We start from the raw sequence: 105,291 nt of genomic DNA, 5'->3' as shown, positions 1-105,291 counted from the left end.
CCATTGCGGAAGATTCCCTACTGCTGCCTCCCGTAGGAGTCTGGGCCGTGTCTCAGTCCCAGTGTGGCCGATCACCCTCTCAGGTCGGCTACGCATCGTCGCCTTGGTGAGCCGTTACCTCACCAACTAGCTAATGCGCCGCAGGCCCATCCCCAAGTGACAGATTGCTCCGTCTTTCCAGTTTCCTTCAGGCGAAGAAAACAATTATTCGGTATTAGCTACCGTTTCCGGTAGTTGTCCCAAACTTGAGGGCAGGTTGCCTACGTGTTACTCACCCGTCCGCCGCTAACCATCCGAAAAGCAAGCTTCTCTTCAAGTCCGCTCGACTTGCATGTATTAGGCATGCCGCCAGCGTTCGTCCTGAGCCAGGATCAAACTCTCCAATAAAGTATTGAAAAGAGCGATAAGCTCATTTTGAATCTGACGAGATTAAAAATCTCATTTGTGCTCCAGCCGATCCAAGCCAAGGCTTGGATCAAACTTTCGCGTTTCATTCTGCAAGCAGAATGTTTACTCACTCGTTGTTCAGTTTTCAAAGATCAAACTTGTTTCGTTACTGAATGTTGTTCTCTTCAGCAACTCTCATATAATATCATATCCGCACCAACTTTGCAAGCTTTTTTTTCAAGTTTCTTTCGAAGCTTATTTCAATCGCTTGCCGCACCGTGTATCTCGTGTTTTTTTGGCCGGAAATAGAATATACCATGTAGAACACACACTTGTAAAGAGTTAATTTCAAAACTTATCAAATCCACGATCTAACCATATTAAGGACCTTCAATCTACCATGAACTCTTAGGTTCAATTTTATTATCCTGCAGCTTAATCTTCTTTATTTAAATCTGTCTTTCTTCTATATATAAGAAGGCAACCCTCTCAACTCTTATATTCGAGACGAAAGGGTTACCTTCTATAGTAATCTATATTTATTTCCGTTCTACTTTATATCCTTTATCCTCAAGCAGTTTCACGATGCCGTGATCGCCCAAGTAGTGTGCCGCACCAACAACAATGAAATACTCCTCACCTTTGCCGTTTTTCAAGTAACCATCGATTTTGTCCGCCATACCAATGTTACGATCAACCAGCATTGCTTTGTTATATTCCTCGTTAGTGGAGAAGCTGTTTGTCAGTTCAAGCAGTTGCTCGTCATTACCCGTTTTCCACATCTCAGCCATTTCTTTCACACTGTTATCCAACACGTCGAAGTTTTCGATTGTCGCTTTCAGTGTTTCCTCTTGTGTTTCTTTGGAAAAGTCGTTAAACATGCCAAGTTGAGATTGATAACTCTCCAACTCGATAACTGGAAGTTTGCGCTCGATCGCTTTCTGGATGAAATACAGATCCACTCCTGCTGACGCTTCGTATCCTGCCGTTGTGGACTTCAAACTTGCAAGTGTGCTCTCTACCACCCAAGGCTTAAATGCATCCAAAGCGTTAGACTCCAGACCATTTTTCTTCAATACATCACCCAGCTTAGTATACGTTTCACTGGAAATGTGGTCTTTCAGTGTTGTTCCATCTTGATACGAACCCAGACTTAGCACCAGCTTTTGCTGCTCTTCGTCAGCGGCTTTGCTAATATCAATCTCTACCCCGAGATAGTCAGCTTCCGCAAAGGCTTCTTCAAACTCCGGACGCAATGGATAGAAGCTCTCATCCGCAATATGCATGGACCCTACCAGATAGACGGTGTTGCCATTGCTTTCAACTTCCCACATGAAGCCACGTCCACCGGTTTGAGCAGTTTCAGTTGCTCCACCTTTGGATACCAGCAGCACGGTGCGCGTTGCAGCATCCCAGCGAACTTCATAACCCGCTGCATCACCGACGATGCGGATTGGAGCATACGTTACACCGTTGATCCGTGTAAGCTTGCTTTTGAGTGTAATCGTTTTACCATCTACTACAGCCGTGATCGTATCATCTGTCGCAGTTGTTAGCTTCACATCCATAGCATCCAGCGTAGTCCGCAGTGGAACCAATGTTGTACCTTTCTCCAGGATTGGTGCTCCTGTAGCATATTTCACAGCTTGATCATTAACCTTTACGGAAGTTCCTTGTGGAGCAGCCATGGCTGGTACTGCAGACGCGAGCAATCCTACCGAGATTGTAAGAGACAAGAGCATGCGTTTCCAATTCTTCATGTTATGTAATCTCCTTTATTGAATATAGTTGCCAATCCATTTTTTAATAGAATAGACATACTTAGATACTACGGTTAAAGATGGGAATTGGTGCCACTACAAAACTGGAGTAACACTCCCTTCCTTCATTACTCTCATTAAAGTAAGAAACCATAAAACGAAACAATCATATAGGTTCAATGTTAGATATTCGCAAAGTCTGAGCTATTTCAAGATAAATAGATACTGATCAGTTCTAGGAAAAAGAATGCTATAGAAACCTTGGGATTGCCCCACAGCTTCACTCCATATGCGACGAAGAAAATAGCGATAGCTAATTTAGAGATGCTTTGGTAGTTGCCCTGCTCTGAAAAGGCTGAACTGCTAAATACAATTGAAAGTAGTAGTGTAGTCAGGATCGATCAATGCTTTAAACCACAGAGGTTCCCTCAAAAACTGTATATAGAACCCTTTTAACTGCTGCATGATCATCGACCCTCTCCTGAACTCGATTTAATATGACCACCGACACAGCACAACACTTGTCATAATTAGTGAGAAAAAGTCATCAATAAAGCTTATCTATCAGGACATATTTTCATGATAAGTAGGAAAAAGCGCAAAACTCATTTTGCATATTCATGCATGCTAATATATACGGATTTTTGCGATATTTTTTCTTAATTATACATAGCAAAAAGACCACTATCTAGTATTAGATAACAGTCTCATTTTAGAATACTTTATTCATTTAAATTAAAATCATTCCGTCTTCTATTCTTCTACAGAAACATAAATACTTAATCGTATGCGAATTGCCGCTATCTCAAAACCAGTTAGAATCATAATCCAATGATCTTTCCTCCCCTTCTTTCTCTAGTAATATGCTCAGGAAAACATCAAGCAGCTCCTATCAGCTTGAGTACAACTAAAAATATTGCTGGGATAATCGAATTGATGGAATTAAATATCCAGTGAACGATGATATTCGACCATATATTTCTGATAGCTCCTTCTAAAGTAAGTAGAAGCTGGATCCTTATTCTTGCGGCTTCATTCGGAAAAAATCTCACAAATTTTGTGCTTCGGCATGTAGTTGTCATGATTCATCCTCTGGTATAGAGTCTAACTAATCTTCTTGCACATTTCGGTACAGTTTATCTAATATCATTTTTAACTGATTTAATTCATCGTGTTCCAAACCTCGTGTAACATAGTCATGCGCGTTTTTAACTGTTAACAACAGCTTTCCTTTAACTTCTTGACCTTTAGAGGACAAATATAAATAATGTGAGCGCTTATCCTGATCATGAACAATACGTCGAACCATGCCCTTGCGTTCTAAAGAATGTATCATTCTCACTACCGTTGTTTGATCCCGATCGATGGCCTCCGCCAGCTCTTTTTGAGTCATAGCTTTATCCATATCAAGACAGGAGATAATGCTCCACTGCTCCGGTGTCACCTTGTAGGGCTTTAATTGTTTCGTAAAATAGTTTGTAAGCTTAACATCTGTACGATGGATCAAGAAGCCGGTAATATTATATAAGTCCATTGCAGTACCCTCATTTATCATTTTCTTAAATCAAATATAGTCGATCTCTCAAAGGTTACACATGAAATCCGTCAAAAATTCGTTAATTTCGTTTAGAAAAAATGATACATGGATACAATCAAGCTAAGTATGAACAAAATGAGTGCTGGAATGGCCTTCTGAATCGGATCTTTAGCTAAGACTATTAAAGTAAGCGCTCCAGCAAGCATTGTTCCGGCTAGAAGCAAACCAGCTAAAATTGCTGCGACAGGCATCCAGATGCCAACGATCATACCAGCTGCCCCCACAATCTCGAACGAACCAGTCAAAACATTAAAGAACGATGGCAGTCCAAAACGTTTAAACTCATTGGCCATTTTACCGGAAATAATTTTGCTTCCTGTAAAAAGGAAAAAACCACCTAATAGAACCTGTAAAACTGTGATAAAAATGAACATATCTACCCCTCTTTCATAAAGTTATGCATATGAATTTAATATATGCTATAGCATGTATTTTGTTTGAAATTTTATATATTGTCAACCCTAAAATAAAGTTTTATAGATTATAGCCCTCTTATGTCCTTTTAATTTTTCTTAGATTATCGTTCCAAAGGAAGCTTTCTTTTTCACATATCGTTAATATTTCTAGCATGGATAATTCAATTTCTGTTCTTTGTTGAACTGTGGTAAATTTCTCTGTAATCAGCCAATTAAAAGCCTATGCTTCTTACTTTCAATAAATTTAGTAACAAACAAAGGTAATTTACTTAACTTATTGTCAATTCGACCTACGGAATGTAATTTAGCTTGTTTATACAAAAATCAACCATCCCAAATTAAATAAAACTTCTAAGTAATTATTCGTTCTTGACTTTTGTAATCGAACACCATTAAACAACATGTAGCGCGTTCAACATTAAATTGGCCACCAATGGCTGCAAGCTAATTTCAAATAGAGATATGCATATTTATGGATAAATATGCATATCTTGCTAATTATGACAACACACACACCTTCAAACACTCCACCTAGATCTTATATGCCTTCATGGCTTTAAACAATTCCTTAAAGGTTGGACGTTTACCGTACATCAACACACCTGTGCGATAAATTTTGGCTGCAAGCCATCCGAAGATGATAATGGATACGATGAGAATCGCTAAGGACGTTAGAATCTCCCAAGTTGGCGCAACTCCTGCGCCGATTCGTACCAGAATCGCGGTCGGCGACGTGAATGGAATGAAGCTTGCGATTTTCAACAACAGAATGTTCGGCGTAGAAATACTGAAGATCGCAATATAGAAGGAAACAAGCGACAACATCGTAATCGGCAGAACAGCCTGACCGAGTTCTTCAGTACGGCTTACCATTGAACCAATGGCAGCAAACAACACGGCATACAGGAAGTAACCCAGAATGTAGAATATGAGTCCGTACACAATAACTGCACTATTCACATCACTTACACTCATATTGAAATCACCTAATACTGCACGGTTATGCGGCAGCAAGATATTTCCGGCAACCACCGCTCCGAAGATCCCGATTTGCAGCATCCCCACCATGAAAATACCGATGATTTTACCAAACATCTGACTGAGCGGTGATACACTCGTAATCAGAATCTCCATAATACGTGAGCTCTTCTCAGCTGTGATCTCTGAGGCAATCATGTTACCTGTCATCATCGTTGAGGTAAACAGCAGGATGATCAGCAAGTACACCACAATATAGTTAATCGGGCTCATTTTACCTTCAGACTCAGTACCTGCTCCGCTCTCATCTGTACTCAAACTTTGCTCAGTGAGCTTCACAGGTTTTGTAATCAGTTCCTTCTGCTCTGCTGTGAGTACATCCTTCACAACCACATCCAGCTTCACACTCTGCAACGCTGCTTCAATGGATGCAATGATCTGAGGTGATACGTCTTCTGCTGAATATAGAATGGGCTGCGGGAACTCTTGCCCGGAAACAGCTTCAAACTTCAGATAACCATCGGTAAGCCCTGCTTCCACATCCGCCGCAAGAGCAGCCTCATCTTTGTCACCACTGGCAATGAATCGATAGGCCTGATCTCCTTGAGCCGCAGAGAAGCTCTCCAGTTTCTCCGAAACTTCAGGCTGCCCTGTACTCAAAAGACCGATATTTACAGGATTACTGCTTGAAGCTCCACCAATGGAACCCCCGTTGAATAAGGTAATGAAATACGGAACATTGAGTCCGATTGAAATTAAAAGTGCAAGTACAATGGTCGTTACCATGAATGATTTCGTTTTAACTTTGTTTTTAAATGTAAAACCCGTAATCGTTCCCATTTTATTCATTCGACTCACCTACCTCACGAATAAAGATTTGGTTAAGCGTTGGTTCCTTCAGTTCAAAGTGTTCCACTGTCGTCTGAGTCATGGCTGTTCTCAGAATCTCTTGAGCCGCTTCCACCTGACTAATATGTATCAGGTACCCACGCTCATTCCGCTCGACTTTCTTCACACCAGACAACTGTTCAAGTCCTTCCACACTACCAATCGTACCCAGGAATACCTGTTCACGCGGATACCGGCTCTTGATCTCCTTGATCTCTCCTTGTACCACCGTGTTGGAACGATGCAGAATGGTGATCTGACGACACAACTCTTCAACGTGCTCCATACGGTGTGTTGAGAACAGAATGGCCGTGCCTTCGTCACGTAGCTCCTTGACGGTGGATTTGAGTAATTCCACGTTCACAGGATCCAGTCCACTGAACGCTTCATCCAGAATGAGAATCTGCGGTCTATGCACTACAGCCGCGATAAAGCCCATTTTCTGCTGATTACCTTTGGATAACTCCTCGATCTTCTTATCGTAATACTCAGGTACCTCAAACCGATTCAGCCAATACTTGAGGCTCTGATCTGCGTCCTTACCATTCATGCCACGAAGTCGTGCCAGGTAATTAATCTGTTCGCTGACTTTCACCTTCGGATACAATCCGCGCTCTTCCGGAAGATAACCCATAATCTGTTGCAGCTCCGTATTATAGGACTTGCCGTTGTACAGGATATTCCCTCCGTCAGGGTGAATCAGTCCAAGCACCATACGCATTGTGGTTGTTTTACCTGCACCATTGGCTCCGAGCAGTCCGTAAATCTCCCCCTCTTTTACATTGAGCGTGACTCCATTAACGGCTGTTTTGTCTGCATATTGCTTGACGACTTGCTTCAATTCCAATCGGTTCATCATTTATCGTCTCCCTTCGGTTATTTCCACTGTACGGGTGCATACCCGGCAATCCAGAATGCCAGCACTTCATCCAATTCCAAGTTACGGATTCTCAATACCCGGTTATTGGACAGCTCCAGCCTCTCCTGCGCCTCGCTGACCCGGGTTGTAATTACGCGAACCAGACCTCCCTCTTCTATAGAAGATTCCACAACACCAGGAATACTTTCTGGCCTTAAATCTCCTTCATACCAGACTTCTTTCCACTGATCGAGCACCATATCTTTCTCGGCCATCCCCAGTGACTGACCACGGTGCATCAATACGATGTAATCCGCAAGCCTTTTGACTTCGTCTGCAATATGTGTGGCAATCAGAATCGTGGTGTCTCCCCCCGCCATGAAGGTACGGAACTGCTCAACCATCACTTTCCAGGCAAAGGGGTCCAATCCTGATGAAGGCTCATCCAAAAGCAATAGTCTTGGGCGAGCTGCAATTGCAGCTGCAATCTCAAATTTTCGCCTTTCTCCCTTGGACATCTTGTTCAGCTTCACATCAACAGGTACTTCCATATCCTGAATCAGTTGGTCGAACAACTTCATATCCCAACGCGGGTACCAGTACGCCCGGAAATGGGCCGCTTCTTGTGCTGTTATCCGGTTCTCTTCTGAACCAGCGTTATCTGCCACAAAACCAATCTGTTGTCTCAGTTCAATGGGAAGTGGCCCATCATGTTCCTGACCAAACCATATAATCTGCCCAGCATCTGGCAGCACCACTTGCTGTAACATGTTAAGAAGGGTGCTTTTGCCTGAACCATTGTGACCGAGAATAGCCACTATATACCCTTCCGGGATGGTCAGATCAATTGGGCCAATAACTCTGCGTTTTCGCATTTTGGATACGCCGTTCAACTGGATTGCTATGGGTTCCACGTATGAATCACTCCCTTACTTCACGTAAATAGCCTTCAGGACTTCCCGGAATAGGCTCTCCATCTCTTCTTCCGTACAGCCTACCGATTTCCCGGACTGCACCGCTGCCTGCATCGCTTCCTGTGCGGCCTTTAATCTATAATTTTCTCTGTCGCCGGCTTCTACCTGGGCCACAAATGTACCTGTCCCCTGCTTCGTACGAAGCAAGCCTTCATTCTCCAGATCCTGATAGACCCGTCTAACCGTAATAACACTGCAATTCAGTGCTCCGGCGAACTCACGAATGGACGGCAAATGTGTTCCCTCCCCCAACTGACCCGTAATTATCAACGATCTTAACTGATTTTCAATTTGGTGGTATAAAGGTTCAGCGCTATTTTCATTAATTTGAATGGGTATTTTCACATCTTGCACCTCGCCCTCCGGTACACTCCAGTCTGTTACCTGACCGTGCCGGTTTCATCCTGTATTCGTACATAAGCTCAATTCTCATTTTAATTCAAATCCCGATGAACCAGCTTCTTCAGCGTAAAACGACTAGACAGCCATAATCCCGCTACGCCAGCCACCAGAGAAATCCACATGATCGGGGAAAGTAGCCCCCATGATTTACTTCCATCCATTACAATCCGCAATCCGTAACTGCCTGACATTCGAATCAGTATGGATATGCCAATGGCAAATGGTATAAAAAGCGTACTGAGAAGCAAGTATTTCTTGCCACTGTTCAGAAACTCTCCGTATATATAGAACCCTGTTACCAAAAGGCCATAACCTGTACAGGTAAGGCTAAAGGCCAGATACTGATCCCATCGGAATCCTTCGGCATGAAGGTTAACCACGTATAACGATCCGTAGAAAAAGATTCCATTGTACGTAAACGCCATCAGAGACTGCTGTAGCCTGGACCACATCACCACTTGTTCAGGAATGGGAATTCTACGATAGTAGGCCAGCATCTGCGTATAAGAATCTTCCTGTATGTAACGGAAGGAGCGCCTGCAGAACATAAACCCTTGAAATGGCAACATGATTAAAAAGAAGGAATCCACTACTGGATTAATAATATCTGTCTGTTGTTGTCCTAAAAACATCACACCGCTCATACCGCCAGTGTATATCATGAATAATGCAGACCATAGCCATTGGAGCCTATCCTTACTCATCTGGCTGCGGGTCAACCACCACGCCTGCTTCCATTCGTTCATATGCATGCCTGCCTTTCACCTGTCATTCACTCATGTTGCTTACTGTGATTACTGTATATATCAATATACACAGTATACAGACCTATTTCTCATCCCGTCAACCCCTAATTTTCCTGAATCAGGAAGACGGGATGGGACACAGTACGAATTTACGTTAAAATAAATTATAGTAACGAACCCTAGAAAGGAAGGTTACAGCTATGGATTGGCTGGTAGAGATCGGATTTGTCCTCCTTTTCCTTATCGTCGTAATCTGGTTGGTCCTCCGGGATGAGCCTCATCGTCATTCTGCCAAAAAAGGCAGACACCGCATCCGCCGTAACAACGGTTATACCGACTCTGCTTCGGGATATCCGGTCATTATGGGAGATGACTCCTACGATCGACATGCTAGACACACACCGGATCACAAACATCATGATTCGGATTCTTCAGGAGGCACACATTCTCATCACAACAGCGATAGTGGTAGCAGCAATGACAGCGGTGGAGATAGTGGCGGCGGAGACAGTGGGGGTGGCGGGGATTAAACATCATTCCCCAATCACAAAAGAAGGGCTGTACCCGTTATTGTGTAAACACAATTCGGGTACAGCCCTTTGCCGCTCTCTAGCACCTGTTAGAAGAAGAGGACTTACGATTAAACGAGGTTATAACCACTAGGCAGACTGCGATCCCTGCGGATTGCGCGAATCTGAGCCAGCGTTAACCGTTGATTGGTGGAGATCAGGGATTCCACATCATTGCCACGGATCAGATCATCCAAATCTCTCAAGTTGGTGTTGCCTCGGAAGACTCGGAATCCACCTTGGAAGTTAGGACGTGTAAACACAACCAGTGTTGCATTGGAACTTGTTGAGAAAAAGCGCAGGCTCTCCACCCCATCCAAAATATTGTCAAGGTTACGAAGACCCGTGTTGCCACGATAGATGCGGCTTCTCCCTCTGTAGTTCTCTTCTGAATACACGGTAAGACGTGGATACGTCTGACTGACGTTGACTGTTTTTTTCATTTTGTTTCCCCCTCTCGAACTCATTCTATGAATGAATGAGAGAGGAAGCGTGGACGAATGATCTGCTAGATTCGTCCATTTTCATATTTTCAGAAGAGAGTAGTGAAGCACGTCCGAGTAACCGGAGGTTATATCTCTACTTCTATACGCCGAGGATAACTTCCCACACCGGACGTGTATGACCACCAGGATATAAGAGATATAGAAGAACATACACGATAACACCTGTTAGCGCTGACCCGAACCAGATCATGGACGTGAACTTACCCCAGCGGCGATGTTTTCCGAACTTCTTTTTGAACCCCAGCACTAGTGTGGAGATGCCAAATATCGCTGCCACGGTAGCCAGGATAATATGAAAGATCAGAAATATCCGATAAAAGATCTCCAGATCCGGGTCCCCGCCCCAAGCTGTATTGCCCACGAACACTGTACGAGACATATAGATCACAAAGAAGATTAGAGCTGCAATCGCACCTGCTACCATGGCGGACTGATGAGCCTCACGTTTCCCCCGAATAATCAGTACCCATCCAATCCCCACCAGTACTGCACTAATCACAATGAAAGAAGTACTGATCGTTGGTAGCCAAAAATACATATCCATCGTGTGTTCCCCCTCTTGTCAGAACATTACTTCATTATTTGGCAGCCGGATTGAGCGGCCCCCCTGCGCCTCCTGCAGGATAAGAATCATCATCATCTTCCTGCTTCTCTTTCCGATACCATTGGAAAAAGACATAGGCTAACATCGAGGCGAAGATTCCTTCCTGAATAAACTTCATTACAATGCCACCGACCTGCTGATCTTCCTTCGCGGAAGACAGGAAGTTGAAGAACGCAGGCCCACCGAATGAGCGAAGTAACGCCGTAGAATCTCCAGACACACAATACCGCATGGCTTCAGCCCATACTGCCGGGTTGCTGTACGTCTGATACAACGGCTCGGACGCAAAAATAATCAATCCACACGCAGGCGTAAGCAGTACCATATTCAGAAAAATAAAACCGATCTTGGATAACCCCGATGCTTGTCTGCCTTCTGGCAACGGATTCAGCAATGTCCACCACATGAGCATCGAGGTGATGAACAGTGCAATATAATACAACCGGTGAACGGTAAAATTCAGCATGACGTAATCATGTACAATCGGTAGGTGATACAGCGAGAACAGCCCGTTAAAGAGCACTGCCGCAACGATCGGATGAGCCAGGAACGATAGCTGGCGTGTAGGCAACCAGCGTACGATTCTGCGCCATACCCAGATCGGCAAACCTTTCATCATCAGCGGCGGAGCTACCAGATAGGAGAACGCCATACTTACCATGTGGAAGCTAAACATCACGTGACCAAGCAGATTAAAGGGTCCAGATTGAGCCAGATATAGGACAAATAGCCCTGTAATAAACATGATTTTCTGTGCAGCAGTCGCAGGTTCTGCATCCTTTATTTGTTCGCTTAACGGTCCCACAAGCACCAGATAAGCCGCAGCAATGATCAGAAATAAAGCCAATATAAGCGGACTCCATAAGTCGTTAAAGCTAAAATATTGCAACCCGAGCATACGGGAAACCTCCCCGTGACCTGATTTGATTGTTGCCTTCATTACTTTGTGAAGATTCATTCGCCAAAAAGGGGAAAAGACGGCGGCAATGCGCCGCCGCCATCTCTTTTACCACCAGACCCAATAGAGTGCCATAATGATGCACGTAAAGGCTACGAAAAAGCCAAAGGCCATGAACAGAATCGGCATCAAGTGCCCTTTGTCCTTCAAGTGCATCCAATAACCCAATTGAACGAATACTTGAAGAATAGCCATGACGAGCAAAATAATAATGATAAAGGTTGTGTTGACCCCTCCGGCAGAAGCAGCCGCAAACGCAATCAGCGTAAGAATAATGGAGAAGATAAACACCACGACGTGTTTCTGTGGCCCTTCCGTCCGGTGACGGTGTTTCACAGGCTGTTGATCTGTCTTATCCTGTGCCGACATGTGCTACCCCACCTTTCCGAGCAGGTACACGACCGTAAAGATGAACACCCATACCACGTCAATAAAGTGCCAGTACATTGCGGAGACGTATACTTTAGGTGCGGTTACGACCGTCAATCCTTTTTTGAACAGCTGACCGATAATGATTCCGATCCACACAATACCAAAAGCAACGTGGGCTCCGTGGAACCCGACCAGTGTATAGAATGCTGAACTGAATGCACTCGTGGTCATGCCAAACTCTTTATGTTTCACATACTCGTAGAACTCGTAAATTTCCAGTGCGAGAAATCCCATACCCAGTACTACCGTGATGCCAAGCCACAACGCTAGTGCATCTCGCTTGCCCTTATGCATGGCCTGAATCGCAAATACACTCGTCAAACTACTGACCAGGAGAATGAACGTTGCAGCGGCCACAAGTGGCAGGTGGAACAGTTCATTCGCCGTAGGTCCATCATTGGTTTGGCCACGAAGAGCCAGGAAGGTAGCAAAGAGTGTACCGAACAGTACCGTTTCGCCGCCAAGGAACAACCAGAAGGCGATAAGCTTGTTACGGCCTTCCAGCGTTGCTTTCTCCGGTTCATGCGGCAATTTGTCGTTCACCGGTTCGGCATGTGAGGTTGTCATGTTCTAGCCCCCTTCTCATCCTGATCCTCCGGTTCAATATGCCAGCCATGATCATCATAAAGTGAACGAAGTGCCATTGCTCCAAATGTGATTACGAGACCAATAATAACTACAATATAATTGTTGAAAATGACATTCATAAATGCATTACCAAATTCATCATTGCTGAACATCAAGCCAAGTCCGGCGATAAAGATACCTACTGACATTACAAACGGCAACGGCGTTGCTGAAGGCATATGAATCGAACCTACAGGTTCTGCCGGTGTCATCTCCGTATGTCCTGCCATTTTTTCCTTCCAATATGCATCAATTCCGCGTACCAGCGGCGTCTGCTTGAAATTATATTCCGGCGGCGGAGATGGAATAGACCATTCCAGTGTACGGCCGTCTTCCCACGGATCGTTTGGCGCGCCAGCCGGTTTTCTCATTGTGATTACAATATTCACGAGGAACATGATAACCCCAACACCCATTAGAAACGCACCGACGGAGCTGACCAGATTGAGCAGGTCAAAGTCCTGATTCGGCAAGTATGTAACGATCCGGCGCTGCATCCCCATCAGACCGAGGAAATGCTGTACAAAGAACGTTAATTGGAAACCGATCATAAATGTCCAGAACGTCCATTTGCCCAGTGTTTCGCTGAGAATACGTCCGAACATCTTCGGCCACCAGTAATGTAGTCCCGAGAACAATCCAAGTACGAGTCCCCCAACAATAACGTAGTGGAAGTGGGCTACAACAAAGTACGTATCATGGAACTGGAAGTCTGCTGGAGCAGATGCCAGCATAACGCCTGTAACACCACCCATAACGAAGGTTGGGACGAATCCAACAGCAAACAGGTTTGCCGCTGTAAAACGGATCTGTCCACCCCACATCGTAAAGAGCCAGTTAAAGATTTTGATCCCGGTAGGTACGGCAATCAACATCGTGGAGATGGAGAAAAGCGCGTTGGCTACATTACCCAGACCTGTTGTAAACATGTGATGCGCCCATACCATGAAGCCCAGAAAGGCAATCAGGATGGTGGCAAATACCATGGAGCTGTATCCGAACAACCGTTTACGCGAGAAGGTCGGAATAACCTCCGAGATAATACCAAATGCCGGCAAAATCAGAATGTATACTTCCGGGTGCCCGAAGATCCAGAAGATGTGCTGCCAGAGTACCGGGTTACCGCCACCTGCTACATCGAAGAAATTCGCTCCCAGTATACGGTCAAACGTCAAAAGTACAAGCCCTACCGTGATGGCAGGAAAAGCAAAAAGGATAATGGCAGATGTAATAAATGTCGTCCATGTAAACATCGGCATCCGCATGTAAGACATGCCTGGAGCACGCATTGTAATAATCGTTGCGAGAAAGTTAATGCCCCCGATGAGCGTTCCCAGACCCGCGATCTGAAGGCCGATGGTGTAAAAATCCACACCATGCGTTCCACTATACTCACTGCCCGAAAGCGGCGTATATGAGGTCCAACCCGCATCCGGTGCTCCGCCCATAACCCAGCTCAGGTTCAGCAACAATCCACCAAAGAGGAATGTCCAGAAACCCAGCGCGTTAAGAAACGGGAAAGCAACGTCCCGTGCCCCGATCTGCAAAGGCACGACAGCATTCATAATGGCAAAAATAAGTGGCATGACACCAAGGAAAATCATCGTTGTTCCATGCATTGTAATCAATTCGTTGAAGACCTGTGCCGATACAAAATCATTCATAGGCTTCATCAGTTGAATCCGAATCAAAATGGCTTCAATGCCGCCGATTCCAAAGAAAAATCCACCCGCAACCAAATAGAGAATGGCGATTTTTTTGTGATCGACGGTGGTGATCCAATCCATCAAGCCCCTGTACCTCTTGACGCTATGCGCATGAGCCAAGGTTGTGTACCCCCTTCTTCGTCCTTGCTGTTCTATTCATAGTCCAATTTGTAGTTGGCCAGATATTCGGCAATTCCGTCGATTTCTTCATCCGTCAACCCAAGATCTTTGGGATTCGGCATGGTATTGCCCGGCTTCACGGATTGTGGATCATGGAGCCATTCTTTCATGTTATCCAGTACCGGACTACCTTCTTCCTGTCCCTCGCGAGAATTCAGCAAAATGCCTGCGACAGATTCCTTGCCGCCGATTCCCGTCAGGTTAGGTGCAACCGGTCCACCTTGATCACCAACAGCGTGGCAAGAAAGGCAGTTTGTTTTGAACTTTTCAGCCAATTGAGTGTCTTCAGGAAGGACTGCGGGTGCTTTCATCTGGTTCACCCATCTGTCAAAGGATTCCTGACTCACTGCTTTTACCTTAAACTCCATGAAAGCATGCGATCTGCCACATAATTCGGCACATTTACCACGGTAAACGCCTTCATTCGGTGCAGAGAAACTGAACTTGTTAAGTGTTCCATCCGGGTTTGTGTCCATTTTGCCCGCAAGTGACGGCACCCAGAAGGAGTGAAGCACGTCAGCGGTTTTTAATTCGAATGCAATTTTTGTTCCGGTCGGGATGATGAGATCTTGAGCGGTGGTTACGTCATATTGAGGATAAGTGAATTCCCACCAGTACTGATGCGAGGTGACTTGGACCTTAAGTGCATTTTTGTCATTGGACAGATCTTCGCCTTGGGCAAAAATCGTTTGGACCGTCGGTACTGCCAGAACAATAACCAGCAATAACGGAATGGCTGTCCAGATTACTTCCAGCTTGAAATTACCTTCAACCTGTTCGGGCATCTCAGTCTGCCCGGCTCGTCTACGAAACCGGATCAGAACATAGGCTGCTATGGCAAATACAATGATGAGCACCACGATCATAATCGCGATGGATAACTTCATCAGATCATATTGGCCTTGCGCTACAGGACCCTGAGGTTTCATTACCGACAAGTCTTCCCGCCCGCATGCGGATAGCAGCAAAGAGAACACCGCCAGCAAGGGGAGAATTCGCTTTGCAACCTGCCACTGTTTCATCATTGATCTACCCCACTTTTTTACGTTTTCGTAGATTACCGTTGTCGTTCGGTAGAAAGGCAACAAAAGGTACGTTTCAGCACGATACGCATAATCCTCTTCATCATACAGAACGCTTAGAAAAATAACGCTTCCAGTACTCCCGTGATTTCCTGCTCAGGGCATGTCTGCGCATTCTTCCAATTCATTCTATATGCTTCAATCACTTATTAAATATAAGTTGAGGGTATGATTTTGTCAATCTTTGGACACATGTTCACAAATTGTTCACTTTATGTAAAAAACCGCTCTACAACTTGATTTGCAAACGATTTCAGTTAAAAGTATTACACTCTACATTTGAAAATTTTTGCCAAATTTCGGTGATAAAACTCGATTTATTGGTGATTTTTCTCACATTGAAAACATGTGCTATTATGCAAAAGAAAGATCAGAATATATGGAAAACCTCTTCCATATCCATTCAGAAGACATGCCTACCGCTCCATACCGCTATCTTTAAGCTCAAAACAGCATGGAGCATTTGGGAGAAAGTTCAACTCAAGTCCTCTTATTCACTGACTTCATCTCACGTGCCATCGGTCAGAATCAAGGGGCCATTCCCAGTAATCGCAACCGTATGCTCATACTGGACCCCCCAGCTGCCATCTACCGTCCTTACCGTCCATCCATCTTCATCCCACACAACGGCCCCAGAACTGCCTTTTGTAAAGATTGGTTCAATCGTAATAACCATGCCCTCGGTGAGCATCGTGCCCGTTCTACGTTTGCCATAAGGCAGAACATTTGGGGGTTCATGAATATATTGACCAATCCCATGACCGATAAGAGGCTTCACAATCCCGTACCGAAACAGTCTGGCTGTTCTTTCAATGGCACTTCCAATATCTCCGAGTGTATTCCCCGGAACTGCCTGAGCAATCGCCCGCTCAAGTGCTTTCTCCGTGCGTCTCATCAGCTTGCGAATGGATCTGCTTGTTTCACCAATTCCATATGTCCAGGCCGAGTCAGCAAGCCAGCCGTCTTTGTTCACCACCATATCGATGGTCACTACATCCCCGCTCGCCAGCTCCTCTTCCCCCGGAAATCCGTGGCAGACCACTTCATTAACAGAGGCACACGTCGCGTAAGGATATCCTTTATACCCTTTTTGCTCCGGTGTGGCTCCTCGTGCTGCCAGAAACTCTTCCACCCGCTCATTAATCGCTGCTGTCGTGATACCGGGGATCATCCACTGCTCAATATGCTGGTGACAACTTCGCAAAATTCGTCCAGCTTCCCGCATGTAGCCAATCTCTTCTTTGGTTTTCAAAATAGGGTCCACATGCATTCATCCTTCCCGCTGTAGGTGTACTCCCATATATATGCAGCAGGAACGCAAAAAAAACCGCCTTCCGGAGCTTAACGCCCGAGAGACGGTTCTATTCATTATCGGAACAGTATAATCAGAGTTGTGTGTTGTTTCAGGACACGGAAGAATCCATCTTGACAAGCTCATGCTCAACCACAGAAGTCAATTCTTCCTCATATCCACCCGTAATCCGGTATTTTCTCACGTACTCCTTCACGAATTTTTTTGGATCCTTAGGACGGAAAATCCGAGTCATTTCCCTCAAACTTTCTTTGACCTCATTGTGACCTTTCGTTGCCATTGTAATTCCCTCCCAAAACGTTGAAAGTGAATGCTCCGTTTAGAGAATGCCGAATAAGTCTTAAATGCCATCCATGAAGTTGTGTGCGCGGCTTAAAGCAAGCTTTAGGTCGGGAACCTCGCTAGAAAGCAAGTACCTGACACTATAAATACCCGATATGATTCGGAATGAATCATAATCTTATTGTAGCATATTCGGAAGTATCTTACGACTTGACGATTTCCTCTAATGAATATAACGGTTTTCATGCCCAAAAAGTTTAATTCCGAATCATATGTTAAGATTGCCACCATTCTATACGGAATTAATATATCCAGCATAACACTGAACTATTCGGGGGATATTATCACGGACAACCCATACAGTTAAATTACTGGTATCCAAAGGAGGCGTCGTCTCATGGACCGCAAAGAACAAGATATGCTGCCCCTTTCGCATGAAAAGGTGGAAGTAGACGGAGTTTACATCAATGAAGCCGGACGTGAGGAACATCTGCACCGGGGACAACATTTCCCGGCCGATCCCGTTCTTGGCAAGTCGGAATGGAAACTGACCGAATATGCTTATGATAATCATCACGAAGGGAGAACCGATGAGCGGTTGGTTCCCAAAGAAAACGACACCGATAAAATGGGCAAGATCACAAACCCTCGCAGACAGATCGAGGGCGGATAGCGATTTCGTTTAAAGCAACCTTTAATCGTAAACGATAATAGGGGCACAGTAAGCTGTACAATGGCTTGCTCTGTCCCTGTTTGCTTTTTCCTATGTGTTGCATCCCCATATCCGTTCACAGGCAAATAAATTCATCGGTTCAGTTCTGTCCATCTCCTTCATAGCTTAGTTAAAAAGGACAAAGGAGGCTGGACCGGATGTCCCCCATGAAATCGTCTAGCGGTCTGGATGAAAATATTGCCGGTATGCTTTGTTATCTGTTTACCTTTGTAGGTGGGATTGTCTTTCTCGCTGTGGAGAAGCGGAGCCGGTTCGTGTTATTTCATGCGTTGCAATCTGTAACGGTCTTTGGCATCATTATGGTCGGGCATGTATTATCGGCTTTCCTTCCGTTGTTCGGACCACTGGTGGCATCGCTGTTATCCCTGCTTGGTGTAGTGGTCTGGCTTATTATGGTCGTTACCAGCCTGCAGGGGAAATGGCTAAAACTGCCGTGGGTTGGCGATTTTGCAGAAAAACAGCTGCGTCATCTGTAACTTCAGGCAGAAGGTAGACGTGTTCCAAAAAGAAAAGACGATCCATTTCCGTTCAACCGGATGTGGATCGTCTTTGATTATAACGAGGAAAAAGAGTCAACCTCTCACCCTTTTGTCATGAACACGTGGCTTAGAATGCTTTTTCCGGATCGGAATGAAACTTAGATAAGTACCACATCTCCATACCCATTCCAGCGGCCCATACTGGAACCAGCGCATCCACAGATTACTCGCGATGACTTGTACAATAACCATGCCAATGCACACAAGGGTAGACACCATATACGATACAGCAGCATCTGCAAATATGAGTTGGTATACCACTAACAAAATGATGGTCTGTGCAATATAATTGGTCAGGGCCATTCGTCCGAATGCATGCAGGGGACTTAACATTTTGGAAAAGGTCATGTTCTGGTTCAATCTCAGTAATGTACTTAGATAAAAGATGGATACCACCGGACCAATTGCCACACCGATATGTTCTAATCGAAAAGCAGCATCCATATTGGCTTGCTCAGCAACAGGCAGGCTCGCACCAATCACTTCGTATAGAAACGGACTCATCGCATCCGGAGGAGCAACCCACCACATGATACCAATCCCCACCGTAGAAGCGATGAATGAAATGAACCAGATTCTGCCCAGATACGGAAGTCCTTTCTGGATCTTCTCCATCAGTTGATATTGACCTGCTGACAATCCCAGTATAATTAAAAAAGGAATCGTTAGCATTTTGACACCTATCGCGGCGGCTGCAATAAATCCCACCACACCGATCACCAAATTCACAGTTCGAGGTGCCCAATATAACGGAATGACAACCAGCCCTATGATGGCATATAGAAATAAAGCTTCTCCAGACTGATACTGTTGATGAATATATCCCAGCGCTAATAAAATAAGCATCCTGCGGATATAGAGAAACAGCTTGGTTTGACCTTTGGCAGCTGACCGGCTTAGAAAAAGATAAAATCCAAGGCCAAATAAAAAACAGAAGATATCGTAAAAACGTGCCTCCACCCAAAAATATAATGCTCGTTGGATCCAAAAATCTACACGAGTATCCGGCTTCAACATAACCCACAATGCCAATACATTTACAAATGGTAAGCCTATCAAGGAAAACCCTCGAAACAAATCCAGAAACTTCATTCGATCTTGTTTTAATACAGGTTGATAATTCATCGTTCCTCCCAGTGAAATTATTGTTATGTAATCAAAAAGCGATTGGATCGCTTATCTCTTTGGTGTATATCCCCATGCATGATAACAGTCTATCCTTCATACAACATGGCTTGCCATCGAATTAGGTGAATAACTTCTTACATCCGGCATAAGGTCTTGTTCCTGTATTGTTCCTGTACAGCGGCATATTGGACGCTATGCTGATGATAAACAAAACAAAAAAACACCGAAAACACGACTCTGCTGAGTCTGTATCTTCGGTGTTTCGCAATGTAAAAAGGGCTTCTTCATGTGATTGAATATTCATAGCATAAATGATGTATGTCATAAACCATTCATGCTGTATATCTTCATGATTAACCTGATTCATTATTCATCTTGTGAATCGTCTATTTATAACAGTTAACATAACAATCCTGCTGGATGATAACCCTAGCCTACTTCGGCTAATTTAAGCTGACTTGCCCGTCTCTCCAAGGATGGCATCTGCCTGTTGTTCAGCCATTTTGGCGGCCGTTTCCTTGGTACCAAGACCATTGAACAGCAGGTTCATGAAGATCGCCGTGAAGCTGCCTGCAATGATACCATTACCGAGCATAATCTGAGCCCAGGCCGGTGCACCTGCGAACAACTCAGGCACAACGGTAACACCCAGGCCCATACCTACAGAACAAGCGATGACAAACAGATTTTCATGTCGGTTCAGATCAACCTGACTGCCGATAATTCGAATGCCTGATGATACCACCATGCCAAACAAGGCCACCATGGCTCCGCCAAGTACTGCCCCTGGAACGAGCTGTGCGAGGGCTGCAATTTTTGGTACAAATCCAATGACCACCAGGATTCCACCAGCCACCACAATGACATCACGTGTCTTCACACGTGTCATCTGTACAAGTCCTACATTTTGCGAATACGTTGTATACGGGAACGAGTTGAAAATCCCGCCTAACACAATGGCTAGACCCTCTGCGCGATAACCGCGCGCCAGATCCTTGGACGACAGGTCCTTGTCCAGGATTTTGCCCAGAGCCATAAATACACCTGTGGACTCGGCCACGCTGACAATCGCCACCAGAATCATCGTCAGGATCGGTACAATCTCAAATGTCGGTGTACCGAAGTAAAACGGCTGAACAACGTGGAACCAACTTGCATCGCGGATAGGAGCAAAATTAACCTCGCCCATAAACCCTGCTGCAATCGTACCTACAAGCAGACCAATCAATACTGAGATGGAACGGATAAAACCGGTTGTAAAACGAGTCATTAGAATGATAAAGAGCAGCACGCCGAAGCCGAGCATTAGATTAACTCCGCTACCAAAATCTTCTGATCCCTGACCGCCGCCCAGATCGTGGAAAGCAACGGGAATCAAGGTTAAACCGATGATCGTAACCACCGAACCCGTAACCACTGGTGGAAAGAGCCGAATAAGCTTCCCAAAGATTCCGGAGAAGATCAATACGAACAGCCCTGAGGCAATAATCGCTCCGTAAATGGCAGATACCCCACTGTTCATCCCGATTAGAATCATCGGGGACACGGCCTGGAATGCACAACCGAGCATGACAGGCAGCCCTACGCCGAAATATTTATTTCCCCATACCTGAAGCAGTGTAGCCACACCACATGCGAGCAAGTCAATGGCAATGAGATAGGTTAGTTGTTCCTGTGTAAAACCCAATGCGTTACTAACGATCAATGGGACAACGACGGCTCCTGCATACATAGCAAGCACGTGCTGTAGTCCGAGGGAGAACGTTTTGATTGGATGCCGATGCCGTTGAAAAATACGTTCGCGTGCCATATTAGTTCGTGCCCTCCTCGTCCGCAAATGTAACCTGTCCATCCGACAGTGCCCCGATGCGAACCAATGATTCCACACGGTATCCTGCTTCTTTCAGCAAGCGACCTCCCGGCTGGAATGCTTTTTCAATAACAATACCGATACCCACCACTTCGGCTCCAACCTGCTCCACAATGCGAGCCAGACCAAATGCTGCTTCGCCATTCGCCAGAAAATCATCAATGATCAGTACGCGATCACCAGGCTTCATGAACTTCTTGGCAACGGTAATTTCATTGGTCTCTTGCTTCGTGAAGGAGTAGACCTTCTCCACCAGAATGTCTTCCGTCAGTGTGAGCGACTTCTGCTTCCGTGCAAAGATCAGCGGCACGTTCAGCTCCAACGCAGTCATGATGCCCGGTGCGATCCCTGACGACTCAATTGTCAGCACACGTGTGATATTCTCACCTTCAAAGCGGCGAATGAATTCTTTACCTACTTCCTTCATCAAAACCGGGTCCATCTGGTGGTTCAGGAATGAATCCACTTTGAGTACTTGCTCGGACAGGACAATACCTTCCTGTCTCACCTTGTCTTTTAACAATTGCATTGTAATTCTTCCCCCTGAATGCCCTCCGCACAGAAGCTCACATGCTCTTCCAATCGCATGGTAAAAAAGCAAAAAGCCCGCCTTTTCACACGCTGCGGAATAACCGGAGACGGGAAAGACGGACTTGTACGTATATGGACAAGCCGTATGGATGCTGCAAGTGTACTGGTTGGACAGAATGACAGGAGTTCAATCCTGCTCTGAGAAACCTCAAACAGTGTAATCGGAAACAGATAAAAGCCACTTGAACCTGCTCTTCAGTCAAACTGTCTGAGAATGATCTCATGCCAACCATACAAAACATTGCAACATCTTTCCCGTAGTCCGATCATTCCGGTGATCAGGTAGAGACATGCAGGCCTATTCCTGCACATATACGAGTAACGGCATATTTAATTTTTTGGCTCCATGATTCGTTACAATGTATGATCGCGAACCTGAATGTAAAAGGTTAAACATAACTGACAATGTTAGAAGTATACCGAATCGACGCCGTGAAATAAAGAAGTATTTTCATGGAAGTTGCGGAAACTTGTCTTAATTTGCAAACAGGGGGTGATTGGAATCTATTTTTTATGTACAATATGAGAACGGAAGCGCGGATCTGAACGGAGAATGGATGGAAACGCGGCCTAGATTTTGAATCGAATGATCAAAGGAGATATGTAAACATGAAAGGCGTACTTAACGAATTCAAGGAATTTGCCGTCCGCGGCAACGTCATCGATCTGGCGGTCGGTGTCATTATTGGGGCTGCTTTTGGTAAAATCGTCACATCCCTTGTGAATGATATCATCATGCCCCCGGTTGGAAAACTGATGGGTGGAATCGACTTCAGTCAGAAAATCATCAACCTGGACCGGGATATCAAAACAGCAAACGGACAGGACATCACCACCCTCGCTCAAGCCAACGAAGCTGGGGCTACCGTGATTGCTTATGGACAGTTCATCAACGTCATGATTGATTTTCTTATCGTTGCGTTCTGTATCTTCATGCTTGTGAAGGGCATCAACTATCTGAAAAGCAAAGAACACAAAAAGCCCGAGCCGCAAAAAACGACCAAGGCTTGCAAGTATTGCCTATCGGAAATTCCAGCCGCAGCTACCCGCTGCTCGCACTGTACTTCAGAGCTCGAAGCTGAAGGCACCGGCGCTCTAGCATAATTACAATGAACGTTTAAAGACGCACCGAGTTGAATTACGGATAAATCCTGATGCGGGGGACAACCTCTTACTTGCTAGGGTTTATGTATGAAAAGCTAGCCATATGGGCTTCATTAACTATGGGTTGCGTAGCTTAAAGGTTTGAAGGTTCCACCGTAAAGGTGGGGCCTTTTTTGTGCCTATCATACATGTATTACATATGCTCCCCCATGAATTTCATTCGCGGCCATGCTCATGAATTAGAAACGGCGTGGCAGCAAATGCTCCAGGATCGACTTCAGATCTTTATCTTCTTTGTAAACTTCTTCCCCAGTATCAAGTTCTGTCACACGAATATATTCAAAGTTTGCCGAAGCATCCACTGGCTTGAACAACAACTGGGCCTCATCTTCCAAACGTACATTAAATCCCATATCCTTAAACATGCTGCTTAACTGACTGTTAGCCGGTTCCTGACCTTGCCCTACAAATATAAGTCCTCTAAGACTTTTACGTTCCTGAGGTTGCGGATAAATCACCTGAAAGTGTACAATGCATTCCATACGATGGTTCCCCTTTCGTTTAAAACATACTTTGTGAAATTTTGAACTTTAAAATCTGCTATATAAGGAGATACGTTTCATGACCCCAGAACGTTTCGACATTTATGACGATCAGCAAAATTGGATCGGCACTTCACTACGCAGCGAGGTCCATGCCAAAGGATATTGGCACCGTTCATTCCACTGCTGGATCGTGCGTGACGAAGGCGAGCAGCGACGGGTCCTTTTTCAGCGGCGGCGTGATATTAAGGATACCTTTCCCGGATGTTATGACATTACAGCAGCAGGTCATCTCACAGCAGGTGAACAACTGCAAGACGCCAGTCGTGAGCTGGAGGAAGAACTGGGTGTTTATACTCCATTCGAGGCACTAACCTATCTACTCACGGCTACACAGCAGCTCCAAGGAGAGGTGCGTGGTGTCCCATTCATAGATCGGGAGTTCAGCGCCGTCTATGGATTATGTCTGAACCAGCGGCTCGAAGCCTACGTTCTGCAGCCTAGCGAGGTGGATAGCCTGTATGAAGTGCCGCTGGATGACCTACTCGCTTTGTTTCGTAATGAGATCGACGTCATTCAAGCTACCGGAGTTCAGACTCAGCCGTTGACATCACCGCCACATTCCATCGGTCATAAGGACCCATTAAGTGATCATGCAGCTGATGAACCGGAACGTATCGTTCGCGAGATTCGGGCAACGGAATTCGTACCCCATGGTACAGCTTATTATACGGACGTGCTGGAAGCTCTGTATCACGTGCCCAAAGAATGATCGTGTACAATCCTGTTCAACCCGATCCAGTTCAATCGAATGTTCATAGCTTCATTTTCTCAAAAATAGCATAACTTCATACCTTTACTATCGACTTGACTAGGAACAGATGCTGTGACGAACATCACTGTCATATCTCAAACCAGCACAAACAGGCGTCTGCCTTCGGGCAGCGCCTGCTTTATGTACAAGCTATGTACATACGTATTCGTTTCATCAAGAAAGATACCTTGTGCTGGCTTCTCCACTCCAATTCGAAGTGAGTTAGTCGCCGATCCGCCTAGCTCTGGTCACCCTCTCCTGAAGGAGAAGACCAGTAACGCGCAGAGAGTTCTTCGTACCGGTGCCCATAGCGGGACTCCAGTTCCTCACCCATATCCTGTTCCAGTTCGTACAACACCAGCTCTTGAGCAAAATGATTCAGCAGCAGTCCGGTCATTACCGGATGCTCCGTCACCACTGCTTGTGTAGCGCATGATTCCCCGCGCATGCCCAGCATGCACCAGCGGCGATCCACCACCAGGGAGAATTTCCGACCATTACCTGTGCCGTACAAAGGTAATCCCGGCAAAGGAACGGGCTGATCGATCATACCTTCGCCACCATCACATGACCATAACAGCCGCACACCGCGAGCTTCAGCCTGCTGTAAGTCATTACGTAGCAGCTCTGCCTCTTCACGCCAAACATCTACGACAATCTCATGCTGAGCCTCGGCCAATTCACGGCTCAGATTCTCAAACACATTTTTGTCACCTTCGACGTTATAGAAGACAGGCTTCTCCGGTTCACTCTTGGGCATGCTGCTCTGGACATAATCCAGCGAGGTACGCATTTGATCGGAGATCATACGTGTCATCTCCTCTGGCTTCAGCACACTATACTTCGCTGGTTCCCCCGGACTACACCGCAAGAACCCACGCTGCTCCAGCCGTTGCAGGGTCGCATATACATTGGAACGGGACACGCCCAGCCGCTTCGCAACCTCATATCCTGAGGCTGATCCCTGACGAGCGAGTTCCACCATAATTTTAGATTCCATCTCAGTAAACCCGAGATGACGCAAATGATGCAGCAGTTGGTCCATATTCCCGTCCCCCCATGCTGTCAGCAACCCGCACTGCCTCAAAATGATGCGGCAGTGCTTCTACTGCATCAGATCAGATCTGTTCGGCACCACAGCGCGGGCACCACTTCGACCCTTTGGGCAGCTCGGCTGCACAAATCTGACAATTCACCATTTCACGTGATACTTCGGTCTGTACATCCACCGTGTTCACGATCGGGTTGTTTTCTTTCCAGTAGCGGATGCGTTCGTCCAGTTCCTGCTGACGCTCACGTTCCCGTTGCATCTCTTCATCTCTGCGACGTTCCCACTCGGCATCAAACGCTTCCTTTTCTTCCTGGGTAAATTCCGTACTGTTATATTCCGATTCTGTTTCCAGATCCGCTATGGACGGAATGACCGTATGATACGGCTCATCTTCCTCCAGTTCCAACTCAGGTGGCGCATCGTAGAAGTCCGGCTCTTCAGTTGGGGTCTGAGCTACAGCTGCCTCCTGTCTCGCGGCTGTGGTGGCTCCTGCAACTCCTGCTGCTGCTACTTTAGGCGCTGCTGTCTTGAGTTCACCCAACTTGCGTCCGCATTTAGGGCAGAAGTTGGCATCCAGGGAAGCGACGTGTCCACACTCGCACAACCGTTCGTTCTTAAGTTGTGCAATCTTGTTGCGCAGACCATCAATCTCGTCCTGCAATTCGTCGCAGAGCTGCGACAGATCCACCATTTCTTTTTCCGCACGCGTCATATCCTGTGCCCGATAACCCTCATAGAAGATGCGACCCATATCTGTAAAATGGACTTCCTGTTCCTGTTGCAAGCCCACAATCTGGTTGTTCAGTTTCCCAATCTCAACGGCGTGCTGGGCACGCTCTGTTGCTTTGTTCGCTCCGTCTTTGATGCGCTGAAGCAGTTTCATGACCATTCCTCCTCTGTCCCGTCAAAACCAATATTATCATTTCTATTTAGTAGTAAATTAGCATATTACATCTTTCATGCAAAATGCTCAGGCATATAACTTATACGATATCATGCCAAAAAGTTGCGTAATCTCGTGCAGGTGCCCGTTTTATACCGATACTGGATGAAATCGGGGGCTTTCGTCAAGACCATATGTTCGGGTATAATGAAGCTTTGGCTCTACTTAACCGCCTGATTAGGCGACTAACTCTATCATACCAATTTACAATGCGATTGTGAAAAGGGCAAATGGTTTACTTTTAGCCGGGATAGTCCTATCCCTGAATGCATACAGAGGTGGATGAAACATGTTAAGTCCGAACTCAACGTTCTACCCCCGTCCGCTCGGGGTTACCCCGGCGGCGTCCCTGCCCCAGTCCCCATCTGCTCCGCTGGAGACCAGTCGGCAACTCGTGGGTAATGAGCAACAGGATGCCTTTTATTTTCGCTCTCTGGAAGAGGCCGGCATCAAGTTAAACGCACCACAAATCTCGGCAGTTCGTCACGGCAGAGGACCGATTCTGACGCTCGCCGGAGCCGGTTGTGGCAAAACAACTGTACTGGCTGCAAGAGCCGGCTACCTCATAGAGGTCAGTGGCGTACATGCAGGCAGTATCCTGCTGGTGACGTTCACGAACAAAGCCGCCACCGAGATGAAAGACCGGATCGCCGCATTGCCAGGTATACGCCCGGCAGCCGCGAGAGCCGTACAGGCTCGCACCTTCCACTCTTTTGCGCTGACATTATTGCGTCATTACGGTGTGCAGGAAGAGATCTTTGGCGAGTCGCGAGCCCAGCATACGGTGCTGAAGATGCTTCTTCGCCAGAATGGCATGAGTGAAGCTTTCCAGCCTGAAAGTCTGCTGGCTATGCTGTCCGCATGGAAGATGCAAGGATCGGAAACAACCGATCTGCCTGAAAAATCACAGGAAGAACGCGATGCCAAGCGTGTTCTGCTTGGTTACGAAGCCTGGAAGCAGGATCGCGGCAAAATGGATTTTGATGATATTTTACTACGGGCAGCCGCGCTGCTTCGTGATCCTGCTGTTCTGGGGCCGCTTCAGAAGCGTTTCCAGTACATTATGGTGGATGAGTTCCAGGATACCAACCATCTGCAGTATGAAATTGTGCAAAAACTGGCTTCCGCTCACCGCAATCTGATGGTTGTGGGAGACGATGACCAGACGATCTATACCTTTAATGGCGCACGCCAGGAATCAATTTTGGAATTCGATAAAGTATACCCCGGTGCACGCATTGTGACGCTGGATATCAATTATCGCAGTGATGCACGCATCCTTGGACTCGGAAGTGAGCTGGTCGCCCGCAATAAACGCAGACGTGACAAACGGCTGCGTGCCGCCGGAAACCGCGGCGATGCGCCCCGTTTCGCTACACCTTCCAATGCGGAGGAAGAAGCGGCTTGGGTTGTAAACCAGCTGTGCCAGCAGGTTGAAGAAGGACAACACACCTATCGTGATATTGCGATTCTTCACCGGACAGCCAGCAGTAGCCGGGCTGTATTCGAGCAGCTTGTGTTGAAAGATGTGCCTTTTGTACAGCATGGTGCTTCTCCGGTGTTCTATGACCAGTCTCTCATCAGACCCCTGATGGATCATTTGCGTCTGTCTCTTGATCCACGTGCCATGGATGCTCTCCCAAGTGCATTAGGACCGCTCTATGTATCACGAGATACAGGACTGGAATGGATACAGCGTTGTGAACAACAACAGGCGAAGAAATACCCGCTCATCCATCTGGTGAAATGGGACAAGCTGAAACCGTTCCAGCAGGAACAGGTCAAGGAACGCATCAAACTGATCAAATCACTGCACAAACTAAAACCCATCATCGCCATTCAGGAGATGCGCAGGCAGTTCTACGACAAGTATATGGAAAGTGGTGATCCCAGCATCTTTACCCATTATAAGGAAACGATGCTGGAAACTCTGGATGAATTCGAAGCTGCCGTCAAAAAATTCGAAACGGTAGAAGAATTTATTCAATTCGCGGATGAGCTGTCCCGCAGACACCGTGAGATGGAATCTTTGCGCCGTGCGCAGGATAGTGACGCGGTACAACTGATGACCATTCACCGGGCCAAAGGACTGGAGTTCCCTTGTGTGTACTGGATCGGAGCCAGTGAAGGCATTGTGCCTCACAGTACCGCACTGCGTCAGGATATTCCTGAGGATCAGAAAGCTGCGCTTGCTGTGCAGCAGACAGATGCCGAACTGGACATGGCGCTGGAGGAAGAACGCAGGCTCGCCTACGTTGCCATCACACGGGCCAAGCAGTACTTGTATGTCACCTCACCGGCGAGCCATCATGGAAAACCAGCGGATGTGTCCCGTTTCCTGCTTGAAGCCTTCGGCATGGAAGTTCCGGACAAACGTAAACCTCGTGAGGAGAGCCGGACGAGCAGTCAGACTTCATATGGTAAAGGTAATGGACAGTACGCCCGCTCGGGCTCGGGTACCCGTTCCGAAGGTCGGGATGTGGCACAGCGTCGTGCCATCAGCCACAGTGACCGTCGTGACTACGAGGTCCACAACGAACGTGATGAGGATCGCCTCGGTGAACGACGTGGCAGTGGGGAGATTCGCAACCATAAGGCGTTCAGCACCACTGGTGTGAGACCGACAGCTGCGAATTCCTCCAGTTCACAGTCGCACACTTCAGGTTCAGGGAATGCTGAGCGTACGGAGACCGTTGCGGTCTGGAAATGCAGTTCGTCCACCTGTAAAGCGTGGCTAAGACAGAAGCCAGCTGTACCTTCAAAAGCAACCAAGAAGGCATCCTCGGGCTCTCCCGCCTGTCCCCTGTGTTCAGGATCGATGGAGGCCGGCACCCGCCAGGTGCCCGTAACGGGGAGATTCGGGAAATAACTCAAAGGAAGAGGTCCCTTATGGAGTTAGCGATGAACCATCACTCGTGTCATGGCTGGTCATATGTGACTGAACATGTGGATGAGTAAATAACACACGAGCATAGTAGCTCGTTTCAGGGCGCTTTTTGCTGTTTATTAACAGTAGAAGCGTCTTTTTTCCATTTCAGAATGGGGGTTGGAATATGCAGGACGGCAAACAACATCTGTATGTATCGGTAACACATAATCTTATTGAGCAAACAAAGAACGAATCTACACCCTTTGAGGTGTTGGTGGATGACGAACAGTTGGGCCGATTGAAAGATCTGATGAAGGTGCTGGAGGATGACGATGCCTATACATTGCAACGGGCGCCAGTACCCTACAAATCGGCAGACCATGATGAGGCAACGGAGCAGTTTTCGGATGGCATGACCTTGCTGTACACCTTTCTGTATGACCACGGCACGCCGGATACCCGGCAGGCAATTGAAACCATGAACGTGCTTCCAAGGCTGCAGGATACGGATTATGATGACCCTGGATACGAGAATTCACCACTGAATAAATGACCTTATGCCAAAAAGCATGCGTAACCGCAGATCACGCGGAAGACGCATGCTTTTTAATATGATGAAGGACAACTGCCATGTAAAATGAACTCAATCCAGACGAATCTCCTGCCCTTTCTCAGCGGATTCGTAGATTCCGCACAACATGCGCGTGGAAGCCACACCATCCGCAATTGGGCTGATCGGCTCTGTACCGTTCAGGCAGCAATCCACAAAGTGGTCAATCTGGTTCTGGAATGCACTATGAATATGGAGACCCGTATTGTCCGTCTGGGGTTCAATATTCAGGATGGTGTTATTTTTCTCCGTGACGATCAGTGTCTCCGGCTCCAGTTCGAACCCACCACGCTCGCCGTATAATTTCACCGAAGATTCATCTCCGCGTGCATGCAGGGTAAAGCTCACATCCACCGCCAGCGAAGCCCCGTTTTCAAACCGAATGAGCGCATTCGCCATATCTTCTACGTCATTCACAGCTGCGCTGTAGTCGGCTGCTTTGTAAAAAGAAAGATGTTCAATATGGGCACGATTGCCCAACTTCCGATACGTATTACCACTGACCGAAACAGGTTTCGGCCTGCCCATGAGGTACCAGCATTGGTCGATAATATGTACGCCCAGGTCAATCAGGGGGCCGCCGCCGGAACGGCTTTTGTCCGCAAACCAACCGCCTGGATTGCCGTGACGCCTTAGAATGGAAGCTTTGGCATAGTACAGTTCACCAAACTCCCCGGCATCAATGAATCTGCGCATCATCTGCATATTGTTATCATAACGCCGCACAAATCCAACGATAAACGTACGTCCGCTCTTCTTCACCGCTTCTTCAATCCGCAGCGCATCTTCCACATTAGTTGCGACCGGTTTCTCCAGTAACACATGCTTGCCTGCCTCCAGTGCAGCAATGGCAAATTCGGCGTGTGTATTATTCCAGGTACAGATACTGACGGCATCCACATGCGGGTCCTCCAGCATCTCCCGATAATCGGTGTATACGGATTGGGCATCATACTTCTGTGCCGCAGCTTTAGCCCGTTCTTCGTTCAGATCGCAGATGGCATAGATGACGGCATCCTCGTTTTTGGCATAACACCTCATATGAAGATCCGAGATTGATCCTGTACCGATCATTCCGATGTGCAACATTTGTTTCGTGCTCATCATCGTCCTCCCTTCCTTTTCCACAGCTTCCACAACATCATTATTGTCTAGTCTGCCCGCAGCATGCCTTCGTAAATACCCGGGGTTGAATTTTCAATCTTCACGGCACCCAGCGTCCGGGCATAGAAATCCACAGGTCCCGCTGATCCGATAATCGCATACCCGTAACCGTCCGCCTTCATCGCATTCATACAGGCCAGTAACAAGGCTGTGCCTACACCTTTGCCTCGTGCATCCTGGCTCACACCTGTCGGTCCAAAGAAGTTGCGACATGTCGCTTCGTAACAGGCAAATCCAATCATTTTCCCATGCTCAACCGCAATATAACAGGACACCGGCTGACGCGCAAAAGCAACCTCACATTCATCCACCCAAGCCTGACTAAAATGTGACCTCACCCAATCCAGTACAAGCTGTTTTTCTGGGGCAATGGCTCTTCGAATCACAATGGAGGATTCCTCCAATGCTCTCAGTCCACTCTCTTGCTCCGGTAAACGATAGAGCGCTACCAACATATCACTCATCTAATCCGTTCCTCCTCGTACTCGAATGTGAAATAGGACAAAGGTTTGGCCACTTACCTGAAATTAACCTGATCCTGCTGCGGATAACCTGCAATACAAGCGATATTTCTAATTTAAAGTAACATACCGCTTACATTCATTGCATTTCAACTGCAACACTTAGACGATTTGTCCCGTCTATTAACTTGAAGCGCGGCCCTAAGGAAGATTTTACCGCGTCAGTACACAGATTAGAAGGGATGAATATTGATGAACAACAACATGAAAAAAGTAAGTGCACTGATGGCCCTATCCATGGCATTGGGTGGTGGAGCCGCTTATGCAGCAACACTGGACAACACAAAACCAGTCCATCAAACATCCGTTTCAGCAGATAGTAACGCAGCGAGTGTAGTAAACGTATCCGTGAATGGCGCAGCCATCTCTGATGGTTATTGGAACAAAGATGGCAAAGTAGCCATGATCCCGCTGCGTGATCTTACCGACGCACTGGGTATTGAACTGGAATGGAATAAAGAAACTAAAACTGCTGAGCTGACTCGTGGTGCTCTTTGGACACAGGTAATTACAGGCAAGGACCAATATTCTGTGAATAAAATGTCACTCACGCTGGGTACAGCGCCCGAAATCACAGGCGGCAAATTGCATGTACCGGTTTCTTTTGCTGAGAAAGCACTGCATGGACAAGTGAACACAACGGGGAATCAAGTGACTATCTCTAGTGAAGAGGACGTGAAGACGGTTACTGAACGTGGTGTAATTACCAGAATCTCGAACCAAGATAAATATAAGTCCATCCAGATTGGCGGTGCAGGTACGGATGGTATTGTGCTCAATCTGAGCGATGAGACAAAATTCATCTCAGTTGAGGGGAAAGAGATTGCACTGACTGATCTGGCCATTGGCATGAACGTGGAAGCTGAGCATTCCCTGATCACCACCCGCAGCCTGCCACCACAAACGCCGACCTATACAGTCACTGTATTGGATGCAGCTACAGCATCTGAGACACAACCTAAAGAGCTTCTGGGTACAGCGGGTACAATTGAAAATGTAACAACAGCTGAAGGCAGCATCTCACAGATTGAGATTACAGGTACACGGTTAACAGAAACAGCTCCTGACCATGTCATACTGAACATTGCTAAAGACACGCTGATCGTGAACCACGAAGGTGAAACGGTGAAAGCTGAAGAACTGACCAAAGGCGCTAAAGTCATTGGATTCTACAGCCCTGTGTTGACACGCAGCCTGCCTCCAATCGGAACAGCTTGGAAAGTGGTTGTTGAAACACCTGCAGCAGAGCTGGAAGCGAAATAATACGGTTAGAAAAACGTCTGGCTGAAACACATGTTATATGTTGTTGCAGACGACCGCGTGCATCGCTTAGCGCGGGGTCATGAGTGTGGAGCATCATAATGACCAGCCATCCGCATGTAGCTCCTGGCGCGCGGTGTAATGAGTTTGGCGCATCAAGAGCTCAGCCGTGCGGCCAGGCGGCGAAGTCAATTCAAAACAACCTTATCCGCTTGTCTTTTGACAGGCATGGATAAGGTTGTTTTTTTGGTTTTGGTTTTGGTTTTGGTTTTGGTTCTGGTTCTGGTTCTGGTTTTTTAGAGTGTGTCTACAAACTGCTTCAAACCGAAGGGTATCTGAAACTTGTCCGGAGCAGACACGTGCGATGTGCACTGCATACGAAATACGTTGCATACTGAATGTAAGAGCAAGCCGAGTTAACGCTAACGAATCTGAGGCGTCTTATTCAAGGACTTGAAGCACCCGCCTAAATCTAAGGAATCTCAGGCACGCTATGTTTGAATAAATAGCTGTTTATAGCATTTTATCAGAGGAATTTGTGAAATAACGTGTCTGAAGTTCTTTACATTTTAGCAAGAGGACCTTATCGCCAAATAAGACGTCCTGTGTTCCTTAGAAAATCTTCCGGATAACCGTCAGAATCAACCGGCTTGGGTTTCATCTTCAACGATCGCTTCCACTTCAATCTCAACCATCAACAAGGGATCAATGAGTGCGCTAACTTCAACCATGGTGGCTACAGGCTGGATCTGTCCAAAAAATTCACCGTGCGCCTTGCCAACTTCCTCCCATCTGGAGATATCGGTCACAAACATCCGGGTTCTCACCACATGCGACATGTCAGCCCCCAGTTCTTTCAGTGCATTCTCGATCGTCTGCAAAACGAACCTTGTCTGTGCATACGGATCACCTGCCCCAACAACTACACCATCTTGCATCGCGGTTGTACCCGCCACTTCAATTCGGTTCCCTACACGGATGGCACGGCAATATCCCACCAACGGTTCCCATGGGGAGCCCGTAAATACCTGCTGTCTGCTCATTCTCTCGTCCCTCGCTTTGGTTGTATTTGTCTCTTCAGATTAAACATGAATTATATCAGTCCCCCATCATCTCAGACAATGGAATCAAGTTTAATTCTATCTTAACTCCATTAACATTTTCGCACAGAAAAAAATCCCCTGAATGACTGCCCATTGGTTAGATCAAGGACGCTTCATTCGGAGATTTATGAGAATTAGTATCTTGTCTTTTTCTTTAAGGATGAAACATCCAAATTACAACTTGATATTAGCCTCATCGAAGTATTCTTCCAGAGTTAACCCACTCTTCGCCACATCCGGTGCCAAATCTGTACCGATGTACCGGATATGCCAAGGCTCATAGACGTAACCTGTGGTATCTTCTTCACCTTGCAGATAACGGATGACATATCCGTATTCTGCAGCATGTTCAGCCAACCACTGGCCTTCCTTCGATGTGCCAAATACCTCTTCCAGCACATTGCCCACACTCGGACTCGATACATCGATGGCAAGACCCGTCTGATGTTCGCTTCGGCCTGGCACAGAACTCACACGATCTGTGTATTCTTGACCTTTGGTTTTGACATTATTGTTATAGATGGATACCTGACGCTGATATGAACGATAACCGGACACCGCACGAAGCTCAATGCCATCCGCTTTTGCACCTGCAAACAACTTCTCCAGCGCCTCCGCAGCTTCCTTGCGCATATGCCGCTTCTCGTGTGGTTCGTCGAAGGAGAACGGTACATTCGGCTCTACCAGATCGTTCGGCTCGTAACCGTCAGGCAGACTCCGTTGTTTGTTCACAATGACGGTCATAGACTCGGCATTGGTCACCACAGATTGTGCATCAATCGTCGTTTGCAGTGCGCTGATACTGCGTTTCTCCAGCAATGGATCTTCCGCTGTCGCGCCATTCCCATTGTCCGAAGAGCCCTGCTCTCCGCTCGCTGAAGCATTATCTGACTCACTGCCTGTATCTTCATCATTGTTGCCAGAAGATGATGTGTCATCACCGCCAGCATTGTCGCCATCCGTTCCTTTATCCTCCGTAAAATGAACCGTTGTGCCGTCCGTCTCCTGTTGCGTGTTACCTGTTCCATTCGGATTCTGGCTCTCCTCTGTGCCTGAACCGTTCTGGCACGCGGCAAGCAATGCTCCGCATATCATCAATGAGGACAGCATAACCAACATGCGGCGCTGTCTTCCTGTAGTTGATTTCATGTAAAAACTCCTATCGCAATAATATAAATGTTATATAGTTCTCAGCGTGCAATGTTCCCTGCGACAGTATACCTTAATTGGGAGCGAAGCTCCACCGGTAAAGACCTCCTTTAGAAGAGATCCGAATGAACATATACGGGCTGTACAGCCTGTATGATCGTTTTTTGGACTTTTAGAGCAACATCCCCGTGCTGTACACAATAGAATTGAAATGGGAATATACCTTCATATATCCAATATGCAAAAAATTGATTATACCGAGATGCACTTTATTAATGAGCATTAGCATTGTTGGATAAAGACAAAATTCATCTTGTACCGGGAAATGAATTAAATCAAATAATGCAACATGTTTCAATAAAAACAAGCAGGGTTGATCTGAGATCTCCCCCGCTCTGATGGGTGCATCATTTGGTTGCCGGGCTGTCCGTCTTCTTCTGGACAGCCTGCCACATCCGCGCGGCTACACGCTCGCGGATCAAATCCAGCCCTGCGGTGGCCGGCACGCCCGGCATCAGCGCCGTCAGCTCCGGCAAGGCCGGCGGCTTGCCCGGCTGCGCGAGGCGCACCTCAACGGCGCCAAAGCCCGGCCCCGGCTGGTGCATGGCGCCGTCCGCGGCGGCCTCGGCGATCCACTCGCCGACGGCAGCGCCGCCTTCGCCGCCCCGCACTTGCGGGCGGCCAGCCGTTTCCGCTGCGCGGCCGGGGCCGCTGGGATCATGGGCGAGTTCCTCCGCCCATGCCCCCAGCACGCCGGCGAGCAGCGCTTCGCGCGGCAGGCCGGCGTGCGCCAGCTGCAGCAGCGGCTCGGCCGCGAGGCGCGCGGCTACGGCGCGCTCAGCGGCCGCGGCATGCGCGCAGCCCGGGCGGCCGCAGGTGCACGCCACGGCCGCGCTGGCCGTTGCTGCGCCTGGCGAGCCCTCGGGCGCTTGGGCAGCCGGCAGCAGCCCGGCGAGCTCCTCGGACGCCGGGCCGCCGCGCAGCAGGGCGTACAGCGTCAGCGGGCGCTTGCGCAGCTGAGCCAGTACAGCCTCGCGCTGGGCTTTGCTCAGTTGCGCTGGCGTTCCCGTCACCGTGAACATGCCTGCGGCTGATCCGGTCTTGCCCTCAGCAGCGGAAGCAGAAACGGAAACTTCCTGATCCGCATCCGCTGCTGTATTTACTTCTGCTGTCCATCCACCGGGGGACATATGCAGCTCGATCTTCCATTTTTCGCTCACAACAATCCCCCTTTCTCAACATCTATATTCTCCTGATCTTTCAAGGTCACAGCCACGTCTCACCCTGAAGTGAGATTAGACCGCGCAGCTCATCATCCGACATCTCGGTCAGCCAATTCTCACCTGAACCGACGACCTGCTCGGACAGTGCCTTCTTGCTTTCAATCAGCTCATCAATCCGTTCCTCCAGTGTTCCCTGACAGATCAGCTTATGCACCTGCACATTGCGATTCTGCCCGATTCGGAATACACGGTCCGTTGCCTGATTCTCAACCGCGGGATTCCACCACCGATCATAGTGAACGACATGACTCGCCCGTGTCAGATTCAGACCCACACCTCCGGCACGAAGAGATAGAACAAACATGGACGGCCCCTCTCCTTTTTGGAAAGTCTCCACCATATCGTCTCTTTGCGACTTCGATACACCGCCATGCAGGAAATAAGGTTCTTCCTCGTATCGCTGTTTCAACCTCGACACTAATAGATCTCCCATGGCAACATACTGCGTGAAGATCAGGGCCGATTCCCCGTTATCACGGATGGCGTCCAGCAGTTCAAGCAATCTTTCCATCTTACCGGATGCCTCAGCCTTGCCGTGGTCTTTCCGATTACTGTCCGCCAGCACCGGATGATCACAGATCTGCTTGAGCTTGGTCAGGGAGGACAGAACAATCCCTTTGCGGGCAATGCCATTTCTGCCGTCCAGACCACCCATCAGATCATCCACCACACGCTGGTACAACACCGTCTGCTCCGGTGTTAGGGAACAATAGGATTTCAGTTCAAGCTTCTCTGGCAGATCCTTGCGAATATCCGGATCACTTTTCAGCCTGCGCAGCATGAATGGAGATACCAGTCGATGAAGCTCACGCAAGGATGCTGCATTTTCTTCGGATGGCCCCAGTCCCGTATACCGCTGGCGGAACGATGAAGCTGTGCCCAGATACCCCGGATTGAGAAACTGGAAAATCGACCAAAGTTCGCTCAGTCGGTTCTCTACAGGCGTTCCCGTCATCGCAATACGATGAAGTGTAGACAGACGCATCACGCTTTGTGCTTGTTTGGTACGGTAGTTCTTAATATATTGTGCCTCATCCAGCACAATGGTGGACCAGTGCAATGAAGCCAGATCCGGGCCATCTCTGCCTGCCAGATGATAGGTCGTCAGTACAATGTCATGCGTCTGCGCTTCTGCCTGAAAATCATTGCCGTGCAACCGTTGTCCGCCATGATGAATATATAGCGACAGATCCGGGGCAAACCGCTTCAGCTCACGCTGCCAGTTTCCAAGCAGCGAGGTAGGACACACAATAAGTGCAGGCAGATGAACAGGCTGCTCATTCGTGTGCTGATCCGCCGGGAATGAATCATCTGATCCATTCAACAGCTCATTCTCACGGGCTTCCTCTTCAGCCGCCTGGCGTTCCTCGTGTTTGCGGTCCAGCAGACAGGTAATTACCTGAATCGTCTTCCCAAGTCCCATATCGTCCGCGAGACATACGCCAAAGCCCAGCTCACGCATCGCGGATAACCATTGGTAACCTCGTTCCTGATAAGGTCTGAGTTCACCATGCAATTCTGCCGGAACCTGACGAGGCTCAATGCTGCGAAGCACCTGTCCATCGAGCAGGAAAGCAAGCATCCCATCAGATTCGGCACCAAAGACGGAGAGGCCCTTCCATGCGGAATCCTCCCCTTCATCTGCTGCCAGATGCAGCCATTCGGAGAGAGGCATATATTGTTCTTCTTCTTTTTTCATGTAACGCAGAACTTGACGAATCTCTTTTGTATCCACTTCAATCCATTCACCACGGAACATGACATAAGGTACTGTGGATTCAGCCAGTGCTGCCAGTTCCTCCGCCGTGACCGGTTTACCATCCAGCATAGGCTCCGCTTTGAAAGCAACCAATTGTTCCATGCCCAGTGCCGATGTGGCTCCAGGCAACCGCTCTGTTCCCCGATTCAACATCTGCAGACGCAGTCCCGCACGACGTTTCCCGGCTCGACTCCACCTTGAAGGCATGAGAACGGTTATCCCGGCCTTCTGCAAACGTGGAACCGCATGCGTGAGAAACTCAAAGAAACCCTGCTGCTCCAGCTTAATTTCCTCCGGACGAGCGGTAAGCAGCGCCGTCTCCAGTTCAGGTGCCATTTCTGCTGCTTGCCCGAGTGCCATCAATAATTGCTCTGCCGCCGAGGTATACAACACCTTCCCTCGGTCCAGATCTCGCTCTGGATGTGCCCAGATAGTCCGTGCAGGCAACCTCAAGCTTGGTTCCTGCTCACTGTCCGCCCAAAAGCTGATCCCCCAGATCGTTTCATGTTCGCCCAGCGGCGGCTCCAAGCGGAGCACCAGCTTCAATTGGCCTTCAGCAGGTGCCATCTCTTCTGCTCCCACGATTGGCATTGACGTTCCACCAACTTCTTGCAACGTATGAATAAACGCTGTCATATCGTCCGTCGGCCCTTGCACCGTCACAGGACGGAACATCGAGATCAGACTGTTCCACCAGAGTTCGGCTACTGGCGAAGATCCGCGTCGATATGGGGTGCGGTAACGGGACAGTTCACTGTCCATGCCCTCCAGTTCACTTGTCACTACAGCATGAATCATGCCACTCATGAATGAAAATAATACCGCAGCCCCTGCTTCTTCACGCGTTTCCGGTTCCAATGAAGCATAAGCTCCAGGAGCAGCCAATCCAATCGGAGGCATCGCTTCAGCAAGATCGCGGAAGCGTTCGATGTCCTCCTCCTGCTGCAAGCGTGGCCGCCATACACCTGTTAATGTCTCTTGTCCGGTCCGTCGCCGTGCTCCGGTCTTTGCTGCAAATTCAGCCGATGGAGCAATTGCTCCCCGCAACAGCAGCTCCTGTGTGAACTGCGCCGCCTTGATCCAGTAACGCATCTCTTCTCCAACCTGAATTCCGGCTGCATTTAACAAACGGTCATCCCATTGCAGCAGCAGCCTGAAGGCATCCTTAGGCGAGACTGCCAATCCTTCCAATGTGCGTCCCAGCAGTTGACGCCGCTTCGTGTTCTTCGCTTCAGCCGTGTTCCTTAGCGGATTCGGCCAGCGCAGCTCCGCAAGACGCAGAGCGGCAGGCTGAAACAGACGACCCCCGTCGCCAAAATTCAACCTTCTTACCACGTGGCTCCATGCATCCACACGTGGTTCCGATGTTTCACCGGAAAAACAAAAAAATACGTCACCAAGCCATACTCCATACAGCGATTGCATCATTAAAGTCTCCCGTCATCCCTTCGCATTGTTACTCTCCATCATATACGAAAATGACCGGATTTAAAAACCTTTGCCCATAAAAAGTGGTTATTTCGATGGTTAGGGCGTGTCTGAAAACGCCCTAGCGGCACAAAAAAATGTCCCTTCTCCCGAAAAGCGGATGAGGAACATTTGGGTAAACCGAAGGATAATACTGAATATTGAAGGAATTACGGATCGTTATACTCCTATGATCTGATCAAGCTGCCCAGTAATACATCGAGGTTCAAAATACCTGCACGATGATCTTCACAGAACCCGATCTTGTCAAAAACGCCAAGCATGAAACGGCGGTGTTCCTCAGCTGGTTCCTCGAAACGATCATAACTTACGACAGAATCGACCATATCTACGATCAGCGGTACAAATCCACCTTTGTAAGGCACCACAATAATACGTGTAGAAGTGGTATCCTCCTGGTCTGGCATGCCTAACAATACACGAAGACTCACCACCGAAACGACCTTACCGTACAGCGAAGCAAAACCTCGGATCTCCGGGCTTCCAAATGGAACTGTTGTTACCTGTACCATTCTGATGATCTCATGAACTTCATCAATTCGTAGTGCAAAGATCTGGTCTCCTACCGAAAAATTAATATATTGCATTCCCTCGTCCATAGTTATCCCCATATCCTCTCATTCCGTATAATCAGACTACTTTCGTCCCACTAGATGTTACTTTGGTGTATCGGTTATTTTTGATCAAATGTTTAGGCTTCAGATCAATTTTGCCAACTTCAACAGACGTTGCATTACGGTTGCTGTCTCCGCTCTGCTCATTTGCCCTGTTGTGGAGGGTGGTGGAAATCAGTCGTTTTAATATTGAGCGTAAGTAACCTGACATCGGATTGAAAAATTATATTCAAAAAAAGACCAAAGATCAGCTTTATGCCGATTTTTGGTCTTTTTTATCCCCATATATTATGGATCTGTTTCTATGTTTTCAAATACTTGGAACAAAAAAGTGAATTTCCTGTGGATAACTTGTTTCATTACTCCAAAACGACTGTTTTATCACATGAAAACACGAGTTATACCTGATTTGTGGATAAGTTGTGCACATATTGCACACATGCTGTGGATATCTTTAGCATTTCATGTGGATATTCATTAATTTAATGTGGACATGTTGTGTATTTGTTTGTAAATCTGACGTAAAATCCGAATTTCCGCTTCAGTTATCCATTACTGTGGACACGTTGTGGACATGCCCAATTTCCTTCGCTGTAGTTATTCGACCAATTCACCCTGGCGCATGATCAGCCTGTCATCGATGTACACGTCCGGCTTTTGTACAACTGCATCAATATGAACACCTGCGGCAATCGTTCCACCAAATGTGTTATTGCTGCCAAAGGCCACATGAATTGTGCCGTACACCTTCTCATCTTCCAGCACCACACCCGTGATTCGCGCCTTATTATTGGTACCGATCCCGAATTCGCCGAGAAAACGACCATCGCCCTCACCAAGCGTTTCCAGTAATTGAGCCCCATCTGGTCCTTCAGCTGACACCAACCGTCCTTCACTAACGGTCAATAACATCGGTTCACGGAGTGCCCCAATTCCAGCAACGGAACCATCTACAACAATACTGCCCTCGCCCTTGCCCTCAACGGGAGCAATATAAGCTTCTCCTGACGGCAAGTTGCCCGATTCACCAGGGTTCAAATACATACCTGTGCTTGGTACACCGTTACGATCTTCAATGGAAAAGGAAAGACTATGGCCCTGCTTCTCTATTCGCACATGGCGACCTGCGGTTAATAGAGCCGTTACCTTCTCTGTCAACGCCTTTACTTGCGAATATTCAGCTGTAATGGCTCCGTTCACAAACATATCCTCTGTCATGCCGGGCATGGTTGCCACTCGGGTCCCTGAAGCAGCGGCTTTTTTGCGTGCCTGGGTATGTGTTAATGAATATTTTGTTACACACACGGCTACATCTGCTCGAATCATGGCCTCTGCAATCGGCGCAGGTGGCTCTTCTCCAGATCTGCTGCGTTCCTTCATGATTAACAGGACCGACTCTGCACCAAGTGCTTTGCCTGCCTCATAGATGGATTCAGCCAGATCCCGTTTCATATCGTCTGCGACAACTACCAGATTCTCTCCGTTGCGCAGTCCGAGACATTCGGTTAGCACATTTTTACTGATTTCCACACGTTGCTTGCTCATACATTCATCTCTCCTGTCTTTGGTTCAGCTCTCAAAAGTCGACTTGACCCTTTCGACAATTGGCACGGGATTCCTGCATGTCCAAACCTGAACTCACCTTAAGGTATCGGCCCATTCGGCGAGAATTGCAGCTGTTTCCTTATACTGAAACGTCGGAAAGTAATGTCCATAGGGTACATCTATCCGTTTGAGCTGTGAGTTCATATCCTGGGGATAGTGATATTCCTGATCTTGATTGGCCCATACAACTAATACATTCTTGGCATAATGCTGACTTTCCATTTTCGCCCACAACGTTGATCTGGCGCCTTTCCTCTGACCCGAGTGGATCCACCGCAATAAGTCTGCATGTGCTCCTGCAATGCGAGGGGACTGGAGACTGGAGCGTATTCTCTTGCCCATGGTATCGGCCATAACACCGTTGTCGCCTACGCCGCTATGTGAACTGAACATTTGATTCCAACTTTTCTCCGATCTGCCACGCAGCAGGGAGCGCATCACTCCTCTTGGTAAACGAGAAATCCATCTCAGCACATTCGGATTCGAATTGTCAGCTACTGGCTGAAGCAACCCCAGTCGAATGTCTGTCCGCCCGCTACGCATCTGTGCCGCAGCTGCAATAGCAGCCCCGATCGAATGCCCAACCAGCTTCACCGAACCTTCAAACTCACCAAGAGCCGTAAGCAGTGCATCCACCTGACCTTCAAATGTTTCATCTCCCTGATGCACCGGGGACCGTCCGAATCCAGCGAGATCGATTAACCATACCGGGTTCCCGGTCCGTTCCCTAAGCTGTTTTCCTAACGGTAACATCTCATCCGCAGATTGAAGCAAACCATGCACAATAATCCAAGGCTCTCCCTCACCCTCCCAACCAAGCATAGCCATATTTCCGCTCCGCGACCGAATATAATCTGTCGGAAAACCCTCAGGTAACGGTGTATACCGAAAACGATAGTCCAGATCGGCTGTAACCAGCGGAAGCTGTTCCCGGATGTCCGGCCAGGATTGCCCCATACGTGTGAACAGAGCCTCAGTCTCTTCAACCGGGAATGACCTGTTGGTAATAAAAGCAACCGACTCCGCTGGAACACCACTGATGCGTGAACCACCTGATTTCATGATCCATTGAATCCATGGTAGTGGCACAGCCCCTTTCGGCTTGGGTACGTCCAATTGCTGCGCCAAGAGTTGCAGCAGTTCCTTCATATTGGGATTGTCTTCCCTCCGCGCCAACAGTGGATAAGTTCCTCCGACTGGAGCGGCTTCCCTGGATAGAAAAACAAGCGTCTGTGCAACAATGTCATTCTCCACAAGCGGTAACCAATAGGATGAACCTCCCGGCACTACCGGCATAAGTCCTTTCTGAATCGCCTGAATGAGCAGCCCAATCCCACCCGTTTGCTCGGTTTCACCTGTGGGACGTGGCCCAACCACTGTACTCGGATTTACAACGGATAAGGGATAGTGATGCTGTTCTGCATGCTCGCGAATGTGCAGATCGGCATGGAACTTCATCTCTTCATATGCACTTTCATTGTTATCCACATGCTCAACCTGTAGATAATTCCCCTGTTCATTCCGCTCTCCATAAGGACTCATATAACCAACAACGTGGATAAAGTGTCTCAATCCATGAGTAGATTGGATTTCCTGTGCTAGCTGTGCCACTTCTCTGGCCCCGTTCATGAATATCTGCTCGGCTACTTTTCGTTCCAAAGTGACGTCCATCGTTCCTCCGGCGTGAATGATCACATTCGCTTCAAGAGCACGCTCCCGACCCGCTGCGGTAAGGCCAAGACCCGACATGGACAAATCACCTGTGATAAAGGTAATTCGGTTGAAATCCTTCACTCCATAAGCCTTCAGCACAGTTCTGGCTCGCTGTTCCGAACGAACCAGCAAGAGCAATTGTGCGTCTCCCTGCGTGAGTTGTTTGACCGTTTCTTTGCCAATAAAACCTGTACTACCTGTCATAAAAATGGTCTTGGCTGCAATATCAGACTTGCTTATTACCTGATTCATGTTTGTTGAATTTGCTGCTGTGTTTTCTTCATTGGATACACGGTTAGTATGTACAACCATTCTGTTTCGGCTCCTTTTAGTACCATACAGTACTAGTTATATTCAAAAAAAGAGCTTCGATTAACGAAGCATCTGACAAAACGTACGTGCCGATTGTTCAATAATCCCAACATCACGGGCAGTTCCCGCTAGGATTAGTGAACCTTCCAATGCGGCAATAAACAACAACGCAGCCGGTCCCGGTTCGATTTCTTTGCGAAATTCACCGCGATCCAAACCTTGCTGAAACAACTTCTCCACCATCGGTCTAAGTTCACGAAAGAATCTGGATATGCTTTCCTTCACTTGGGGTGCACTGTCCGGTGTCTGCATATATAACGTAACAAAGGGACAGCTCCCTTCGTAATTTCGGCCCTCAATACCTGCCGACAGCAATGCCATGAATGAGTAGATACGCTCCTCCACTCCTCGTTCACGCTGACTGAGCAGCAGGTACAGCTCCGACTCATACTGGGCAATCCAGTATTGTACCACGGCCTGGAGCAGCTCCTCCTTGTTTTTAAAATGATAATAAATATTCGACTTGGATACCCCACTCACTCGCACGACTTCATCCATGCTGACGTAGCTGTACCCCTGACGCAGAAATAATTGTGCCGCCACTTCAACTGCCTTGGTCCGGTTCACCGGATTGGTACTTTTGGATTTGGCGGCTCCCGTGTTCATTTTTAGATTTGTCATATTTAGAACTATACAGTACTAATCAGTTGAAAACAAGTATTTCTGTTAACAAAAGAGGACCTCCCACTCCAACAACTCCATACTTGTCCACATTTAGAGTGTTATACACACAGGATATCCACATATAGTATTAACTCTGTGTTAAATACGTCATTAGATCGTTAAACTGCTTTTGGGTTATCCACATTTCAGGAATCTAGGTGACTTTGAACTTTTCAGAGAGCGTTATTGGCTTCTCGGAAAAACAAAAACAGGCCAACCAGAATAAGATTTCTGGCTAACCTGTTTCAATTGACTTATATATTCGATAGACTAACTTTTCTATCCGAAGATTTCTGAACAGTTTTCGGTAACCTGTGGATACCGTCCATGATCCGGATTATTTTTTCAGACTATCCCAGTTCTGTTGCAATGCGTCGAGCAATCCGGCTTTATCCGATTTGCCTGCAACGTAAGCCTGAATTGTGCTGCCATACTCTTGTGGAACCCCTTCAGGGAAACGGTTGAAGTTCCAGCTGAGTGTTTTATTTTCCTGGCTATACTTCATGATCTCTGTGGCGAGGTCACCCAGATCCTCTTCGGATGCCGTGATGGAACTGAACGCCGGAATGAACTTGAATTCTTTTGTCATGTATTGTTTCCCGATATCCGATGTTACGAGCCATTCCAAAAACTCTTTTGCTTCCGGTTTCACTTGGGAATTCTTGTTCACGACCCAATAGTTCGGCACGCCGACAAACAATTTGTCATTGGGTTCATTGTTAATTGGCATTGGGAGGATACCCAGATTCAGATCTGGATCGATTCCATCGATCTGTACTTGAGTCCAGTTCCCTTGTTGCATCATCGCCGCTTCTCCACTCGCAAACAACGTAACTTGCGTATTGTAGTCGGTTGTCAGCGGGTTTTTGTTGCTGTATTTCAGCGTTAAGTCGAGCAAGTTGATCCAGTCGGCGAACACTTGGTTGCCAGGAATCTTCTCCGTACTTTCGTTGAGCCCTTGGATGAATTTCACCGGATCTGCCTGATTTGCAAATGCGACGTTTACGTTATGATTGCCCAGCACCCACCACTCCTGATACCCGTTAGAGAATGGGGTAATGCCTGCGGCTTGAAGTTTCTGTGCCGCTTGATCCAATTGTTCCAGCGTCGTTGGAATTTCGGTAATACCTGCTTTTTGGAAGAGGTCTTTGTTATAAATGAAACCATAACCCTCCAGCGCGAGCGGCTGTCCATAGAGCTTGCCGTCTTTGGTCATTGGCTCTTTGGCTACTTCGAGTGCATCCTTGGCCCATGATTCTCCAGACAGATCTTCCAGATATTCAAGCCATGTATCCAATTCACGATAACCACCTACGTTGAAAATGTCCGGTTGTTCGCCAGCGGCAAACTTGGCTTTTAATGCAGCACCGTAGTCACTACCGCCACCCACGGTTTGAATGTCCAGTTTGACACCTGGATGGGAGGATTCATATTCCGCTTTGAGACGATTGAGCGCTTCCGCGATTTCGACTTTGAATTGGAAGATCTTAATGGTTTTATCTCCAGCAGCAGCCTCGCCACCACCTTGAGCATCCGTGTTGACCGGACTGCCACTCTTGTCCCCATTGCCACAACCCGCGAGCATTACCGAAAAAGCAATCAGCATAAGCAACGTCAACTTTGTCATTCTTTTCATACATACACTCTCCCTATAGTAGTTTCAGTATAACCGTTCCACTAATGAATATTTACACTGGCACTCCGATGACAGAATAACCTTCCCTTGAAGCATGTTTTCATTCTAACGAACCGAGCGCACGTTATTCGCACCTATTTGCACAGGTTCCCATTATAACGAATCACAGCGACGTTATTTCGTCGATTTGGTCGAATTTTAAGCCTCTGACGCTGTTTTGTAACCGAATAACGTTTCAGAGATTCGTTACAATTTGTATTCCTTGATTATCCACCTATTAAGATGCGGTGGATTCGTTAGCGCTTTGAAAAAGGAGCATACCCTCACTCTGTAGAAGAAGTTCCTGGCTATACAAGCTTCTTTCTTGGTCTTTTCCCTTTATTGCTCTTTTCTCTTTATCGATGCTTTCCCTTCCCTAGGAGTCATGCCCAAGCTATGCGGGCATGACTCCCTTTGCACACCTCCATGCGAGGTGGGAGCAAAGGGATCAGGATGCGATGTAGGAGCGGAGCGTTCGCCTTTGATACTCGGTGGCTTCCTTGCCCTAATACATTCAGGCCACCGAGGAGCAACAGCGACCGAAAGCGCAACTTGATCCCGCCAGCGACCTGTACTCGCACTCCGCCACAGCGACCCTGCACTCGCACCCTCACCCTTTAACTGATCCAGCGGTAATCCCCTGAATGATATACTTCTGCATCAACAGGAAGAAAATAATGATCGGCATAATGCCAAGTACAAGTGCTGGCAAAGCCAGATCCCATTGCTTCGTGTACTGACCGAAGAGCGCAAAGGTCGCAATCGGGATTGTACGCAGGTTGGAGCTTTGCAGGATCAGGGATGGTAGTAGATAATCATTCCAGATCCAGAGTGTGTTCAGAATGATGACGGTTACATACATCGGTTTCATGAGTGGAAATACGATCCGGAAGAATACTCCGTAGGCAGAGCTTCCATCTACCCTAGCCGCTTCCTCAATCTCCAGTGGGACGGATTTTACGAATCCGTGGAACAGGAAGACAGACATCGGTGCCCCGAAACCGAGATAACAGATAATGAGGCCGCCAAGGCTGTCGATCAATCCCAGATTACTGGTTACAGTAACAAGTGGAATCATGATAGACTGGAACGGAATCACCATCGCGGCAATGAACATGCCGAACAAAATACGGTTGAACCGGGTATCGCTGCGGACCATTCGGTACGCGGCCATGGAACTGATCAGCACAAGCAACAGATTGCTGACCACAGTAACGATAAGCGAGTTCATCAGCGCGGACGGGAAGTTAATTTTCTCCCAAGCGTTAGCATAATTGCCCCACTGAAATACTTCCGGCCATGCAGCCGAATTGGTGAGTAGATCACCGAAGGTTTTGACCGAATTCACGAACAGGAAGTAAAACGGAACCAGGAATAAAAGTCCAAGGAGTACCATGACAATCTCGGTTACAATGGTACTGAAGCGGTAATTTTTCGTCGTCTCCATTAGGCTTCTACCTCCTTGCTCTTCGTCAGACGTACCTGAATCATGGTGATGATGGCAACGATTACGAAGAACACGAGCGCTTTGGCGGTTCCGATGCCATATCTGTTATTCACAAAGGCTTCATTGTAAATATTAAGTGCAACCGACTCTGTTGATCCGAACGGTCCACCTTTGGTCAGTGACAGATTGAGATCGAACATTTTGAACGACCAGGAGATCGCTAGGAACAGACAGATCGTTACACCTGGCATAATGAGCGGAAGAATGATGCTCCGCAGTACCTGCCAGCGACTTGCGCCATCAATCTCGGCAGCTTCCAGCAGATCAGGGGATACATTTGTCAGAGATGAGATGTAGATAACCATCAGATATCCTGCGGTCTGCCATACAAACACAATCACGATTCCCCAGAAGGCGGTTGGTTCGTCTCCCAGCCAAGGAAGGTTGAAGAAGGACCAGCCGGTTACATCGCCTACTGCTGAAAACCCTTTCACAAATATGAACTGCCAGATAAAGCCGAGCAACAACCCACCGATCACGTTAGGCATAAAAAAGATCGTACGCAGAATGTTTCTCGTCTTGAGCGGTTTGGTCAGGAAATACGCCAGGAAAAAGCCAATCACATTGGTCAGTACAACACCAACCACGGTGAAGCGCACCGTAAACCAAAACGCCGTTTGGAACTTGGGATCATTCGCAAACACATGCACGAAGTTATCAAACCCTACCCAATTAATGTTCTCGGATACCCCGTTCCAATCCGTGAAGGAATATACCATGCCAAGCAGGAAAGGGACCACGATGATGAGAATAAAAAACACGATGGAGGGACCCACGAACACAAGCTGCTGTAACAGCTGTGAAGATTTGCGATGCTTCATATCGTTCTCCCCTTCTATAGATGGATGAAATTGGTCTCTTTTTCTATTAAACCCCATTATCGCCGAGGGAAACACCGACCCTTGTGAACAGTTGGGGGTAAAATATTGTCCTCTCTTAACCTGCAACCAGAAGGGGTGTTCCGATGTCCAAATACTACAGTATACGCACCAAATTGATTGCCTTTATGCTCATTGCTACCACACTTCCACTGCTCGCATCGATCAGCATGACGTTTATCCAGACCAAGACAGCCCTGCGGGAACAAGCTGTGGAAGAAAACAAACGCCTGATCTACCAAGCGTCCACCAATCTCAATAACTATGTGGATAACGTGGCCAGAGCGTCGCTCGCTGTGTATAACGACCCGAACTTTCTGCGTAACTTGGCAAAAATTCCTGGGGATTATCGTGCGGTTGCCGAGGTGTACACCACTTTGCAGACAATACGCGCGGCTGTGCCGGATGTATTCCAGCTGTATTTGCACTCTTTTGCCGCTAATCAATCCACCTTAATTACAAATCCCTTTCCGAAGCGGGAGGAACGAAAACAGGCCTATTCCGGCTCGCTTCATGGAAAAACAGGCGGTGACAGCCCTGATATTTGGGTGGAATCGGCCCACATGAGTCACACGTACGGATTCAAGGCCGCCTCCCCCGATGACCCTGCAAGAACAGTCATTACCCTGCATCGGGTGATCAAGGATATTCCGTCCACCGAGCGTCTGGGTGTACTCGCCATTGATCTGAATATGAATACCATTGCAGCGATAACCGGCAGGTTGTATGATCCGGCTAAGGAACAGATCTATGTTGTGGATGGTCAGAATCAGATCATTTACCAAGGACGTTCCGAGGCCAATCATACGGATGCACTGCGAGAGGAAACGGCCAGTGAACTGAATATCGCGCGAACTGGCGCTGGTACAGCCCAGAATGTCGCAGGACATTTTGAACAGGATCGTTCCATGTATGTATACCAGCAGCTTGGCAGCACGTACGCCGACTGGACCATCGTCAAACAGATCCCAAATGAGACGTTATATGCCAGAGCCACCACACTTACGTGGAATAACGCGATGATTGCCATTGCGGCACTTGTATTGGTCATTGTTGCAACCTTGTTCATCTCCATACGAATCACCGGTCCGCTCAAGCAACTCATGCGGTATATGAACCAGATTCAAGCCGGGCGTCTGCATGTGGATATCCATCTATCCAGCCGAGATGAATTCGGGGTACTCGCTCGTCATTTCCGAGATATGATGGATACGGTAAACAATCTTATTTTGCGGGAATATCGACTCGAAATCGCCAATAAAACGAATCAACTCAAAGCATTGCAAGCGCAGATTCATCCGCATTTTCTGTATAATACACTGCAATCGATCGGTACACTTGCCCTTCAACAGCAAGGACAACGGGCGTATACACTACTCTCTAGCCTGTCCAAAATGCTGCGCTACAGCATGCGGGATCAGACCTGCGTGACCTTACGCGAAGAGGCGGAGCATGCCCGATTATATCTGGAACTGCAGCAGGAGCGGTTTGGTGACCGCCTTGAGGTGGATTTGGATTTTGCCGAAGATACCCTGTCTGTCGAAATGCCAAGAATGACGTTACAACCTTTAATTGAGAACTATTTCAAACATGGAGCAGATATTCAGCCTGGCAAAGGTCAAATATCCCTATCCAGCCGCCGGATCAACGATCATTGGATTGAAATCGAACTGAATAATAACGGTCCCTCCATACCTGAAGAAAAATTACTGGAGATCTGCGGATGGCTACATCAAAGTCATACAACAACCGGGTTATCCACACAAGAATCCGACGAGTCTGAATCCATCGGTCTACGAAATGTAATACGCCGACTTCAATTGAACTCACATCCCGGTCACTCAGCCAGGCTTGAGATCAACAATCGGGAACCCAATGGTGTGAAGATCACGGTTAAACTATACGCGGGAGAGTGAACAACATGAAGGCACTGCTTGTAGATGATGAAAAACATGTCCGCGATGCCATAAGGTTGCTTGGTCATTGGGAAGAGTTTGGCATTGATACATTACTTGAAGCAGCAGACGGGGATGAAGCCATCGCCGCCATCACGGCACATCAACCTCAAATCATACTCAGTGACATGCGGATGCCGGGCAAGGACGGTATGGCATTGCTTGAATGGATATCGGCTCATGCCCCACACAGCAAGGTGCTGGTTATCAGCGGATATGATGATTTTGAACTTGTGAGGCATGCAATCAGACATGGTGGCATGGACTACCTCCTGAAACCTGTGGAAGCAGATGAGCTGAATGCATCTCTATTAAAGGCCGTTACAGCTTGGGAAGAGGAAGACGCCATTCGGATACAATCCACCAGGCAATCCATTGTTGTTAATCGAATGCGCCCCCACTACCAGGATCGTCTGCTCACCGAACTTGCCGTCGGAAGAGGCAGCAGCCCTTCACACATGCAGCGATTGCAGGATGAGTTAAATCTCCCCTGTCTAATCCCTGTCTGTAGTGTCGCTGTCACCAGCCTGTCCCATCTGGATGCAGATTGTCTGGCAAAATACCGCAGTCAACCGGACCTGCTTGTGTTCTCGGTACTCAATATCTGTGCCGAGATGTTATCCACACCAGAGGAAGGCGTAATGTTTCGCCAGTTGGATCAACCGGACGAGATTGTTCTGCTGCATTGGGGTCCATCCACTTCATTGGAACATATTCTGGACAAGGTCAATCATGGATTGGAGCAGACGATTCAGCGCCGGCTTCATTTTGGCATCTCCACCTGTGAGTCCTACCCTGGTGGAATATCAGCGGCCTATCTGGAAGCAAGTTCAAGGTTGTGGCGACGTAATGCTGTGCAAATTAAACAGCGAATCCATGCCTCGGTGGAATCATCAAATGGGAATAAAATCAGGCGTTTAACCGCCCATGAAGAACCCCTGCGTATGGCAGCCATGAGTTGCCGGGCTTCCAGTGTAGCTGCTGCGGTCGCCGAGTGGCTTGACCCGATTACTGATCTTGCGGTTGTCAGTGCTGAGCAGATCCAGCAATGGATCGATGAGCTGGAATGGATGCTGAGCCGTTGGCTTGATGATACGGCAGGTTCGTCATTCCATGAGGAAGAAGTGACGGAGGAACAGTCTATTCCCTTTGCCGAGTTACCTTTGGACGCTGAAGGACTGTTATCCTTCCCCCTGCTTCGTTCATCATTGGAACAACGACTGCTTGCGGCCGGTAAGGCGCTCACCGCTCATCACCATGCCAATCCTGATCCCATGAGTGAGATTGCACGTTATATGGACGCCCATTATCAGGAGGACCTGTCCTTACAGCAGATTGCCGCTCGTTTCTATCTGAGCCGGGAGTATATCTCCCGTAAATTCAAACAGCAATTTGGTCTGAACTGGTCGGAATATCTGGGCAAACTGCGGATCAACAACGCCAAGCTGTTACTGCAAAATCCTTCCCTTCGAGTCGTCAAAATCTCGGAGATGGTTGGATTCCAGGACGAAAAGTATTTCAGCAAAGTGTTCAAAAAGATGGAAGGCATCACGCCAGCAGAATATCGTAAAACATTATTGCAGGCGGGTACGTAACGAGTATTTGATCCGAATCAAAAAGAGTACTCCCGACATGACCCATCGGAAGTACTCTTTTTAATTTTACTTTTACAGAAAATAGCCTATATCATGACGATTTGTTGACTCTTTCTTTTCTAAGATAGGATACGATCCGAAAGATTGCGGCTACAGCTATACCCAAGTAGAGATAATAAACTTTATTTCCCGTTGTATGAGCTGCTATGGGAAAAAAGACTACGATGAATGGTACCAGTGCAATATCCAGGTAGAACATGATCTTCCGATAAGTAAGAACTCTCATCTCCCCCTTTTATTTACCAAAAATGGTTTTATTAATTGTAATATATCATAACATAGATACGTCCTAGTCCGCTCACCGATCCCGCAAAATCACCGCAGGTACAATTCGAATGTAGATTAATTCCCCTGCAAGCTCCACCATCGTCTGTGTAACAATGACTGCCGCAGCTATGGTTGCCCATTCTGGAGGAAGTGCCAGTGCCAGCGGCAGAACAACCAGCGAATTCCGTGTGGCTGAACTGAAAATCAACGCCCGCCCTGCACCTGGATTCAATCGAAACCCATTGGCAATGATCCGAGATATCCAAGGCATAATGATCAGAAAAGAAACGTAGATCGGGATCACGTTCACGATAATCGCTATATCATTGTAGACTTTGCCAATCTGGGAAGCGACAACCACGATCAGCGCAAGTGCCATCATCGGAACCGGCAGCCATGCCGTCCCATTCATGACCCGCTCCCCGCTTACTTTACCTCTGGAGAAAACTTGTGTAACAACAGCGAGCAGCAGTGGAATAACGATCAGGAACAGAAAAGCCTCTACAAACGGCCCTAACTGCATGATCTGCGCCACCTCGGTACCCATCAATAGCCATAAATAAAACGGCAACAATATCATTTGTATAACAAATAAAAAAGGTGTTGCGGCGAGCATCAGTTTCTCATCACCCCTGCCGAGTTGTGTGAACACAATGACGTAATCAATACAGGGTGTTAACAGTACCAGATAGACTCCGATCAGAACACCTGGTGATTGCGGAAAGACAAGTGTGAGCAACCATACAACTACAGGTACAACGATAAAATTAGCCACCAGTAGCGCACCCATAAATCGAAGGTTGGACCAAGACTCTTTTAACTGTAAAAAGGGAATCTGTACAAACATGCTGTATAACAGAACGGCAAGAACCGGGGACACGGTGTAGTGTAAAACATTCCCCCATACCGGATTACTCAGCCCTATCACTGCTCCTACGAACAGTGCAACTACATAGAACCAGGTTTGCTGTTGCTCCATCGTTTCTCTTGTGATCATTTCTCTTCCTCCTCTTCTAGTGGGACATCGTGGGCATGGACATATTTCTGCTTCGTTTCGCGTACATTGGGACAGAGTGCCGTTCCAACATAAGCGGCAGAGCACAAGGATCTGAAGGATCAACTTGTGAATTTTTTGCGGCTGTTATTAGAATGTGCAAGAACTGGGTATATTCATTGTAGACTGACCCGTGGTTCATTCATTCGTTAAACCAAGGAGGAAACACAATGTCACGTAACAATCCGTACAAGTGGTTAAACGCCATTGGTTTTATCGCTGTAATTATCGTGAACTACCTCTCCAACGCTCTGCCAATCGGAGGCAAGACCAATAAAGAAGTATCGGATATGTACCCTGTGCTGCTCACACCTTCTGGCTATGCCTTCTCTATATGGGGTCTGATCTACTTGCTGTTGGCAGGGTTTGTGATCTATCAGTTCGTGCCCGCTTCTTGGAAAAGGGATTCGATTACCCGTCTCGGGTATTGGTTCCTGGCAAGCTGCGCTTTCAACGTAGCCTGGATTTTTGCTTTTCAAAACTTGCAGACCGGTCTCGCTTTACTGATTATTGTACTGCTTCTGTTGTGCCTGATCATGCTGTATGTAAAAACACGTACCGTTACGGTTCCAACCACTGCTGAGATCTGGCTTGTGAAGCTGCCATTCAGCATCTATCTTGGATGGATTAGCGTGGCAACGATTGTCAATGCAGCGGTGCTGTTATATAAAATTGGCTGGGATGGTTTTGGTATCAGCGAACCGACCTGGACGATCATTATGCTGATTGTGGGTATGGTGCTGGCTGTACTCGTTAGCTTCCGTTATCGCGATAGCATATACCCTCTTGTATTCACATGGGCGTATATCGCCATTGCACTTAAACAAAAGGATGTCACTTCCGTATATTATACGGCAATCATCATTGCGATCGTACTGGCCATCTACGCGGTATGGTTGTTCTTCGCCCGTAATCAGGATCGCGATTGAGATTCCCCCTTCTATATACCGCTTAAATGTAACGAAAAAACATAAAGCAAAAAGCCGATTCTGGTCATTCGACCTGAAATCGGCTTTTTATGTATACCCGAGCGAATGAAGGTTGTCCTATTTAAGGGCAATAACTTCAATCTCCACCAGTGCATCTTTTGGCAAACGAGCAACTTCCACTGCACTGCGTGCAGGATAAGGCTGTTCGAAGAACGTGCTATACACTTCATTCACAGGAACGAAGTCATTCATGTCTTTCAGGAACACCGTCGTTTTCACGATTTTATCCATACTTGTACCTGCTGCTTCAAGAATAGCCTTCACATTGCTCAAGGACAGACGTGTCTGCTCCTGTACATCTGCGCCGAACTCTCCCGTTTGAGGATTCAGACCAAGCTGTCCGGAAGTGTAGATGAAATCGCCTGCTTCAACGGCTTGACTGTATGGACCAATGGCGCCTGGCGCCTGATCGGTAGAGATTGGTTTTTTCATGGACGAGTTCTCCTTCGTGTTCGTTATCCTGCTGCCGCATGGAGTCAGGGTTCGAACTCATTTTTGTTGCCTATTATACCACGATCTACCTCAAGCGAGAAACGCTCCTAACTAACCACATGAAGCAAATAGCTCGTTCAAAGGTTTCTTAGCCCCCGTCCACACCAAGGACATGAATGACTTCATTTGAATACACATGGTTTCCCTTGGTTTGCACCAGCGCAATATTGGTCATGGCCTGTGCAATGGTTGCGGCGTGGACCGCCCGGTATTTGTCCGCTCTGCCTTTCATCCAGCGATCCAGAAATTTCATGGCATAGGCAGCCATCTGCTCACCAAACCGCTTCTCGTTTCGATCTCCCAGAATTAAGGAAGGGCGGAAGATATGCAATGACGGAAAACCGATATCGGACAATGCATCCTCCATTTCCCCTTTGGTCCGACTGTAAAAGACCCGGGAACCTGCACTCGCTCCCATGGAGGAGATCACCAGCATCTGTACTACACCATGTTGCTTCGCAATCGTAGCTGCACGAACCGGGTACTGATAATCCACCTGACGGAAATTGTCCTGACTGCCTGCTTTTTTGATCGTTGTCCCCAAACAACAGTACAGGTCATCGATTCCATCGAATAAGTGATCTTGGCTCTCCAGCTGTTCCCAATCCACCACATGCTGTTCCAGTTTGGGATGTTGCAGCTCAAGCGGACGTCTAACCAGAACGCGAACCAAGCTGTATGCTGGGTGCTCCAGCAGATTATGAACCAGTAATTCGCCTACAAGCCCCGTGGCTCCAATCACCATGGCTTTCCGTTCGAGACGATTCAATTACATCCCTCCACTTCGCCATCTTTTTTGAAGTCATACCAGATACATATGATCAACCTAATCATTTACAAGGTTGTTCTGTCATCGAAGTGCCCGTGTAAATATTCAATATCTATTTTAACAGTACACGACGTCCAAGGGTAAATGTCAGAATCAGCATCACGACACCAACCCCCATCTGAAATCCATAGGCTGAGATCCAGGCCAGCGCATCAGACCAGGTTTCCATCTTTTCATACAACCAGCCTCCCAACAACGGCCCAAGAAACGAAGTGACTCCGGTCAGAGCCGAATACACCGCGACAAACATCGGTCTTTCACTTTTGGGTGTGTCTCCAATCGTAAAGTTAAATGCCAGCTGGTTGAATCCACCTACCCCGATCCCAAGGAAAATATGAGATAGAAATAGTGCGATCAATACGGGCATGAACGACATTAAACCCCATGACAAACAGGAGAGTGCAATGACTGGCAATGTCCAAAATAGGAGGGTTTTGTTACTGAATCTGGCATTCAGATTACCCCAAACATAGAAACCGGCCATCATAACCAGCGTCTGGACTACCGTGATCAGGGATACCGTCTGATAATTGATGTTCAATAAATCGAGCATAACATAGGAATAAAGCGGAACAATCAAGGTCTGGATCAATAACCATGAAGCCAGGAACAGCGTTGCTTTCAGGAAAGAACGATCCTGGAACGGCTTGATGAACATGCGCCAGAAAACCTTTTCGGTAGAACGTTCGAAGGGAACGTCCGGATAGAAGAAATAGATGACTGTATTGGCAATGGCACAGATCCAAACCGGAATAAACAGGATCAGAAAGCCCATTTCTCCCGGGTAACGGTCCAAAACAATACCGCCTGCGAATAAGCATACGCTTCCAAGAGCATTCAGAATCGTATTTCGAATTCCAAAATAACGCCCTCTCACCTTAGCAGGTACGATATCGCCAATCAGTGAAGTCCAGATCATACCGCCGATGGTATTTGATATAAAAGCAACCGTATACACGCCAATATATACACTTACCCACCACTCTTTGGGGAATATAAACGGGATCAGTCCCGTTGCACTCCACAAGATGCGATGTGTGCCCACAAATAACAGCAGCATACGTTTACGGCTGCGAATACGCTGCATCCAGTAAGCTGCTCCGATCTGGGCAATGTTTACAAACGTCGTAATCGCGAGCACAAAGCCGATATGTCTCGACCCGGCCCCAAGGTACAGCAGAAATCCGGTTAAAAATGGGCCTCCCAGCAAGGTCTGTAAAATAATTGCCGGTACACCCTCCCATGTTGCAATCGATAAATTCGTGCGTTGTGTCGAACCCTTGCGCCGTGGTTTGCTTGCTAACGGGGGAGGGTTAACGTTGACCGTCTTCTGTATGGGGATACACTCCTTAGACCGGGTCTCAAAAGCCGGTCGATGCTAGTTGTCATCCCAAATTCTACTCACGGCGCGAAGGTTGTCAACTCATTTTTTCACGGTCCAACGGGAGATAGAGATGGAAGGTGCTTCCTTTACCTTCAGCGCTCTCAAGTTCAATCGATCCCCCCAGTAATCTCGCTAAATCCCGACTGATTGACAGGCCTAGTCCGGTACCGCCAAATTTTCGACTAATCGACCCGTCAGCCTGCTGAAATGCTTCAAATATGGAATGATGCTTGTCCTCAGAAATGCCAATACCTGTATCCTGGACGGAGAAAATAAGCCATCGATTCTGAATGCCTGCATTCTTAATCTGCTTGGTGCTTACGATCAGCGTGACCTTCCCCCGGTGAGTGAACTTGATGGCATTGGACATCAGATTCCGCAAAATCTGTTGAACCCGCTGGGGATCAGACCAGAGCGTCTCGGGCAGTCCCGTTTTTTTGTTCAGAACCAACTGAATACCTTTTTTCTCGGCAACAAGCTGAAAGTGGCTCATGGCATCTTCTGTAAGTTGTGCGACACTGATATCCTCGAGTACAATATCCAGCCGCCCCGCTTCTACTTTGGAAAGATCCAGAATATCGTTAATGAGCGTAAGCAGTTCCTGCCCGGAGTGGTCGATCATATTGGCAAAACGTATAATATCCTCCTGATCCATCGTGTCGGCATTCTCGCTGATCATCTGGGCAAAGTTAATGACACTGTTCAGTGGTGTACGCAGTTCATGGGACATATTGGCGAGAAATTCGGATTTGTACTGTGAGGCAATCATCAATTGTTTCGCTCGATCCTCCAGTACAATCTGGGCTTTCTGTAACTCTTCCTTTTGCACAGATAAAAGCCGGTTTGTACTCTGGATCAACAAAATTCGATTCTGTTCATTCTGAAAATCACGTAAAATAAATGCAAAAATAAGGCTCAGCAAAATACCTGTAGGGAGTGTATAAGGCATAATATGTGAAAAGAAGTATGTAGCCGGGATCACACCAACGATAGCAATGTTTACACTATTGACCACATTGACGATAACTGTAACAAGGATTCCTTTAATAATCAGCCTGTAGTTGCTGCGTCTCATCCATATATTCAGACCTGCACATATCACGCCCAAAATAGACATGTTAAGTACTGCCGCCAATGTAGCATCCGTGATGCCAAAAGTCAGCCTCGACAGCCCAATTCCAATACCCACGATAATTACGCTATAGGGTTGTCTATACGTTAGAACGGCCACAATTAAAGGAACATATCGAAGATCAAAGACCACTTCATCGGTGAGTTGAAACCCAAAAACCGTACTGATCCAGCCTGCAAATATAAGGACAAGCACGGAACTAACCTGCTTCACTCGGGAAGAGGTACGTATTACGACATATTTATAGAACACACTAGCAAGATATGCAATGGTAATAAGCATCCCCATATTCAATACGAACATTTTTGAAAATTGCATTCACTCACTCCTGTTGAACCGACTTTACTGGCCAAAGTGCCTTCGTCGGTATGTGTCTCTATCATATCATGCCCATTGAAGCTTCGGCATTCCTTCTTCGTCAAAAAAATACACAAAAATACACAAATCAGGATTCAATTTGTGCGCTGGTCGTAGTAGAATATATTGTTGTTTAAATTTGAATTAGTTATTTGCTGGGGTCATGCTCCTAGGGAGCATGAATGAAAGGAGTAAGGTGTTGTGCAATTGTTAAAAAGCAAATCCTATTGGCTGTCATTGAGTTTAATGCTGTCTTTGGCTGTCATGGGGCTCTTCTATGATATTCTTAATAGTCCAGAACGCGGGTTCGTAGTGCTTGATTCGCCGCTCGACCGGATCATTCCCTACGTGCCTGGCATGTCCATTCCATATTTAGGCTGGTACCCGTTTGTATTCGGTGTGCTCGCTTACCTGTGTGCCAAGGATCGCCTGACGTATTACCGCGTCTTGTTATCCATGAATATCTGTGTCTGGATATGTTATCTGATCTACTTCAACTTTCAGACCATGGTACCGCGCCCGGAACTGACGGGTACAGGCCTGGGAGCATCTGTTCTCGGATGGCTCTATAGCCAGGATCGTCCTTATAATTGTTTTCCAAGTATTCATTCTCTTCACTCTTATCTGGTTATGCGTGCCGTTCTCTCGGTTCCAAGCATCCGCAAACCCATCAAGATTTTGGTGGCCGCCGGGGCAGCAACCATTATAGTATCCACGCTAATGATCAAACAACATGTGATCTATGACGCCTTGGGTGCAGTCATACTCGGCGAATGTGTTCTCACCATCATAACTGGCCTCGCTCTACACCGGAGACGCAGAAAAGAATCGAAGTGGACAGAGGGAATCAGCTGATCCCTCACTTCGATGGTTTCTGAAGATGCTGTTGTCGTCTCCATTCATCAATAAACAAACCTGCAAAATAGGGGTCCCATTGGGTCCCTTTTCCTTCTTCCAAAATCGTTAGCGCTTTCTCGTGACTCATCCCATTCCGATAGGGTCGATCAGACGTCATGGCATCAAAGGCATCCGCTACCGCAATGATGCGGCCAAAGAGGGGAATATCATCACCAGCCATACCATCCGGGTATCCTTTGCCATCATATCTCTCATGGTGAGATCGTACACCAGGCAGAAAGTCGGCCATGGCATCAATGGGTTCTATCTGGAGCAGAATGCTCTCTCCCTGCACGGGATGTGTACGAATAATCGCGAATTCCTCATCGCTTAGTTTTCCATCCTTCAGCAGTACCTCATCAGGTATGCCGATTTTCCCGATATCATGAAGCAGGGCTGATTTGTACAATAAATCCGCCTGTTCCTCATTCATTCCGCTCAACTTGCCAATCATCAGCGAATACTCTGCCACACGCATGGAATGCCCTGCTGTGTACTTATCTCGGGCGTCCAAAGCAGCAGCCAGTGTAGAAAAATAACTTTGCAACAGCTGTCGATTGCGTTCCTGTCTCATCTCCAGCCGATTAATCATCATATTAAAGCCGGAGATCAGTGCCGAAAACTCATCCGCATATAGATCCGGAGCTCGTCTGCCAAGATCTCCCCCCTGAATTCGGTTCATCTCATGCGTCAGTTCAGCAACTGGATCACGAACATCACGAATCAACAGCCAGCTTCCCACCAGCGCAAACCCCGCGCCCAGAACAACGATGAGAATTCCCCACAGTATGTACTCTTTCGCAAATTCACTGTCCATATACTGAAGTCGGATATATGTAGCCAGGAAAAATAGAAATAGAGGAAATAAGCCAATCAGTGCCGTACTTAGCTGAAATTTACGCTGGATCGATACCAGGATGCGCCCTCCCAGTGAAGGTTCCATCCCGTATTGGACTTTGCCTCGATGTCGAATCTCAAGTAACAGGGGTCTAATCGCCCGCACCGTTAGGTAATACTCAATCAGCGCATGCATGATGGCAATCAGAAAGGCACACGCAGCGGCCACGACAGTATAGAAGTAAGGAAATTCAAGCCACCCTGTGGATATCATCCATATTGTTAATCCGGCTGCCGGAAGTGAGAAGCCAAGCATGTGCGGACCCATGATCCGATATATGGTCTGTCCCGGGAAACGATGAATTTTCTCATACATGTGGTTCAATTCGTCTCTCTCGTGGTGCTCGGAATTGAAAAATTGTCTTATGGGGCCAAGCTGTACCCACAGCGTAATTAATTCTGCAACCAGCATGAACAAGAGTGAAATCAGTACAATGAAGATGAGTCGAACAAATTGAATATTGGGTATTTGCAGAGTAGATACCATAACTACTGTACCGACAACAAAAACAGCTGCCAGTGAACCGATCAGATAATTGCGTATCAGGCGAAAGATAAATGAACGGTATGCTTCCAACTGAACCCCTCACTCTCTATGTGCAACCAGTTCTCCCTTGAGACACAGGGAGATTAAGGGTATTGCCTTCTATTTGTTTATCGGTTGCTCCGACTAAAAAAATTAATAAAATCCAATGGATGGGCATCAGAACTGGAAAACACAAAAAGGCTGCTCCACGACGGAGCAGCCTTTGGTGATATATCCTATATTTATCCTTTAATCTTGGCAGCCAGAATCATTGTACCGCGCGGCTCATCTCCCATTGCATCCGGTTCAAGCGTGATGGCAACCGTATCATAGTCGTTGGCCGAATCCAATGTGTAGTATACTGCTCCCGTTCCGTCACGACTAAGGAAAGTACCCGCATTCTGAGGGGTATCTCCTTTGATCAACCAGACCTGAAAAGCCTCGTTGCCTTCCAGGTTCGGCAGGTTCTCAGCCTGCACAACCAGGTGAGTGCCTTTGCTGTCAATAACGATGGTTGCGAGACCCTGAGCTACAATGTCCTGCGTTGCAGGATTCAGCTTCACTGCCTCGCCAGTCTGCATGCCCTGTGCAGGTTCCAGAGCTGATGCCAGCTGCTCTTGCAGCTGTGCATTCTGCGCCTGTGCCTGCACCAGTTGCTCTTGCGTAGCCGACGAGCCCGCCGCTTGCTGCGTCAGCGAGTCGATCTTGCTCTGCAGCTGCGCCGTGTACACGCCCAGTAACAGTGCCGCGGCCGCAAGGCCGGCACTGGCTATGCGCCAGGCGCTGCTGCTGCGCGCACGCGCGCGCGCTTGTGGCTGCCATGGCTGTGCCTGGGCAGCCTCTTCCACCCGGGCCGCAGGCACCGCCGTTACCGGCGGCAAGCCTGGCCCGGGCTGCGCCGCACGTTTGTGCTGCGGCGCAAGATCCTCCTGAAGCACCACGGGTGCTTCAGGCTCTGCAGGAGCAGCCGCTGGCTTCGCCTCGGCGCTCTCCTGCCCATGTCCGAGCACGTTGCCCAGCACACGTGCTCGCATGCCTTGCGGCGGTGCTACAGGTTCCGCCGCAAGTGGCAGGAAGCCAGTCACTTCCTGCAATTCCCTTACCTCCTGGCGGCAAGGTTCGCAAGTTGCCAAATGCGCTTCAAACGCCGCCACTTCCTCTGCTTCCAGTCCGCCCAGCACATACATCGGTGCCAGATCAGACCACTCCTCATGTCGTTCTATCATGGATGTATGCCCTCCCTTCCCGCGTCCGGATGCAATTCAGCATCGGCCAGCAACTTTTGGAGCTGTCGCATGGCAAGCCTGACACGGCTCTTTACTGTACCCAGCGGAATCCCGAATCGGCTGGATACTTCCTGCTGGGTTAATCCCGCATAATAAATCGATTCTATAACTTGTTGCTGATCACCGTTCAATTGGGACAACGCCTCTTTAATCCGGGTACCTTCCCATTTACGCTGCACTTCTTCTTCCGTGTTCGTATGTTCATCGGCATAGGCCGCCAGTGTCTCGTGTTCAACTGAAGTAGTCGCTGCCCCTTTTGATTTCCGCCTCAGCATGTCCACTGCAATGTTACGCGTAATCGCAAACATCCATGTGGTCAGCTTCCCCTGTGAGGCATCGTAACGTTCAGCATTATTCCAGACCCGCATAAAAAGTTCCTGAACGGTCTCTTCTGCCGTCATAGGATCACCAACGATCCGGTAGGCAAAAGAATACACCGCTCGCTCATAACGGTCATATAAAAGCTCCAGTGCGGAGGCATCACGTTCCGCGATCTGCCGCATTAACCTGCTGTCCTCAATCGATTCAGTCATGCGAGGGCCCCTTTCTGTTTCTTCCCTCTTATTATAACCTACGCAGAAACTTTTGAAGAGGATTACCCCTATGAAGAAATAGTTTGAAAAATTTTCTGTATCTTTTCAAACTAACCTTTCACTTCCCAACTTAAAAACAGTCCGAAAACATGCTGCTCTGGTCGCGCTTTCCTTTTTATTGCAGAAAATTACAACCTGTGGTATACTATAAGAGTTATATTAAACAACCTCATATGATTTCTGTCTTCTTTAAACCCCGGAATATTTTCTTCATGCTGCGACCGCAGCGAACTATAAGCACATTTAACCTATGAAGATTGAAGAACCTGAATCACAATAACCCGGTAGTACAGAGTTTCACAAGATGTTCCCATTCACACTGGCGCGGTCATCGGAGCCGCAAGGACAAAAGAGAGGTAGGGCTTTTGTTGTTTTGGATATCACTTATTCTTGAGAAGATTGAAAACATACACAAAGCACCCGGAATTGGGTTCCGGGTGTTTATCCATGTCTACATATCCAATTTAGTAACATCTACAGACAATCGCCCCCACCACTGAGAAAAGTCTTCCTTTCACTTATCAGACTAACCAGATAAATTCGGCTCTGCTTTTAAAACTTTTTCGTTCTCCCACTGGCTACACTCCTGGATACTTCCTTCCTTACTTCTTACTTCTTACTTCTTACTTCTTACTTCTTACTTCTTACTTCTTACTTCTTACTTTTCCAATTGTGCAAATAACGCCGGCCTCTAAAGCAACTGTTTACGCTCACCAGACGCTAACGAATCTGCACACCTTATATTGAGGATTTCTATGCTATGTAAAATCTAACGAATCTCAGCCACGTTAATCCATGTCACTTCATGAATATAAGCTCCAAACATGCCCAAATTGAGGAAATAAGACGTCTACGATTCGTTAAACTTTTGAAATGGCAAAAATGCATGGAATAGCGTCTGTGGAGTTCGTTAAAGAAAGTAATCCCAACGCTCCTTCACTTCTAATAAAAAAGGGACACCGCAGGATGGAATCCTACGCTGTCCCTTTCTGAATCATAGGTACGTTATGCCCCAACATGGAACTCAGACTTCGGAGTTTATTTAGAGCATCTATCACAACGATCCACGATCAGCAAAGTCCCCTTGCACTCACAAATCCTTAGATAAACATCGTTTTGGAGATGATGACCAGCAAGATGAACAGTACGAGGATCGTACCCATGGAACCCCAGCTTCCGCCGCCATGACCATAGGATACTCCACAACCCTGTTGATAACCGTGCATCATTGGAGCCTGATTGGCATGGTGTCCGTATCCATAGCCATATCCCATTGGCATTGTTCCACATCCATATCCATACCCATGCATTTCATGACCTGTGTATTGGTATCCTTGCATATGCTCATAACCTCCCATATGTCCGTATACGTGTCCCTGTCCGTTCGGTGAATTCGGTTTTACTTCGCTCATTGTTCATTCCTCCTTAACATTTGCCTACACCCCTAAGCTATGTATTCAGCCTACCTCTGGACCGGGCTATCGCCCTCATTTTGACAAAATGGGCGTTTAGCTAGGAGGTACCCTCCCCATTTTCGAAGCATACGCCATCATTCCATTTCTTGAATTCCACCAATTCTTCCGTTCAACCACAAGCTATCTTATCTTCCTGGCTCTCCACCATGCTTGTCCTCTAGAAAAAAAACCCCACCGGTTGCCCGGCAGAGCTCACCATATTATACCCAGAAAGATTTAGTGATGATTACGAGCAGAATGAACAGAACGAGGATTGCTCCAGTCGATGTCCATCCGCCGTATCCTACGCCTTCAACTACGTTGCTCATGCAGAACCCTCCTTTACAAATATATTAGGGTCCAAGCGGTTTATTAGATCAAGAATGCTTTAGAGATGATGACCAACAAGATAAAGAGAACCAAGATCGCGCCAGTCGATGTCCATGCGCCGCCGTATCCACCTACTACTCCACTCATGTAAACCCCTCCTTTGATTTGAGGTACAGTTCACTATATGCACCAATCACACATGGGACCGGGCTCAGGTCGAAAAATGGGCTGTTTTTTTCATCGACTATTCGCTAATTGCAACTACATAAAGGGTTAGTTCTTAAGTCGGAATGTTATGTTCAAATATGTTTAAGTCATAAATAAATCCCACGGTTATATCAACCAAATGTATGTACTATCGCTCAAAATGGATACCCATACGGTATATTATTAGCTTTTGACTTGTTAAATACAGATAAATTACCTTTTTAGTAATTATGAATACTGAAATCTTTATTTATGTTATTATTTTACTAATAAAGCAGAAAGGAGTTTCTATCCTCACCACCTAAACTAGATTATCCCAAACGAAATGATGACCTTAGAAAAAATCCCAACCGATGGGAAGCATATTAGGAGAAATTAGACATAATGAAGAAACTTATTACGATTTTGGCTTTAGCCACAATGCTTAATGCTTGTGGTAATTCAGAAACAAACACAACAACCAATAGCCAAACGTCCGAAGCATCCAAGGCAACTGAAACTGTCTCAACAGAAGCAAAAGCTACGAAATACACTACATATAGTGGAGAAGGATTTTCTTTTGCATATCCTGAATCCTGGAAAAGCGTAGATACAAGTCAAATGAATGCTCCATCCATTAAAGCTGCTTTTTCAGACCAATCTTCATCAGTCACATTTGCAGATAATATGAATCTGACGATTGAGGCCAGCTCAACCGGTTTAATTAATCCTGAAGAATACGCCAATAATATAGTGGATTATTACACACAAAGCGGTTCAAGCATCGGCATTTCCGATTATAAAAAAACCAGCTACACAAACAAGCCTTATAAAGAATATAGCGCTGGTGTCTTGGAAGGAGCCTATAAGCATTCCTCGGGTACAGATGTTATCCTTGTGCAGTATCTGATTCCGACCAATACAGAACTCTATACCATGACGTTAACCTACGCCAAGGATACTTATAATCAGGATGAGATCAAAGATATCCTTGATTCCCTAAGCATTACTACTTCTCTGGAGCAAACAGCACCAACTGCAACAACTGGAAATTCATCTGCCACAGCATCAGCTGCGGATTTCTTTAATGAGTTAACTCCGTACATTACAGAAGACACAGCCTTTATGGAGCAGGCATCTTATGATTTCTTTGGTAAACATAACGATGTATTCCCAGCCATTACGGCAGAACTAAGCAAAAAGGTACAGGGGCTCGTTGACTCCAATGTAACGACCCGTCATCTGAATAAAAATGTAGCCAACTATTACAATACTTTCGTACAAGTTAACGGGGAAGTCATTTCCGTTGAAGAAGATAGCTCTCTCGGAGCAACCTTCTCTATCGTTCATGTCATGGATGAGAACGGAAACGATATTATAGCGTTGTACCCTGCAACGACTGGAGATCTGCTTGACGGCGATTACGCTACTGTGATCGGTGCTCCAATTACCAACTTCTCTTTTGAAAATGTTGGGGGTGGTTACACCAACGCCACGTTGATTGGTGCATCATTGGTAGTTGCAGATTAATTAAAATGTTAAATGAGTATACAAAAAGACCAGCTTAATGAACGTTAAGCTGGTCTTTTTGTCTTTCAGTTTATAGATGCCAGAAATTCACATTAACTACACCGACAGACACAATCTAACCTTTAATTAATGACGTATAACATACCGAATAACCGTATATACGGATGTTTATACTAAACCATTAATTAGGTCTTGCCTGAAGTGACGTCAGTTTATCCTGAACCGATTGTAACTTCTGTATACTTGAGGCATCCGGTTTATCACGACGGTCGTCAATTTTGACGGATGTGGAAACACGCTGAGCTCCTGACAAAAACGGCGCTTCATGCAGAGCCGCAATTGCTGTAAAGATCTCGTTAAGCGGTCCCTCAATAATGGTGCTCATGGAAGTTAACTGATATGTAATGCCCCGTTGATGTTCCAATACCTTTTGCATGTCCGCCACATAACTGCTTAGACTGGTTGTACCCGTTCCGATTGGAATTACAGTCACTTCTGCTATTGCCATTTTGCTCCGCCTCCTCTGGGCCCCGTGAACAACCGCTGCCGCTGATTTTAGTCGATTTTTGACTATTTTTATTCTACCAGTTGAATGCGTTACAATTCAAACTGACGTGATGACGTCATTCAAATTGGCCAAAAATTTTTTTTGATAAATCTTCAAATCTTCCAGTCCTTTTCCTTTGCGGATTCCTGGCTTAAATGGTATACTCGGAATTACGTTTTACTGTATCGGCCCACTTTACAAACACAATATGTTGGGTTACAGTATGTTGACAGCTACAAAATGTAGTAACACTAGATTTCTCCGCTTCTATTAGTCACCTTCTGCATTCTCGCGAAAAACAGGATGAAATCACCTCCAAAGGCACGTCCCTGTAGGTGTAAATCGCTTTCTCGAAACAGAGTTGACATGGAGGTTAACGGGGCTGTTTGGACTGCATCCGGTATCCTCAAACTACAGGCACATCTGCAATAGACCAAAGCTTACATAAGCACCCTTTTCTGTCGATATCCAGAACTTCTAAGACAGTAAGGAAGCCAGAGCATCCATGGGCATTTTCAGCCGCGAGGCGGGAGAATGCTTTTTATATGAGCATGTTCTGAATTGTGCTGTTTTGTGCTCCTCAAGTTGAGCGATTTAAGACATGAACTTGTCACCGCCGTTTCAGTCTGCCAAAAGCAACCTTTACCTTTTTCTCATCGTAAGACAACACTCAATTCTTTATATAAAGAATTTCTCCAATTTATCTCTTTAACATGCGAAAGCGAGGAATATTCATGCCACAAGTTGTGACCAAGCCGAACAACCGCCAGCTTGCCTTTGATGATATGCGCATCTCGGTATATGCCGACCGTACTCTGGAAGGACTGGAAATGCTGGACAAGGAACGTCTGGTACGTGGGGTAAACAGCAAGCTCCGCCGTGATGAAGTTACCGGAGACGAAATCAGCAACGCTTTTATCATGAGCGCACTGGAATTGGTAACTAAAGAGGAGCCTAATTGGAAATTTGCAGCGGCACGCTCCCTGCTCACTTCCCTTTACAAAAAAGCGGCTACCAACCGCAGATACAAGTCTTACCCGGACGAGCCTTATGGCGCATTTCACCCTCTTCTTGTAGATCTCGTGAAGAAAGGTATCTACCGCGAAGAATTACTGGAATGTTACACCAAAGAACAGATCGACGAACTTGCTGAGTGCATTGACTACCGCAACGATCTGCTCTTCGATTATATCGGCTTGCTCACACTGGCAGAACGTTACCTCGCTCACGATTTTGACGGAAAAGTAATGGAATTGCCGCAAGAGCGTTACATGGTTATCGCCATGTTCCTAATGCACCAAGAGCCTGCCGAGAGACGTATGGATCTCGTCAAGGAAGCATACTGGGCCATGAGCAACATGTACATGACTGCAGCTACTCCTACGATGTCCAATGCAGGTAAAAAAGTAGCCGGTCAACTCTCCAGCTGCTTCATTGATACGGTGGACGACTCACTCGAAGGTATCTTCGATTCCAACACGGATGTAGCTCGTCTGAGCAAAATGGGTGGCGGCATCGGCGTTTACCTCGGCAAAGTCAGAGCTCGTGGTTCGGATATCCGTGGTCACCAAAATACAAGTTCCGGTGTAATCCCTTGGATTCGCCAACTAAACAATACAGCGGTCAGCGTAGACCAGCTCGGTACGCGTAAAGGTGCCATTGCCGTGTACCTGGACGTTTTCCATAAAGACATTCTGGCCTTCCTCGATCTGAAGCTGAACAACGGTGACGAGCGTATGCGTGCGCATGACGTATTCCACGGCATCTGTCTGCCTGACTTGTTCATGGAGCGGGTATCCACCCGTGGCGAATGGAGCCTGTTCTGTCCGCACGAAACGAAGAAAGTGATGGGCTGGAAGGACGAGAATGGTCGTGCACTCGGACTGGAAGATTTCTATGATGAGTCCTTTGGCGAAGGTGCGTTCCGTGATAAATACGAAGAAGCGGTGAATCACCCACTGCTGTCCCGGATTACAGTACAGGCGATTGACATCATGAAGCGTGTACTGAAATCCCAACTGGAGACAGGTACGCCATACATGTTCTACCGCGATACGGTTAACCGCTCGAATCCTAACCGTGCACACGGTATGGTATACTCCTCCAACCTGTGTACCGAAATTATGCAGAACCAGTCTGCCACTGTAATTGAAAAGGAAGAACTCGTAACCAAGGATGGACAAACTCGCATCGTGATTTCCAAAGTGCCTGGCGACTTTGTTGTCTGCAACCTGAACTCCATCCATCTGGCACGTGCTATACCTCATAATGTATTGGAGCGTCTCGTTCCAATTCAGGTGCGCATGCTGGACAACGTTATCGACATTAACAACATTGAAGTGTTGCAAGCCCAATATACCAACAGCCAATATCGCGCAGTCGGTCTGGGAACGTTTGGACTTCACCACCTGCTTGCTCTCGAAGGCATTCATTGGGAGTCTGAAGAAGCTGTAACGTATAACGATAATCTGTATGAAAAAATTAACTACCTGCTCGTGAAATCCAGTATGGAGCTGTCCAAAGAAAAAGGACATTATCCGAAATTCAAAGGTTCCGATTGGGAAAGTGGTCATTACTTCGACCAACGCGAGTACACATCAGGTGAGCGCGTAGGCGAGTTCGTGACAACCGAACAGTGGAAAGAACTGCAAGCCGAAGTACGACAAAACGGTGTACGTAATGCTTGGTTGTTCGCCATTGCACCTAACGGTTCCACGTCCATTATTGCCGGTTCAACGGCTAGTATTGATCCGCTCTATGAGCTGTTATCTTATGAAGAGAAAACAACTTACAAAATTGCCAATCCGGCTCCGGATCTGTCCGAAAAAACAAGCCCTTATTACCAAACAGCGTTCCAGGTGGACCAACATGCTTCCATTAATATGGCGGCTGCCCGTCAGCGCCACGTCGATCAGGGACAAAGTTTCAACTTCTATGTTCGACCAGATATTAAAGCAACAGAATTCCTGGAATTGCATCTGCACGCTTGGAGAGCCGGCATGAAATCAACCTATTATGTTCGTAGCCGGGCATTAACGATTGAATAATCTTGATTTTTACGCAAGTTACGTTTTATCCATGATAGAGAAGATTTACTAGATTCGAGGTGACCACCAGGGCATCCTGTTTTGATTGCAAAATGGCGTTGCCCTGGTTCTTTTTTACCTAAAACACGATCACAGCATCGTAAGATGTTGATATAGATGCCACATTATACAACCCTAATATATATAAAAGAATTAATGATTACACGATAACGAAGAGGACAGAACAAAGCTGAAGAAGCGGAGCTAAAAGCTTTCTGAAAGAAAGCTACTTCGGAAGCATACACTTCGCCTTTATCACCGGATTTTCCCCTTTAAAAGAGGGAATCAAAAAAATCAGGGGATAACAGCGATCGGAAGGTTGTTCTGTCATCGTAGTTATACAGTGTAAATTCATTCAAGGAGTGAACGGAACAATGCAAGTACAGAAAATTTTCAACACCGAAGCCCCTAACCAATCAACCCGTATTATTGAAGGTGAATGCTCCGGTATCCTGAACTGGAACGACATTCGCATGCCTCATATGTACAAATTGTACAAAGTACTGCTGCTCAACCACTGGATTGCAGACGAGATTCCAATGTCCAAAGATGCTTCCCAGTTTGCTCAACTGGATGAGGAAGAGCAACGTACGTTTAAAATCAACATCTCCCTGCTCGCGGTACTTGATTCCATGCAGACGATGTTTGTTGGTGACGTAAAACGTTACTTTACTGATTCTTCACTCGAAGCGATCTCGGCCATTATCGGACAACAGGAAGTCGTTCATAACCAATCCTACTCCTACGTCCTGTCTTCGATCGTATCTGATCGGGAGCAAAAGGAAATTTTTGAATACTGGAAACACGATCCAGTCCTGCTTGACCGTAACCGTTTCATCGCAGACATTTACCAAACATTCCGGGACGAGCCGTCTCCACAGACGTTCTTCCAGGCTATGGTCGCCGATCTGGTACTCGAAGGTATCTTCTTCTATAGTACGTTTGCCTTCTTCTACAACCTGGCCCGTGACCAGAAAATGATGGCAACCAGCCAGATGATCTCGTATATCCAGCGGGATGAAAACCAACACTGTTACTTCTTCGCCGAAGTGTACAAACAGTTGCTGGTAGACTTCCCTGAACTGAACACACCTGAGAACATGGACTACGTATACACAACCATCCATCGTGCTGTTGAGCTTGAAACCAACTGGGCACATTACACACTCAGCAACGTACGTGGTATTGACCTGAACGAGTTGGAAGATTACATCAAGTACATCGCCAACAAACGTCTGCGTCTGATGGGTATGGAGAAAGCATATGAAGGTGTGGATGTAAACTGCATGCCTTGGATCAAACCATTCTCCGATGAAGCATTGAATGCAACCAAAACAGACTTCTTCGAAGCTAAATCCCGTAACTACGGTAAAGTTGGCGACGATAATGGATTTGACGATTTGTAATAAAGAATAGATTATAAATAAAAACAACACTCCCTGAATGGTGGCTATCATGCCTAAGTTCAGGGAGTGTTGTTTAATTCGTATGTACAAACATCATATCAGCGTTGAACTATTATAATTTAATAGAGATATTTCTTAATCTAATAAATTCAAGAATCGTATATAATTCTTGAAATTTTTCATTATTCAATCTTCTTTCATTTGCCGTATGAATATGAAACGGGTCATACATCGTGATATTAGCAGGTGTTTCATCAGGATGATAATGAGCATGGAATTTCATAATCAACTCTTTTTGATCATCATACCAATCATACCAATATAACTCGATGAATCCCCCGTTTCGATCTATCTCCTCTACACAGTACATCTTCGATAAATCATTAAAGACAATTGTTTTACGAATAGTTCTAGCACTGCTTGGAAGACCCTGGGCACCATCTCGAATCTCCATAATAATATCTGAAAAATCATTCTCAATAAAACGAAAATTACTTTTCGGTATCTTTAAAGCCAAGACGCTGCCTCCCCAAATGGTGTTTCCAAACTTGTGCATCGGTTTCTTCTTCAGGTGTTAAGTTCAATTTAGTTCCGAGTGTCCGTTCGAATTCCCCTTTGTATTTATCTTCATATAAGGCAATTTGCCCTGTGTGGTAATCCAGGTCACTGACTCCTATTGTAGATTGGTGTTCTGCCTCTTCCTTTTTCCACATAGTCACAATCTCTTTAATCGTCGTTCTCTTACCTGATCCATACACATATGTAGTATTGTCTGGGATGAGATTATGTTTGTTGGACCCGGCTCTTTGAATTCCCATAAAACGGCCTTGATCAATCCAGTTAAAAATCGTCGTAATACTTACTCCAAAAAATACAGATAATTCTTTAGGAGTATAAGAACGTACAGCTTCAATAGAAGGAATACCACTGTCTGTAATTCCTGTCGGTACATCCACTGCTTGACTTAACGCATGTTTGAGAAGCGTAACATACTTTTCTCTAAAAATATCAGCATCTTCAAAGATAGATTCATCCAGGTTACGGACAAATTCAGCATTATTTTTGACTGCAAATGCCAGCACTTTGAACAGTAAAATGCTATTATCCGAATTACTTAAGCTCTGAACTAACTCAGAAGCAATCTCATCCGTGTTCTGACTAAATATATTCTTCTCAACTCTTGTGATTCCCATATCCATCTCACCTCACACTCCTAGTATAGGATAGTAAAGTTTAACTTTCAACATCATACTTAAACAAAGTTAAACATAACTTAAACTTTATAGATTAAACTTAAAGTATACTTAAACAGTATGCTACGAAGAGCTTGATTTATACATTCTCCAACCAACACATACTTATTATATAATGAAAGAGATTCATACCCCTCCTACGGAAGTGAGGCCTATTCATGGAAAGAGAACTGCTGGAACAAATCAACTTGTGGCATGAGCAGGACCAATTCAGTCTCATTATTGAACATATTGAACGAATCCCCGTCTCAGAGCGGGATTATGATCTGATTGGTCAACTCGCCAGAGCCTATAACAATGACGCACGCTACCGCGAAGCCGTTCAACATCTGTTGTCTGTCGAGGAGCAAGGGGCAAGCGACCCGCTCTGGCAATACCGTTTGGGTTATGCATACTGTCATATAGCGAGTTATGAACAGGCACTACTGGCTTTTGAGAGAGTGGACGAACTCTTGCCGCACGATGAATCTACCTTGGAATTCCTTCGTCAGGTCCGTCCCGAAGCGGACAAGATGCGTCGAGATCGCCAGCGTCATGAAGAGGAGCTTGCCGCATTCGAGCAGAGCGGTATACAGAACCATCTAAGAGCCGCTTCAGGGACTTATGATCCCGCAATGTTCTGGGTACAGAGTGATTATGCGCAGGACAATCATGTATCAGAACCTTTTGATGAAGAAGAGATTTTGACTATTGAGAAGGAATTGGGTTACAAGCTGCCCGCTTCCTATATTCAACTGATGAATACGCAAAACGGCGGTATCCCTGCGCTCACTGTATTTCCCACCAAAGAAGCGACTTCCTGGGCTGAGGATCACATTGCCATTTCAAGCATTATGGGAATTGGACACGATAAAATATACGCACTCGCTGGTGAGCTGGGAAGTCGGTTCATGATCGAAGATTGGGGATACCCCGACCTAGGGATTGTGATATGTGATTGTCCCTCCGCTGGTCATGATGTTGTTATGCTGGATTATCGATTCTGTGGTCCTGAAGGTGAACCCTGTGTCGTTCATGTGGATCAGGAAAATGATTATGAGATTACATATCTTGCGCCGAATTTTGAAGCTTTCATCCGTGGATTGGTCGATGAGGATACGTATGACCTATCTGACGAAGAGAATGAGGACTAAACCCCAGGAGGGTCCGGCCATATGACAACCCGTATATATTTTGGTTCCAATCAACTTGGCGAAGTGGCCGCAGTTTCATTGCAGGATGCGCTGAATGAGCTTGATCTGGGAACTCTTAAAGATTATCGACGAACAGATAAAGGTGTTATGGGTCAGACACTGCTCATTCGCTCTTCCCGTGGAGAGTATATTCTGAAAGGCAATCCTTTATATGCAGGACAGTTACAGGAAGAAAAGTTCTTTGTAGAACAACTGGCAAAACATACGTCCATTCCTGTCCCTGATCCATATTTATTACATGAAGATACCCATCTGCTAGGCTGGAGTTATGCCATAATGCCACGCCTGCCCGGGAATCACCTGTATGATCCAGCATTCCAGGCTTCACTGTCACAGCAAGATCAGGAAGAGATCGCCTGTATGTTTGCCCATACTTTGGCTGAACTGCACCGCTGGAAGGTGCCTGATGCCGGGGAATATGACCCTGTAGCGCAGCAGATTGTTTCCTTTGCAGGCGATTATCTGGACTGGTTGTACGGAACCATTCGTCACTGGTTACATGATGCTGAACAGTACTCGGTGATTACGGATGAAGATGTTCAGTGGGTGGACGAGCAATTCAAGAATGCTGAACCGGCATTTCGGTCCAGGGCTGTTCCGTGTTTTGTTATGGGAGACTTCAAGGTCGAGAATATTCTGATACAAAATCTGGACGACCGTTCTTCAGGGTGGCAGATTAGTGGTCTGTTCGATTTTACAACGGCCTATTTCGGAGACGGTACAGCCGACCTAACCAAAATATCCACCAGGTATGTTCGTGAGGGTCAACCAGAACTGGCCGCACAGTTCCTTCGCTGCTACCGGGATCTGGTCTGTGCAGCAGATGAGGAGAAATGCCAACACTTCCGCACACGTCTCCGCATGCATCTGCTCTATCAACGTATCTTGTGGTGGGGGGAAGCCAACGCCACAGGACAAGTGACTTGGGCAGCCGACCTGCCTTTTGCACAGTGGGCGCAGCAGTCCATTAATTCGATTGTCGCATTGTTAGATTAGTAGAATGTATCGTTCCATATATGTCGCCCAACATGCGGGCGCACGTATAAAACCGCCAGAGATCATCCTTGATCTTTGGCGGTTTTCCTCATCTCACTATATTTAAGTCAACGATGAAATCTCTCAACTTAAGCTTGTGCGACAGGTGACTCCTGATGTTTCTGCAAAAACTCCAGCATCCGGCGGTACACAAGAATCTCGTTTGTTTTCCTGGAGAAGCCATGACCTTCATCATCCAGAACGATGTATTCCACATCAATTCCCTTCGACTGGAGCGCAGCCACGATCTGATCGGATTCGGCCTTCACGACCCTTGGATCATTAGCACCCTGAATGACCAACATTGGGTTCACCATCTGATCGAGATACGTAATTGGTGAATCCTTCGTTAAACGTTCGCGGTCACGGACCGGATCACCCAGCCAGTTATCCATCATCGGTTTCCAGTCTTCCGGTACGGATTCCAGGAATGTGAACAAGTTACTTGGCCCAAAAATATCGACCGCTGCCCGAAACAGTTCCGGATGGCGACCTGCCAATAACAGGGTCATATATCCCCCATAACTTCCACCTACCACAAACAACCGCTCCGGCGAGGTGATTCCCTGATCAAACAACCAGTTGATCCCGGCAACACAGTCCAGCCTTGGACCCTCACCCCAATCACGCTCAACCAATTTGACGAATTCCGCACCATATCCGGTACTGCCCCGGAAGTTAGGTGCAAAAATATGATAGCCCTGAGCGAGCATCATCTGGAACATCGGCCGAAAAAACTTTGCTTCGGAAGATTGCGGCCCACCGTGTGGCCAAAATACGGTGTAGCCATTGGCTTGCTCTGGTTTTGCTTTGAACAAGAGAGCTTCAATCTCCAGTCCGTCGTAGGAGTTATACTGAATAACGTCAGGGTACACGAGATCACTTGGGTCCAGTCCGGTTACCCGATTGGCAGTCAGCGGCTCCCAGGACTCAGCACCTGCTATTTTGCGATAAATGTTATGCGGTTGGATCGCTCCACGTCCGAGGATATACACATTGCCAGCCTTTGTAACGTTCACCTGCTCTATCGTATCCAGCGGCATCTCTATGCGCCGAGGCTCATCGGCATTTTTGCCCAATACGTACATACGATTCTCCGGCCCTGTAAGTGTCCAGAAATATAAGGTCTCGGAAGCCTGATGCCAGCGGATAAACTCCACATCTTCCCCTTCGATTCTGCACAATAAGCGGAATTCACGGGTATCGATACGGTATTCAGCCACATAGGCGTATGCGGAGTCATCATTGGTAATGAACAGAAGACGATTATCATCTGCAAAAATCAGATCAGATACCTGACTATAACGTTCTGAGACTGGCAGAATCACCATTTCTTCATTGTTACGATACAGATGCGCCGTCTGATACGTATTGGAGTACATTTTTAAAATAACATAACTCTTCTCGTCAGGACTTACAGCAACCAGGCTGCTCGTAACCTCTTCTCCACTGTATAACAGTTCATCTTCCCCTGTCTCCAGATCGATGCGACGTGAATTCAGATAATTCGGATTACCCGCGCTGGTAACATAATAGAGACGCTGTCCATCCTCGGACAACTCAGCGAAATAACAGCGATCATTCGGTTCCGCCGGAACCACAGGCAGTGGAACACCACCCTCGGGTGGGAGTGCATATAGATGATAGTTCTCATCTCCATCCCGATCAAACGCGGTAAGAAGATGACGCCCCTGCGGGTCTGCTTTGATAAATTGACTGCTCTGATTCAAGTACGTTAAAGGATACGGGTATCCTCCAGGCAAATCCATCGCCCAAATATTCGGCTGACCGTTCAGATTGCTGTCCATGAACAAACGTTTCTCGTCTGCCGATACGGCAAAATGTGAAATACGGTACGTCTGAAAATATTGCTCGACATCCGGTTTAGGGAACTGAATCATGACAAACCTCCTTGGAATTGAACCAACGAATTTAACATTGGTAAATTAAGGTACCATTTGTCCATATTATAGGTAATGCCAATGTTTAGACAATAGATATGTAAGATTTAATTACCAATTCCCTCGTAGCTTTGTATATGATTATCCACATTCATCCAGCGTATCAGTGGTATCTCCCTCCCTGTCACGCATAATGATGCGGAGTAGCTTTTGCCCATTTTCAAAGACTGCAGCACATACTTCTGTCCGGCCCATTCCAGCAATTGCTCATGATTTCGTATCGCTTGTATCGTATTTAAATTTCTCCACTGTCCACATAAAGATTGACCTGAAGCCTTGATCCAGGCCTCCTTGCCTGTGAGGACTTTCCACAGCAGGGAAGAAGAATCCTCACCGGAACATATGGCTTCCAGCACATGATCCCGCTCTTCTTCCGTCAGGAAACGTTGGATGATGGCTTTCTCTCGCAGTAGTGGACGTACCCATTCCACATCCACGCCAAGCTCGTTGTTAGTGGATGTAACCGCCAGTACACATAGCCCATTCGTATGCGAAAGGCTGAATTGCGGGCCTCCCACGAGATAAGGCTTTCCGGAAGTGCCGTATTCAAATCGAATATCCCTTGCCTGAAGCTGCATGTACTGTGCCAGTACTCTTCGCAAGAAAACCCTTGAAATCATCCAGCAATGAGCCTGTAGCCGTGAGGTTGTGCTGATTCTGGCCATACGTTCATGTTCTTCTAAAGTCATTGCATCGGAGTCCATGGCAGCCGCTGTCTGCAGTTGATCCTCCCTTATGGGTAAAGTCTGTGTCCAAATGTGGACCTCCGGTTCTCCTGAAAATGGCGTAAACGTATCATTCCCTTGTTCCCTCATTGCCAGAAGGCTGCTGATTGTTCCGGTGCTGGAATCCATAAGGCCCTCCTCCCTATGCGGTGTTACATGCTAACGTATAACAACCATCCGCAGACGAGCAGACGTTGCAATAGTTCTGAGACCACTCCTAACCTCTTCTTCTGTCAATTCAAGTACATACGTGCCAAGCTGTATATAATCCAGTCCGATCACCTCATATTCGGAGACGTGCATACATCGCTGTTTTAACGAATCCATGTCTGCATAATACTTGCTTAACCACTTCATCCGTGCATAGTTCAAATTGGGTAGGGACAGCGTTCCGTTCTGAATATGCTCACACATCTCCTCAACCCGGTTATATAAAGAAACGGGATCTGCTGAATACCCACAAGCGTTCGAAAAGGCAAATTGCTTGCGATAATAGTGGTCCCATTCTGCACCCTTATGAAGCAGACCCAACTCCATACATTCCGCATGGAAATCCGAAGTTTCACCCAGTAAAGCTTCAATGCCGATCATGCAAGCGACTTGCTCTTTTAAATGCATCCCATCTTCGGCACGGAACCCATACCTTACAAGTGGCAAGGACAATCCGCATTCAATCTCCCGATATTGCTTATTGGAGTCCTCGCCCAAATAGTCGAGTGTAACTTCTGGCAGGTAGGCACCATTCAGTGGTTCCATCGCAGGGAATTTTTCCAGCATATCCGTAATGAACTCCGTTTCAACCGGACCGGCAACCGCTATCGCCATGCTCCCTGTGGCATAGTGAGTGTTGTAGGCATGCTTCAGCTCATCCGTTGTCATTTGGTACAGACTATCCGGTGTGCCTGCAACGTCCATCGTGATGGGATGATTGCTGCCATACATCATCTGAGTCAACTGCTGCAAAGCTCGCCAGGAGGGCTGGTCTGCATACATGGACAGCTCCTGATGAATGACGGACCGTTCCTGTTCCACATGCATCGGGGTGAAATATGGAGCAGCTAGCATGCCGGTGAACACCTCCAGACTTCGTTTCAAATCGCCTGTGCAGGCCATTTGATAAGTCGTTACATCGTAACGCGTCAATGCAGATGTCGAAGCTCCCAGAGTATGAAATAACGGCTTGACGGGCCGTTGATCCGGATTGTAGAACATCATATGCTCAAGGAAATGTGCTCTGCCAGGTAGGGCTCCATCATGGATTGAGCCATAGGACACGGACCACGAAACAAAAGTATGATGGAACTGGGGTTCGGGGAAAATGTGGACCGACAGACCATTGGATAAGCGCCTGCGGACAGGTGCGCTATTCACAATACTATTCATGAGTCACCTCCTGCACTGGTGCGGAATATTCACTCTCAGGATACAAAATCCAGGTGACAGCCTTTTTCATGCCAGAGGCTACCTCAGCCACTTGTTCCGCAGTAACGCAGGATATGGCTTCCAGGAATTGCGGAGTTGTCATCTGGACCCGGTTGAGCAATCGATCGATATGAAGGTTGACCACCTGCTCAGGCAGATCGTATCCCACTTGCACATAATGCATCACATTCTGAATAGCTCTATTCAGCTCCACTTCCTGAATGTCTCTCCTGCATATCCTCAGCCATTCAGCGTCTATCGCTTCAAGGACCTCTGTCACATATCCACTGTTTGTTCCCGTTGTCACATGAAGCATTCCCCGATAATCATCCAGCGTGCTGTAGATCTGATACACCCATTGCTTTCGTTCACGAAGCTCAGATTGAAGCCTGGAAGCTGGCGTTGCGCCAAACAGGGAATGAAAAAGAAACAGGGCAGGATAATCCGACGATCCATACGTCAACCCGGTGGTGAAGGTCACATTAATCTTGCATTGCTGAACATCCATCAGTTCAAGCATCATCTCGCCTTCCTCCCGGTGCTGAGTAGGCTGATCATGCCCGATCACAGATGGGATAGCTCTCCCCTCAGCTGTGACAAGCAATGGCACAAAGGTCTCCATGACCTGAGCTATCATCACATCCGATTGGAAATCACCGATCACATGAATGTGGAGCGGGCTGCAAAGCACCTCCCGGTACCATTGCTGCAGTTCACCATCACGCACACAATGTTGCAGTTGCTCCACATCGGCATCCCTGCTTCGTTCCGCATACCCAAGCCATTCCAGACTACGCCCCTGTACCACCTTGTCCCAATTGGAAACATCATAGCCAGCATGATGTTCTGCCCAAGCAAGTTCCTCCTGGATCTGCGCTTCATCAAAATCAAATCCGCCCTTAAGGCTCGGTTCGAACAGCAGGTCTGCGAGCAGCTTCAGCGCATCCAGCGTCCGTGCCTCGATCCCCGGCAGCAACCCTGCAGGGATACGCAACCGGATGGATGCGAGTTGAGTCTCCCCCTTCTGCTCCAATTCGCATCTTAGCTCATCGGCATACATGGACCATAGCTGCTGCTGTAGCTTTCTTTTGCCGAGTGAATCCTGCCTGAAAAGCAGCCGCACAATGACTGCAAATACAGCTGAGGGAATCCTTCCCTGTTCGTTAACGATACCCAGGTGGAGATAACAATTAGCGTATTGGCTTGTTGGCATCACATGGACCGATAGACGATTGTACTGCTCCGTAATGAAAGACTGCATCCTTGCCTCCCCCCCTATCTGACGGTTAACCCAAATTGTAGATCATGCCACTCGCGGTGTTCAGTCCAAGCTGACCGAATCCCTCCAGCGGCTTGGAGAACCAGTCCACCTGACTCTCAGCTTCCGCTGAATGAAGATTAGTCTCATCCTCTTTCCAGTGAATCACTTGCTGATGGTGACGGTCCCAGAATCTCCATAATGCAGGCTGCTTCAGCAGTTGATTGCGAAACGGCTCATATACACGTCCTGCTGATTCCTGAATATCCCCTTCTAATATGAAAGGCGGCAAGAAAACAATTTTGGAACGAAAATCTTCAGTCAATGTCATGAAATAGGGGCATACAGGCTTGCGTGTCTTGGCTAAAATACGAAAAATACCGCTCCTCGTCCGGATGCGTGAACTCAGGAAAGGAAGCTCCACTGCGCGATTATCCGCGTTGAACCCGGTCTGACCATCTACGAAAAGGTTGAATGAACCTCCCTTCCGCAAATGAGAATACAATCGTATGCCAATCATCTCATCCTCGGCATTCAACAGATCAGCACCTGCAAATTGACGTAGAGTATTCCAGGACGACAGCTTCTGCTCCTGCTCTACGGTACCTTGTTCAGCCACCAGATAGAAGGGTAATCCGGACTTCATGTGGCCTGCGCGAATCTCCTGTCCGATGGTGATCATATTATGCCTGACGAATCCATAATGCCAGGTCAACAAAGCCCCACCTTCCTGCAACGTCGCTTGCAAATGTTCAAGCCCCTCGACTTCATCCCAATCCATAAAGGAGTAAGGGGTTTTTTTGTGTTCATCAACCGTCCGCAAAAAAGCCAGATAATCCATCCAGATCGACTCCGGTGACGATTCCAGTTGAAGTGGTGCAAGCTCCTTAACAATATTCATTAGCGCATAGAAGAATCCAAGTCGAATTCCGTCTGTCTTTTCCCGATACAGCTCCTCCCTGACCTGTTCCCGATGTAACGTATATAATGTACGAAAATCCTTCATACTCACACCTCCTTTAAGCCCTTATTCATGGATGCTCCCGCTCCCGACAGCATCTCTTCTCTGGCTACTCTAATACTGGAAGAATTTTTAAACCGCCGACGATTCCGGTCGATGCCATCCACCATATAGGCCAACATCCGAAGCGCCAGCTCATATTGTCCGGGAATGTGCCGATCTGATTGCACACCCTGTCCCTCTACCATATCCATCCCTTGATAAGCTATCGGTACTTCCAGTGCTGCAGTAACGCAGTCTCGAATGTTCTGCCACGTCGGCCCTGCAGCAATTGGGAAATCAACAAAGGGGAAGCTACCCGGATCAAGGGAATCCAAGTCAAAAGTTAAATAAGCCGAGTCGACATCGTACTTCTGCCTTACCTCGTTCAGAACATGGCTCACCCTCTCGGGTGTCATATGCTCTGCTGATATTTGAATCAAGCCAGAATGGCTGTACATCTGATCTGCTGAGCGAAGACCACGCAGGCCGATCTGTACAACAGCAGCAACCGTACCCTGCTCTAGCAGATGTCTTACAAAATTGGAGTGACTGGGATGCTCCTGATGAATGGCATCGATACCGCAATCATGATGGGCATCGAACTGGACCAGCATCCTTCGACTGCCCAGGGCCTTTGCCATCATCTGAAGCACAGCATGCGTAATGGAATGGTCTCCACCAATGCAGCACAATAGTGCCTGTTGATCCAGCGCATGATCCAGTGCGGCCGCAAGTCCCTTTTGATAAGGAACAGCTGTATCTGCCTCCGCTTCATTCATAAGACAAGTACCCCAATCCTGCATGGCTACGCTCTCAAGCAATCGTCTCCCACTTCCAATATCGTACAAGCTCGAATTCCCGGACTCTTGTAACGATGGATAGATGACCTTTTTCCACGATTCTACGCGTAACGCATGCGCAAGTCCGGCAACGGAGGAGTTTAACATGCTTGTCCCACCAGAATGAGGGATACCCAAGATCCCCAGTTGAGGAGCCCCATGACCGATGAGAGGCTCATACAAAAAAAAAGGCGCTTCCGCAGGTTCCACCCCCGGCAGATCCGGGGGGCGTTGTGGCTCCAGCTCTTTCGCAGGTTCCAGCTCATAAAACTGGCTGAACGTTTCATCCGCAGCGATCCACGCATCTGCAATGCGACGTACCAGATAAGCAGGTTCTGATGTTGTCATGCAAAAACCTCCCGTACGTAGTTAGAGTCAAGTCTGTGTGGAATAGCTCTTATTCGGCAACGTCGCTTCACCTTCTGTACTGATGTCCTTATCCGCAGACGACTCTACATATTCCCGCTTCAGCATTCGCATGAAAGGCAGGAAGAACGACGACATGCCGACCACATTCATGCCAGCAATCACCGCATAGAAGTAAGTAACCTCATTGAAAGTCCGAGTCAGTCCCCAGCCAAGTGCGATAATAATCAGAAAATATACCGCATTCAGGAGTATGGCCTGATATCCGCGCCCGCTCTGTTCCATCGTCAGCAGGGTAGTCATCATGGGACCCATGCCAATATAGGAAAGAGCCACGATGGACAGATACCGTGCTGCTTCTGCTCGGGTTGCCGCGTCTTCGATTAGGAATGCGATAAGCGGATCTCGCCAGATCCAGACGGCAACGGCAATGATTACGTATAGAGCAAAGGATTGCAGCAGACCTTGGCGATAGCTTGCATAGGCCCTTGGCCGGTGTGGTGACTGCAAATTATGATTGATGATAATGCCGATGGCCGATCCAATCACGATACCCGGCAGGATCGCCATCGTCTGAATTCGATAACCAACGCCAAAGCCAGCAACCGCCCCTTCGCCAAAGTGACTGACAATTTTATTGAAAAAAAATGTACTCAGAAAAATCATGCAGTACGAGATGAACACAGGAATACCGACATGCCTGAGGGCCATCAGATGTTTTTGGGCAAAAGCAAAGCGTTCAAAAATCATTTCCCGACGAATGAACAGAATCAGCAGGGAGATGGCCAAGGACAGGACGGAAGTGATCAGGTTGGCATAGATGATGCCCTTCAGATCCAACCCGAAGACCGACACAAATGTATACACAAGAGCAATGTTTAGCATCGCCATCCCAACCGCGTTCCACGACGCTGCCTGTGCCCGGCCCAGCCCTCGTAACGCCGCACTGGTCACCGCCGCCAGGACAGCCGGGATGCTCACTGCCATCATGCCCCCTACGTACAGCGTAAACATGGGCCCAATGTCGGCAGGCACACGGTAAAACCATGAAAGCACAGGGGTCATTAACATCACAATTCCCCCGGTCAGAATGGCAAGCAGCATTGCACTGCCCATCATGTGCACGAATAGCTGGGTAAATGCACGAGAGCCCCCGGCACGACTGCGCGCTACCGCGACCTGAACAGACAGTTGCATCGCTTCGATGATGGCAATCATGACGAATGAGACAGGAATATACAATGAGAGCACATATAATACATTTTGACTCGTATGACCCAAGAAAAATACATTGGCCAGTTGTGTAATCACGTTAACCAGAGAAGCGAGCAGCATCGGAACGGCCGTACGGAATAACAAACGATGGATCGAGCCGGCCGTATAATCGATCCCCTGCATGGGGTTCACCTCCATAATTCATGAAGTCTTGATTTCTTGATTCATTGTAAGCCTGTTGAGGATCGGCAGACGTATCACATGCACGCAACAAGCCGATATCATCCGATCATCATCCCACGAGACCAGCATGACTCGATCATCCGGCCTGATGATCCCCCGCTCTAGCTTATCTGCCAGCTGTATCCATACATCACCGCTCTGATAATCGGTTCGTGGAACGCAGATGGTCTTGGAAGGGGAAATATGCAAAACAGAACTGCCATTGAGACGTAATCCCAGTCTCGACTGAAGAATGACATGCACGGCTGCATGGCTATCCATCCATTCGCGGATTATGCCGAGTGCCTCGGATGCAAAAGTCGTGGCATCATCCGATCTGATGATCCGTTTTCCCGCATAGTGTATCTGCAACGCTCCTTGACCAAGGCCTACCTCAAGCGCCACCGCCATGTCGCCCAAATCACCCTTAGGTTCAGATGGTTGACCATATCCAATCTGTCCATCGTCATGGAGAATTCGCTGCTCCACCAACACAATCGCAGTCCGTTCGTTAGGAAGCATGCTCCAAAGAGCAACCTGAATGGCCTCGGTGCCTGCGAGCGCACCCATATGGGTAATACCAAGTGGATGATCAACTCGCCACGGAGCCGTTTCAAGCATTCGGGCAAGTGGAGCATTCAATGCATGTCGTTCGGGACAAGTCTGGGCAAGGATCAACCAATCCCAATGCGGCTTTGTGGACAACTGCTCCAGCACCATAAGCGCAAGATCACCCGCTGTCACCCGTCTCCCGTCTGCCATAAGGGAGCGAGTCAGCGTTCCCACGCGACCATAATAGTGATCCTCCATGTATATGTGCGGCGATACATAAACATAATCATCCGGTGTTGGCCAATCCAGCGTGTACAGATGATCCTCCGCAGTAAGCCAGCAAATATGATCCACATAGATGGCCGCGCCAATATCACCATGAAGTGAATCAGACATGCTGCATCTTCCCGTTAGCGTACGCCTGAAAAACGTTTATCTTCTGAATGGACGTTGTTCCTTCCATGAACTCAAAGGCCCTTGCATCGCGATACCATTTGTTCAACAGAGGGTGCTCCAGCATGGAACCTGGCCCCATCATCTCCAGTGCCCATTCCGTCGCTTCCTCGGCAACTGACGCAGCCCGTATTTTACTGAGGGAAGCCAGATATCCCTTATTCGCATCATGGTCAATCTCTGCTGCTGCATTCCGAATCATGCTGCGTAGCGCGTGCAGACGCATCTCCAGTCGCTCCAATTCTGTCTTTTCACGTTCTGTGAAGATCGTTCTGTGCTCCACAACATAATCATAAGCAGCCTGTGCAACACCAAGCGCCAATGCTGCCACACTAGGGCGCATCCGGTGGAATGTACGCAGTGCTCCCCACAGTCCACGCTTGGTTGGACTTAAATGACGACCCAGAATATCTTTCTCTTCCAGTGGGAAAGCCTCGAATTGCAGATGGCTAAGTTGCAGACCACGAAGTCCCATCGTGTCCAGCGGGGTTGCTGTGAAACCCGGCAGGGAAGGATCAACTATAGCCACCTGAATGCCCAGAGGCGTACGATTGGTCTGGGCAAATACCAGTCCAATACTCGCCCGGTGTCCGTTCCCAATGTAGAATTTATGTCCGGTTAGCTCCATTCCTCCATCCGGATGTCGCGTAATCCGCGTGCTGATCTCGGTTGCATCTGAACCCTTCTCAGGCTCTGATAAGGCAAAAACAGCCCAGGCCGGACCTTTCAGAAAGTGGCTATAAAATCGCTCCTTCTGTTCCTCATCGCCCAAGTCAATCATGACGATGCTGGACATGGAAGGCCCAGGTCCTCCCAGAAAAACGCCTGCATCTCCTGCGGACAACTGCTCGATCGTAATGACTCTTTCCAGCGAAGAGAGTCCATAATATCGATCCTGACCTATGGTTACAATCGGCTGACCGCCATACTCCGGGGGAATCATCATATGATTGATGGCCTGCAGGGCAGACGTGTGCAAAAACTCGGTGAGCCGGTCTGGCTCCCTGTCGATGATCAGGCCGATCTGACGAAGCTCCGTAGCATACTGCTTCATCACTTGCTCGAAAATCGCAATCGTTGATGGAGTAATCATCAATATTCCTCCTTAGCTGGCAACAGCATGTTCTTCACCAGTTGGCCTGCATATGTATATGCAGATACGCCATGTCTCAAAAAACCGAAACCGCCGCCAAGACGTTGAATCTGTCTGAAAGCTTCGTCCAATTCCTGATGTATCCACGCATGAACCCGGACCGATGGAAGACCTGGATTTGCTGAGAGGAAGCGGTCTTCAGGCAACGTTTCCGCCATGTAGAGCGTTGTCAGGATGTCAGCGACCATGCCTTTCACGAGCTGGTGCTGAAACGTGGATTGTCCGCCCGATATTCGCACCGACAAATGCCTGCGAACCTGCTCCAAGCCAGCCTTGCACAGCTCTGCACGGAACTCAAGCAGGCGTGTTCTCAGCTCATTCGAGGTCACTTTCTCGCCTGATATCTCAGCCTTCTCACCCTCATTCGGCTGTACCTTGTATAACAGTAGTCCAGAGGGCTCAAGCATCCGATCCTGCACATGAACGGCATGTAGTTGGTTCCAACGATACAGCCCTGCTGATTGTTCATGCCAAAGTAAAGCATCTTGTTCCATGAGATGAGCGGTTGCGAGCACGTAGGGACCTGTTGCCAAAAGCACTGGACGATTGTTCACCAGCAAGGTTTTTGCCTCCAACATTTCCGATATCGGAGCTACGGGGTTGCCTGCTGCCTTTGATCCGACGGGCTTAGCATCTGGGCCCTGGAATTCAATAACGTGCATTGTCATTCCTCCTGTTCAATCTTCTTCGCATCCTCCATGCTCCACCAGTGCAAAACCAAAAAAACTGCCGAGCCCGATACTGACCATGATGGAGCGTCCCTTTCTGCACACCCAGTCCTGCTCCAATCCCGAACTCAGGTTAATGAACGGGTCGGTGGAGAAGGTATGTCCGATTCGCTGAATGTTATCCAGATATATCCGTTCAAGTCCAACTCCCGTACGTCGGGAGAATTCCTTCCAGGTGGTCCAGTTCACATTATGGGGAAAAATATGATTCACATCTTCGAAACTCAGGCCTTGCGTTGACAGCAGCTCTTCCATCCCTTGAATGATATGGTCCACATACAATCGGTTAAATGCCGAGATCTCATCGGCGGTTGCATGATAGCCAGTATGGAACCGGGTATCTCGCAGCACATGCGCCGCCTGAACGACATGCTGACAGCTCTCTCTGCTCAATAGAACAGCTACGGCAGAATCACCCAGAATGGCCGATTTGCGCAGATAGCGCCATTCGGGAGGCAAAAAATTGAATTGATCCGCACAGATCAACAACACATTCCGAATGTGAGGCTGCGTTTGTGAGATTCGCTCAAGCCATTGAAGAGCGGCTATCGACGATGCACAGTTCATTTGGGATATGCCATAGAACGGTACATGTTCCAGCCCGAAGCGCTGGAGGACACGCTGCACAAGCCTGTAATCGCTCGGTGTCTGCACCTGAAAGGAATGGACATAGAGAACAAGGTCGATTCCGGAAAGGGCAGGTCTGGTCTGGAGCCGTTCCACAGCCTGTGTGATCGTATCGTCAAGCATCTGGCCCGATTCCGTTACAGGCACACCTTCCAGGCGGTGGTACTTGCGCAGAAACTGAAGCTCACCTTTCCCAAGCTCCAGGGCAGCCAGCACCTCTTCCGGCTGCTGAATCTGTTCAGGCAAATAGACGCCAATATCCACAATACCGAACCCCAATGTTCTCCCTCCTCCTGCGATTAGTGTCCATCCATACGCCATTCACAAGTTCGGATCAGCAAGGCATGAATAAACGAATCCGTCTGCTCCAGATGCATAAGACATATGTACTCGCCCCCGTCCTTCTCCTCCAGTAACTCCTGTAATGCGAAGAATGGCGCTGCACTCCAGCGCGATGGATCATAATAACTCTTCGATCCACATTCGCTGTACCAGGCAGCCTGATTGCAAAGCTGCTCCAGATCAGGATGGATGAGCAGGTTAATCTGATTCCGGTGAATGGATGCCTGGGCACATAATCGATCCAGTACCATCTCCGCAGTATCGGCTACGGAATGCTCGGCATGTCGCATCTCTACACCAAGCAGGGAAGGTCCTACGCCTGTCATCCGATCAAGGTATATTGCTGCAGCCGTGTCCGGTCCAGTCGGTGAAACAAGTTCCATCGTTTCATAGGGGAGAGCCGTCTGGTCCATAACCAGCAGCATGCCTTTCATGTAACCTTCTCTGCCCAGATAATGCTGAAGCATGTGGAGCGCCGCAAAAGGAGCACCAAAACCAAGATCATTTACAGCAAAACTGATAAAACGGGCCTGATAACGATCCATCAAATAATTCACAATTGATATATCCGGGCGGGTATTCGGAAAATTGTATGCCAACAGCAACACATCCACATCTTGCATGACCCGATCAAGTCCCGTCTCCTCCAGCAATTCCACACTCATCTCGTGATAGGCATTGTTGTTACGCCCCTTCAAAAGTTGAACATCGTACTTGATCGGAGTACCCGCGAGCATATCCTGATGAAATCGCAACAGTTCTGGATGATCAAACGGAGGCTTCTTCTCCGAGAACAGCCTGACTCCCATCTCCCGTATGGCAACAGGCGAAGCCATCAGGCCGCAATGAGTTGCTTCTCAATATAGGCAGCCAGGGAACCTACCGTATCAAATACATCGGGCTCCAGATCATCCGGGTCAATCTCCAGACCCTCAATCCGGTCTTCCAGCGTCATAAGCAGTTCCAGAACCGAGGTCGAATCCAGATAGAGTTCGTCAAATAAAGATGTGCTTAATTGAATATCCTGCCTGGCTTCGGTATTCAACACTTCAGCAAGGGCACCCTTGATCTCTTCAAGCAATCCTGCAGTTGTCATGATCATCATCTCTCCTCATCAATTGGTTATTGCTGTGTGGGACACTTGAATCAAGCGTTGCTTGGACAGTAGATCCTGCGGAGTATCCCGCTCACGGATCAAATGAGCCTCCCCAGCGACAATCAGCACTTCCGCCGGACTTCCGTGACTCAAAAAGTGTGTGGGAGAAGCCGTTGGTCCGTAGGCTCCCGAATGAAAAACACCGATTAGATCGCCCCGTTCAACAGGAGGAAGCAGTACCCTTTTTCCAACAACATCATTCGGCGTACATAAGGGACCCGTAATATTGTATTCGGCTACAGGGGACTCCCCATAACGCGTCAGGGAGGCAATCGGAAAGTTACGCTTCACGTAAGAACCTGTGCCCACCGCCGCCATATGGCAGTTCGTTCCACCATCGGTTACGACGAAGTGCTCTCCATACGATTGCTTGACGTATAGAGCTCGACTGACCAACATACCGCAGGTGCCTACCAGATATCGCCCAAGCTCCATGAACAGCCGGGTGTTGGCATGACTATTCCGAAACGATTCGAACATTGGATTCAACTGTTCTGTCAGTGTGGCTATGGATAGGGACTGCTCACCTTCATGGTAGGGCACGCCCAATCCCCCGCCTACATCGACCATACGCAGCGTGATATCCAGCTCGTTCTCGATTCGATCAGCCAATTCTAGAATATGACGGGTGTTCTGAACGATCGGTTCTACATCCAACATGCGAGTTCCCATGTACACGTGAAGTCCCATGATCTCCACATGGGAGTAGCTCTCGAACTGCTCTTTCCCCTGGAGCACACTTTGCTCATCCATACCAAACTGACGTGGTTTTCCACCCATGGTCAGCCTGGAGCCTTTAACAGAAAAGGAAGGATTCACTCGCAGCGCCACCGGCACGATTCGCCCCTCACTTGCAGCGATGCTCTCAATGCGCTCCAGCTCCTGAAACGATTCACACACGATCGCATATATGCCCAGACGTATGCATGCCGTAATTTCGCCATCGCTTTTTCCCGGTCCTAGAAAAATAATGCTTTCTGCTGCTACTCCAGCCTGTACAGCCGTATGCAATTCGGCCAGGGAACATACCTCTGCCTGTGCTCCCATCTCCCGGAGCATGTGTACGATCGAAATATTGGGATTGGCCTTCAATGAATAGAACAGCTCCACTTGAGGCGTAAGCAATTCCCTAAGCTCCTGATACACCTGCTGCAACACATCCCCGTCATATACATACAGCGGGGTCCCGAATCTCTCGGCGATGTCCGAAACAGGCAACTGCTGAATCTGATATTCCTTAGACACTCACATCACCTCGTTAATGGAAGATAGGACGGCTTCTATCGCTTCGTCGATTACTCCCAGCCGTTCAGGGGAGGACGCAATAATCACGCCATACAGACGTCCGGAGAACAAGGTCCCCTCACTTCTGAATGCCGCATTGACTGTGGCAAAATTATTAATCAATAATCCTTCGCCGCGTTCCGGTTCGAACATCAACGTACCCAACCGGGAACGAAGTACTCCGTATTCCAGCAGGTGATTGAGCCGGAGCGTATATTTTTTCGCCAATCCACATTGATCTTCGGGTAGCCATTGATGCTGAATGTTGGTCTGATAGGTAGACATATTAAACCTGGCATTAATCTCAAGATTGGGCCAGATTGTACCGTCCTCGTCCAGAATGGCGTCCATGCCGGCAATGCCGTAGTATCCATCTCGATACAGAGCTACTCCAATTCGCATGGCCGCTTCACGAATAACCTCAAGTTGAACATCGTTGAGCCGCGAAGGCATGAGATGCCCTTGATGCACGCCTTGCTCTACCAACGATTCCTTGACGCCAAGAAATTCAACTCCGCCGGAGCGATCGATGAGAATCTGGTAATTCAGGTCACAGATTTTATCAATCCATTGTTCAAGCACGTAGTTGATTTGTCGAATTCCTTTTTTGCTAGCCTGTTTCTCCAGCATGCTCATGCATTTGTGAAACCTGGCTTCATCGGTGATGACGGTAATTCCCTTGCCTGATACACCCATGGAATCCTTCAGCACAAGGCGTCCACCCTGCTCTAGAACGGCCTTTAGCTGATCGAAACCAGACACCAGTTCATCCAAAGACGTGCATTCAACGCCTGGAATCTGGCGAATACCCAGCTCCGCGTTGAGACGGCGGGAATACCCCTTGTCATTCACCTTGCGGAAGATATCTGAAGATGGAACAGCCAGCGGAATGCCGGTCCGTCGGGAGAACTCCTCTTCCTGATCCGAGGTTCCAAAGGGAACCAGATAAACATTCGTTCCAGCAGCCTGTGACAGCTCTCTCAGCTTGTCCATTGTCCTTGGACAATTCAGAAGATTCGCGGTAATGTTCAGTGCCGGATCATTGTGCTCCACCGTTATGCATCGGGAGCGACCAAACCCAAGCGCCTGTGCATCTGCCATGAATCCCTGATTCGGCGGCCCCTTGAGCAGGATAATATCGTTCTCTCCGGCGAGGAAAACACCCAGTTCCTCCATTCGATTAACGACATCCGCAGCCGAGCCTATGCTTAATGAGGGCAGCTTGAGAATACCCGTTTCACTCCAGTACTCCTCCACCTCAAAATTGTTCAGATAGATAAAAGTAACGTCATGCTGGCCCGTTAACGCCCACTTGAGCTTGCTCGAAAAATCCGTCAATACGGTGGTCAAGGCCATCCCCTCCTATTCCTGCATACTGCATCACTGCTACGCTGAATGTAACCCCAAGTCCGACCGTAACAAGCAGATAATACTCCTCTGGTTGCAACAACTTCTGCTCTAGAATGGCTTGCAAATTAATAAATGGGTCCGAACAGAAGCAATGCCCGATCTCCTGCACATTGGACGTATATATGCGTTCAAGGGGATAGGATAAACGGATAGCCACCTTCTTCCACGAGGATAGATTCACATTGTGTGGGACGATGTATCGAATATCCTGCAGCGTCAGACCCGCCTGCTCCACGGCTGCAACAATGGCTTCACATAACCGGGGCGTGTAGATTTCCTGAAACTCCCTTAGAATCTGCGGGGTTCCCGTTAGTACATTACAGAATTGGCCCAGGGTAACACTCGTGAGTCCGACGACACGACTTCCGTTGCCCTTGTTACCCACCAGCACGGCGGCTGATGCCTCTCCCATCACGGTGGTATTGGGGATCAATTGCACAACGGGACTAAAGGTTTTTTCACCTGTCAAAATTAAAATATGATCATCCGCTTCCAATGAAGGCAGCAATGTCTCGGCAACATTCAGGGCAATTAAACCCGATGCACAGTTCTGCTGCGTAAGCGAAAACGCGATGGCATGCTGCAACCCGTAAGCCCTTTTCAGGGCTTGCAAAACTTTCATAGGAAAGGGGAAATTTTCCTGAATTGTGTGGCAATAAATGATATACTTAATCGAGTTAGGAGCGATCTCCGGGTTATTTACCACCTGGGTTAATACACGCCCAAGCAACGAAGCCAGATCTCCATCCCTGTCTTGCCGAACCTGTTTCAAACCGTGAATTTTTTCCAGTACCTTCGTCTGGGCATTATTGAGTCCCAGCACCTCGTTCAGTTCCCTGATCGGCACAATGTGCTCCGGAATGTAAGACCATATCTGCTTGATATGCATCGGCTTCAGACACCTCGTTATCACTAACGTACGAATCTCACTGAAATATAGGGAGATAAAGAGCTTCCGCAGAAGCTCCCATCTATGAATCTAGCGTAATGCAATAAGTAAGTAGGAAAAATCAGGCACGAGCCGCCGCTGCTGCACGAGCTGCTACAGCACGAGCCGCTACAGCACGAGCTTCAACTGCGCGAGCGGATACCGCGCGTGCACTGACTTCACGTGCCTCGCCCAGTACATTCGTTTCCAATTGTGCTGCTTCAACTTCTTTGCGCTTCAGTTGCTCCAGTGTAATGGGAGTCGCTTTAATGACCATTCATATCTCCTCCTTTCATCTTGGATACTCTGATTCTATAATCTCCCAAATTGCATTTAAACTGTAAATGGGGGTAAATGAACCTCTCACTCTCCTTACCCCTGCTTCTGGACACACACGATAGACCCAACATACCAAACAGATCTCCATTCCAATCAAACTATATCAAGGGACGGTGAACGATCATGCTCGGACCCAAAATCCGGCAAATCCGGGAGCAGCTTGGACTGTCTCAGAAGCAACTGGCAGGTGAGGATATGACGCGTTCTTACATCAGCCTTATCGAAAAAGGCAGGGCCGTTCCCTCGCAGCGTATGTTGAAAATTATTGCCAGGAGACTTAATACACCCATGGAGTTTTTTTTGGGAGGAAGTGCAGCAACAGATACGGATATTGGGGAGGCTGTACTGGACAAGGCCAAAGCCTGTTATGCCGAGCAGAATGATTCTGCCTGCATCCGCATAGCCCATAAAGTGCTGACGTTGACGGAGGATACATCGGATCAGTCAGAAGCCTACCTGCTCATTTTACGAAGTCACAACAGACTTGGGGATTATCGACAAGCCTTGGATGAGGGGGAAACTGCAGCATTTACGGTCATTCGAACAGGTGACAGGGAACGTATTGTTGAATATTATCTGGAAATGGGGAGAGCGGCTTTTCATGCAGAGCTGTTTCATGCTGCCCGGAAACATTATGAACAGGCGTATACGTACAGCAGCAGACTCAAACATCTACAGGAAGAACACATTCAATCGCTGACCTTTCTCGGCACAACCCATTTAAGACTAGGCAATGTGAATGAGGGGTTGAACTACTATCTCAAAGCGGAGAAGGAAGCCCAGATGGCCGGACAACCGGAACTGTATGGCGAGATTACGCTGGGTTTGGGCAAAGCCTATTATATGTCCGAACAGGACGGACACATGCTGTTAAGTTATGACTGGACCAAGCGATCCGTACAAGCCTATAAACAGGCGAGCAGCGAATCCTACGTTCTGGCACTTCACAACCTCGCCGTGATCCAGCTTCATATGGGGCAAAAAAAAGAAGCCCTCCCCTTGCTGGATGAATGCGCACGAATTTACGATAAACGCAATCTTCCCCACAAGAAGGCTTCCATATTGGAGGAAATCAGTAAAATTTATCTGGAGCAGCGTGAGCCAGAACAGGCAGAAGTCATCATCAAAGAAGCCCTTCAACTGCTGGATCAGCAAGATGAAGGGATGCTTCGTGCCAAACTGTATCGCTTGCTTGGTATTGTATTTCATGAGAAAAACAACAGCAATGAAGGTTATTATTTTCTAAGAATGAGTCACGATCTGCTTAAACGCATCTCTGCAAACCGCGAGGCTGACATCAGCCAACAACTTCTTCTGCTAAGCCTTCAGGATCGTAAAATGAACTACGACGACTATAAGTCATTGATCAAATAAAGCGGATGCGTTCTTCATCTAACAACTGAGGACACGGGAAAACAAAATGATGGAGTTCAGGGTCTCTTCAACAGAGGCCTTAATTCCGAGAATACATGGTGACAAGGCATAGGATCATCTTAAACCGCTCATCGAGTAGGAACAGGATCATTCAGATCAAGCAGCGTTTCCGTAGATACGGCATGTTTTTGTCCCTGCTGACCACTAAACTTAGCCGATCCTGCATATGCCTCCGAAACATGAAGCTGTCCTGCAATAAAAGGTAGAAGCATGATAGTAACCATGCAGAGTTCACTTGCCGTTGTAACGAATTTGCTTCCTTTACTCTCCATGCTCATCTCTCCTCATGTTTATAATTGGGCAGCATAATCCACCATCGATTCCTGGCAACCTAAGACGTATTTTACGGATAATCGCAATGACTTTAAATACGTTAATCCCCATTTACCTCCACTTGCACAACCCTTTCACGGATAAAAGGTCATATGAGCTTTGTCTTCACGATAATAATCCAGCCTTTGCTTCATCGTACCTGTATGCAGTTCAAACAAATGACCATCCGGATCGGTAAAATATACAGATAATGCATCCCGCGGATCTCTGGGCCTTCCGGGAAGAATGTCGGCCCCCGCTGCTCGCAGCTGCTGTACAGACGCGTCGAACTCCTCTTCTGTAACGGTAAATGCAATATGGGTATAGGTTCGTTCCGTATAGTTGCGAATAACATCCTCCTGATTCAGGGCAATCCACAGACCGGCAAGCTCAAAATAAGCCAGTTTGCGTCCTTTCACCTGAATTTGGGCACCGAGAGCCTGCTCATAAAAGGTAATGGCCCGCTCCAGATTGGATACGGAAAAGCACAAATGATTAATTCCTTGAATATTCATGTGGCTCCTGACACCTCCATCGATTTAAGGATCTACCCTTATTATGGTATATTCTGCGCAAAAAACAACCGCTCTGCTGTTTCCTCCCGCACGTTCTTCTGGGCGAATGCATAGGTTATCCGTATCAATGAACGTTCGAGGAGGATGTAAAGCGAATGAATCCTGTCTATCCTTTTTATGGTGAGAAAACGGTATGCAAGGAGCAAAAGCTGGCATTTCCACCCCAGCATCAGGACCAGCAACCCGGTCTGGAAACTCTGATGGTGCCTGAACCGATCAGTGAAGATCCTGCCTATATCGGCAGCTGCAAACTCCAAGGTAAAGTTGCCATTATTACGGGTGGTGACAGTGGAATCGGCCGGGCGGCCGCCATCGCTTTTGCCAAGGAAGGTGCGGATATCGTCATTGCTTATCTATATGAACGGACAGATGCCGAAAGGACTCGTGAACGGATCGAAGAACTGGGACAGCGCTGTCTCTTAATCGAGATTGATCTCCGCTTAAAGAAAAACTGTGAAGCCGTCATTCGCACAACCATGGAAACCTACGGGAAGATCGATATTCTGGTCAACAATCATGGCGTACAGTATGTGCAGCCAAGCATCGTTGATATTACAGAGGAACAGCTGTATCACACCTTTCAGACCAATGTGTTCGCCTATTTCTTTCTGATTCAGGCAGCTCTCCCCCATCTGTGCAGAGGTGCCTCCATTATCAATACGGCTTCCATTACAGCATATAAAGGCAACACCCAACTGATCGACTACTCTTCTACCAAAGGAGCCGTCGTATCGCTGACTCGTGTACTCGCCCAATCGCTCGCTGCACAGGGAATCCGTGTGAATTCCGTCGCCCCGGGACCCATCTGGACACCGCTCATCCCTGCCAGTTTCTCCGCTGAGGATGTTCAGGTATTTGGAACAGATACACCCATGGGTCGAGCTGGTCAGCCTTACGAACTGGCGGCAGCCTACGTTTATCTCGCTTCCCGCGATTCATCCTACGTCACAGGTGAATGCATTCATGTAAATGGCGGCGATATGGTAACGACATAAACTGGTGTCAGGTTGGATTTGGCAGGTGTGGCAGGATATCGGTTGTTCAGTTGCGAAGAGGGTTAGGAGTATGATCCGGTTATGCCGGAGCCTGACATCTAGCGACAAGGAGCTGAACAACCTGATGAACTTCGATCCACTCTACCAACCGTACCCCTCTTACCGCGTGCCTGTGTATGCGAAACAAGGCATGGTCGCCACGTCTCAGCCACTGGCTGCACAAGCCGGTCTGGATGTATTGAAAAAAGGCGGCAATGCCATTGATGCCGCCATTGCAACTGCGGCAGCACTCACGGTGCTGGAGCCAACGTCCAATGGCATTGGAGGCGATGCTTTTGCCCTCGTCTGGACCGAGGGCGAACTGCATGGCCTGAATGCCAGCGGCCCTGCGCCTCAGGGCATATCCATTGAGGCGCTTCAAGCGGCAGGCCATACGGAGATGCCGAAGCTTGGGGTTGTTCCGGTGACGGTGCCTGGCGCACCGGCGGGTTGGGCTGAGCTGAGCCGCCGTTTTGGGCGGCTCACGCTGGCGGAAGCGCTGGAACCGGCCATCCGCTATGCGGAGGAAGGTTATCCGCTTGCGCCTGGGCTGGCCCGCCACTGGGCAAGGGCAGCCGAGATCTATGCACGCCAGGGTGATGCGGAGGCAGGGCGTGCGTGGTTTGAGACATTTGCTCCAGGCGGGCGTGTTCCCGCAGCTGGAGAGATGTGGCGCTCGCCGGATCATGCGGCGACTTTGCGCCAGATTGGCGAGAGCGAAGCGCGAGACTTTTACGAAGGAGAACTGGCAGAGCGCATTCATTCCTTTATGGCAGAGCACGGTGGTTATCTGACTCGCGAAGATCTGAAGGCTTTTCAGCCTGAGTGGGTTGATCCCATCTCCGTCTCCTATCGTGGTTACGATGTATGGGAGATTCCGCCGAATGGACAAGGATTGATTGCTCTCGCGGCGCTTAATCTCCTGAAGGGATATGATTTTGACGAGAAAGAATCCGTTCTGGCATATCATCGGCAACTTGAAGCTATGAAGCTGGCATTTGCCGACGGGGAGAAATATATTACTGAAGAACGCAAAATGGGTGTGACGGTGGAGGAACTCCTGTCCGAGGCATACGCGGAAGAACGGCGCAAACTCATTGGTGATACCGCACGAGCACCTGAGGCAGGTGATCCACGTGCAAGTGGAACGGTGTATCTGGCTACGGCTGATGGTGAAGGCAACATGGTTTCGTTTATCCAGAGTAACTATATGGGCTTTGGGTCTGGGCTCGTTGTTCCGGGAACAGGCATTGCTTTGCAGAATCGTGGACACAACTTCTCACTGGACCCTAATCATGCCAACGCCCTGGAGCCAGGTAAACGAACGTATCACACGATCATTCCGGGGTTCCTCACCCGTGGCAGCGAAGCGGTTGGGCCATTCGGTGTCATGGGTGGTTTCATGCAACCGCAAGGTCATGTGCAGGTGGTTATGAATACGATCGATTATCACCTGAACCCACAGGCCGCCTTGGATTCTCCACGCTGGCAGTGGACGAAGGGCAAAACAATTCTCGTGGAACCGGGTTTCCCGCAGCATATCGCTCAGGCACTCGCCCGCAAAGGACATGATATTCAAGTGGCAGTTGATCCATCCCAGTTTGGACGCGGTCAGATCATCTGGCGCAACCCGGACAATGGCGTATTATGCGGGGGTACGGAAACCCGAGCGGATGGCTCGATTGCGGCTTGGTAAAACTCGCGTCATTTTTATAATAGGATGATCACCTTATCATCCGTATAGGGTGAAATTTTAAGGCACAACAGAGATGATTCATGTCATCTCTGTTGTGCCTTTTTTCGACTTCTAACATCAGTAAACAACATACTGTAGATATTTATGTACCCTTTTAACCAGAGAAATGTAAAAATAATGTGTAATTCATGAAAAATACTTATTTTTTCGTAAATTTTCACTACATACCATAAATCACAGTGCCTTTCTGACCGATATAGATAAAGGGAAATACTCACCATACGTGTCATCATGTACACGTCATTCCCTGGAGCTAAGGAACCATGCAAAACAGAAAAATGCGACTACAGAAATGAGGGTACCACACATGAAAACAAACAAGAACAGACGCGCAGGTCTAGGTCTCACCCTAATGATGATCCTGACGGTACTGATCCTGGGGGCATGTTCAGCCAACAATACAACAACGGTAACAGACTCAAGAACAAAGGTTGGGATCGTGCTTACGGAAGTGGGTCTGGGTGACCGTTCTTTTAATGATGCTGCTTTTGATGGACTGGTTCAGGCCAGAAATGAGAAAAGCATTGTCTTTGACTATCGTGAACCGGGCGACAATGCCGAAGCTGCATTTGAAGAGTTTGCGGAAGCCAAATTTGATCTGGTTATCGGCCTGAGTGATGCTGTCCAAGCGGATATGGAGAAAGTTGCAGCCAAATATCCTGACCAGCAGTTCCTCATGATTGACAGTCAGTCCGAACTGCCTAACATTGCCTCCATTTCATTCCGGGCGGAAGAAGGAAGTTATCTGGCAGGTGTTATTGCCGCTATGGCTTCAACGGAAGATCATGTCGGCTTCCTTGGTGGAATAGAGATACCAGTCCTTCGTAATTTCGAGCTGGGTTTTAAACAAGGTGTTCTGGCTGTCAAGCCGAATGCAACCGTTGATGTCGTCTACGCAGGGGACTTTGGCAATGCCGAGCTGGGTGAACAACTGGCTGCAGAGATGATTCAGGAAAAGGGCGCTGACGTGATCTACGTAGCTGCTGGTCTTACAGGCGTTGGTGCACTGACGGAGATTCAGAAATTAGGGAAATACGCCATCGGTGTAGATACCGATCAATTCTTTTTGGCGGAAAAATCCATTCTTACGTCCATGCTGAAAAATGTGGATGTCTCTATCTATAATGCCGTTAACACGTTTGTTCAAAACAATCATACCTTCCCTCAAAAGGAAATCGTGGAGGGGCTGGCGGAGAACGCCGTGGGTCTGACTGCTCTACATAATATCACGCTCAGTGATGAACAACAGCAAACCTTCGAAGATCTGAAGGCAAAGATCTCTTCCGGTCAAATCAAAATTAAGCTTGATCAATAACCCATCGGATACGAGGAGGTACGCACATGAAACTACAGGGAAAACTGATACTTAATGCTCTAATTTCACTACTTCTATGCCTTGTGCTAGTCGCTTATATCATCATGCAATTGCTCAACATGAATGCCAAAAATCAAAATCTGGTACCAGCCATGCTCAAGGTGAGTGAACTGAACGCCAATCAGATTCAGACCCAGCAAGCGCTGGATGTCTACTCATTCTCCATGACAGCAGGAAACCAGGACGCCGTACTTCGCTTGCTGGATGAAGGTCAAACGATGATTCAGGAACTTACGGACGGATTGCTCGAAACAGATCAGCAGTTACAACTTATTCAGTCCATCGAGACAAAATTAGAAGCTCTCAACCAGGGAGCCACCGAAGCGATGAATGCGATGAACAGTGCGGAAGCGAAACGTTACAGCACTCGGGTTCGGGGCATACAGAATGATATTTATTCGTTAGATGAGATGACTCGGGATCGTTATGATCAATATACCGTCGATTTGGAACGTGACATTCAGCAAACGTGGCAAACCGCTCTGGCAGGAGCCATCATATTGCTCGTCGCCGTAATGCTGTTTAATATGTATACTTCACGTCAGATCGCCAAGCGTATTCGAACACTCAAAGACGCCGCGGGACAAATTGCGGACGGTGACCTGACCGGACAATTACCGGAAGCTCGGGGCAAAGATGAACTCGATGACCTGAGTCGCTCCTTCGGTATCATGACTCATAATATCCGCGGCATTATTCAATCGATTGGTGAAGCGGGTCATCGTGTCGATCTGATGGCGCAAGATATTGACCGCGGTAATGATACAGCCCAAGCGATTGTGCAGCAAGTATCCCGCACCACGGAGGAACTCTCGATTGGCAGTCAAAAAATTGCCGAGGATCTGAGTGAAACGGTGATGGTTGTGGACAAAATGCAGTCTACCTTCAATAGCAATCTCGAGTCCACTTCCCAATCGGTAATCGATGGTCGTGAAGTATTAACTACCGTTGAGGAAGGTAATAAGGCTGTAGCGGAGCAACTCCGCTTGGCCGAAGTGAATCGTACGGCGATGGCCGAGGTAGAACAAACGGTGCGGGAACTGGAAGAAAGCGCGGTTCGAATCACTACGATGACGACATATGTATCGGAGATTGCCAAACAAACAACCATGCTCTCGTTAAATGCCTCCATAGAGGCTGCTCGCGCTGGAGAAGCCGGACGTGGCTTCGCTGTTGTTGCGGGCGAGGTGAATAAACTCGCCGAACAATCTGCGCAATCGGTCAAACATATCTATGCGGCTGTGGGCGAGATCACAACCTCCATGGACAAGGTGAAGAACTCTGTAGCACAAAGCATGCAGTTATTCGGCGAACAGGAACAAGCCACTGGCCAGACTCGCGAATCCTTCTCTGCTATTCGTGAAAGTGTGGAGCGCATTAGTACGGGTATCCATCAGCTTGCTGAGGACATGCAACACTCCAATGAACTCAGTACACAGGTGCAACAGGCCATCGAAAATATCAGTGCCATCACCGAGCAGTCGGCTGCCAGCAGTGAAGAGATCACCGCCTCCACGTCGGAACAACAACGTTCCTTCGCTGATGCAAGTATCAAGGTGAAGTCATTGCGTGATATTAGTGCAGAGATGCATCAGGAACTGCTGCGATTCCGGCTGTAAGCAGGATGCCGCGAGAACTTGGGCCAGACGTAGGTCGGATGTCGTTTAGATGCAGGTTAGATGCAGATTATAGGCATGTTATGGGCAGGTTATAGCCGAGCCAGGATCAGGTAGCGTGAACATACAAACAAATAAAGGGGAGCCTCCGTCATGAATCATGACAGGGCTCCCCTTTTCAGTAACTAATCATTGTTTCATCCAACCATTAATTCGTTTCAAAGATATGAAAGTATATAAATTGAACTAAACATTTACACGAAACGGAGAGGACAGAAAGAACCTGAAGAAGTGGAGCTAAAAGCTATCTGAAAGAAAGCTGACACGGAAGCATATACTTCGCCTAAAAGCTTTTTGAAAGAAAGCTGCTTCGGAAGCATACGCTATCCCCGGATTTCCTAATTTATAAAAGAAAAAACTGGGGATAACAGCGATCGGAAGGTTGTTCTGTCACCGGAGTGTCCAGTGTAAATATTCTTTAGATCAACTTATATAGATAACAAGGCATCAACATTTCAGATCCAAACGTTTAACGAACTGAGCAAACCTTATTGGGCCATTAATTGCAGATTATAAAATCTAACGAATCTCAGGCATTCTATTCCCTAATTTAGTCCGGTTTTTCAGGTGTTTTCTCTGAAATACACAGAAATAACGTGGATGAGATTCGTTAGCTTTTGCTCCTCGATGTAAAGCCATGGTATAAGGTGTATCAGGTTCGTTAGGGCAATGAGCACTGGGCATTGGTATTGAGCATTGAGTACTGAGCAATGAACAATGGGCATCCGGCATTTAGCAATGGACAACGTTCACTCATCTACTTTTTGGTGCGCTGGTTCGTTGGTTTACTTGCAGTTTGAAAATGAATCGGCATAGGTAGTAACCCAAAACCATGAGCTTGTCCCACACCTGCCCCATCCTCACAGTGCGTCGACGATGTCTCCGGCCAGCAGGGACGATGGGTCATTTACAGTTTAGAAATGATTATCCATAGACAGTAACCCAAAACTATGAGCTTGTCCCACACCTGCCACATCCTCACAGTGCATCGATGATGTCTCCAGCCAGCAGGGACGATGGGTCACTTGCAGTTTAGAAATGATTAGTCATAGACAGTAAACCAAAACCGCGAGCTTGTCCCACACCTGCCCCATCCTCACAGTGCATCGATGATGTCTCCGGCCAGCAGGGACGATGGGTCACCGCGCAGCAGTGCTGCACGTTCAGCGGCCTGTCCGTGGAGATATACGCCGAACGTGGCGGCTTGCTCCGCGCTGAGCCCTTGGGCAAGCAGACCGGCGATGATGCCGGTCAATACGTCTCCGGCACCGCCAGTCGCCATGCCGGCGTGCCCGGTGGTGTTGATGTACGCCTCGCCGGACGGCGTTGCGATGACCGTTCGTGCTCCTTTGAGCACAAGGGTCACGCCCTGCTCGCGGGCGTATTTTGCAGCGTGCCCAATGCGGTCACGCTGCACCTCTTGGGTCGACATGCCCAGCAGTCGGCCCATCTCGCCAGGGTGCGGCGTCAGGATTGTCGCCGCACTTCGCTGGCCCCAGTCGCGAGGCCCATGTGGGCCAGCGTCTGCCAGCATGTTGAGGGCGTCCGCGTCGATGACGAGCGGACGATCCGTATGTTGCCACAGACGGCGCAGCCAGTCTGTGTCGCCCTGGAAGCGGCCAAGGCCGGGGCCGGTCGCGAGCACGTCGCGGCTCTCCGCGAGACGCAGCACGGCGTCGGCGGAAGCCGCGTTCCATTCGCCGCTGTCGCCATCGGAGGCGGCAGCGAGCATGAGCTCGGGCACGGTGCCGATGACATGCGGCAGCAGTGCCGCAGGCAGCGCCCATGTGGCGAGCCCGCAGCCTGCGCGCAGCGCGGCCTTGGCTGAGAGCAGGCCAGCGCCGCTCATCGGCAGACTTCCTGCGGCCAGCAACACGTGGCCGTAGGTGCCCTTGTGGCCGTCCGGTGCCCGGAGACGGCCTATATCCACGCGCAGCGCACCGCGCAACACCTCGTCCGTCAGCAGACGGACCGAGGGGCCATGCTCTGGCGCAAGCCGCGCGGGAATGCCGATGGCGCGCACCACAATGCGCCCCGCGGCAGAAGCGCCCGGGTACTGCACCAGCCCGCGCTTAAGCAGCGCGAGACATACGGTCACCCGGGCTTGAATGCAGGGCTTGTACACCTCTCCGGTGTCAGCGTTCATCCCGCTCGGCACATCCGCGGACACGACCGGCTTGCCGCTGTCGTTCGCCGCCTCGATCAGCGCCGCGTAAGCTCCCCGCGGCGCCCCCCGCGAGCCGGTGCCCAGCAGCGCATCCACGATGCCTGTGCACCGGCTGAAGTCCACGGCTTCGCGTTCGTGGACAAGAGCAGGGATGCCAAGCTGCGCGGCGGCATCCCGTTGCACTGCGGCTTCGCCCCGCAGTGCATCAGGGGCATCGGCGTAGACCAATGTCACGCCAAGCCCTGCTTCAACCAAATGGCGCGCGGCCACCAGCCCATCGCCGCCATTATTGCCCTTGCCGATCAGCATGTACCACTGCTGATCTCCCGGGCGCTCCATCACCAGCGCCGGATCGGCGATGATGTCGCCACCATAACCTTGCCGATCACCGGGCCCAGTGTGTGCCCGCCTCGCATCTGTCTTACCGCTATAGCCAAGCTGCCCTGAATCCGCAAGCCGGCCTTCTGCCTGCCCTTCCCGGCACAGCTTGATGACTTCCTCGGCTATGGCGCGGCCTGCATTCTCCATTAGACTTGCTGCCGGAATACCGAGCTGATGAATGGTATGCTCGTCCACAGCTCTCATCTGTTCAGCGGTTACGATAAACAACGTTCATCCCTCCCCGTGACAAGCTCATCTCATACTTAAAAGTAGCAACTTTGCACCTAAACTCTGCATCTTATATGTGTATCGCTATCTTTCCTCTTACCTCATCCAGTTACCACGATCCACTCGATACATCATCGAAAACTCTATCGATCCCGTGTACGAGACCTTCAGATTAAATCATCCATTCCAAAGCCTGTCTACGCTTAATAACCTACCGTAAACCGTGCTTGGATAAATTGCGGATCGTCCAGTTCGTCCACCAAAGCCGCTGCAAAATCGCCAACGGAAATCGAGCTTTCCCCGATATCATCCGTAATCACACGGTTCATGCCAACCCGGAACTGGCCTGTACGACGTCCTGTTGTGATTGTCGCAGCAGGGCTCATGTAGGTCCAGTGAATACCTGATGCTTCAATCAGGTCATATGCTTCTGCATGTGCTTTTGCCAGTGGTTTGACTTCTTCCGGGAATCCAGGCGTATCCATCAGCATATCACCGGAATCGGTTAGCAAACTTCCCGCTCCACCAACTACAACCAGACGTCCTGCTTTTGCCCGGCGCACACCCTCGATCAACGAACGTGTCACTTCCAGCATCTCTTCTTCTCCACCGAATTTCGGCCCATATGCACTCACAACCACTTCTTGACCCGCTGCAAAATCAGCCACCTGATCCGGGTTAAGCAGATCTCCCTGTTCTACACGCAAACGCTCATGAACCATCTCAACCTTCGAAGGGTCACGCACCACCGCTGTCACTTCATGCCCACGATCCATCAGCTCCCACAGTATCATCTTGCCAATCGCTCCGGTTGCTCCAAAAATGGCTACTTTCATATGAATTCCCTCTTTTCTGTAGATATCATCTTGTCAACTTACCGTTATTTTAATACTTAATCCTATTGTTATATACCTTAAACGGCTCACGCCATCTTAAACCGGATGTGAACAACTTGTAAACCTATCTCTTACAGCTTATATGTAGAAAAATAATCTTTACTTCAACTATATAGATTGAACTCATAAAATTAAGAACCGCCTAATCGGGTAAAAGATAGTAATAACTGAAAAGGGCGGGGATTCAAGTGACAAATGAAGAAGAGATTGAAGAGCTAACAACGGCCATGAAAGAAACGGATAGTACGCGCATGTATGAAAGATATTTAGCTGTCCGTTTGCATTTGGAAGGCCGGACTTTAACCGAAACTGCAGACATTTTGGGCAG

The 105,291-nt window shown here is 47.9% G+C and carries 94 protein-coding genes, 1 rRNA gene and 1 riboswitch; of the genes, 23 read left to right on the top strand and 72 right to left on the bottom strand.

Features of this window, described 5'->3' with window-relative positions; all coding sequences use genetic code 11:
- From PAEAM_RS06020 to PAEAM_RS05975, 9 genes are all read right to left on the bottom strand, one after another.
- Positions 1-387 (bottom strand): 16S ribosomal RNA (locus tag PAEAM_RS06020); the annotation flags it as partial.
- A 539-nt stretch (positions 388-926) separates the two neighbouring features.
- On the bottom strand, positions 927-2,147 hold the full coding sequence (locus PAEAM_RS06015) for a TraB/GumN family protein (protein ID WP_036613154.1): 1,221 nt from the start codon (positions 2,145-2,147) through the stop codon (positions 927-929).
- Positions 2,148-3,255: 1,108 nt separating this feature from the next.
- Complete coding sequence (locus PAEAM_RS06005) at positions 3,256-3,681, bottom strand: MarR family winged helix-turn-helix transcriptional regulator (protein ID WP_100526987.1); 426 nt, start codon at positions 3,679-3,681, stop codon at positions 3,256-3,258.
- A gap of 92 nt (positions 3,682-3,773) precedes the next feature.
- Positions 3,774-4,118 carry a DoxX family protein gene (locus PAEAM_RS06000; protein ID WP_100526986.1) on the bottom strand — a complete coding sequence of 115 codons (345 nt, stop codon included), beginning with the start codon at positions 4,116-4,118 and terminating at the stop codon, positions 3,774-3,776.
- A gap of 573 nt (positions 4,119-4,691) precedes the next feature.
- A complete protein-coding gene (locus PAEAM_RS05995) occupies positions 4,692-5,987 on the bottom strand; it encodes an ABC transporter permease (RefSeq protein WP_100526985.1) in 1,296 nt (431 codons plus the stop codon).
- Positions 5,980-6,882 carry an ABC transporter ATP-binding protein gene (locus tag PAEAM_RS05990; RefSeq protein WP_100526992.1) on the bottom strand — a complete coding sequence of 301 codons (903 nt, stop codon included), beginning with the start codon at positions 6,880-6,882 and terminating at the stop codon, positions 5,980-5,982. The genes PAEAM_RS05995 and PAEAM_RS05990 overlap by 8 nt, the downstream gene beginning before the upstream one ends.
- 20 nt (positions 6,883-6,902) lie before the next feature.
- Positions 6,903-7,799, bottom strand: a complete 897-nt coding sequence (locus PAEAM_RS05985) for an ATP-binding cassette domain-containing protein (protein WP_047840261.1) — start codon at positions 7,797-7,799, stop codon at positions 6,903-6,905.
- A 15-nt stretch (positions 7,800-7,814) separates the two neighbouring features.
- Positions 7,815-8,204, bottom strand: a complete 390-nt coding sequence (locus PAEAM_RS05980; protein WP_036613231.1) for a GntR family transcriptional regulator — start codon at positions 8,202-8,204, stop codon at positions 7,815-7,817.
- An 89-nt stretch (positions 8,205-8,293) separates the two neighbouring features.
- Entirely contained in the window at positions 8,294-9,007 is a 714-nt protein-coding gene (locus tag PAEAM_RS05975; protein ID WP_133120415.1) for a hypothetical protein, read from the bottom strand.
- A gap of 200 nt (positions 9,008-9,207) precedes the next feature.
- On the opposite strand from PAEAM_RS05975, the gene PAEAM_RS05970 reads away from it, so the two are divergent.
- Entirely contained in the window at positions 9,208-9,537 is a 330-nt protein-coding gene (locus PAEAM_RS05970) for a hypothetical protein (RefSeq protein WP_100526983.1), read from the top strand.
- A gap of 110 nt (positions 9,538-9,647) precedes the next feature.
- On the opposite strand, the gene PAEAM_RS05965 is transcribed toward PAEAM_RS05970, so the two are convergent.
- The 9 genes from PAEAM_RS05965 to PAEAM_RS05925 form a co-directional block, all read right to left on the bottom strand.
- Entirely contained in the window at positions 9,648-10,019 is a 372-nt protein-coding gene (locus PAEAM_RS05965) for a hypothetical protein (RefSeq protein ID WP_036613171.1), read from the bottom strand.
- Positions 10,020-10,161: 142 nt separating this feature from the next.
- Positions 10,162-10,626 carry a DUF420 domain-containing protein gene (locus PAEAM_RS05960; protein ID WP_076329706.1) on the bottom strand — a complete coding sequence of 155 codons (465 nt, stop codon included), beginning with the start codon at positions 10,624-10,626 and terminating at the stop codon, positions 10,162-10,164.
- Between the two features lie 34 nt (positions 10,627-10,660).
- Entirely contained in the window at positions 10,661-11,584 is a 924-nt protein-coding gene (gene ctaG, locus PAEAM_RS05955) for a cytochrome c oxidase assembly factor CtaG (RefSeq protein WP_100526982.1), read from the bottom strand.
- 108 nt (positions 11,585-11,692) lie between these two features.
- Entirely contained in the window at positions 11,693-12,013 is a 321-nt protein-coding gene (locus tag PAEAM_RS05950) for a cytochrome C oxidase subunit IV family protein (protein ID WP_036613178.1), read from the bottom strand.
- A 3-nt stretch (positions 12,014-12,016) separates the two neighbouring features.
- A complete protein-coding gene (locus tag PAEAM_RS05945) occupies positions 12,017-12,643 on the bottom strand; it encodes a cytochrome c oxidase subunit 3 (protein ID WP_047840264.1) in 627 nt (208 codons plus the stop codon).
- Complete coding sequence (gene ctaD / locus PAEAM_RS05940) at positions 12,640-14,490, bottom strand: cytochrome c oxidase subunit I (RefSeq protein ID WP_397376306.1); 1,851 nt, start codon at positions 14,488-14,490, stop codon at positions 12,640-12,642. The genes PAEAM_RS05945 and ctaD overlap by 4 nt, the downstream gene beginning before the upstream one ends.
- A 71-nt stretch (positions 14,491-14,561) precedes the next feature.
- The gene (gene coxB / locus PAEAM_RS05935) at positions 14,562-15,614 is read right to left on the bottom strand and encodes a cytochrome c oxidase subunit II (RefSeq protein WP_047840266.1); all 1,053 of its coding nucleotides are present in this window, start codon (positions 15,612-15,614) and stop codon (positions 14,562-14,564) included.
- A 565-nt stretch (positions 15,615-16,179) separates the two neighbouring features.
- Entirely contained in the window at positions 16,180-16,941 is a 762-nt protein-coding gene (gene map / locus PAEAM_RS05930) for a type I methionyl aminopeptidase (protein WP_100526981.1), read from the bottom strand.
- Positions 16,942-17,074: 133 nt separating this feature from the next.
- Positions 17,075-17,263 (bottom strand): hypothetical protein, encoded by a 189-nt coding sequence (locus tag PAEAM_RS05925; protein ID WP_017690840.1) that lies wholly within the window; start codon positions 17,261-17,263, stop codon positions 17,075-17,077.
- A 399-nt stretch (positions 17,264-17,662) separates the two neighbouring features.
- Here PAEAM_RS05925 and PAEAM_RS05920 point away from each other — a divergent pair, with 399 nt between their 5' ends.
- Both PAEAM_RS05920 and PAEAM_RS05915 read left to right on the top strand, forming a co-directional pair.
- Complete coding sequence (locus PAEAM_RS05920; RefSeq protein WP_036613189.1) at positions 17,663-17,938, top strand: hypothetical protein; 276 nt, start codon at positions 17,663-17,665, stop codon at positions 17,936-17,938.
- A gap of 197 nt (positions 17,939-18,135) precedes the next feature.
- Positions 18,136-18,474 carry a DUF4870 domain-containing protein gene (locus tag PAEAM_RS05915; RefSeq protein ID WP_047840268.1) on the top strand — a complete coding sequence of 113 codons (339 nt, stop codon included), beginning with the start codon at positions 18,136-18,138 and terminating at the stop codon, positions 18,472-18,474.
- Between the two features lie 96 nt (positions 18,475-18,570).
- On the opposite strand, the gene PAEAM_RS05910 is transcribed toward PAEAM_RS05915, so the two are convergent.
- The 3 genes from PAEAM_RS05910 to PAEAM_RS05900 form a co-directional block, all read right to left on the bottom strand.
- Entirely contained in the window at positions 18,571-19,662 is a 1,092-nt protein-coding gene (locus PAEAM_RS05910; RefSeq protein ID WP_100526980.1) for a DUF418 domain-containing protein, read from the bottom strand.
- 451 nt (positions 19,663-20,113) lie between these two features.
- On the bottom strand, positions 20,114-21,475 hold the full coding sequence (locus PAEAM_RS05905) for a nucleobase:cation symporter-2 family protein (RefSeq protein ID WP_076329702.1): 1,362 nt from the start codon (positions 21,473-21,475) through the stop codon (positions 20,114-20,116).
- 1 nt (position 21,476) lies between these two features.
- Positions 21,477-22,064 (bottom strand): xanthine phosphoribosyltransferase, encoded by a 588-nt coding sequence (locus PAEAM_RS05900; protein ID WP_036613196.1) that lies wholly within the window; start codon positions 22,062-22,064, stop codon positions 21,477-21,479.
- Between the two features lie 57 nt (positions 22,065-22,121).
- On the opposite strand from PAEAM_RS05900, the gene PAEAM_RS31720 reads away from it, so the two are divergent.
- Positions 22,122-22,268, top strand: coding sequence for a hypothetical protein (locus PAEAM_RS31720; protein WP_155985102.1), 147 nt, complete (start codon positions 22,122-22,124; stop codon positions 22,266-22,268).
- Between the two features lie 96 nt (positions 22,269-22,364).
- A riboswitch (purine riboswitch) is annotated at positions 22,365-22,464 on the bottom strand.
- Positions 22,465-22,735: 271 nt separating this feature from the next.
- On the top strand, positions 22,736-23,230 hold the full coding sequence (gene mscL / locus PAEAM_RS05895; protein WP_036613199.1) for a large conductance mechanosensitive channel protein MscL: 495 nt from the start codon (positions 22,736-22,738) through the stop codon (positions 23,228-23,230).
- Positions 23,231-23,469: 239 nt separating this feature from the next.
- On the opposite strand, the gene PAEAM_RS05890 is transcribed toward mscL, so the two are convergent.
- On the bottom strand, positions 23,470-23,772 hold the full coding sequence (locus PAEAM_RS05890) for a hypothetical protein (protein ID WP_017690846.1): 303 nt from the start codon (positions 23,770-23,772) through the stop codon (positions 23,470-23,472).
- Positions 23,773-23,851: 79 nt separating this feature from the next.
- On the opposite strand from PAEAM_RS05890, the gene PAEAM_RS05885 reads away from it, so the two are divergent.
- Complete coding sequence (locus PAEAM_RS05885; protein WP_100526979.1) at positions 23,852-24,544, top strand: NUDIX hydrolase; 693 nt, start codon at positions 23,852-23,854, stop codon at positions 24,542-24,544.
- Positions 24,545-24,824: 280 nt separating this feature from the next.
- Here the strand turns inward: PAEAM_RS05885 and PAEAM_RS05880 are convergent, their stop codons facing one another.
- Together PAEAM_RS05880 and PAEAM_RS05875 are read right to left on the bottom strand one after the other, a co-directional pair.
- A complete protein-coding gene (locus PAEAM_RS05880) occupies positions 24,825-25,631 on the bottom strand; it encodes a TrmB family transcriptional regulator (protein WP_100526978.1) in 807 nt (268 codons plus the stop codon).
- A gap of 73 nt (positions 25,632-25,704) precedes the next feature.
- A complete protein-coding gene (locus tag PAEAM_RS05875; RefSeq protein ID WP_100526977.1) occupies positions 25,705-26,520 on the bottom strand; it encodes a zinc ribbon domain-containing protein in 816 nt (271 codons plus the stop codon).
- Between the two features lie 349 nt (positions 26,521-26,869).
- Here PAEAM_RS05875 and PAEAM_RS05870 point away from each other — a divergent pair, with 349 nt between their 5' ends.
- The gene (locus PAEAM_RS05870) at positions 26,870-29,449 is read left to right on the top strand and encodes a UvrD-helicase domain-containing protein (protein ID WP_047840274.1); all 2,580 of its coding nucleotides are present in this window, start codon (positions 26,870-26,872) and stop codon (positions 29,447-29,449) included.
- Positions 29,450-29,633: 184 nt separating this feature from the next.
- Positions 29,634-30,002: a hypothetical protein gene (locus PAEAM_RS05865; RefSeq protein ID WP_036668594.1), complete on the top strand. Its 369-nt coding sequence runs from the start codon at positions 29,634-29,636 to the stop codon at positions 30,000-30,002.
- Between the two features lie 90 nt (positions 30,003-30,092).
- On the opposite strand, the gene PAEAM_RS05860 is transcribed toward PAEAM_RS05865, so the two are convergent.
- Positions 30,093-31,163, bottom strand: coding sequence for a Gfo/Idh/MocA family protein (locus PAEAM_RS05860; RefSeq protein WP_047840275.1), 1,071 nt, complete (start codon positions 31,161-31,163; stop codon positions 30,093-30,095).
- 47 nt (positions 31,164-31,210) lie between these two features.
- The gene (locus tag PAEAM_RS05855; protein WP_100526976.1) at positions 31,211-31,687 is read right to left on the bottom strand and encodes a GNAT family N-acetyltransferase; all 477 of its coding nucleotides are present in this window, start codon (positions 31,685-31,687) and stop codon (positions 31,211-31,213) included.
- Between the two features lie 261 nt (positions 31,688-31,948).
- On the opposite strand from PAEAM_RS05855, the gene PAEAM_RS05850 reads away from it, so the two are divergent.
- Positions 31,949-33,007: a copper amine oxidase N-terminal domain-containing protein gene (locus PAEAM_RS05850; protein WP_165789844.1), complete on the top strand. Its 1,059-nt coding sequence runs from the start codon at positions 31,949-31,951 to the stop codon at positions 33,005-33,007.
- A 638-nt stretch (positions 33,008-33,645) separates the two neighbouring features.
- On the opposite strand, the gene PAEAM_RS05845 is transcribed toward PAEAM_RS05850, so the two are convergent.
- The 11 genes from PAEAM_RS05845 to PAEAM_RS05795 form a co-directional block, all read right to left on the bottom strand.
- A complete protein-coding gene (locus PAEAM_RS05845; protein WP_076332718.1) occupies positions 33,646-34,047 on the bottom strand; it encodes a RidA family protein in 402 nt (133 codons plus the stop codon).
- Between the two features lie 234 nt (positions 34,048-34,281).
- On the bottom strand, positions 34,282-35,256 hold the full coding sequence (locus PAEAM_RS05840; RefSeq protein ID WP_100526974.1) for a M15 family metallopeptidase: 975 nt from the start codon (positions 35,254-35,256) through the stop codon (positions 34,282-34,284).
- Positions 35,257-35,663: 407 nt separating this feature from the next.
- Positions 35,664-36,476, bottom strand: coding sequence for a hypothetical protein (locus tag PAEAM_RS05835; protein ID WP_100526973.1), 813 nt, complete (start codon positions 36,474-36,476; stop codon positions 35,664-35,666).
- 46 nt (positions 36,477-36,522) lie between these two features.
- Entirely contained in the window at positions 36,523-39,726 is a 3,204-nt protein-coding gene (locus tag PAEAM_RS05830; RefSeq protein ID WP_100526972.1) for a DEAD/DEAH box helicase, read from the bottom strand.
- 227 nt (positions 39,727-39,953) lie between these two features.
- Positions 39,954-40,397 (bottom strand): chemotaxis protein CheW, encoded by a 444-nt coding sequence (locus tag PAEAM_RS05825; RefSeq protein WP_083657319.1) that lies wholly within the window; start codon positions 40,395-40,397, stop codon positions 39,954-39,956.
- 600 nt (positions 40,398-40,997) lie between these two features.
- Positions 40,998-41,945, bottom strand: coding sequence for an aminopeptidase (locus PAEAM_RS05820; protein ID WP_100526971.1), 948 nt, complete (start codon positions 41,943-41,945; stop codon positions 40,998-41,000).
- Between the two features lie 93 nt (positions 41,946-42,038).
- The gene (locus PAEAM_RS05815) at positions 42,039-44,030 is read right to left on the bottom strand and encodes an alpha/beta fold hydrolase (RefSeq protein WP_100526970.1); all 1,992 of its coding nucleotides are present in this window, start codon (positions 44,028-44,030) and stop codon (positions 42,039-42,041) included.
- 60 nt (positions 44,031-44,090) lie between these two features.
- Positions 44,091-44,657, bottom strand: a complete 567-nt coding sequence (locus PAEAM_RS05810) for a TetR/AcrR family transcriptional regulator (RefSeq protein ID WP_036607516.1) — start codon at positions 44,655-44,657, stop codon at positions 44,091-44,093.
- A gap of 433 nt (positions 44,658-45,090) precedes the next feature.
- Positions 45,091-46,389, bottom strand: coding sequence for an ABC transporter substrate-binding protein (locus tag PAEAM_RS05805; RefSeq protein ID WP_036607334.1), 1,299 nt, complete (start codon positions 46,387-46,389; stop codon positions 45,091-45,093).
- A gap of 649 nt (positions 46,390-47,038) precedes the next feature.
- Positions 47,039-47,875 (bottom strand): carbohydrate ABC transporter permease, encoded by an 837-nt coding sequence (locus tag PAEAM_RS05800; protein ID WP_047840283.1) that lies wholly within the window; start codon positions 47,873-47,875, stop codon positions 47,039-47,041.
- Positions 47,875-48,756 carry a carbohydrate ABC transporter permease gene (locus tag PAEAM_RS05795; RefSeq protein WP_036607341.1) on the bottom strand — a complete coding sequence of 294 codons (882 nt, stop codon included), beginning with the start codon at positions 48,754-48,756 and terminating at the stop codon, positions 47,875-47,877. Before PAEAM_RS05795 ends, PAEAM_RS05800 begins: the two co-directional genes overlap by 1 nt.
- A gap of 143 nt (positions 48,757-48,899) precedes the next feature.
- On the opposite strand from PAEAM_RS05795, the gene PAEAM_RS05790 reads away from it, so the two are divergent.
- Positions 48,900-50,729 (top strand): cache domain-containing sensor histidine kinase, encoded by a 1,830-nt coding sequence (locus PAEAM_RS05790; RefSeq protein ID WP_100526969.1) that lies wholly within the window; start codon positions 48,900-48,902, stop codon positions 50,727-50,729.
- A 5-nt stretch (positions 50,730-50,734) separates the two neighbouring features.
- On the top strand, positions 50,735-52,363 hold the full coding sequence (locus tag PAEAM_RS05785) for a response regulator (RefSeq protein ID WP_100526968.1): 1,629 nt from the start codon (positions 50,735-50,737) through the stop codon (positions 52,361-52,363).
- A 358-nt stretch (positions 52,364-52,721) separates the two neighbouring features.
- Here PAEAM_RS05785 and PAEAM_RS05780 read toward each other — a convergent pair whose 3' ends face one another.
- Entirely contained in the window at positions 52,722-53,687 is a 966-nt protein-coding gene (locus PAEAM_RS05780; RefSeq protein ID WP_100526967.1) for an arsenic resistance protein, read from the bottom strand.
- A gap of 227 nt (positions 53,688-53,914) precedes the next feature.
- On the opposite strand from PAEAM_RS05780, the gene PAEAM_RS05775 reads away from it, so the two are divergent.
- Entirely contained in the window at positions 53,915-54,673 is a 759-nt protein-coding gene (locus PAEAM_RS05775) for a tryptophan-rich sensory protein (protein WP_100526966.1), read from the top strand.
- 117 nt (positions 54,674-54,790) lie between these two features.
- Here the strand turns inward: PAEAM_RS05775 and PAEAM_RS05770 are convergent, their stop codons facing one another.
- The 4 genes from PAEAM_RS05770 to PAEAM_RS05755 form a co-directional block, all read right to left on the bottom strand.
- Positions 54,791-55,165, bottom strand: a complete 375-nt coding sequence (locus PAEAM_RS05770; RefSeq protein ID WP_076290583.1) for a RidA family protein — start codon at positions 55,163-55,165, stop codon at positions 54,791-54,793.
- A gap of 148 nt (positions 55,166-55,313) precedes the next feature.
- Entirely contained in the window at positions 55,314-55,970 is a 657-nt protein-coding gene (locus tag PAEAM_RS05765; protein WP_100526991.1) for an oxidoreductase, read from the bottom strand.
- A 136-nt stretch (positions 55,971-56,106) separates the two neighbouring features.
- Positions 56,107-57,264, bottom strand: coding sequence for an MFS transporter (locus PAEAM_RS05760; protein ID WP_235193865.1), 1,158 nt, complete (start codon positions 57,262-57,264; stop codon positions 56,107-56,109).
- A gap of 208 nt (positions 57,265-57,472) precedes the next feature.
- Complete coding sequence (locus PAEAM_RS05755) at positions 57,473-58,888, bottom strand: sensor histidine kinase (RefSeq protein ID WP_100526965.1); 1,416 nt, start codon at positions 58,886-58,888, stop codon at positions 57,473-57,475.
- 240 nt (positions 58,889-59,128) lie between these two features.
- On the opposite strand from PAEAM_RS05755, the gene PAEAM_RS05750 reads away from it, so the two are divergent.
- Positions 59,129-59,782 carry a phosphatase PAP2 family protein gene (locus tag PAEAM_RS05750; RefSeq protein ID WP_036607365.1) on the top strand — a complete coding sequence of 218 codons (654 nt, stop codon included), beginning with the start codon at positions 59,129-59,131 and terminating at the stop codon, positions 59,780-59,782.
- A 4-nt stretch (positions 59,783-59,786) separates the two neighbouring features.
- Here PAEAM_RS05750 and PAEAM_RS05745 read toward each other — a convergent pair whose 3' ends face one another.
- From PAEAM_RS05745 to PAEAM_RS32100, 6 genes are all read right to left on the bottom strand, one after another.
- Positions 59,787-61,298: an HD domain-containing phosphohydrolase gene (locus PAEAM_RS05745; RefSeq protein ID WP_100526964.1), complete on the bottom strand. Its 1,512-nt coding sequence runs from the start codon at positions 61,296-61,298 to the stop codon at positions 59,787-59,789.
- A gap of 191 nt (positions 61,299-61,489) precedes the next feature.
- Positions 61,490-62,473 carry an anti-sigma factor gene (locus tag PAEAM_RS05740; protein ID WP_100526963.1) on the bottom strand — a complete coding sequence of 328 codons (984 nt, stop codon included), beginning with the start codon at positions 62,471-62,473 and terminating at the stop codon, positions 61,490-61,492.
- Complete coding sequence (locus PAEAM_RS05735) at positions 62,470-63,066, bottom strand: RNA polymerase sigma factor (protein WP_100526962.1); 597 nt, start codon at positions 63,064-63,066, stop codon at positions 62,470-62,472. Before PAEAM_RS05735 ends, PAEAM_RS05740 begins: the two co-directional genes overlap by 4 nt.
- 1,160 nt (positions 63,067-64,226) lie before the next feature.
- Positions 64,227-64,538 (bottom strand): hypothetical protein, encoded by a 312-nt coding sequence (locus tag PAEAM_RS32205; RefSeq protein WP_017690878.1) that lies wholly within the window; start codon positions 64,536-64,538, stop codon positions 64,227-64,229.
- Between the two features lie 263 nt (positions 64,539-64,801).
- Complete coding sequence (locus PAEAM_RS32105; protein WP_017690879.1) at positions 64,802-64,909, bottom strand: hypothetical protein; 108 nt, start codon at positions 64,907-64,909, stop codon at positions 64,802-64,804.
- Between the two features lie 43 nt (positions 64,910-64,952).
- Positions 64,953-65,057 carry a hypothetical protein gene (locus tag PAEAM_RS32100; RefSeq protein WP_017690880.1) on the bottom strand — a complete coding sequence of 35 codons (105 nt, stop codon included), beginning with the start codon at positions 65,055-65,057 and terminating at the stop codon, positions 64,953-64,955.
- A 444-nt stretch (positions 65,058-65,501) separates the two neighbouring features.
- Between PAEAM_RS32100 and PAEAM_RS05725 the strand changes: the two genes are divergently transcribed.
- Positions 65,502-66,626 (top strand): PsbP-related protein, encoded by a 1,125-nt coding sequence (locus tag PAEAM_RS05725; RefSeq protein ID WP_100526961.1) that lies wholly within the window; start codon positions 65,502-65,504, stop codon positions 66,624-66,626.
- 181 nt (positions 66,627-66,807) lie between these two features.
- Here PAEAM_RS05725 and PAEAM_RS05720 read toward each other — a convergent pair whose 3' ends face one another.
- Positions 66,808-67,134, bottom strand: a complete 327-nt coding sequence (locus tag PAEAM_RS05720; RefSeq protein WP_017690882.1) for an MTH1187 family thiamine-binding protein — start codon at positions 67,132-67,134, stop codon at positions 66,808-66,810.
- Positions 67,135-67,907: 773 nt separating this feature from the next.
- On the opposite strand from PAEAM_RS05720, the gene PAEAM_RS05715 reads away from it, so the two are divergent.
- Positions 67,908-70,220, top strand: coding sequence for a ribonucleoside-diphosphate reductase subunit alpha (locus tag PAEAM_RS05715; protein ID WP_100526960.1), 2,313 nt, complete (start codon positions 67,908-67,910; stop codon positions 70,218-70,220).
- Between the two features lie 413 nt (positions 70,221-70,633).
- Positions 70,634-71,665: a ribonucleotide-diphosphate reductase subunit beta gene (locus tag PAEAM_RS05710; protein WP_036607380.1), complete on the top strand. Its 1,032-nt coding sequence runs from the start codon at positions 70,634-70,636 to the stop codon at positions 71,663-71,665.
- 112 nt (positions 71,666-71,777) lie between these two features.
- Here the strand turns inward: PAEAM_RS05710 and PAEAM_RS05705 are convergent, their stop codons facing one another.
- Together PAEAM_RS05705 and PAEAM_RS05700 are read right to left on the bottom strand one after the other, a co-directional pair.
- Positions 71,778-72,182, bottom strand: coding sequence for a toxin-antitoxin system TumE family protein (locus PAEAM_RS05705; protein WP_051447033.1), 405 nt, complete (start codon positions 72,180-72,182; stop codon positions 71,778-71,780).
- Entirely contained in the window at positions 72,157-72,864 is a 708-nt protein-coding gene (locus PAEAM_RS05700; RefSeq protein WP_100526959.1) for a MerR family transcriptional regulator, read from the bottom strand. Before PAEAM_RS05700 ends, PAEAM_RS05705 begins: the two co-directional genes overlap by 26 nt.
- A gap of 212 nt (positions 72,865-73,076) precedes the next feature.
- Here PAEAM_RS05700 and PAEAM_RS05695 point away from each other — a divergent pair, with 212 nt between their 5' ends.
- Both PAEAM_RS05695 and PAEAM_RS05690 read left to right on the top strand, forming a co-directional pair.
- Complete coding sequence (locus PAEAM_RS05695) at positions 73,077-74,051, top strand: SMI1/KNR4 family protein (RefSeq protein ID WP_100526958.1); 975 nt, start codon at positions 73,077-73,079, stop codon at positions 74,049-74,051.
- 21 nt (positions 74,052-74,072) lie between these two features.
- Complete coding sequence (locus PAEAM_RS05690) at positions 74,073-75,107, top strand: phosphotransferase family protein (protein WP_100526957.1); 1,035 nt, start codon at positions 74,073-74,075, stop codon at positions 75,105-75,107.
- A gap of 128 nt (positions 75,108-75,235) precedes the next feature.
- On the opposite strand, the gene PAEAM_RS05685 is transcribed toward PAEAM_RS05690, so the two are convergent.
- The 17 genes from PAEAM_RS05685 to PAEAM_RS05605 form a co-directional block, all read right to left on the bottom strand.
- Entirely contained in the window at positions 75,236-77,047 is a 1,812-nt protein-coding gene (locus PAEAM_RS05685) for a S9 family peptidase (RefSeq protein ID WP_100526956.1), read from the bottom strand.
- Between the two features lie 107 nt (positions 77,048-77,154).
- Positions 77,155-77,961, bottom strand: a complete 807-nt coding sequence (locus PAEAM_RS05680) for a 4'-phosphopantetheinyl transferase family protein (RefSeq protein WP_100526955.1) — start codon at positions 77,959-77,961, stop codon at positions 77,155-77,157.
- Positions 77,962-77,991: 30 nt separating this feature from the next.
- Positions 77,992-79,215 (bottom strand): M16 family metallopeptidase, encoded by a 1,224-nt coding sequence (locus tag PAEAM_RS05675; RefSeq protein ID WP_100526954.1) that lies wholly within the window; start codon positions 79,213-79,215, stop codon positions 77,992-77,994.
- On the bottom strand, positions 79,208-80,515 hold the full coding sequence (locus PAEAM_RS05670) for a M16 family metallopeptidase (protein WP_100526953.1): 1,308 nt from the start codon (positions 80,513-80,515) through the stop codon (positions 79,208-79,210). Before PAEAM_RS05670 ends, PAEAM_RS05675 begins: the two co-directional genes overlap by 8 nt.
- 25 nt (positions 80,516-80,540) lie before the next feature.
- Entirely contained in the window at positions 80,541-81,518 is a 978-nt protein-coding gene (locus tag PAEAM_RS05665) for an LpxL/LpxP family acyltransferase (protein WP_100526952.1), read from the bottom strand.
- 2 nt (positions 81,519-81,520) lie between these two features.
- Positions 81,521-82,702 (bottom strand): arginase family protein, encoded by a 1,182-nt coding sequence (locus PAEAM_RS05660; RefSeq protein WP_100526951.1) that lies wholly within the window; start codon positions 82,700-82,702, stop codon positions 81,521-81,523.
- A 27-nt stretch (positions 82,703-82,729) separates the two neighbouring features.
- On the bottom strand, positions 82,730-84,118 hold the full coding sequence (locus PAEAM_RS05655) for an MATE family efflux transporter (protein ID WP_165789843.1): 1,389 nt from the start codon (positions 84,116-84,118) through the stop codon (positions 82,730-82,732).
- Between the two features lie 18 nt (positions 84,119-84,136).
- Positions 84,137-85,105: a hypothetical protein gene (locus PAEAM_RS05650; RefSeq protein WP_100526949.1), complete on the bottom strand. Its 969-nt coding sequence runs from the start codon at positions 85,103-85,105 to the stop codon at positions 84,137-84,139.
- Complete coding sequence (locus tag PAEAM_RS05645) at positions 85,098-86,255, bottom strand: acyl-CoA dehydrogenase family protein (RefSeq protein ID WP_100526948.1); 1,158 nt, start codon at positions 86,253-86,255, stop codon at positions 85,098-85,100. Before PAEAM_RS05645 ends, PAEAM_RS05650 begins: the two co-directional genes overlap by 8 nt.
- Positions 86,255-86,977: a hypothetical protein gene (locus tag PAEAM_RS05640; protein WP_100526947.1), complete on the bottom strand. Its 723-nt coding sequence runs from the start codon at positions 86,975-86,977 to the stop codon at positions 86,255-86,257. The genes PAEAM_RS05645 and PAEAM_RS05640 overlap by 1 nt, the downstream gene beginning before the upstream one ends.
- A 15-nt stretch (positions 86,978-86,992) precedes the next feature.
- Positions 86,993-87,949 (bottom strand): 3-oxoacyl-[acyl-carrier-protein] synthase III C-terminal domain-containing protein, encoded by a 957-nt coding sequence (locus PAEAM_RS05635; RefSeq protein ID WP_165789842.1) that lies wholly within the window; start codon positions 87,947-87,949, stop codon positions 86,993-86,995.
- Between the two features lie 20 nt (positions 87,950-87,969).
- Positions 87,970-88,848: a hypothetical protein gene (locus tag PAEAM_RS05630; protein ID WP_100526945.1), complete on the bottom strand. Its 879-nt coding sequence runs from the start codon at positions 88,846-88,848 to the stop codon at positions 87,970-87,972.
- A complete protein-coding gene (locus PAEAM_RS05625; RefSeq protein ID WP_100526944.1) occupies positions 88,848-89,108 on the bottom strand; it encodes an acyl carrier protein in 261 nt (86 codons plus the stop codon). Before PAEAM_RS05625 ends, PAEAM_RS05630 begins: the two co-directional genes overlap by 1 nt.
- 18 nt (positions 89,109-89,126) lie before the next feature.
- Entirely contained in the window at positions 89,127-90,413 is a 1,287-nt protein-coding gene (lysA, locus tag PAEAM_RS05620; protein WP_100526943.1) for a diaminopimelate decarboxylase, read from the bottom strand.
- On the bottom strand, positions 90,414-91,802 hold the full coding sequence (locus PAEAM_RS05615) for a preATP grasp domain-containing protein (protein WP_165789841.1): 1,389 nt from the start codon (positions 91,800-91,802) through the stop codon (positions 90,414-90,416). It lies immediately after the preceding gene.
- Positions 91,741-92,751 (bottom strand): 3-oxoacyl-[acyl-carrier-protein] synthase III C-terminal domain-containing protein, encoded by a 1,011-nt coding sequence (locus PAEAM_RS05610; protein ID WP_100526941.1) that lies wholly within the window; start codon positions 92,749-92,751, stop codon positions 91,741-91,743. The genes PAEAM_RS05615 and PAEAM_RS05610 overlap by 62 nt, the downstream gene beginning before the upstream one ends.
- Positions 92,752-92,872: 121 nt before the next feature.
- Positions 92,873-93,067, bottom strand: a complete 195-nt coding sequence (locus PAEAM_RS05605; RefSeq protein WP_036672150.1) for a hypothetical protein — start codon at positions 93,065-93,067, stop codon at positions 92,873-92,875.
- Positions 93,068-93,252: 185 nt separating this feature from the next.
- Between PAEAM_RS05605 and PAEAM_RS05600 the strand changes: the two genes are divergently transcribed.
- Complete coding sequence (locus PAEAM_RS05600; RefSeq protein WP_100526940.1) at positions 93,253-94,503, top strand: helix-turn-helix domain-containing protein; 1,251 nt, start codon at positions 93,253-93,255, stop codon at positions 94,501-94,503.
- A 128-nt stretch (positions 94,504-94,631) separates the two neighbouring features.
- On the opposite strand, the gene PAEAM_RS05595 is transcribed toward PAEAM_RS05600, so the two are convergent.
- Both PAEAM_RS05595 and fosB read right to left on the bottom strand, forming a co-directional pair.
- Positions 94,632-94,835: a hypothetical protein gene (locus PAEAM_RS05595; protein WP_017690907.1), complete on the bottom strand. Its 204-nt coding sequence runs from the start codon at positions 94,833-94,835 to the stop codon at positions 94,632-94,634.
- Between the two features lie 135 nt (positions 94,836-94,970).
- Positions 94,971-95,390, bottom strand: coding sequence for a metallothiol transferase FosB (gene fosB / locus PAEAM_RS05590; protein ID WP_100526939.1), 420 nt, complete (start codon positions 95,388-95,390; stop codon positions 94,971-94,973).
- Between the two features lie 155 nt (positions 95,391-95,545).
- Between fosB and PAEAM_RS05585 the strand changes: the two genes are divergently transcribed.
- From PAEAM_RS05585 to PAEAM_RS05570, 4 genes are all read left to right on the top strand, one after another.
- Complete coding sequence (locus PAEAM_RS05585) at positions 95,546-96,445, top strand: glucose 1-dehydrogenase (RefSeq protein WP_036607429.1); 900 nt, start codon at positions 95,546-95,548, stop codon at positions 96,443-96,445.
- A gap of 124 nt (positions 96,446-96,569) precedes the next feature.
- On the top strand, positions 96,570-98,180 hold the full coding sequence (locus PAEAM_RS05580; protein ID WP_100526989.1) for a gamma-glutamyltransferase family protein: 1,611 nt from the start codon (positions 96,570-96,572) through the stop codon (positions 98,178-98,180).
- A gap of 367 nt (positions 98,181-98,547) precedes the next feature.
- Complete coding sequence (locus PAEAM_RS05575) at positions 98,548-99,555, top strand: BMP family lipoprotein (RefSeq protein WP_100526938.1); 1,008 nt, start codon at positions 98,548-98,550, stop codon at positions 99,553-99,555.
- A gap of 26 nt (positions 99,556-99,581) precedes the next feature.
- On the top strand, positions 99,582-101,234 hold the full coding sequence (locus PAEAM_RS05570; protein ID WP_100526937.1) for a methyl-accepting chemotaxis protein: 1,653 nt from the start codon (positions 99,582-99,584) through the stop codon (positions 101,232-101,234).
- Between the two features lie 1,153 nt (positions 101,235-102,387).
- On the opposite strand, the gene PAEAM_RS05565 is transcribed toward PAEAM_RS05570, so the two are convergent.
- Entirely contained in the window at positions 102,388-104,067 is a 1,680-nt protein-coding gene (locus tag PAEAM_RS05565; RefSeq protein ID WP_100526936.1) for an NAD(P)H-hydrate dehydratase, read from the bottom strand.
- A gap of 203 nt (positions 104,068-104,270) precedes the next feature.
- Positions 104,271-104,903 carry an NAD(P)-dependent oxidoreductase gene (locus PAEAM_RS05560; protein ID WP_036607440.1) on the bottom strand — a complete coding sequence of 211 codons (633 nt, stop codon included), beginning with the start codon at positions 104,901-104,903 and terminating at the stop codon, positions 104,271-104,273.
- Positions 104,904-105,291: the final 388 nt, after the last annotated feature.

Origin of the sequence: Paenibacillus sp. GM1FR (genome assembly GCF_002803315.1) — a bacterium.
Taxonomy (GTDB): Bacteria; Bacillota; Bacilli; order Paenibacillales; family Paenibacillaceae; genus Paenibacillus; species Paenibacillus amylolyticus.
This window is presented reverse-complemented; position numbering and strand designations above follow the sequence as displayed.

Excerpts from the sequence above, each read along its gene's own strand:
- PAEAM_RS05850 (WP_165789844.1), top strand. The coding sequence starts at position 31,949 with ATGAAAAAAGTAAGTGCACTGATGGCCCTATCCATGGCATTGGGTGGT.
- PAEAM_RS05995 (WP_100526985.1), bottom strand. The coding sequence starts at position 5,987 with ATGAATAAAATGGGAACGATTACGGGTTTTACATTTAAAAACAAAGTT.
- PAEAM_RS05585 (WP_036607429.1), top strand. The coding sequence starts at position 95,546 with ATGAATCCTGTCTATCCTTTTTATGGTGAGAAAACGGTATGCAAGGAG.
- PAEAM_RS05640 (WP_100526947.1), bottom strand. The coding sequence starts at position 86,977 with ATGCACGTTATTGAATTCCAGGGCCCAGATGCTAAGCCCGTCGGATCA.
- PAEAM_RS32100 (WP_017690880.1), bottom strand. The coding sequence starts at position 65,057 with ATGAGTGGAGTAGTAGGTGGATACGGCGGCGCATGGACATCGACTGGC.
- PAEAM_RS05770 (WP_076290583.1), bottom strand. The coding sequence starts at position 55,165 with ATGAAAAAACCAATCTCTACCGATCAGGCGCCAGGCGCCATTGGTCCA.
- PAEAM_RS05660 (WP_100526951.1), bottom strand. The coding sequence starts at position 82,702 with ATGACAACATCAGAACCTGCTTATCTGGTACGTCGCATTGCAGATGCG.
- PAEAM_RS05970 (WP_100526983.1), top strand. The coding sequence starts at position 9,208 with ATGGATTGGCTGGTAGAGATCGGATTTGTCCTCCTTTTCCTTATCGTC.
- PAEAM_RS32105 (WP_017690879.1), bottom strand. The coding sequence starts at position 64,909 with ATGAGCAACGTAGTTGAAGGCGTAGGATACGGCGGATGGACATCGACT.
- PAEAM_RS05775 (WP_100526966.1), top strand. The coding sequence starts at position 53,915 with ATGTCACGTAACAATCCGTACAAGTGGTTAAACGCCATTGGTTTTATC.
- PAEAM_RS05820 (WP_100526971.1), bottom strand. The coding sequence starts at position 41,945 with ATGAGCAAGCAACGTGTGGAAATCAGTAAAAATGTGCTAACCGAATGT.
- PAEAM_RS05665 (WP_100526952.1), bottom strand. The coding sequence starts at position 81,518 with ATGAAGGATTTTCGTACATTATATACGTTACATCGGGAACAGGTCAGG.
- PAEAM_RS05670 (WP_100526953.1), bottom strand. The coding sequence starts at position 80,515 with ATGCAGTCTTTCATTACGGAGCAGTACAATCGTCTATCGGTCCATGTG.
- PAEAM_RS05680 (WP_100526955.1), bottom strand. The coding sequence starts at position 77,961 with ATGGATTCCAGCACCGGAACAATCAGCAGCCTTCTGGCAATGAGGGAA.
- ctaG (WP_100526982.1), bottom strand. The coding sequence starts at position 11,584 with ATGCTCGGGTTGCAATATTTTAGCTTTAACGACTTATGGAGTCCGCTT.
- PAEAM_RS06005 (WP_100526987.1), bottom strand. The coding sequence starts at position 3,681 with ATGGACTTATATAATATTACCGGCTTCTTGATCCATCGTACAGATGTT.
- PAEAM_RS05580 (WP_100526989.1), top strand. The coding sequence starts at position 96,570 with ATGAACTTCGATCCACTCTACCAACCGTACCCCTCTTACCGCGTGCCT.
- PAEAM_RS05920 (WP_036613189.1), top strand. The coding sequence starts at position 17,663 with ATGGACCGCAAAGAACAAGATATGCTGCCCCTTTCGCATGAAAAGGTG.
- PAEAM_RS05960 (WP_076329706.1), bottom strand. The coding sequence starts at position 10,626 with ATGGATATGTATTTTTGGCTACCAACGATCAGTACTTCTTTCATTGTG.
- ctaD (WP_397376306.1), bottom strand. The coding sequence starts at position 14,490 with ATGGATTGGATCACCACCGTCGATCACAAAAAAATCGCCATTCTCTAT.
- PAEAM_RS05915 (WP_047840268.1), top strand. The coding sequence starts at position 18,136 with ATGTCCCCCATGAAATCGTCTAGCGGTCTGGATGAAAATATTGCCGGT.
- PAEAM_RS05595 (WP_017690907.1), bottom strand. The coding sequence starts at position 94,835 with ATGGAGAGTAAAGGAAGCAAATTCGTTACAACGGCAAGTGAACTCTGC.
- PAEAM_RS05875 (WP_100526977.1), bottom strand. The coding sequence starts at position 26,520 with ATGAAACTGCTTCAGCGCATCAAAGACGGAGCGAACAAAGCAACAGAG.
- PAEAM_RS05710 (WP_036607380.1), top strand. The coding sequence starts at position 70,634 with ATGCAAGTACAGAAAATTTTCAACACCGAAGCCCCTAACCAATCAACC.
- PAEAM_RS05830 (WP_100526972.1), bottom strand. The coding sequence starts at position 39,726 with ATGATGCAATCGCTGTATGGAGTATGGCTTGGTGACGTATTTTTTTGT.
- PAEAM_RS05685 (WP_100526956.1), bottom strand. The coding sequence starts at position 77,047 with ATGATTCAGTTCCCTAAACCGGATGTCGAGCAATATTTTCAGACGTAC.
- PAEAM_RS05655 (WP_165789843.1), bottom strand. The coding sequence starts at position 84,118 with ATGCAGGGGATCGATTATACGGCCGGCTCGATCCATCGTTTGTTATTC.
- PAEAM_RS05560 (WP_036607440.1), bottom strand. The coding sequence starts at position 104,903 with ATGAAAGTAGCCATTTTTGGAGCAACCGGAGCGATTGGCAAGATGATA.
- PAEAM_RS05880 (WP_100526978.1), bottom strand. The coding sequence starts at position 25,631 with ATGGACCAACTGCTGCATCATTTGCGTCATCTCGGGTTTACTGAGATG.
- PAEAM_RS05885 (WP_100526979.1), top strand. The coding sequence starts at position 23,852 with ATGACCCCAGAACGTTTCGACATTTATGACGATCAGCAAAATTGGATC.
- PAEAM_RS05675 (WP_100526954.1), bottom strand. The coding sequence starts at position 79,215 with ATGAATAGTATTGTGAATAGCGCACCTGTCCGCAGGCGCTTATCCAAT.
- fosB (WP_100526939.1), bottom strand. The coding sequence starts at position 95,390 with ATGAATATTCAAGGAATTAATCATTTGTGCTTTTCCGTATCCAATCTG.
- PAEAM_RS06015 (WP_036613154.1), bottom strand. The coding sequence starts at position 2,147 with ATGAAGAATTGGAAACGCATGCTCTTGTCTCTTACAATCTCGGTAGGA.
- PAEAM_RS05630 (WP_100526945.1), bottom strand. The coding sequence starts at position 88,848 with ATGGCTTCGCCTGTTGCCATACGGGAGATGGGAGTCAGGCTGTTCTCG.
- PAEAM_RS05840 (WP_100526974.1), bottom strand. The coding sequence starts at position 35,256 with ATGAAATCAACTACAGGAAGACAGCGCCGCATGTTGGTTATGCTGTCC.
- PAEAM_RS05860 (WP_047840275.1), bottom strand. The coding sequence starts at position 31,163 with ATGAGCACGAAACAAATGTTGCACATCGGAATGATCGGTACAGGATCA.
- PAEAM_RS05825 (WP_083657319.1), bottom strand. The coding sequence starts at position 40,397 with ATGGGGATAACTATGGACGAGGGAATGCAATATATTAATTTTTCGGTA.
- PAEAM_RS05605 (WP_036672150.1), bottom strand. The coding sequence starts at position 93,067 with ATGGTCATTAAAGCGACTCCCATTACACTGGAGCAACTGAAGCGCAAA.
- PAEAM_RS05740 (WP_100526963.1), bottom strand. The coding sequence starts at position 62,473 with ATGATAGAACGACATGAGGAGTGGTCTGATCTGGCACCGATGTATGTG.
- PAEAM_RS05805 (WP_036607334.1), bottom strand. The coding sequence starts at position 46,389 with ATGAAAAGAATGACAAAGTTGACGTTGCTTATGCTGATTGCTTTTTCG.
- PAEAM_RS05905 (WP_076329702.1), bottom strand. The coding sequence starts at position 21,475 with ATGGCACGCGAACGTATTTTTCAACGGCATCGGCATCCAATCAAAACG.
- PAEAM_RS05865 (WP_036668594.1), top strand. The coding sequence starts at position 29,634 with ATGCAGGACGGCAAACAACATCTGTATGTATCGGTAACACATAATCTT.
- PAEAM_RS05795 (WP_036607341.1), bottom strand. The coding sequence starts at position 48,756 with ATGAAGCATCGCAAATCTTCACAGCTGTTACAGCAGCTTGTGTTCGTG.
- PAEAM_RS05790 (WP_100526969.1), top strand. The coding sequence starts at position 48,900 with ATGTCCAAATACTACAGTATACGCACCAAATTGATTGCCTTTATGCTC.
- PAEAM_RS05990 (WP_100526992.1), bottom strand. The coding sequence starts at position 6,882 with ATGAACCGATTGGAATTGAAGCAAGTCGTCAAGCAATATGCAGACAAA.
- PAEAM_RS05600 (WP_100526940.1), top strand. The coding sequence starts at position 93,253 with ATGCTCGGACCCAAAATCCGGCAAATCCGGGAGCAGCTTGGACTGTCT.
- PAEAM_RS05645 (WP_100526948.1), bottom strand. The coding sequence starts at position 86,255 with ATGATTACTCCATCAACGATTGCGATTTTCGAGCAAGTGATGAAGCAG.
- PAEAM_RS05755 (WP_100526965.1), bottom strand. The coding sequence starts at position 58,888 with ATGCAATTTTCAAAAATGTTCGTATTGAATATGGGGATGCTTATTACC.
- PAEAM_RS05845 (WP_076332718.1), bottom strand. The coding sequence starts at position 34,047 with ATGAGCAGACAGCAGGTATTTACGGGCTCCCCATGGGAACCGTTGGTG.
- PAEAM_RS06000 (WP_100526986.1), bottom strand. The coding sequence starts at position 4,118 with ATGTTCATTTTTATCACAGTTTTACAGGTTCTATTAGGTGGTTTTTTC.
- PAEAM_RS05610 (WP_100526941.1), bottom strand. The coding sequence starts at position 92,751 with ATGCATATCAAGCAGATATGGTCTTACATTCCGGAGCACATTGTGCCG.
- PAEAM_RS31720 (WP_155985102.1), top strand. The coding sequence starts at position 22,122 with ATGGTAAAAAAGCAAAAAGCCCGCCTTTTCACACGCTGCGGAATAACC.
- PAEAM_RS05575 (WP_100526938.1), top strand. The coding sequence starts at position 98,548 with ATGAAAACAAACAAGAACAGACGCGCAGGTCTAGGTCTCACCCTAATG.
- PAEAM_RS05785 (WP_100526968.1), top strand. The coding sequence starts at position 50,735 with ATGAAGGCACTGCTTGTAGATGATGAAAAACATGTCCGCGATGCCATA.
- PAEAM_RS05650 (WP_100526949.1), bottom strand. The coding sequence starts at position 85,105 with ATGTCTGATTCACTTCATGGTGATATTGGCGCGGCCATCTATGTGGAT.
- PAEAM_RS05715 (WP_100526960.1), top strand. The coding sequence starts at position 67,908 with ATGCCACAAGTTGTGACCAAGCCGAACAACCGCCAGCTTGCCTTTGAT.
- PAEAM_RS05965 (WP_036613171.1), bottom strand. The coding sequence starts at position 10,019 with ATGAAAAAAACAGTCAACGTCAGTCAGACGTATCCACGTCTTACCGTG.
- PAEAM_RS05690 (WP_100526957.1), top strand. The coding sequence starts at position 74,073 with ATGACAACCCGTATATATTTTGGTTCCAATCAACTTGGCGAAGTGGCC.
- PAEAM_RS05890 (WP_017690846.1), bottom strand. The coding sequence starts at position 23,772 with ATGGAATGCATTGTACACTTTCAGGTGATTTATCCGCAACCTCAGGAA.
- PAEAM_RS05950 (WP_036613178.1), bottom strand. The coding sequence starts at position 12,013 with ATGTCGGCACAGGATAAGACAGATCAACAGCCTGTGAAACACCGTCAC.
- PAEAM_RS05570 (WP_100526937.1), top strand. The coding sequence starts at position 99,582 with ATGAAACTACAGGGAAAACTGATACTTAATGCTCTAATTTCACTACTT.
- PAEAM_RS05815 (WP_100526970.1), bottom strand. The coding sequence starts at position 44,030 with ATGGTTGTACATACTAACCGTGTATCCAATGAAGAAAACACAGCAGCA.
- PAEAM_RS05925 (WP_017690840.1), bottom strand. The coding sequence starts at position 17,263 with ATGGCAACGAAAGGTCACAATGAGGTCAAAGAAAGTTTGAGGGAAATG.
- PAEAM_RS05870 (WP_047840274.1), top strand. The coding sequence starts at position 26,870 with ATGTTAAGTCCGAACTCAACGTTCTACCCCCGTCCGCTCGGGGTTACC.
- PAEAM_RS05625 (WP_100526944.1), bottom strand. The coding sequence starts at position 89,108 with ATGACAACTGCAGGATTGCTTGAAGAGATCAAGGGTGCCCTTGCTGAA.
- PAEAM_RS05800 (WP_047840283.1), bottom strand. The coding sequence starts at position 47,875 with ATGGAGACGACGAAAAATTACCGCTTCAGTACCATTGTAACCGAGATT.
- PAEAM_RS05900 (WP_036613196.1), bottom strand. The coding sequence starts at position 22,064 with ATGCAATTGTTAAAAGACAAGGTGAGACAGGAAGGTATTGTCCTGTCC.
- PAEAM_RS05695 (WP_100526958.1), top strand. The coding sequence starts at position 73,077 with ATGGAAAGAGAACTGCTGGAACAAATCAACTTGTGGCATGAGCAGGAC.
- PAEAM_RS32205 (WP_017690878.1), bottom strand. The coding sequence starts at position 64,538 with ATGAGCGAAGTAAAACCGAATTCACCGAACGGACAGGGACACGTATAC.
- map (WP_100526981.1), bottom strand. The coding sequence starts at position 16,941 with ATGCATGTGGACCCTATTTTGAAAACCAAAGAAGAGATTGGCTACATG.
- PAEAM_RS05765 (WP_100526991.1), bottom strand. The coding sequence starts at position 55,970 with ATGGTGATTGGAGCCACGGGGCTTGTAGGCGAATTACTGGTTCATAAT.
- PAEAM_RS05720 (WP_017690882.1), bottom strand. The coding sequence starts at position 67,134 with ATGGCAATAGCAGAAGTGACTGTAATTCCAATCGGAACGGGTACAACC.
- PAEAM_RS05700 (WP_100526959.1), bottom strand. The coding sequence starts at position 72,864 with ATGGATATGGGAATCACAAGAGTTGAGAAGAATATATTTAGTCAGAAC.
- PAEAM_RS05975 (WP_133120415.1), bottom strand. The coding sequence starts at position 9,007 with ATGAACGAATGGAAGCAGGCGTGGTGGTTGACCCGCAGCCAGATGAGT.
- coxB (WP_047840266.1), bottom strand. The coding sequence starts at position 15,614 with ATGATGAAACAGTGGCAGGTTGCAAAGCGAATTCTCCCCTTGCTGGCG.
- PAEAM_RS05910 (WP_100526980.1), bottom strand. The coding sequence starts at position 19,662 with ATGAATTATCAACCTGTATTAAAACAAGATCGAATGAAGTTTCTGGAT.
- PAEAM_RS05780 (WP_100526967.1), bottom strand. The coding sequence starts at position 53,687 with ATGATCACAAGAGAAACGATGGAGCAACAGCAAACCTGGTTCTATGTA.
- PAEAM_RS05945 (WP_047840264.1), bottom strand. The coding sequence starts at position 12,643 with ATGACAACCTCACATGCCGAACCGGTGAACGACAAATTGCCGCATGAA.
- PAEAM_RS05855 (WP_100526976.1), bottom strand. The coding sequence starts at position 31,687 with ATGAGTGATATGTTGGTAGCGCTCTATCGTTTACCGGAGCAAGAGAGT.
- PAEAM_RS05725 (WP_100526961.1), top strand. The coding sequence starts at position 65,502 with ATGAAGAAACTTATTACGATTTTGGCTTTAGCCACAATGCTTAATGCT.
- PAEAM_RS05735 (WP_100526962.1), bottom strand. The coding sequence starts at position 63,066 with ATGACTGAATCGATTGAGGACAGCAGGTTAATGCGGCAGATCGCGGAA.
- mscL (WP_036613199.1), top strand. The coding sequence starts at position 22,736 with ATGAAAGGCGTACTTAACGAATTCAAGGAATTTGCCGTCCGCGGCAAC.